Origin of the sequence: Mycoplasma testudinis ATCC 43263 (assembly GCF_000687795.1) — a bacterium.
Classification (GTDB): Bacteria; Bacillota_I; Bacilli_A; order Mycoplasmatales; family Mycoplasmoidaceae; genus Mycoplasmoides; species Mycoplasmoides testudinis.
This window is the reverse complement of sequence record NZ_JHXT01000003.1, coordinates 1-88,071: the sequence shown is the minus strand read 5'-3', so window position 1 is coordinate 88,071 and position 88,071 is coordinate 1. Positions and strand designations below refer to the sequence as shown.

At 31.2% G+C, this 88,071-nt stretch carries 85 protein-coding genes, 3 tRNA genes and 1 riboswitch; of the genes, 32 read left to right on the top strand and 56 right to left on the bottom strand.

All coding sequences use genetic code 4. The features are described 5' to 3' along the window. The coding region (locus tag T384_RS0101355) for a transposase (protein ID WP_027119525.1) at nt 1-272 on the bottom strand (272 nt) is incomplete at its 3' end. Between the two features lie 436 nt (nt 273-708). Between T384_RS0101355 and T384_RS0101350 the strand changes: the two genes are divergently transcribed. After that, entirely contained in the window at nt 709-1,059 is a 351-nt protein-coding gene (locus T384_RS0101350; protein ID WP_027119524.1) for a hypothetical protein, read from the top strand. 408 nt (nt 1,060-1,467) lie between these two features. Here the strand turns inward: T384_RS0101350 and T384_RS06085 are convergent, their stop codons facing one another. After that, nucleotides 1,468-2,037: an NAD(P)H-dependent oxidoreductase gene (locus T384_RS06085; RefSeq protein ID WP_052663400.1), complete on the bottom strand. Its 570-nt coding sequence runs from the start codon at nt 2,035-2,037 to the stop codon at nt 1,468-1,470. A 191-nt stretch (nt 2,038-2,228) separates the two neighbouring features. Between T384_RS06085 and T384_RS0101340 the strand changes: the two genes are divergently transcribed. Both T384_RS0101340 and T384_RS07225 read left to right on the top strand, forming a co-directional pair. After that, complete coding sequence (locus T384_RS0101340) at nt 2,229-2,453, top strand: hypothetical protein (protein WP_027119523.1); 225 nt, start codon at nt 2,229-2,231, stop codon at nt 2,451-2,453. Nucleotides 2,454-2,475: 22 nt separating this feature from the next. After that, nucleotides 2,476-2,622: a hypothetical protein gene (locus T384_RS07225; protein WP_156933102.1), complete on the top strand. Its 147-nt coding sequence runs from the start codon at nt 2,476-2,478 to the stop codon at nt 2,620-2,622. Between the two features lie 99 nt (nt 2,623-2,721). Here T384_RS07225 and purB read toward each other — a convergent pair whose 3' ends face one another. Genes purB through hpt form a run of 3 tightly spaced genes read right to left on the bottom strand, consistent with a single transcriptional unit; the run spans nt 2,722 to nt 5,997 of the window. Next, nucleotides 2,722-4,032: an adenylosuccinate lyase gene (gene purB, locus T384_RS0101325; RefSeq protein WP_027119522.1), complete on the bottom strand. Its 1,311-nt coding sequence runs from the start codon at nt 4,030-4,032 to the stop codon at nt 2,722-2,724. Further along, nucleotides 4,032-5,333 carry an adenylosuccinate synthase gene (locus T384_RS0101320; RefSeq protein ID WP_027119521.1) on the bottom strand — a complete coding sequence of 434 codons (1,302 nt, stop codon included), beginning with the start codon at nt 5,331-5,333 and terminating at the stop codon, nt 4,032-4,034. The genes purB and T384_RS0101320 overlap by 1 nt, the downstream gene beginning before the upstream one ends. 49 nt (nt 5,334-5,382) lie before the next feature. Further along, entirely contained in the window at nt 5,383-5,997 is a 615-nt protein-coding gene (gene hpt / locus T384_RS0101315) for a hypoxanthine phosphoribosyltransferase (RefSeq protein WP_156933101.1), read from the bottom strand. A gap of 296 nt (nt 5,998-6,293) precedes the next feature. On the opposite strand from hpt, the gene T384_RS07630 reads away from it, so the two are divergent. The 4 genes from T384_RS07630 (at nt 6,294) to T384_RS0101290 (ending at nt 8,097) form a co-directional block, all read left to right on the top strand. Continuing rightward, the gene (locus T384_RS07630; RefSeq protein WP_027119519.1) at nt 6,294-6,719 is read left to right on the top strand and encodes a transposase; all 426 of its coding nucleotides are present in this window, start codon (nt 6,294-6,296) and stop codon (nt 6,717-6,719) included. Continuing rightward, entirely contained in the window at nt 6,719-7,207 is a 489-nt protein-coding gene (locus T384_RS07625; RefSeq protein ID WP_027119518.1) for an IS256 family transposase, read from the top strand. The genes T384_RS07630 and T384_RS07625 overlap by 1 nt, the downstream gene beginning before the upstream one ends. Further along, nucleotides 7,192-7,557, top strand: coding sequence for a transposase (locus T384_RS07585; RefSeq protein WP_027119517.1), 366 nt, complete (start codon nt 7,192-7,194; stop codon nt 7,555-7,557). The genes T384_RS07625 and T384_RS07585 overlap by 16 nt, the downstream gene beginning before the upstream one ends. A 273-nt stretch (nt 7,558-7,830) precedes the next feature. Then, nucleotides 7,831-8,097 (top strand): hypothetical protein, encoded by a 267-nt coding sequence (locus T384_RS0101290; RefSeq protein ID WP_027119516.1) that lies wholly within the window; start codon nt 7,831-7,833, stop codon nt 8,095-8,097. A gap of 17 nt (nt 8,098-8,114) precedes the next feature. Here the strand turns inward: T384_RS0101290 and T384_RS06905 are convergent, their stop codons facing one another. The 3 genes from T384_RS06905 to T384_RS0101275 all read right to left on the bottom strand — a co-directional run bounded on the left by T384_RS06905 (nt 8,115) and on the right by T384_RS0101275 (nt 12,445). Further along, nucleotides 8,115-11,405 carry a DEAD/DEAH box helicase gene (locus T384_RS06905; RefSeq protein WP_052663399.1) on the bottom strand — a complete coding sequence of 1,097 codons (3,291 nt, stop codon included), beginning with the start codon at nt 11,403-11,405 and terminating at the stop codon, nt 8,115-8,117. A 114-nt stretch (nt 11,406-11,519) separates the two neighbouring features. Then, nucleotides 11,520-11,819, bottom strand: coding sequence for a ribosome hibernation-promoting factor, HPF/YfiA family (hpf, locus tag T384_RS0101280; RefSeq protein WP_027119515.1), 300 nt, complete (start codon nt 11,817-11,819; stop codon nt 11,520-11,522). Between the two features lie 11 nt (nt 11,820-11,830). Then, a complete protein-coding gene (locus T384_RS0101275) occupies nt 11,831-12,445 on the bottom strand; it encodes a DJ-1/PfpI family protein (RefSeq protein WP_052663398.1) in 615 nt (204 codons plus the stop codon). Nucleotides 12,446-12,777: 332 nt separating this feature from the next. Here T384_RS0101275 and lspA point away from each other — a divergent pair, with 332 nt between their 5' ends. Genes lspA through tsaB form a run of 3 tightly spaced genes read left to right on the top strand, consistent with a single transcriptional unit; the run spans nt 12,778 to nt 14,987 of the window. Further along, complete coding sequence (lspA, locus tag T384_RS06900; RefSeq protein ID WP_052663397.1) at nt 12,778-13,479, top strand: signal peptidase II; 702 nt, start codon at nt 12,778-12,780, stop codon at nt 13,477-13,479. Further along, nucleotides 13,466-14,428, top strand: coding sequence for an RluA family pseudouridine synthase (locus T384_RS0101265; protein WP_027119513.1), 963 nt, complete (start codon nt 13,466-13,468; stop codon nt 14,426-14,428). The genes lspA and T384_RS0101265 overlap by 14 nt, the downstream gene beginning before the upstream one ends. Continuing rightward, entirely contained in the window at nt 14,415-14,987 is a 573-nt protein-coding gene (gene tsaB / locus T384_RS0101260; protein WP_027119512.1) for a tRNA (adenosine(37)-N6)-threonylcarbamoyltransferase complex dimerization subunit type 1 TsaB, read from the top strand. Before T384_RS0101265 ends, tsaB begins: the two co-directional genes overlap by 14 nt. On the opposite strand, the gene T384_RS0101255 is transcribed toward tsaB, so the two are convergent. From T384_RS0101255 to T384_RS06065, 4 genes are all read right to left on the bottom strand, one after another. After that, nucleotides 14,984-15,466 (bottom strand): YfcE family phosphodiesterase, encoded by a 483-nt coding sequence (locus T384_RS0101255; RefSeq protein WP_027119511.1) that lies wholly within the window; start codon nt 15,464-15,466, stop codon nt 14,984-14,986. The two genes, tsaB and T384_RS0101255, sit on opposite strands and share 4 nt — an antisense overlap. Then, nucleotides 15,459-17,261 (bottom strand): excinuclease ABC subunit UvrC, encoded by a 1,803-nt coding sequence (gene uvrC / locus T384_RS0101250; RefSeq protein WP_027119510.1) that lies wholly within the window; start codon nt 17,259-17,261, stop codon nt 15,459-15,461. The genes T384_RS0101255 and uvrC overlap by 8 nt, the downstream gene beginning before the upstream one ends. Nucleotides 17,262-17,282: 21 nt before the next feature. Next, entirely contained in the window at nt 17,283-18,329 is a 1,047-nt protein-coding gene (locus T384_RS0101245; protein ID WP_027119509.1) for a hypothetical protein, read from the bottom strand. Between the two features lie 81 nt (nt 18,330-18,410). Beyond that, on the bottom strand, nt 18,411-19,145 hold the full coding sequence (locus tag T384_RS06065; RefSeq protein ID WP_036498694.1) for a glycerophosphodiester phosphodiesterase family protein: 735 nt from the start codon (nt 19,143-19,145) through the stop codon (nt 18,411-18,413). A 142-nt stretch (nt 19,146-19,287) separates the two neighbouring features. Between T384_RS06065 and T384_RS0101235 the strand changes: the two genes are divergently transcribed. From T384_RS0101235 to T384_RS0101215, 5 genes are all read left to right on the top strand, one after another. Further along, nucleotides 19,288-19,364: transfer RNA gene (locus T384_RS0101235), tRNA-Arg, on the top strand. A gap of 202 nt (nt 19,365-19,566) precedes the next feature. Continuing rightward, nucleotides 19,567-20,346, top strand: a complete 780-nt coding sequence (locus T384_RS0101230; RefSeq protein ID WP_156933100.1) for a hypothetical protein — start codon at nt 19,567-19,569, stop codon at nt 20,344-20,346. Nucleotides 20,347-20,634: 288 nt separating this feature from the next. Then, nucleotides 20,635-23,046, top strand: a complete 2,412-nt coding sequence (locus tag T384_RS0101225) for a hypothetical protein (protein WP_027119507.1) — start codon at nt 20,635-20,637, stop codon at nt 23,044-23,046. 141 nt (nt 23,047-23,187) lie between these two features. Continuing rightward, complete coding sequence (locus tag T384_RS0101220) at nt 23,188-24,075, top strand: ROK family protein (RefSeq protein ID WP_036498690.1); 888 nt, start codon at nt 23,188-23,190, stop codon at nt 24,073-24,075. A 198-nt stretch (nt 24,076-24,273) separates the two neighbouring features. Further along, a complete protein-coding gene (locus tag T384_RS0101215) occupies nt 24,274-26,892 on the top strand; it encodes a hypothetical protein (protein ID WP_027119505.1) in 2,619 nt (872 codons plus the stop codon). Between the two features lie 37 nt (nt 26,893-26,929). Here T384_RS0101215 and T384_RS0101210 read toward each other — a convergent pair whose 3' ends face one another. Further along, the gene (locus T384_RS0101210) at nt 26,930-27,202 is read right to left on the bottom strand and encodes a hypothetical protein (protein ID WP_027119504.1); all 273 of its coding nucleotides are present in this window, start codon (nt 27,200-27,202) and stop codon (nt 26,930-26,932) included. A gap of 148 nt (nt 27,203-27,350) precedes the next feature. Then, nucleotides 27,351-27,465: riboswitch (FMN riboswitch) on the top strand. 125 nt (nt 27,466-27,590) lie between these two features. On the opposite strand from T384_RS0101210, the gene ribD reads away from it, so the two are divergent. The 12 genes from ribD (at nt 27,591) to T384_RS0101150 (ending at nt 40,472) form a co-directional block, all read left to right on the top strand. Continuing rightward, a complete protein-coding gene (gene ribD / locus T384_RS0101205) occupies nt 27,591-28,706 on the top strand; it encodes a bifunctional diaminohydroxyphosphoribosylaminopyrimidine deaminase/5-amino-6-(5-phosphoribosylamino)uracil reductase RibD (protein WP_027119503.1) in 1,116 nt (371 codons plus the stop codon). Next, nucleotides 28,679-29,341 (top strand): riboflavin synthase, encoded by a 663-nt coding sequence (locus T384_RS0101200; RefSeq protein ID WP_027119502.1) that lies wholly within the window; start codon nt 28,679-28,681, stop codon nt 29,339-29,341. The genes ribD and T384_RS0101200 overlap by 28 nt, the downstream gene beginning before the upstream one ends. A 14-nt stretch (nt 29,342-29,355) precedes the next feature. Beyond that, nucleotides 29,356-30,564, top strand: a complete 1,209-nt coding sequence (ribA, locus tag T384_RS0101195) for a GTP cyclohydrolase II (protein ID WP_027119501.1) — start codon at nt 29,356-29,358, stop codon at nt 30,562-30,564. Between the two features lies 1 nt (nt 30,565). Further along, nucleotides 30,566-31,036 carry a 6,7-dimethyl-8-ribityllumazine synthase gene (gene ribH, locus T384_RS0101190; protein WP_281171248.1) on the top strand — a complete coding sequence of 157 codons (471 nt, stop codon included), beginning with the start codon at nt 30,566-30,568 and terminating at the stop codon, nt 31,034-31,036. 25 nt (nt 31,037-31,061) lie between these two features. Beyond that, entirely contained in the window at nt 31,062-31,826 is a 765-nt protein-coding gene (locus T384_RS0101185) for a hypothetical protein (RefSeq protein ID WP_027119499.1), read from the top strand. Nucleotides 31,827-31,856: 30 nt separating this feature from the next. Continuing rightward, nucleotides 31,857-32,669, top strand: coding sequence for a hypothetical protein (locus T384_RS0101180; protein WP_027119498.1), 813 nt, complete (start codon nt 31,857-31,859; stop codon nt 32,667-32,669). 152 nt (nt 32,670-32,821) lie between these two features. Then, a complete protein-coding gene (locus T384_RS06060; RefSeq protein ID WP_052663396.1) occupies nt 32,822-33,151 on the top strand; it encodes an HU family DNA-binding protein in 330 nt (109 codons plus the stop codon). 112 nt (nt 33,152-33,263) lie between these two features. Then, nucleotides 33,264-35,162, top strand: coding sequence for a DNA topoisomerase IV subunit B (parE, locus tag T384_RS0101170; protein ID WP_027119497.1), 1,899 nt, complete (start codon nt 33,264-33,266; stop codon nt 35,160-35,162). A 3-nt stretch (nt 35,163-35,165) separates the two neighbouring features. Next, the gene (gene parC, locus T384_RS0101165) at nt 35,166-37,652 is read left to right on the top strand and encodes a DNA topoisomerase IV subunit A (protein ID WP_027119496.1); all 2,487 of its coding nucleotides are present in this window, start codon (nt 35,166-35,168) and stop codon (nt 37,650-37,652) included. Beyond that, the gene (locus T384_RS0101160) at nt 37,633-38,238 is read left to right on the top strand and encodes a YqeG family HAD IIIA-type phosphatase (RefSeq protein WP_027119495.1); all 606 of its coding nucleotides are present in this window, start codon (nt 37,633-37,635) and stop codon (nt 38,236-38,238) included. Before parC ends, T384_RS0101160 begins: the two co-directional genes overlap by 20 nt. Beyond that, complete coding sequence (locus T384_RS0101155) at nt 38,225-39,379, top strand: GTPase (protein ID WP_027119494.1); 1,155 nt, start codon at nt 38,225-38,227, stop codon at nt 39,377-39,379. The genes T384_RS0101160 and T384_RS0101155 overlap by 14 nt, the downstream gene beginning before the upstream one ends. Then, nucleotides 39,366-40,472, top strand: a complete 1,107-nt coding sequence (locus T384_RS0101150; protein ID WP_027119493.1) for a nicotinate-nucleotide adenylyltransferase — start codon at nt 39,366-39,368, stop codon at nt 40,470-40,472. The genes T384_RS0101155 and T384_RS0101150 overlap by 14 nt, the downstream gene beginning before the upstream one ends. A 107-nt stretch (nt 40,473-40,579) precedes the next feature. Here T384_RS0101150 and T384_RS06055 read toward each other — a convergent pair whose 3' ends face one another. The 3 genes from T384_RS06055 to hrcA are packed head-to-tail and all read right to left on the bottom strand — an operon-like array spanning nt 40,580 to nt 44,240. After that, nucleotides 40,580-42,577, bottom strand: a complete 1,998-nt coding sequence (locus T384_RS06055; protein ID WP_052663395.1) for a 1-deoxy-D-xylulose-5-phosphate synthase — start codon at nt 42,575-42,577, stop codon at nt 40,580-40,582. 3 nt (nt 42,578-42,580) lie between these two features. Then, a complete protein-coding gene (locus T384_RS0101140) occupies nt 42,581-43,234 on the bottom strand; it encodes a hypothetical protein (RefSeq protein WP_027119492.1) in 654 nt (217 codons plus the stop codon). After that, the gene (gene hrcA, locus T384_RS0101135) at nt 43,197-44,240 is read right to left on the bottom strand and encodes a heat-inducible transcriptional repressor HrcA (RefSeq protein WP_027119491.1); all 1,044 of its coding nucleotides are present in this window, start codon (nt 44,238-44,240) and stop codon (nt 43,197-43,199) included. The genes T384_RS0101140 and hrcA overlap by 38 nt, the downstream gene beginning before the upstream one ends. Nucleotides 44,241-44,515: 275 nt before the next feature. On the opposite strand from hrcA, the gene T384_RS0101130 reads away from it, so the two are divergent. Next, nucleotides 44,516-44,589: transfer RNA gene (locus tag T384_RS0101130), tRNA-Thr, on the top strand. 77 nt (nt 44,590-44,666) lie between these two features. Here the strand turns inward: T384_RS0101130 and T384_RS0101125 are convergent. From T384_RS0101125 to T384_RS06020, 22 genes are all read right to left on the bottom strand, one after another. Further along, entirely contained in the window at nt 44,667-45,059 is a 393-nt protein-coding gene (locus T384_RS0101125) for an MPN121 family protein (protein WP_027119490.1), read from the bottom strand. Between the two features lie 6 nt (nt 45,060-45,065). Next, on the bottom strand, nt 45,066-45,983 hold the full coding sequence (grpE, locus tag T384_RS06895) for a nucleotide exchange factor GrpE (protein ID WP_052663394.1): 918 nt from the start codon (nt 45,981-45,983) through the stop codon (nt 45,066-45,068). Between the two features lie 47 nt (nt 45,984-46,030). Then, on the bottom strand, nt 46,031-49,021 hold the full coding sequence (gene topJ / locus T384_RS06890) for a terminal organelle assembly protein TopJ (RefSeq protein WP_052663393.1): 2,991 nt from the start codon (nt 49,019-49,021) through the stop codon (nt 46,031-46,033). A gap of 204 nt (nt 49,022-49,225) precedes the next feature. Continuing rightward, on the bottom strand, nt 49,226-50,986 hold the full coding sequence (locus T384_RS06885) for a cell division protein FtsZ (protein WP_052663392.1): 1,761 nt from the start codon (nt 50,984-50,986) through the stop codon (nt 49,226-49,228). A 28-nt stretch (nt 50,987-51,014) separates the two neighbouring features. Continuing rightward, nucleotides 51,015-52,289 carry an MPN316 family protein gene (locus T384_RS0101105; protein ID WP_027119489.1) on the bottom strand — a complete coding sequence of 425 codons (1,275 nt, stop codon included), beginning with the start codon at nt 52,287-52,289 and terminating at the stop codon, nt 51,015-51,017. A gap of 4 nt (nt 52,290-52,293) precedes the next feature. Continuing rightward, entirely contained in the window at nt 52,294-53,235 is a 942-nt protein-coding gene (rsmH, locus tag T384_RS0101100) for a 16S rRNA (cytosine(1402)-N(4))-methyltransferase RsmH (protein ID WP_027119488.1), read from the bottom strand. Beyond that, nucleotides 53,222-53,671: a division/cell wall cluster transcriptional repressor MraZ gene (mraZ, locus tag T384_RS0101095; RefSeq protein ID WP_245595149.1), complete on the bottom strand. Its 450-nt coding sequence runs from the start codon at nt 53,669-53,671 to the stop codon at nt 53,222-53,224. Before mraZ ends, rsmH begins: the two co-directional genes overlap by 14 nt. A gap of 321 nt (nt 53,672-53,992) precedes the next feature. Continuing rightward, nucleotides 53,993-54,952 (bottom strand): PQ-loop domain-containing transporter, encoded by a 960-nt coding sequence (locus T384_RS0101090; RefSeq protein ID WP_027119486.1) that lies wholly within the window; start codon nt 54,950-54,952, stop codon nt 53,993-53,995. A 240-nt stretch (nt 54,953-55,192) separates the two neighbouring features. Further along, on the bottom strand, nt 55,193-55,621 hold the full coding sequence (locus tag T384_RS06035) for a hypothetical protein (RefSeq protein WP_036498687.1): 429 nt from the start codon (nt 55,619-55,621) through the stop codon (nt 55,193-55,195). 70 nt (nt 55,622-55,691) lie between these two features. After that, nucleotides 55,692-57,188 (bottom strand): serine hydrolase, encoded by a 1,497-nt coding sequence (locus T384_RS0101080; RefSeq protein ID WP_027119485.1) that lies wholly within the window; start codon nt 57,186-57,188, stop codon nt 55,692-55,694. A gap of 162 nt (nt 57,189-57,350) precedes the next feature. Continuing rightward, on the bottom strand, nt 57,351-58,688 hold the full coding sequence (locus T384_RS0101075; RefSeq protein ID WP_027119484.1) for a leucyl aminopeptidase: 1,338 nt from the start codon (nt 58,686-58,688) through the stop codon (nt 57,351-57,353). 77 nt (nt 58,689-58,765) lie between these two features. Next, nucleotides 58,766-60,370 carry a chaperonin GroEL gene (gene groL / locus T384_RS0101070; protein ID WP_027119483.1) on the bottom strand — a complete coding sequence of 535 codons (1,605 nt, stop codon included), beginning with the start codon at nt 60,368-60,370 and terminating at the stop codon, nt 58,766-58,768. A 55-nt stretch (nt 60,371-60,425) separates the two neighbouring features. Beyond that, nucleotides 60,426-60,716, bottom strand: a complete 291-nt coding sequence (locus T384_RS0101065; RefSeq protein WP_036498684.1) for a GroES family chaperonin — start codon at nt 60,714-60,716, stop codon at nt 60,426-60,428. Nucleotides 60,717-60,734: 18 nt separating this feature from the next. Further along, entirely contained in the window at nt 60,735-62,252 is a 1,518-nt protein-coding gene (pyk, locus tag T384_RS0101060; protein ID WP_027119481.1) for a pyruvate kinase, read from the bottom strand. 54 nt (nt 62,253-62,306) lie between these two features. Beyond that, complete coding sequence (locus T384_RS0101055) at nt 62,307-63,356, bottom strand: ATP-dependent 6-phosphofructokinase (protein ID WP_084266091.1); 1,050 nt, start codon at nt 63,354-63,356, stop codon at nt 62,307-62,309. A gap of 324 nt (nt 63,357-63,680) precedes the next feature. Continuing rightward, complete coding sequence (scpB, locus tag T384_RS0101050) at nt 63,681-64,304, bottom strand: SMC-Scp complex subunit ScpB (protein ID WP_052663401.1); 624 nt, start codon at nt 64,302-64,304, stop codon at nt 63,681-63,683. Between the two features lie 354 nt (nt 64,305-64,658). Further along, nucleotides 64,659-66,200, bottom strand: coding sequence for a segregation/condensation protein A (scpA, locus tag T384_RS06880; RefSeq protein ID WP_052663391.1), 1,542 nt, complete (start codon nt 66,198-66,200; stop codon nt 64,659-64,661). A 3-nt stretch (nt 66,201-66,203) separates the two neighbouring features. Continuing rightward, the gene (gene thyA, locus T384_RS0101040; RefSeq protein ID WP_027119478.1) at nt 66,204-67,070 is read right to left on the bottom strand and encodes a thymidylate synthase; all 867 of its coding nucleotides are present in this window, start codon (nt 67,068-67,070) and stop codon (nt 66,204-66,206) included. A 3-nt stretch (nt 67,071-67,073) separates the two neighbouring features. Continuing rightward, entirely contained in the window at nt 67,074-67,901 is an 828-nt protein-coding gene (locus T384_RS06025) for a lysophospholipid acyltransferase family protein (protein ID WP_052663390.1), read from the bottom strand. Between the two features lie 3 nt (nt 67,902-67,904). Beyond that, nucleotides 67,905-68,240 carry a holo-ACP synthase gene (locus T384_RS0101030; RefSeq protein ID WP_027119477.1) on the bottom strand — a complete coding sequence of 112 codons (336 nt, stop codon included), beginning with the start codon at nt 68,238-68,240 and terminating at the stop codon, nt 67,905-67,907. Nucleotides 68,241-68,256: 16 nt separating this feature from the next. Then, the gene (locus T384_RS0101025) at nt 68,257-69,519 is read right to left on the bottom strand and encodes a hypothetical protein (RefSeq protein WP_027119476.1); all 1,263 of its coding nucleotides are present in this window, start codon (nt 69,517-69,519) and stop codon (nt 68,257-68,259) included. An 8-nt stretch (nt 69,520-69,527) separates the two neighbouring features. Beyond that, complete coding sequence (locus T384_RS06020; protein ID WP_052663389.1) at nt 69,528-69,929, bottom strand: DivIVA domain-containing protein; 402 nt, start codon at nt 69,927-69,929, stop codon at nt 69,528-69,530. 102 nt (nt 69,930-70,031) lie between these two features. Here T384_RS06020 and rnhC point away from each other — a divergent pair, with 102 nt between their 5' ends. After that, nucleotides 70,032-71,018: a ribonuclease HIII gene (rnhC, locus tag T384_RS0101015; protein ID WP_027119475.1), complete on the top strand. Its 987-nt coding sequence runs from the start codon at nt 70,032-70,034 to the stop codon at nt 71,016-71,018. A gap of 1 nt (nt 71,019) precedes the next feature. Here the strand turns inward: rnhC and pheT are convergent, their stop codons facing one another. The 14 genes from pheT to T384_RS06005 all read right to left on the bottom strand — a co-directional run bounded on the left by pheT (nt 71,020) and on the right by T384_RS06005 (nt 82,877). Continuing rightward, nucleotides 71,020-73,635, bottom strand: coding sequence for a phenylalanine--tRNA ligase subunit beta (pheT, locus tag T384_RS0101010; RefSeq protein ID WP_027119474.1), 2,616 nt, complete (start codon nt 73,633-73,635; stop codon nt 71,020-71,022). A gap of 3 nt (nt 73,636-73,638) precedes the next feature. Then, nucleotides 73,639-74,664: a phenylalanine--tRNA ligase subunit alpha gene (gene pheS / locus T384_RS0101005; RefSeq protein ID WP_036498682.1), complete on the bottom strand. Its 1,026-nt coding sequence runs from the start codon at nt 74,662-74,664 to the stop codon at nt 73,639-73,641. Nucleotides 74,665-74,686: 22 nt separating this feature from the next. Beyond that, nucleotides 74,687-75,388 carry a M48 family metallopeptidase gene (locus T384_RS06875; protein ID WP_052663388.1) on the bottom strand — a complete coding sequence of 234 codons (702 nt, stop codon included), beginning with the start codon at nt 75,386-75,388 and terminating at the stop codon, nt 74,687-74,689. An 18-nt stretch (nt 75,389-75,406) separates the two neighbouring features. Continuing rightward, nucleotides 75,407-75,892, bottom strand: a complete 486-nt coding sequence (locus T384_RS0100995; RefSeq protein WP_027119472.1) for a dUTP diphosphatase — start codon at nt 75,890-75,892, stop codon at nt 75,407-75,409. Beyond that, the gene (rplT, locus tag T384_RS0100990; protein ID WP_027119471.1) at nt 75,873-76,244 is read right to left on the bottom strand and encodes a 50S ribosomal protein L20; all 372 of its coding nucleotides are present in this window, start codon (nt 76,242-76,244) and stop codon (nt 75,873-75,875) included. The genes T384_RS0100995 and rplT overlap by 20 nt, the downstream gene beginning before the upstream one ends. Before the next feature lie 26 nt (nt 76,245-76,270). Then, nucleotides 76,271-76,465 (bottom strand): 50S ribosomal protein L35, encoded by a 195-nt coding sequence (rpmI, locus tag T384_RS0100985; protein WP_027119470.1) that lies wholly within the window; start codon nt 76,463-76,465, stop codon nt 76,271-76,273. Next, on the bottom strand, nt 76,458-77,090 hold the full coding sequence (gene infC, locus T384_RS06010; RefSeq protein ID WP_084266088.1) for a translation initiation factor IF-3: 633 nt from the start codon (nt 77,088-77,090) through the stop codon (nt 76,458-76,460). The genes rpmI and infC overlap by 8 nt, the downstream gene beginning before the upstream one ends. A gap of 216 nt (nt 77,091-77,306) precedes the next feature. Next, nucleotides 77,307-78,359: a hypothetical protein gene (locus T384_RS0100975; RefSeq protein WP_027119469.1), complete on the bottom strand. Its 1,053-nt coding sequence runs from the start codon at nt 78,357-78,359 to the stop codon at nt 77,307-77,309. Nucleotides 78,360-78,460: 101 nt separating this feature from the next. After that, a complete protein-coding gene (locus tag T384_RS0100970; RefSeq protein WP_027119468.1) occupies nt 78,461-79,120 on the bottom strand; it encodes an MBL fold metallo-hydrolase in 660 nt (219 codons plus the stop codon). A 2-nt stretch (nt 79,121-79,122) separates the two neighbouring features. Next, nucleotides 79,123-79,914, bottom strand: a complete 792-nt coding sequence (locus T384_RS0100965) for a hypothetical protein (protein ID WP_027119467.1) — start codon at nt 79,912-79,914, stop codon at nt 79,123-79,125. Between the two features lie 9 nt (nt 79,915-79,923). After that, nucleotides 79,924-81,024, bottom strand: a complete 1,101-nt coding sequence (locus tag T384_RS0100960) for an aminopeptidase P family protein (RefSeq protein ID WP_052663387.1) — start codon at nt 81,022-81,024, stop codon at nt 79,924-79,926. 2 nt (nt 81,025-81,026) lie between these two features. Then, nucleotides 81,027-81,188, bottom strand: coding sequence for a 50S ribosomal protein L33 (gene rpmG, locus T384_RS0100955; RefSeq protein ID WP_027119465.1), 162 nt, complete (start codon nt 81,186-81,188; stop codon nt 81,027-81,029). 182 nt (nt 81,189-81,370) lie between these two features. Then, nucleotides 81,371-81,446 (bottom strand) — tRNA-Arg (locus tag T384_RS0100950). 42 nt (nt 81,447-81,488) lie between these two features. Next, entirely contained in the window at nt 81,489-82,877 is a 1,389-nt protein-coding gene (locus tag T384_RS06005; protein ID WP_052663386.1) for an arginine deiminase, read from the bottom strand. A gap of 300 nt (nt 82,878-83,177) precedes the next feature. Here T384_RS06005 and udk point away from each other — a divergent pair, with 300 nt between their 5' ends. After that, complete coding sequence (gene udk / locus T384_RS0100940) at nt 83,178-83,828, top strand: uridine kinase (RefSeq protein WP_027119464.1); 651 nt, start codon at nt 83,178-83,180, stop codon at nt 83,826-83,828. Nucleotide 83,829: 1 nt separating this feature from the next. Beyond that, nucleotides 83,830-84,105, top strand: a complete 276-nt coding sequence (locus T384_RS0100935) for a hypothetical protein (protein WP_027119463.1) — start codon at nt 83,830-83,832, stop codon at nt 84,103-84,105. Here the strand turns inward: T384_RS0100935 and nadE are convergent. The 4 genes from nadE to T384_RS0100915 form a co-directional block, all read right to left on the bottom strand. Continuing rightward, nucleotides 84,097-84,996, bottom strand: coding sequence for an NAD(+) synthase (nadE, locus tag T384_RS0100930; protein WP_052663385.1), 900 nt, complete (start codon nt 84,994-84,996; stop codon nt 84,097-84,099). The genes T384_RS0100935 and nadE overlap by 9 nt on opposite strands. Before the next feature lie 11 nt (nt 84,997-85,007). After that, nucleotides 85,008-86,303 carry a GTPase ObgE gene (gene obgE / locus T384_RS0100925; RefSeq protein ID WP_027119461.1) on the bottom strand — a complete coding sequence of 432 codons (1,296 nt, stop codon included), beginning with the start codon at nt 86,301-86,303 and terminating at the stop codon, nt 85,008-85,010. A gap of 26 nt (nt 86,304-86,329) precedes the next feature. Next, nucleotides 86,330-87,004, bottom strand: a complete 675-nt coding sequence (locus tag T384_RS0100920; protein ID WP_027119460.1) for an MPN565 family protein — start codon at nt 87,002-87,004, stop codon at nt 86,330-86,332. A gap of 189 nt (nt 87,005-87,193) precedes the next feature. Then, nucleotides 87,194-87,529: a hypothetical protein gene (locus T384_RS0100915; protein WP_027119459.1), complete on the bottom strand. Its 336-nt coding sequence runs from the start codon at nt 87,527-87,529 to the stop codon at nt 87,194-87,196. A 265-nt stretch (nt 87,530-87,794) separates the two neighbouring features. On the opposite strand from T384_RS0100915, the gene T384_RS06000 reads away from it, so the two are divergent. Then, nucleotides 87,795-88,071, top strand: a 277-nt coding sequence (locus T384_RS06000) for a transposase (RefSeq protein WP_036498677.1), incomplete at its 3' end; no start/stop codon positions are given.

Genomic DNA, 88,071 nt, shown 5'->3' with positions numbered 1-88,071 from the left:
ACTGATGAACTAACAGTTTTTTCAATGAAACCATTCCGGCGATTGGAGTTTTCAGAACGCTCGTATTCGCTTCTTCCTAAATGTTCATCCATTTCGGCTTTAAGAAGTGCATTCAGTGGTTCAGAAAATACTTCTGTCATTGATTTAATTAAACTATTGGCACTGCTAGCATCAAAAATATCTGGGTTTTCTAGTACCAATTGGTTAAATTGGTCCATTACTTTTCGATAATTTTCAGATTTAGGTGGTTTTGGAGTTATTTTCTTTGCCATCTTGTTAATCATCCTTAATTAATTATTTGAATTTTAACACGATGCCAATTTAACACACTTATTTCATTACTACCTAATTAATTATTTGAATTTTAACACGATGCCAATTTAACACACTTATTTCATTACTACCAAAAAAACAGGTATAAAGCACCTTTAGATTTTTTTGTATTAGGAATGATAACATTTGCGTTAGTACATTTCCTACTTTGAAGGAGTTATTTTATTGCACTAATATTTATATTATTCTGTTGCTTCTGAAAACCTCTGAGTTTGCACAATAAAATAGATTATTAAAAAAACAGTTTACCAAAAGTTTAATTTTTGTTCATAATTTCGTTCTGAAACTAGACACAAACACGATACATCGTTTTCTTTTTAATCAGTGATAATTTTAGCGTGCTTATTCACATTAGAAATTTTTAAAAAGGAAACTATGGAAAATATTCATTTTAAAGCAAAGAACGCAGACATCATTCAAAAGAAAATTAAAAATGTCTTATCAATGTATGAGAAATTTAATTGTGATGTAATTTTTAATGAAAAAAAACTAAAAATTACAATAACTTCAGATTATATGATCTTTCAAGACGGTTTAATTAACGGAAAAATTAATATGACATTAGAAGATTTAGCGAAGTTAATGCAAGCTGGATTTAACAAATTAGATAGCAAGATTGAAGAAACAGAAAATCGGTTTAACACTAAAATTGAAGAGACAGAAAATCGACTTAACAAAAAGTTAGATTTTCACGAAACATTGTTTAAAGAACATGGTTGAATATAAGTAAACATAAAATTTTTACAATAACTTATATCCTAACTCCTGTACACACCTAACGTGAAATTAAAATATGAATAAAATACAACAAAATAACGGATACTCAAAGTTCCGTATATAAGCGAAAAGGAATTTGGTATGTGTTATTTCGATATAGTTTATTTTTTTTAAAATGTTATAAATTTCAGAAAATACGGTTTTACAAATCTCCTTTAAATCTGCTTTTGTCTTAAATTTTTAACGATTTAATACTTTTACTATAAACCGTTTTTTATGAGCACTTATTTTAATAACTTGCTAAGTTATAGTTAAAAATTATTCTTGTTTTTTTGAATAGAATTTGCTTATATATAAAAAATGGGTCCATTCACAATCAAGTGAAAAAACCCATTCATTTGAATTTATATTTTTAAATTATAAAGAATCAATTTCTTTTAAGTATTTTTCAACAGCAGCATCCCAGTTGTTGTCCGTACTTAAAGCTGAACCATACATGTAGATTTCAGCTAATAAAAATTCTTTATCATTTGTTGCAACTTTGTTAGTGGCAAGTCACGCAGTATTCATCATGTGTAATGTTGCAATGATTGATGCATCAAGTTCATGTTTCGTATAACGATTCCCTTGGTTGTGAACATATGTTTGTTCAACATTACCAACAGATTGAACAATAGCGTATTTTTTACCTTTTAGTTTGAATCCTTCAAGGCCTGTGAAACTATAAGCAAAACCTGGAGTTAATACTTCATCCATTCATTTTTTAAATGTTCATGGAGCTGTATATCATCAAGTTGGATAAGCAAAAGTAATAATTTCATATTTTGATAACAGTTCTTGTTCTTTAGTTACATCAAAGTTTCCCTTTGAATCTAAGAAATGAATATCAGTGTCTTTGGCTTTTGCTTTAACAGCTTCGATGAACCCTTTAATGTGTAAAGATTGTTCGTAATTGGGGTGAGCAACAATAATTAGTTTCTTTTTCATATTTTTCCTTTAAAAATTTAATTACATCAAAATTGTAAATGAATATCTTTTTTTGTAAGGAAATCGCCACGCTGATTGAATTTGTCAATCAATTTGTTCACTTAAAAAGAATCTGTTTTGTTAAAGAACTTTTTCTTTTAAAAAATACAAAAGTATTAAAATATTGGTATGGTGTTTTAATGGAGAATAATATGAAAGATAAAAAAGTAAAGAAAATCCGATACAAAAAAGTGTATCCAATAAAAGAGCATTACAATCCTTATACTCATAACTGAACATGAGAATATGATTATTCTAAAGAGCCAAAGCTAGTTCCTAAAGGTCCTTTAACTGTAAGTTCGTTTTTTAATGCGCTTGGAGATTTTTTTAAAAATTTATTCAAAGCAATATTGTATTTAATTTGACCGATCGATTAAAACAGCAATATTTTGTGCAATTATGGAAAAAGTATTTTATGCAATTATGGAAATTAAAATTGGCGTTGAACAAGCAATTGAACATGGAGCTTTGACATTACTTAAAATAAAACAAAGAATTCACGATTCAAAAAATATTACTCCTTTTTTAAAGATCGCGCCTTCTTAATGGTCATTACTGCAGAAGATCCAGCATATAAAAGAGATGAAGATGTATTTGATGTTCCAATCAATATGTTAAGAAACTAATTTTGTTAATAAAAATATTTTAAGTTAATGATTTTTTACTTAATACTTTTTTATAAATTTTATCTACATTTCTGAGAAAGTAATTATTGTTTATTAGTTTATTGATTGTTTTAATCGGTAGATATTTTTGAATATCATTTGCTTTAATAATAGCAATTAAGTCTTGATTGTTTTTTAAAGCAAAAAAAGTCATTTTTTGCAAATAATCATAAACTTCTTCTCGAGAGTAATTAGTTTGTTTAAGAATTTTGGTCATCAAAACTTGACTAAAGTAAATGTGATTCATACTATCAATTCGCTTGTTCATTACTTCAGTGTTGATTACTAAATTTTTAATCACATCATTCATTCTATTTAAAATATAAACAATTAAATGGAAACAATCAGAAATAATAATTCGCTCATTTGAACTGTGACTAATATCTCGTTCGTGCCATAATAAGTTATTTTCGTATGAAGTATTAGCATAAGAACGAATTAAACGAGCTAGTCCACAAATGTTTTCACTACTAATTGGATTTTTCTTATGTGGCATGGAACTAGAGCCCTTTTGTTTAATCTTAAATCCTTCAGCCGCTTCATTAATTTCACTGCGTTGTCAATGTCTTAATTCAACTGCCATTTTTTCAAGAGTGGTTGCTAAATTAGCAAAGCAACTTAGTAACTCGATATGGCGGTCCCGTTGGGTGACTTGGGTGCCGATTGAATCTACATCTAGACCTAACTCTTTAGCCACAACTTCATCAATTTCGGGTTCAATGTGAGCATAGTTACCCATTGAACCTGATATTTTAGTTACTTCAATTGTTTTTCTAGCGTTATTAATTCGTTGTTTTTGCCTTAATAACTCGTCATATCATAACAAGAATTTAAGACCTAAGGATGTTGGTTCACCATACATCCCATGGGTTCGCCCCATAATTAATTGTTTCTTATAAGTTAAGGCCTTTTTTAAAACATTTGCAATTAATTCTTCCAAAGTTTTTAAAACTATTTCATTGCTTAATTTAATCTGATAGTTTTGAGCTGTATCAACAATATCGGTTGATGTTAAGCCAAGATGAACTCATTTTCTTTCTAAGCCTAGTTGTTCATCAATCATTCTTGTAAAAGCAATCACATCATGTTTAGTTTGTTCTTCAATTTCAAGCATCCGGTTTTGATCGATAACAACTTTTGCTTTAATTAATTTTGTGTAGTCATCAGATGGAATTAGTTTTAGTTGATATCACCCTTTGATAACAGCTAATTCAATTTTTCATCAGAGTTCTAATCTAGTTTGGTTATTTCAGATGTCATTTAAAACTTTAACTGCATATCGTTCAATCATTAGAGTTTCTCTTTTTGTAAAATGGATTTATCTAAAATAATGAGATCATTCCGGTCTGGTCCAGTGGAAATTAAAGCTACATTCGTATTTAATAATTTTTCAATTTTTAAGATATAGAATTGTGCGTTCTTGGGTAATTCACTAAATTTAGTAATTCCTTTAATTTCTTGATCTCATCCATCCATTTCTTCATATATAGGTTCACAACGTTGGTAGTCTTGGATTTTGGCCGGAACATAATTAATGACTTTACCGTCTAATCGGTAACGTACACATATCTTGAGTTTCTTTTGACCACTTAAAACATCTAAAAGCATGATGGCCAAATGAGTTTGCCCGCCAATCCTTAATGAATGACGCATGGATACAGCATCAAATCAACCGATTCTTCTTGGTCTTTTAGTAGTTGTTCCATATTCATGTCCTTTTTCGCGAATAGCATCACCAACTTCGTCTAATAATTCACTTGGAAAAGCGCCATTGCCAACTCTGGTTGAATAGGCTTTAGTGATTCCGATAATGTGATGGATGTATTTTCAACTAATACCTACATCACTTGGAATACTTAAAGCTGTTGGGTGGGATGAAGTCACAAACGGATATGTACCCTGATCAATATCAAGCATAATGCCTTGTGCTCCTTCGAAAACAATTCGTTTAGAAGCTTTTGCATAATCATTGACTAGAATTGATGTATCTGTGATTAAATGTTTAATTTGATTAAATAAATTTAATTGTTCATCAAACATTTTTTGCCCATCAATTTCGGGCTTATGATAAATGTTTTTAAATAAAGCATTTTTAAATTGCACATTAGCTAAAAATTTCTTTTTACAGTCATCAATATCAAAGAAATCAGTCATGCGGATACCAATTCGATTCATTTTATCTTGATAGCATGGACCAATTCCTTTTTTAGTTGTTCCAATTGAATCAGCACCACGATATTCTTCTTGATAACCGTCTAATTCCATATGGTAAGGAAAGATAATATGAGCGCGATCACTAATTCTTAAATTATTGCAATCAAAACCGTTTTCTTTCAGATTATTAATTTCTCTGACTAGATTCTCTAAATTAATTACACATCCAGAAGCAATAACATTAATTGTTTTGGAATTAAAAATTCCACTAGGAATAATGTTTAATTTAAATTGTTTATGATCAAAAGTAATTGTGTGTCCTGCGTTGTTGCCACCAGCTCAACGCACGACCATATCGGCTTTTTGAGCAAAGACATCAGTTATCTTTCCTTTTCCTTCATCACCCCATTGTGATCCAACTATAACGATATTTTCCATTAATGACTCCTTTATATTTCTTGGTTTAAATGGTTTTTATTGCTTTTTATTATTTACGTTGTTTTTCCATTTTTTCAATAACAGCTTTTTTAAGATAGCCGATGTATGGTAGATTTCGGAATTTTTCTTGATAATCAATTCCAAAACCAACCACAAATTTATCGGGAACTTGATAGCAAGCATAATCAATTGGAACATTAACTTTACGGGCTTCATATTTATCTAAAAAGGTGATTAAACCAATTGATTTAGCGCCACGAAGTTTTAATAATTCAATAACTTTATTAGTTGTATATCCCGCATCTATGATGTCTTCCACTAATAAAACATCATAGTCTTTAACATCAGTTGATAAATCCATCACAATTTTAGGAGCACTCACAGCATGAGTGTGACCCCGAAAAGATGAAATCGTCATGAAGTCAACTTCTAAATCAAGATTAATTAATGGAATTAGTCGGCCCATGAAGGTAATACAGCCCTTTAAGATGCCGACTAATAATAATGACTTATTCTTATAGTTTTTATTGATTCACTGTGCTGCTTTAATACAACCATCATCAACTTCTTGTTTTGTTACTAGAACCTTCTCGATACGGGGATCAATTGAGACAGTTTTAGATAATAGAACAGAATCAGATTTTGACTTTTTGCTAACGTTCATAGCAAGACTCCTAGACTAAATTTAATTCGTAATCCAGATGAATTAAATGTTGCAGAATAGAAATATCTTGGATTACTTTAATATAGTAGTATTTTTTATTTAAAATGAATAAAAAAATGTAAAAAAACTATTTTTGGGTCCAATTTCCTGAACGCAGATGTAATTTAGAAAAAGTTTGAATGTTTTTAGGTTTTTTTGTATTAGAATTCATATTGTTCCTGTTAGAATGGTAGTAATGGAATAACTGTGTAAATTAGACATCGTGTTAAAATTCAAATAACTAAGGAAAATTAACGATGGCTAAGAAAAAAACTCCAAAACCACCAAAATCTGACAATTACCGTAAAGTTATGGATCAATTCAACCAATTGGTCTTGGATAACCCTGATATTTTTGATGAAAGTAGTGCTTCTAGTTTAATTAAATCAATGACTGAAGTTTTCTCAGAACCATTAAACGCTATTTTAAAAACTAAGATGAAAGAACATTTGGGTCGTGATGAACACGAACGATCAAAAGATGCAAATTATCGAAATGGATTTACCGAAAAAATAGTAACATCTTCAGTAGGTAAAATGCAAATCAAGACTCCCCGTGACCGGAATAATTTATTTAACCCAATCATCATTCCAAAAAGACAACGCGATATTCTCGAAATGGAAGAATTGCTAATTCCTTTGTCTTCCAAGGAACTAGCCAGGAAGACATCAGCGACATCATAATGAAGCTTTATAATAAATCTCTAGATCAAGCAGCTATCAGCCGAATCACAGATCGGGTGTTAATAGATTTAAAAGAATTTCAGAACCGCCCCTTGGATAAAATTTATCCGTTTTGATACATTGATGCCTTTAGATTTCATTCTCGGGAAGACGGTCAAGCCAAACTAGTTTCAGTCTATGTAATTTTAGGAGTCGATCTAAAAGGATATAAGCATGTAATAGGCTTATATATAGGCGAAAACGAAACATCTAAAGAATGATTAAAGTTTTTTAATGATTTAAAACAGCGTGGCGTTGAACGCGTATTAATGGTCATCAGCAATAATCTGACAGGAATATCAGAAGCAATCAATACTGCATTCCCAAAAGCGATGATTCAAAAATGTGTTGTCCATCAAGTACGAAATTCTTTATTACGCGTTTCGAATTACGATATGGCCAGCCTTCTCAAAAGATATGAAAGCAATTTACAATGCTCGCGATATTAAAGAGGCCGAAGACAATTTCCAATTTATTTAAAAAAAATGGGGAAGCTAAATATCCAAGAGTAATCAAATCTTGAACAGACAATTGGGAAGAGTTAACTTGCTATTACCAATTACCTTTTGAAATTAGAAAAATGGTTTACACAACTAATGTAATTGAAAATATTAAACGCCAAATTCGAAAAGTTATTAAAACCAAAGCTATTTTTGTAAATAATAAGGCGATTCTTGAAATCGTTTATCTTGGAATTATGAATTATGAACGTAATAATCGCCAAATGAAAGTTAGAAATTGACAAAACATAATCCAGCAACTGGAGATATTATTTGATATAGATTTACAGCCTGAGTAGTTTAAAAAGGCTTGTATTAAAAGGTGATAGCGAGTCACTTATTTCAACATTTCAATTAGTGAAAAAATGGAATTTTGAATAAGCATTTCCATTTTTTTGTATACTTTTAACAACACGATGTTAATCGCTTATTAGAAGTGATGGCATTTACACACTTAAATCATTACTTCCTCTAACGAAGTTGAATTAACAGAAGAAGATAAAGAAAGGGATTATTTTGGGAAGTATCATTTTTTAAAGTTTAATGATAAATATTTAAGCATCAAAGAACAAATGACCAAGTTAACAAATCAATATGATTTGTGAAAATTAAAGAATGATCAGAACCCTGAACCTCTAAAACCAGGATCGTATGGTGTCTTAATACTGTGCTTGATTATTCCTTTAGCAGCATTTTTTTATCTTTTATGTGTCATAAAAGCAACACAAAATTATGTGATAAAACTTCCGAAATATTTAAGAATTAAAGAAGAATTAATTCAAGAACACAAGGTAATCTTTCAAGAATTACAAGTATTTAAAGATTCTGTTAATAAATAAATAAATGTCAAGTATTTCTAATTTTTATTGTCTTCAGGTTTGAATAAATCAATTAAATCTTCGACTGATAATGTTGATAAAACATTTGTATCGTCGTTAACAACCATACTAGCTAAATGTTTTTTGGATTCTTGGATTTTTACAATGCGTTCTTCAATAGTTTTTTCAGCGATGATCCGATACACTTGAACGGCTTTGCTTTGGCCAATTCTATGAACTCGGTCTGTTGCTTGATTTTGGACTGCAAGATTTCATCATAAATCATAATGAATAACAATTTCAGCGCCAATTAAATTTAATCCAACACCACCTGCTTTTAGTGAAGCAATAAATACAGGCGTTTCATCATTATTAAAAGCATCAACATATTTCATTCGATCTTCTTTTTTAGTATCACCTTTAAGAACATAAAACTGAATGTTTCGTTTTTGCAATTCTTCTTGAAAAATATCAATCATTCCTAAAAATTGCGTGAATAATAAAATTTTTTGTTTATTCTCAATTGCTTCTTCGACCAAATCTAAACAAGCCTGTAATTTTGCATTTTCTCCATTAAATGATGGTATTTTAAGTGTTGGACTGCAACAGATTTGTCGTAATTCACTAATTAATTTGAAGATTTCAAAACGAACTTTAGAGGCTTCATTACTTGCTACTAATTGCTTTAAATGCTGGTATGTATCTTTTTGCTTCTCGTCATAAATTTTTCGATGTTGGTCGGATAACTCAACAACAAGGTCATTCTCAGTTTTTGGAGGTAATTCTTTTAAAACTTTATTTTTAGTTCTTCTTAAAATAAAAGTATTAATCTTTTGTTTTAAGCGGTCAACAATGACCTTGTTTTCATCACGAACAATTGGTCGTTCATAGTCTTTAATAAAGTCTTTACTTGTGCCAAATAATCCAGGTAAAATAAAATCAAAGATTGATCATAATTCTAGAAGCTTATTTTCAATTGGTGTTCCAGTTAAGGCGTATTTTGTTTGGCCATTTAATTCTTTAATGGCAATCGAGACTTTACTTGTATGATTTTTAATGTTCTGAGCTTCATCTAAAATAATAATTTGGTAAAATTTTTGCTTATGAAATTGGATATCATTGCGAAAATAAGCATATGATGTAATTTCGATATCAGATTTGTTTTTATTAATTATTTTTTCTCTAGTTTCTTGATTACCCCGAATAACCTGAATTTTTAAATCTGGTGCAAATTTTTCAAATTCAGCTTTTCAATTTAATAGTAAAGAAGTTGGAGCAATTATCAAAGTTGGTAATTTAAGATTATCTTCATGATAAGCTTGAGCAATTAACGATATTGCTTGAACGGTTTTTCCTAAACCCATATCATCGGCCAAAATTCCGCCAAAACCGTGATGTTTTAGGCTTTTAAGTCAATAATGGCCTTCTTGCTGATACTCCCGCAAGATCGTATTAAATGGTGGTTTGATTTCGGTTTTTTCAAAGATTAAATCTTTAAAGGTTTTAAGAATGTCTAAAACAGATTGGTCTGCATATTGCGCTAATAATTTGCGGTCGTTTTGAAACGCAAGTAATAAATCGAAAACCCGAAACTTTGGAAAAACATAAGTTTCATTAACATCATTTTTTGCTTTATAGTAATCAAACTTTGATCAGAATTCAAAGAAATTTTTATTACTTTTATCTGATAAAACATAAAAGCATTCGTCGGTTAAGACAATATCATTATGGGAATTGTATTTTTTAGCAATTTCACTTAATTCAGCAATTGAAGTTTTCATTCCTTTACATTTGATAATTAATTCATTTTTGATAATTGAAATCTTTTCTAAATCTTGATAATCAAATTTCAGATTCTTGTTAACACAAAGATTTTTTGCTAAATCATATTCGATTAAATCTGATTGATCAAAATTTTCATATTCATCAATTAATTTAAAAATCATTTCTTTTGTTATTTGAGAAACTTTCGCTTTATTGGCCAGTCCTTTCAGGTGAACTTTATATTCGAAATAATTCAAAACAGCTGCTTCATAAACTAAATTACGTTCTTTTTCATGGCTTGATTCGCTGTTGCTTACTTTAAATGGTGACCCGTTGTTATAGTAATGATATTCAACTTTTTTCTCAAACTTTTGATCAGTTTGGTTATATTTAAATTTAACAATAAGTTTTGGGAAATACCGATCTATTTTGATTAATGATTTATTTTCGTCAAGAATATAAAACTCTTTAATTTTTTTATGGGCACAATAAGAATAATAAGTAAAAAAACTTCGATCATAAATATAAAAATTACTCTCATTTAGAAGTATTCTTGATAAAGTTCCAAAGTTTTCTAATACATTTAAAGTGCCATCTTTAGTTATTTTTGTATTAAATAAACGAACTCATTCCTGGTTTAGATTGATTTCAAAATAGATCCTTAAATAATTTGCCTTTTCTTGCTGACAAATAACCCTTGTTTTAGAAGATGAAGAAGAAACAAAATTGAAACATTGGCTTTTTGCATTAAGAAATTTAATAATTTGTTTTTTTGTTCCATTGATTTTAAAATGAGTTCCGATCTGAGTGACAATTCTAGAAACATCTGAAGAATATATGCTAATAGTTTCTGTTTCTATCTTAGGTCTGCTGAAAAATTTGTGATCTAAAATATCATAACCTTTTTCATTAATGATGAGTTCAATTAGTTTTAAATCAACGTCATTAAAGGCGGATTCTAAAATTCAATATTCTTTATATTCTTCATCAAACAATTGGACATATGAATTAGCTTTATTTTCTTTGATTTCACTAAACATTTTTTTAGTCGGAAATACTTGAAATGGTTTGAAATCGTCGATTTGAACAAATAAATAAGCGTTAGCATATGTTTTATCTCATTGACTATCAGAAGGCTTATTTTTGAAAATAAACCTACTATGAGTACATTGCACAATTCCTGGTTTAATTTTTTTATTGGATATTTTGTTTGTATTTGAGTCGTCAAGTTGCTGTATTTGTGATTGTTTTTCATAGTTGTGTTTTTTAATTAATTTTTGATAATCATTTTCGTTCTTAATTAAAGCTGCAGCTAAATGCATACATTTATTGGATAAATAAATTTGTCTGGACTTTGGACAATTACATTCATATTCTTGAATTTTTCTTGAATGATCTAAAACTATTTTGATTTTGTAACTTTGTTTTCTTCAGTCCGCATACCAATAAGTTAAATGATCTGCTGTTGTTGTCAGTTGAATGATATTTTCGTGATCATTAATAATTTTGCCTTGCTCATAAAGTGCATCATTTCTAAGATAATCTTTAATTTCTTGTTCAGTCATATCAATCCTTAATTAGTTATTGTCATATTAAAAATGCTTATCATTAAGATAAACACAAAAAATAAGCCCAAACATAATGGACTTATTTTAAAATTTAGGATTTAATTTAAATAATTATTTATTAATACTGCGTTTTGTTTTAACCCTTCGGATTTGGTCTAAGCTTTTTTCAATAACTTCGTTAATTGCTGTTAAGACATCGTCGGCTTTTGCTTCACTTCGAATAATTGAGCCTTTAATAATTGGCGTATTTAACCGAACGGTAAAACGGTTTTCTTTTTCATATTTAACGACTTCAGCTTTAATATTTTCAACATCAACCATCTTAAAACGCAAGATTTTAGACAATTTAGTTTCAAAATGAGATGTTACAGCATCTGAAGCGCTGCAATCTTTTCAACGAATATTTAACATAACAATTTCTCCTAGAGTTTATAAAAGATTCTTTTAGCAACAATTTCAGCTTCTTTTTTAGAAGCTAGGGTTTCAATTACTTTAAAAGCGAATTCAAATACTGAACCAGCAGCTTTAGCAGTAATAAAGTTTCCATCAACAACTACATTTTTAGCACTTTTATCTAAATTAGGACCAATTTCGCTACTATTTTCGGGATAACATGTTACCTTATGTTTTCCTAATAAGTCTAATTTGCTAAAAACAGCAGGGGCTGCACAAATTGCTAATAAGTAGCGTCCGTCTTCATTAAAAATCTTTAAATGATCAACTAACTTTGTGTCTAAAACAAATTTATTTGATCCTTCACCGCCTGGTAAAAAGATGGCATTATATTGTTTTAAATTAGTTTTATCAATTGTTTGGGTACATTTAATGGATGTTCCATTAGATAAAGTAACACTATTCTTTTTTTCAATGGAAATCAAGTCCACAATGAAGTGGGCACGTCTTCATAGATCAACAGGAACTATTAATTCCATATCTTCGGATTTAGTTGCAACAATGGCTGCGATGCGAATTTGACGTTTCGATGGAGTCGAACGCGATTCTTTTGATTTATTTTTTTCTGAATTTGATGGTGACATATATAAATACCTGTATAATAATTTTAACATGTAAAATGATTAAAAATTCGATTGATTTTTTTATAAAAAATATTTTTTAATATATGATAATCGTTTTGAATAAACTGCAGTCGATGTTCGGAGAATGACATTTTTTAGTTTCTAGTAAGAAATTAATAGGAAATTTTAGCACCTTTTGATTTCTTTAATTATTGTCCAAAAACAATTAAAGTTTTTTAAATTTTGAATTTAAAGTTTTGATTTAATTCCAAATAATCTTTTTACAAGATTATGCTTTGACATGAAGTCGTAATTTTTAAAACAGATAATGTGCTAAAATTTAATATCTAATTATGGCAGATACTAAACGTTCTTTTATTTCCAATATCCTTTTCAAAACAAAAGATGTGTTTTTAAAACACAATACAAAAAAAACTGTATTGGTTAAAGTTTTAACATTTGCTTTAATTTTCACTGTTGTGATGTTAATTGTATTTTTATTGCGTAACCGGTTTGCACCGTTTGTAACAGAAGCTTTAGTTTTAAATCCTAATTTGGGAGTTCATGTTGAAAACAGCGGCTTTATTAACATCTTTTTAATTTTTAATACCGGAATTGGATTTGGTAATTTAGCTGAACAAACTGGAGCGGTTTATTTCTTGCAAACACTAATCATGATGATTATCATTATTTGACTACTATTTGTTGATACACCTGATTATATTGTTTTCTTAAGTTTAATTGTAAGTGGTTCATTTGCTAACATAATGGACCGGGCTTCATCATTAAATACTTTTGGAATTGCTAATGCGGTGTTGGACTATTTTCAATTTTGGTTTGGTGGTGCAATCTTTAATTTTGCTGACTCTTGTATTGTAGTTGGCTTTATTGATATTGTTATCACTTATGTGGTTAGATTAATCATCCAAACCCGTAACGATGCCAAAGATCGAAAACAAGAACAAGATAAAGCCCAACGCGAAAAGCAAAACCAAACAACTGCAAATTCTACTATTGAAAAGGCTCCCAAGATTGACCATGATGTCTTCGCATAATTTTATCTTAAATGAACCAATTAAACGACTTGACGTTTATCTAACAAATCAATTGAATCTTTCAAGAACCAAAGTGTCTTATTTGATTTTAAATGGACACGTTAAAGTTAATGGAACCGTAGTTTTAAAAAACAATTTACCAATTAAAGCAAACAATAAAATTGAAGTAAATTACGATCCTAGCATTTTTAATACCCAAAAAGAAGCAATTGTTCCAACATCAATGGAATTAGATATTGTTTATGAAGATGAATATCTAGCTGTTGTTAATAAACAAAAGGACTTGATTATTCACCCAACAACACACGGTGAGAAAAATACCTTAGTTAACGGGCTATTACACCACTTTTTAAATAATGAAAAATACCCTAAAGCTGAAAAGGTTTTTATGGTTCATCGTTTAGATCGGGACACAACTGGTCTAGTTATAGCTGCTAAAAATTATGAAGTTTTACAAAAACTCCAGCAGCAACTACAAGTTCGAGAAGTCAAACGCTTTTATTTGGCTATTGTTAATTTTCCTTTTAATGAACTAATGGGAACGATTGATGCGCCGTTAGGTCACATGGGCGATGATAACTTAAAATTTTGTGTTGTTAATGCCAAAAACCCCAAGCGGGCCATCACCAAATTTTATGTATTAGATCAAAACGCGAAACACGCTTTAATCAAATGTGAACTATTAACCGGACGCACTCACCAAATTCGGGCTCATTTAGAATTCATCAACCACCCAATTTTGGGAGATATCATGTACGGTTTAAAAGGTGAATTGAAAGATCCATATAAACAATACTTGCATGCTTATCAACTTGAATTTAACCATCCGATTACTAAAAAGAAGATATTTTTGGAAGCTCCATTAGATCAAACCTTTCAAGACAAACTGCACGAATTGAATTTAACAATCTTTAAATCTTTGGAGAATTTAGTAAATGAAAAAATATAAACTTTTTTTTGATAGTTCCTTTAAAAACTTGAATTTATGCTTATTTGACAAGACTGGAGCTATTTTAGATTCATTTAGTATTCCAACTAAAAATAATTTAACAGAAATTGCTTTAGAACATTTAAATAATTTTCTTGTTAAAAATAAAGTCAAAAATAAGCAAATTGAAGCGTTTTATGTCACTAAAGGTCCAGGCAGTTTTACGGGTGTAAGAATGGGGTGCTTAGTCGCTAAAACGTGATGTTTAACTAATTCAGATTGTGAATTGTATGCCATTAATACCTTACGCTTACAGGTTCAACATACAAACGGAATCAGTGTGATCGATGCAAGCGGTGATAAAGAGTATTACGCGATTTTCCGTAATGGAGTTGGAAAAACTGTTGTTGGAGATAATACGGAATTTGAAAAGGTTTGTAAAGCTAATTTAGATTTACCGCTTTACAAAGATTTTGAAAATACGAATATCTTTGAATCATTAATCTCAAACCTTGAGAATTTCACGAAGATTGAAGATTATAATAGTCTTGAACCATTGTATGTAAAACCAGCAGTTTAATAAGTAACAAAATGAATTTTGAAATTTGTTAATTGATCTTGATCGACGTTAAACGTTGCATACGTTGGTAAATTTTCTTTGTTTCTTGGTAATTGTAATGACCCTGGATTAATGGTAATAACATTATCAATAACATCATAGTCTTGAATGTGCGAATGCCCATAAACCATTACATGAGGGGAATATGGTTTAACAAATTCGACTAAATTTTCTTTTCAGCGGGCGTTATCCCATCGTGAACCACATTGGTGGCCATGTAATAAAACAAATTTTAAGTTTTCAATTGTAAAGGTTTCAATTTCATTACCAATGTAATCGTTGTTGCCAGCCACTCAATAAGTGGCATTATCGATCATAATTGTTTTTTTTGTACAGTGATCGCCACTATGCAAAACAATATCAGGCTTTTCAATTTCAATGATTTGTTTTCAACGTTCATTCATACCATGGGTATCAGACACACTAAGGACTTTAGTCATTTTCTTTGGTCAATTCCTTTGCTACTTTTTGCTTTAATTCGATGGCCACAGCTTTGGGAATAATTTGGGCCAACTGCTCAATTGAAGCTTCATCAATCTTATTTATTGTATCAAATACGCTTAAAAGTTTTTTTCGCCGAATTGAACCCAAATTTTTAATATCATCAAAAATTGACGTTAATGCAGACTTACGTTGGGTTTTTCTAAAAAAACTAATAGCAAAACGGTGGACCTCTTCTTGCATATTAAGTAAGAAGAAATATAAACTGCTTGTTTTATCTAAAGCAATTTCACTTTGATCGCTTAATTGGATAGCTCGAGTTTTGTGGTGATTATCTTTCACTAATCCAATCAAATTAATTTTATCAACCAGCATTAACTGGCTTAATGCCTTTTTTGCCGCATTGATTTGAATCAAACCGCCATCGACAATAATTAGGTCCGGAAAGCGTTTTTGTTCTTTTAAAAGCCTTAAGTAGCGACGGTATATGATTTCATACATATAGTCAAAATCACTTCTGGAGGCTTGCAATTGAATTTTATATTTTCGGTATTCTTTTTTATTAGGAATTCCGTTTTCATAAACAACCATGGCTGCAACCCGGTCAACATTAAAAATATTAGAATTATCAAAAATTTCAATTCGTTGTAAATCAGGAATCTTTAAAAGTTTACTTAATTCTTGGTTTGCTTTAGTTGTTCTTTCTTCCCGCAAAATGGTTGATGAATACTTGAGTTGTAATTCGTTACTAGCATTTTTTAAAGCCAATTCCATAATTTGCTTTGGTTTTCCTTTTTGAGGATTTAATAGTTGGACATCCAAACTTTTACTTAAAAGATCGCAATTTTCATTGTCTAAAGATACATAAATCGTTTTCGGTTTATAGTTTTCGCAATAATACTGGTATAAATACGTTGTTAACTGCTCATTTAAGGTGCCAATGTATTTGGTCACAACACTGTGTTTGCTTAAAAGCTTTCCATCTAGATAAGAAAAAATAACCAAGGCAACGTAATTGTCTTTGGTATCATATGCGACATAATCAGCATTGTCTTTATCAACCAGATTAATAAGCTGTTTTTTAGCAATAACATTAATACTGTTTTGCAACTCTAAATAGCTTTTAGCTTGCTCAAAATCCAGACGGTTCGAAGCGGCCTGTTCTTTAGCTTTTAGATCTTTTAAAATTGATTGGGCTCCCTTATTAAAAAAATCGTCAATTTGTTTTTTAACAATGGCATATTTTTGCGGTGTATCTTCATTAACACATTGTCCCATGCACATGTGTAAGTCATAATAAAAGCATTTTTTATTTTGCACATTTGCACATTTGCGTAAAGGAAAAATTTTTAATAATAATTTGTAAATATCATATGCTTTTAATTCGGCGCTTGCAAAAGGACCGTAATATTTTCCTAATTTTGGTTTGAATTCTCGGGTATATAACAAGCGAGGCTTTATTTCATTTGTCACTAAAATATATGGATAACCATTATTGTTTTTTAATAAAATGTTGTAATGGGGCTGATGCTTAAGAATTAAATTAGCTTCTAAAATTAAGGATTCATTTTCATTCTTAACGACAATAAAATCAACATCAGCAATTTCGGCAACTAACTTTGAGACTTTATAATCTGCTGCCTTTAGAAAATACTGGTGTGTTCGGTTGTATAAGTTTTTGGCTTTACCAACATAAATTACTTGATTGAATTTATTTTTTCAAAGATAACATCCAGGAGCTTTAGGAATGTTTTGTAATTTGTGATTTAAAACTTGGTTGTGAATTGGCAACATTAATTAACACTTTTTTGTTAGTTATTTTTGATCACTTAAAGAAGAAAATGGAATTGCAGATCTTTTTTCTTCAATAGCTTGCAATTCTTTTAAAGCCTGTTCTACGGTTTTAACTGGTTTAACTGATAGAACTTCTTTTTTAGTATCTTTGTCTTTGCTGTCGAAAGTATCTTTTGATACGTCTATTGGAGGCAACAAACTTTTAGTTAAGTTTTCTTGGGAAGTTTGAACAATTACTTTTTTCTTATCTTCATCTTTTGGTTGGTTGTTTTTTTGTTTTGTTTTTTTTGCTGCTTCTTTTACAGTTTCTGTTTCTTGTTTTGCTTTAAGTGGTTCGATATCAAAATTGACGTCATCGGGATGATTAATCAATTCTGAAGCAACTACCACTGGCTTATTTAAAACAGTTTTTCGATCTTTAAGCATTACATAGCGATTCAATAATTTTTGTTCAATTTTAGTTTTTTGTAATCCTGTTGCAAGAAATGAAACACCGATTAAATAAACAAACACTAAAATTAAGAATAAAGTGGCAAGCGCCTTAATTCAAGTATATTCTGAAGCAGCAAAAGCAGGCCCGCTAAATCCGGTTGGATTACCATTACTATCTAAAATTACAGCAGGAGTATTGTACAAAATGCTAAATAAGAATAAACCCATAAAGCAAACCCAATAAATCATTCCAAAAGTATTTGCAATTTTTAAGGCAACACTTTTGTGGGGCGGAACGTAAGTGATTAAATGCTTGTTATAAAATTTTTGATTCGTACTTAAAAAAATGAATCACGGCAAAGTAAGGATTGCTAAAACAATAATTAAAATAAGAAAGATTCCTAAAGGATTTAAAGTCACACTATTGTTTGAAAGGTCGTAAATAAAATAATAATTTTTTACTCCCTCAAGTGAAATTGAAGTAGCTTGATAGCCGAAATACACAAGCATCACAATAACAAATGAAATTGTTCATTGGGCTAACAAAATCGCTGCTAGAATAATTAAAGCAACTGGTTTTTTAGAAATTTGCGTTGAGTCTTGGTGAACTTTAGCTAATCCGGTTTGAATTGTCATTAATACCATGCTCTTTCATAAAAGATTTAATAAAATTAATGTCTTATTATATATTAATCATTTCGTTGCTTCTTATAAGTCTTATTTATCTTTTAAATAAGCATCACAAATTTGGGCATAAATTTGATTATATTTAGTGCCTTTGAGATAAGTTTTTTTAGTTTTTATTGTTCAAAGACCCCATTTTTTATCTATTTTTAAATAGTTTGTTAAATGTAAATAAAAAGTATTGGATTTAACATGAAAGTATTCACAAAAGTCTAATTCGTGATTTTTAAAATAATTTATCATTTCCCGGTGTTTTTTAAATAAATAAGCATATTTAAATTTTTTGTTGAACTGGTAAGTCAATTTTAATAAATTTAAATCAAATGAACTGATAATAACCTTTGTATAAATTAAAGGTTCGAAGCGACTTATAATTTTACTAAAAACTTTAACATATGTTTCTAGATTAGCAGACTCATTTTTTAGTTCGAGATTTATTAAAGTAAATTTATTAAGATAAGCATCTAAGAATTCTTCGAGAGTCAAAATTGTTTGTTTTGGCATTTCCTTTTTAAAAAAAGCAGCATAATTAAGTTTTTTAAGGTCTTTTAAATTACTTTGATTGACACTTTTTTTAATTCCGGTAACTCGTTGGGTGTTATCATCGTGGATTATTACAATGTGATTATCTTTTGTTAATTGCAAGTCTAATTCAACTCCGTCAAATTTTGCTGCAACTGCTTGTTCAAAAGCTAAGGCCGTATTTTCGGGATATTTTTGACGATACCCGCGGTGGCCTATAATTAGTTGTTTTGTTTTATTTTCCATTTGTTAAACCCCGAAATTAAATGATATTAATTTTCCCATAATATGTCCGTTATGTATTTTTTAAAATCATAATTTTAAATTTGAAATCTGCTTGAGATGATATCAAGAATTAAAATTGCTGTGTTATAATTTTTCGGTTTATGTCACCATAGCGCAATCGGATAGAGCATCAGTTTCCGGAACTGAAGGTTGCAGGTTCAATTCCTGTTGGTGACGCCATTAAAATTTAACTTTACAAAAAAAGTATTTATTAAATTAAGCATTCATTTGTTCCCAAACATGAATAAATGAATGCTTTGTTATTTAATAATTGAATTCTAATAAAAAAATAATCCACCATAAAGCAAATTTTAATAACTGTGACTCCAGTTTAAAATTTTATTAGGATGTATAATTTAATCATTAATTAATGGTTTTTATTATGTTAAAGAATCTAAAATTCAAGTTTTGCTCAGTAATCTTTGGTTTCGGCGCTGCATCAATTATTATTCCTACTGTTATTAGCGCTTGTGCAAATACAGATTTTAAAGATGTTTCACCTGTAATAAGTGGTCAAGATGCTAGAATAATGGCATACTTCAAAGATTACAATTCAGATTTAAATCAAGTTTTAGATGCGAATGCTAACGAAAATAAGTCTAAACAAATCCTTTTAGATATTTTCAAAAAACGTACTAATGACATGTTTGCATATGAAACTAAAATCAATGCGATTATTACAACTGACAATAAAAACAAAAACGATGATGCTTTAATTAAAGCATATAGTACCTTGTATAATGATTTTAAATATCAGCAAATCTTACCAAGCCCTAATGATGTAAACTTACCAGAAGCCGTTATTAAAAATAAAACAAAGGACCAAATTAATCAAATAAGTAAAGAGCATCTTGGGTTTTTAATTGAACAATATAAGCTTATGAATGATTCGGTAATTTTAGTTAATATTGTTAAACAATTAGATAAAGGTCCAAATGGGATTGCTGATATTGATGCTGATACTCGGAGTCACATTACAAGTCTAGTTGATAATATTTTCTTAATTTCAACAAACGATTATCATCTTCCAGTTAACCAAATTTTTGATGCGGCTGGATCATTTTCGCTAGAAAACAATAAATTAGCTCAGCAGTTAAATAATATTTATGCTCACCAAATTTTATTAAATTTACCGTTTACTTTTGATTTAAACAAAGTGTAATCATTTCTTGATAGTAACAAGAAAGGCTATTCAAAATAGCAAAATTAAATATTTTATGGATTTTTGAGAATTTCATTAATAATTCATGTATCTATATACAATATTATAAGAGAGAAGACTTTTTTAGGTGATTTTTATCGCTTAAAAGTCCTGAAAATTATTATTAATATATATATTAATAAGGAGAAAAACGACACGATAGGGTGTTTTTAAGTTCGTTTATTTGAGTACAATTTTAGCGTAAGTTAGTCCAGTGCACTAACAAAATTCCTTATGGGGGTAGAGCTAATGAAACACCCAAAAATTAAAATTAATCGTAAATCTAGCTTGTTTGCTTTAGGAATCCCTTTTATCCTTGGTGGCAGTACCGCTGCTGTAATTACCAATGTTAATCATGATCAAACATCCTTAAAAGCAAATCCGAATTACGTATTAACTAATCAAGACGCTACTTCAATAGCAACAACAGCAAGCCCTAAATCAATTTTAGTGGATGATAAAAACGGATCAACCCTTAACTTTGGAAGTTCGTTCATTCGATTAAATAATAAGGAAGTATACGATCAAACAACTAATACTTTAAATTTGAAAAGCGTTTTAAGTGTTTATGATCAATACGCAACGATTGTTCAAGCTATTCCTTTAGATTATGGGTATAATCACCTCAGCTTAATTAATAATAATGATATTAGTCAAGGAATCATTGTTTCTAATGAAACTGGAAAAGCCTTATGGTTTGGCGTTGATTTAATCAACAATAAGATTATTAATAATCCCAAAATTGTTAACGTTCCAGCCAATTCCATTAGCGTTGGCGCCAATTTCAATGTAACTTCAGGAGATTTAACAACAAATGATGCTGTTGTAGTCAGTACAATTGCTAAACCGTCAACCACTAATTCAGATAGTTATTTACTGGATATCACTGTAACAAGTGTGAAATCACAAAATTCTTACCACGTACAAAACATTAAAACAATTGCTAATGCTTTTAATTCAATTAGTGTTGTCGATAGTTATGCAATTGGAACTAATCTTTATTTAGGAATTAATTTTTACAATACCAATAACCAAAATTCAGCAAAAACTGCCGTTGGCAGTGAATTAGTATTATTAGATAGTAAGGGATTTGTTTCTGGTGGACCTTCATTTGTGTTACCATTCCAATTGAATGCATTAACATTTGATTCAGAACACAATTCTTTATATGCGCAGTACTTTGATTCAATTGATAATGTGGTTAGAATGTGAATGTTTGATACTAGCCAATCTGACTTTTTTGCCCAATTAGGAATTATTCCTAAAAGTAATCTGTTTACTGATTTAACTTATGTTCCGGGTGTTGGAGTTGCCGCATTAAATGCTTCTAAAACCCAAGTACAATTGTTTGGCTTTAAATCCAATGCACCAGTAAATGCACCTGATTTTAGAAATCCAATTGCCACCTTCCAAAACGATTTCATGCGTAATAATGGCTTTTTAGCAAGCGATTTACTATATAACCCGTTGACTAAAAAATTCAATCTGTTCTATAGTGTTGATGATTTTGTCGACGGAATAATTCAATGAAACCAAAAGGCAACAACAACCGATAATAGCGGTTACGCCAATATGGTTCCTGTTCACGTTGACTATCACAAGTTAATGAAAACCGCTAGTGCTCAAAAATGATCAAACACGTTTGCATCTGTTTATGCCAAAAGCCAAATTGCTAAGTCATTTTCTGACTTTTTAATAATCCAAGGTTATTATGATCAATTATTAAAACAAAATCAATTAAATAAGGATGATAGCTTTAATTTATCTTATACCGCTAACGAAAATCTCGGCCAACTTAACATTAATGTTACAGCCAAACCTTTGAATGCACCAATGCAAATTCAATTATTGAACACTGCAATTACTGGATTTGAAAAAATAACTCCAGATCAAATTAAAGCAAACATTAATCATAGTTCAGTTTTATTTTCAAAAACTCCTTCAGAAGTACAAGCATTATTAGCAGACCCTGCTACAGCAGACCAAACTAAGATGGACGTCTTTAATTTATTTGGCTTTGATCAAAAGTATGCTCAATTACCATTTACTGTAAAAGTTTTAAATTCAACAGTCTTAGGAAATATTAACTTTGAAATTAATTTTGATACGGTTTCAGTCCCTGGTGTTAGTAATAATCAACCACTAGAAACTAATCAAAGTGCCATTCTAAATAATCAGGCAGCAGTTACAACTTCAAGTTCCTTAAACTTTTCGAATGATTTCAAACTTTCAGTTGAACGATGGTTTATTCCGGTGATTAGTACTCTAGCAGTTTTAATTGTTGTTGCCATCGGGATCGGTTTGTGATTTGCCTTTGGTAAAAAACTGTATGCTAAATATTCCGTCCGTTCCAAAGAACGAATCATGGAAGAATTTAGTCCATTAGAAGTTTTAGATAAATCTGAACCAGTTGTTAATTTATCTCCAAGTTTAAAAACTGCTAATAATTTATCGATGACTTCAATTACAAATGTTAATGGCAACCAACTTAAGGTTCGTTTCCGTGAAGAAACCCCGTACATTCGTAAGCGTGAATTTGATAAAACTTACAATCGCGTGGTTATTGATCCAAGCTTATACAAGTTCCATGAAAAATTGGCTAAATACCAAATCAATTGAAACCCTCGAATGAAACTTAAACAACCAATAAGTGTGATTTAAAACAAGAAAAATTAATAAAAAATTGGCGAGACCGCCAATTTTTTTATTGCTTTTATATGGAAAAATCCATCCGTATTTTTAAAAAGATTAAAATAAATGTATCTCAATTAATAAAAAATAATCGTTTGTGGGGTTTTAAATATGAAGTTAAATTATGTGGTTATTGATATTGGCGGTACCAATACAAGAGTAGCAGTAGTACATTTAAATACCGTTATCAAACGGTGAACATTTAAGACTAATGCCAAGAATGCAGTTGATTCATTAGCCCCAGTTATTAATTGTTTAAACACTTTAAAGGCCCATTATGTGGCAATTTGTATGCCAGGACCTAGTGATTTTAATAAAGGAATAGTTTTTAATTCACCAAATCTAACAGGAACTTGGTGAAACTTTAATGTGAAACAACATTTACTAAAAAACACAACTGTTAAGGATATTATTTTTGAAAATGACGCTAATGTAATGGCTTTAGGCAATCACCACGCGTACAATCTAACAAAACAAGATCTTACCCAATATTTTACGATTAGCACCGGCCTAGGCGCAGGACTAATTTTAAATAACCAGATTTTTACTGGGTACAACCATTTTGGACAAGAAGTTGCTCATGCCCCTATTGGAATCAATAAATCAAAGACACCACTAGGAATTGGTTCGTTAGAGTATTACGCTGCTGGTTCATGGATTGAAAAACAAGCTAAAAAATACGATTCAAAATGGACAACCAAAACTTTATTTGATAATTATTTAAATGATAAAGTTGCAAAAAAGATCATTAACCAAGGAATTGAAACTTTATCAAGAATGTTTGCAATTGTAATGGCAATAATCAATCCCAACCATTTTATTGTTGGCGGATCAGTAGCTCATTACAATTGGTGATACGTGCAAAAAGCTTTTGAACAGGCACAATCACTAACAGACAAAAACCAATACCAATTTGTGAAATTATTACCCGACAAATTTGGTGATGATTCAGCCCTTGTTGGGTTGAGTTATTTTTTAAAAGATCATTTCAAAAAGTAATTTGGAAAATGTTTTAAAATTTGCATAAATTTTTAAAAACAAGACATTTTTAGAAAATATTTTTCAAAATAGCTCGTTTTGTCACCGAAATTTAGGTATATATCTATACATAATGTACAAACTAATAAGATAATAAAATATAATTTATAAAGAATATACAATCGACACAACTGGACGATTAAGATAAGGAAAAGTTAAATGATTAAACGCAATATTCGAAAGTGGCTTTATTTTGGTAGCAGTACTTTTATGGCCAGTAGTATTTTAGTTGCAACAGTAGTTGGAACCTCTACGACTCTTTCAAAAAACCAATCAATTACAAATTCAATAAATGACCAATCAGATTTAAAACTAATTAATCATTCTAACGCAACAACAGCTCCAATCGGATCTGTTCGGGTCTATAAAAACACAAGCTTTAGTAGCCTTAACATTGCAGGACCAACAGGTGGACAATTAGTTCTTACTGGAAACCCTGATGCAGACGGTAATATCAGTGGAACTGGAATTAGCCGCACTGATTATTTCGGAAATATTTTATGAAGTTTTGATCCTAATATTCCTACTGATTTAGTTAGTGGGGAAATTGATTCTAACGGAAATTTGATTTCAACTTCACCTGGAGTTAACGACGTTTTTAAAAGTAGCATCGAAAACAAAATGGTTGTCGAAGCAAGACAAGATGCTAGTCATCCCAACATTTTCTATTTATTACTTTTACCAACTAATTTGAATCCAACAACGGTTCCAGATGTGTCTGAAATCAATAGTAATGTAGCTTTACAAGGAACTGTTGTTGTGTTAGCTGAAAACCTTGTCAACCAAGAAAGTCCTTACGGAATTATTAATGTAGCAAACATCACTCCAGATGACATGATTAAAAATTATCCGTCTTCTTGGACTAGTCAAGGTTCAGTTACAAATGGATCATTTACTGCAGCAAATCACCCCAATTATTATGATAGTGGATCAACGTCAGCGATTTCTTTACCTTGAAAAGTTTATATCACTTCGTTAGGAAATATGTACGCTGATAACGGAACACTAATAATGGCTGGTGGTAACGGAACTATTTTTAACTCTGCTACTGATAATGACGTGCTTTCAATGGGAATGTTCCGGATCAATTTTAATTTAGCTACAAATCAAACAGCTAGTAATTCAGTAGAGGGTTTTCCATACGCTTTGATTTTAAGCGGAATGACAAGTACTCCAACACCCACTTCATCACCACAGCAACTTTTTAATCTCCCAATGGGTCAAGATTCACAGTTTCATTACGTTCCAAGAATAGCTGTTTCTGGATTAGTTTCTGGTAGTGATCCATCATTAGGATCAATTAATAACTTAAGTATTGTCGGGACAATTACAATTGGAACTAATGCTGATCAAGATTCTTCGGCTTTTCCTGCAACTAGAACTGGAAATGCAGGCTATCCTACTCCAACTAATAGCCGTGTAGGAAGCAATTTTGTCACTTCTTCGGTTTTATCATCGGCGGCTGCTTCCGGAAACAGTTATACCGTTCAGACTATGTTTGGAACATACCTTAAACTATCAGCTTTAGAAGATTTAAAACCTTCTACAAATCCTACTGATTTCACATCAATAATGACGAATTCTAATGGCTTTGTTAATGGTCTTGCAAGTTTTGCATGAACAGTTCCATCTGGAACTTCTGCAGAACCTTTACATGCAATGCAATTAATGTATTCTTTGGCTAATTTTGGTGGGTTCAGTCCTCGTGATGTAGGGAATTTAATTCCATATAGTAAAACTAATGATCCTGAAGGAAACAATGCAGGATTGCGCTCTTATTATTTCCAATTTGGATCATGATTAATCAAAATGTACCAACCTGATGGATCATATAACCAACCAAACCGATCCCCAATAATTGTCTTTAGCGATCGTTCAGGTGATTTCATAACAACAAACGGAAGCTCTGGAAGTGCAAATTATTCCTGAAACGATTTTAAAGGGAGCTTTGTAATAGGGGCTGATACCCATTCATCTGGTGATACTACAATTATAGGTTCTGGATGATCAAGCGGAATTTATTACCAAAATTTAACTTCTTTAAATACTCCCACAAATAATGTTACTGCATTTGCAAGTGCTGCAGGTCAAGTTACAGGACCGACATATAATTTTGGTGGGAATTCTTTAATTCCTCAAAGCCTAAACAAACTTGCTGCTACCAATTTAAATGCTGTATTAACTACTAACGCAAATTTACAAGCAGATGTCCAAAGTGGGACTGATACTAATTTAAAACCTTTAACTTTTAGCAACAATACTTTAAGTATTGACACTTCAGCACAAAGTTCCATCGATCGTAGAAATAATGCCATTGGATTTGGACGCTTTAAAACTTCGAAAGAACTAAACCATGATTTTTTCACAAAATCAATTCAAACAATAACTTTGACACAACCCGGGAATATTCGAATTATTGATCCTCAATATCGAAGTGAGTTTTTTGATTTCACTCCACCAAACCGTCCTGATTTTAATAATGAAACAGACTGGCGCTTATTAGTCACTAGTTATGATGAAGCTAATCAAACAATGACATTACAGGCCCAAGCAAAAAACCCCTTGACAGGGCTATATACTCCAATCTCATCTCAAAATTCAACAGAATTTAACCAAGCTCAAGTAAGTGGATTTCAAGCGCTTCCAAACTCGACACAAATTATTATGGTTGTTGTTCCTGTTGTTATTATTGTATTAATTGTGATAATTGGGTTAGCAGTTGGATTGCCACTTAAATTTAAACGCTTAAAAGCTTTAGCAAAACTTGAAAATAAATAAAATAACTAAGTAAATCAAACTTTCGAAATAGTTATTTTTATCATAAATCAAGAACGCATTTCACAATAATTCTTACATCAGTTCCCCCATAAAAATCAGGTCGGGAATCAATAGAGGCAATGTATGGTTGTTCTTTTATATACCAGCGTTTTGTAAAATCATGAAGATATTTCATGACTACAACTTTTAATTTTTCAAAAGCTCTTTGAATAGCAGCATTCACAAAATTATCTTTTGCTATTTCTGTTAACCCGGGAGGTAAGTTTATATTTTCGTCTTCGGTTAATTCGGTTTCAGTCAACAAACCCATCTGATGCCTCTTATATTTAAAATAAATAATGAATGGATTAATTTTAATAAACTATTTTGTTATGGATAAGGAATTTACTTAATTGTCTCTTATCAAATTTTATCTTTATACAAAACAAGAAATTTAGAATATAATAATCACATTAAATAATTATCTTCAGGGCAGGGTGTAATTCCCTACCGGTGGTATAGCCCACGAGCCGTAAGGCATGATTTGGTTTGACTCCAAAGCCGACAGTAAAGTCTGGATGAAAGAAGATGAATAAACTTTTTTAAGTTTATTTTGCTCTGAAATGATGCGTCATTTCAGAGTTTTTTAATTAATTTACAAAATCAATTAATGAAGCCTTGATTTTATTTAATATTACAAATAAATTATGGAGCATAAATTGAACGATACAGAATATATGAATCTGGCCATAAAACTTGCCAGAAAAGGTAGTGGTTGAGTTAATCCTAATCCAATGGTAGGCGCACTAATCGTTAAAAATGGAAAAATTATTGGTCAAGGATACCACACTAAATTTGGAATGCCGCACGCTGAAATTGAAGCAATCAAAAATGCCACTGAAGACATCACAAAAGCAACTTTGTATGTCACTTTAGAACCTTGTTGTCATCAAGGCAAAACTCCACCTTGTGTCAATACGGTTATTAAATCAAAGTTCGCACGAGTTGTTATTGGAACAGTGGACCCTAATCCAATAGTTGCAGGGAATAGCGTTAAATTATTGCAGCAAAATAACATCCAAACAAGCGTTGGCATTTGTGAACGCGAATGTCAAGATATCATCAAAATTTTTAAAAAATTCATGCTTGAAAAAAAACCATATGTTTTAATGAAATACGCAATGACAGCTGATGGTAAAATTGCAACTAGAACAGGTAAATCGAAATGGATATCAAGTGAAAAAACTAGAGAGTTAGTTCATCATTTAAGACATGATTATTCAGCAATTATGGTTGGAATCAATACAGTTTTAGTTGATGACCCTTTATTAACGTGTCGTTTAAGTAATTGCAAAAATCCGATTCGCATTATATGTGACAGTTCATTACGCACACCATTAACATCACAAGTCGTAACTACTGCTAAACAAATTAAAACCATCATTGCAACTTGTCAAACAGATGTGAGCAAACATTTGCCTTATGTAAATGCTGGCTGTGAGTTAATTGTAGTGGGCTATAAAAACAATCATCTGAACTTAAAAGAGTTAATGCTTGAACTTGGCAAAAGACAAATTGATTCAGTTTTGTTAGAAGGTGGTGCAACTTTGAATTGAAGCGCTTTAGCTAATCAAATCGTTGATGCTGTTCATATTGATATAGCACCAAAAATTTTTGGTGGCAAAGAAGCTAAAACACCAATTAGTGGTTTGGGTATTGATGAAGTAGAACAAGCATTTGCTTTGAAAGACTGAAAACCGATGGTGTATGGCGAAGATATTATTATTGAAAGCGAGGTTTCATACCAATGTTCACCGGAATTATTGAAGAAGTAGGAAAAATTAAATCGATCACTAAAAAAGGCGATCAAACCGGATTAGTAGTTAGTGCTATTAAAGTTTTGGCTGATACTAAAATTGGTGATAGTATTGCTGTTAATGGTACATGTTTAACAGTCACTCATTTTAAGACGAATGAATTTAGTGCTGACGTGATGAATGAAACTGTTAATCGTTCATCTTTTCAAACACTTAAAATTGGAAGTTTAGTTAATTTGGAACGGGCCATGCAAATGAATGCCCGTTTAGGTGGTCACATGGTGGCAGGACACGTTGATGGGACTGGGCTAATCTCAAAAATTAAAAAAGACGCAAATGCAGTTTGATTAACAATCACTTGTGAACCTTCAATTCTTAAATATATTATAGAAAAAGGTTCAATTACCATTGATGGAATTAGTTTAACTGTTGCTAAGGTTAGTACTTCAGACTTTAGTGTTTCACTAATTCCTCACACTCTTTCAAATACTAATTTACACACTAAAAAAGTAAAAGATTTAGTTAATTTAGAAAATGATTTGATTGGAAAGTATGTTGAAAAATTATTGTTTTCAAAAACTGTTGAAATTGATTCTAAAGAAACAAAATCACAAAAAGTGACAAAAGATTTTTTACAAAAACACGGTTATTAAAAGGAGCATCTAAAATGAAATTTAGCGCTGTTGAAAATGCTTTAAAAGCACTTAAAAAAGGGAAATTAATTCTAGTAGTTGATGACGAAGACCGCGAAAATGAAGGGGACTTGATTTGTGCAGCACAATACGCAACAACTGCTAACGTCAATTTTATGGCAACTCATGCTAAAGGTTTAATTTGCATGCCAATGTCTCAAACTATCGCCACCGAATTACAATTCACCCCGATGGTTAAAAATAATACTGATAATCACCAGACTGCTTTCACAGTATCAGTAGATTATATTTCTACTACCACCGGAATTTCAGCACAAGAACGTGGATTGACAGCCCGAATGTGTGTAGATTCAAAAACTAAAGCCATTGATTTTCGGCGTCCTGGTCATATGTTTCCTTTAGTTGCTAAAGAAGGAGGCGTGTTAATTCGTAATGGTCATACTGAAGCAACTGTTGATTTAATGAAATTAGCTGGTTTAAAACAATGCGGTTTATGTTGTGAAATTATGGCACAAGATGGCACTATGATGCGCGGCAAACAATTAAAAGAATTTGCTAAAAAATATCAAATCCCATATTTATCAATTAAAGAAATTCAAGAATATCGGAAAATCAAGGACTGTTTAGTTGAATGTGTAGCGACTGTTAAATTACCAACAAAATTTGGCAATTTTATTGCTAAAGCTTATGTTAATAAAATTAATGATGAACACCACGTAGCTTTAATTAAGGGTGATATTACAAAAGGCAACAATATTTTATGTCGGGTACACTCTGAATGTTTAACAGGTGAAGTCTTTAATTCCTTACGCTGTGATTGTAAAGATCAATTCGAAACCGCAATGCAAATTATTGAAAAAAACCAAAGTGGTGTTCTACTTTACATGCGCCAAGAAGGTCGGGGAATTGGTTTAATTAACAAATTAAAAGCTTACCAATTGCAAGATAAAGGTCTTGATACATTACAAGCTAACGAAGCATTAGGATTTAAAGGCGATATGCGTGATTATTATATCGGCGCACAAATTTTAAGGGATTTAGGTATTAAAACAATGCGTTTATTAACTAATAATCCTGATAAAATTTATCAATTGCAAGATTATGGTTTAAAAATCATTAAACGTTTACCAATTGAAATTAAACCAAACCAGAATGATCACGCATATTTAAAAACGAAAAAGAAAAAAATGGGACACATTTTAAACTTAAAGGAGAAATTATAAAATGATGAAAATTTACGAAGGTACATTTAATACCAAAAACATTAAAATCGCAATTGTAGTTGCACGCTTTAACGACTTTATCACTAGCAAGCTTTTAGAAGGCGCTTTAGACAATTTAAAACGCCACGAAGTAGCTGAAAAAGATATTCATATTCTTTGGGTTCCTGGAGCATTTGAAATTCCACTAGTAGCTGCAAAGGTTGCTAAATCAAAAAAGTATGATGCAATTATTTGCTTGGGAGCAGTGATTCGCGGCAGTACTAGTCATTATGATTATGTTTGCAGCGAAGTTTCTAAAGGAATTGCCAATGTTGCTTTAAACAATTTAATTCCTGTAATGTTTGGCGTTTTAACAACTGAAACCATTGAACAAGCTATTGAGCGCGCGGGTACTAAAGCCGGTAACAAAGGTTACGAAAGTGCTCAAGGCGCAATCGAAATGATTAATTTATTAAGAACAATCGATAAATAAACATTGATTTTAAAACGAGTGATAAATGTTAGCACAAGTTTTAGAAAAGATTCCTGGAGTCAATTTGTATTCTCAAGTCGATGGAACCTTTTGATTTGCAACAATCCTAACGATTAGTTATTTAATTTTCATCAGCTATATTATTTACCGGATTTATGAAAAATATGGAAACCGTAGATTTTATTACGACAGTGGATCAATCATTAAATGGATGCAATGGCCATTTTTTACAGCTGTTGTAATTGGTTTTGTATCGGTTTGATTATTGGGTGGGTATTTGGTTAGTTCACGGGGTGATCCTGTTATTAGTATTCAAAATCAACACCCAATAATTAACGGTGATGATTTTACGATTTTAAAGAATGAACTATTTCGTTATGCTAACGTTCATTTGTATGCGTCAATAGCCATCAACCTTGTTTTGGTTTTGTTAACTTCTGTTTTTCTTATTTTCAATTTAGTTTTGGTTAAAACAAAAGTAACCAATGAGTTTATTAACAACTTTAAGCGTGAACTATATGATTTAAATTGGGAAGAAGTTTTAAAAGCTTATAAGGTAATTGGAAGTGAATATCAAAGTGCTTTTGATACAAGAATTGCTAATAATTTTCAATACCGTTTAATGAAATTGATGATACAAAAGAAAACAGATTATAAACACATTTATTTTGCGACTACTTATTTTTTATTCACCTGAAAGTCATTTAATTTGAAAAATCAAAAAACGGCTACCCATTTTTATGAATTTGGGTTAAATTTAGTGCGTTATTATTTAAATGAATTTATGTAATATTAAATTTTAATTAAAGGTTAACTAATAGTGCTTGAACAAGAATTACAACAATACGATTTATTTTCCATCAAGAATTATGTTGGGATAATTCCTTTTGACATCGGAATCTTTCTTTTATTAATTGCAACTTTAGTCTTTCGGTATGTTTATATTCGCTTCATCAAAAAACATACAACCATTTTTTTAATTAATCATTTATCAGTTACAACAATTGTTTTAAGAAAGTTTTTTTTACTTATTTTCGTCTCGGTTTTTTTCGGAATTTTATGTGGGACGCAATTTAAACAAATGTATGAAATTTTTAATCAAATCAAAGTCAAAGTTAATCAGCCTAATGGATATGATCAAAATTTTTCCAACCTTATATTAAATGCTGTTTATCTGATTGTGATCAACCGGTTTGTTACGTACTTCGTTTTTTATATTATTAGTGTTTTAATTTGAGTTGGTTTTATGATTTATGATCTTTATCTTTCAATCAAAAATGTGAATGATATTTTTTTAAACGAATGATTTAATCAAATTCAAAATGCTAAACCAATAGATTTAATAGCTTGACATGATGCGTTTAGAAATCTTGGTGGAAGAATTAATCGCTCGTTTGATTTAACTTTAAGTTTGTATCGCTCACGGCTTAAAAGAATTGAAACTAAGCAAGAAAAAAACCAAACTAAAAATTATTATTTTACATATAGTGATTATCTTTCAAAAATTGCAATAACGTTATTAATTTATGGAATGTTTAAAAAACCGGCGTCAAATTTTAAGTTAGTAGAGCAATATTTTGTAAAGGACTTTCAATACAGTTTTCAAAAAAAGACACGCCAAGAATGAACTTAAAATTCTAAAAAAACCAAAATTATGCACAAAATAAGCCTTTTTTGTGGAAAACTTAACGAAAATATGCTATTTTTAAATAAAACAATTTAAAATATTTTAAATGAATTTAAGAAATAACGCTATCAGAAAATCTGATAGAATCGGAGTAAAATATGGCTGCTAGTCCTAAAAAACCAATGACGCAAAGTGAATTAATTCGTCAAATTAGCGCATTAACTAATATTCAAGGTAACGCAATTAAAGATGTTGTGATTGCTATTCAACACGTTTTAAAATTAGAATTAAAAACAAGTGGTATCATTCGCTTATTTGACTTAGGAAAATTTAAAGTCCAAAAAGTAAAAGCACGGAATGGAATTAATCCATTTACTAAACAAAAAGTAAAAATTCCAGCTAAGAAGCGAGTTCGGTTCGTTGTTTCTCGTGCTTTTGCTGAAGCGGTTTTAGAAACTAGTCGTTCAGTTCACAAAAAAAATAGTTAGTCTGAATTTTTATTAATTCAACTAATTATTTTTTTATTTTTAATTGCTTTTAAAGGAAAACAACTTTAAAAGCGTTTTTCATGTTTATCTAACTAGAAAGGCCAAACAGATTATGGCATATGACGAAAGTAGTATTAAAGTCCTTAAAGGACTAGACCCAGTTCGTAAACGACCCGGAATGTATATTGGATCAACTGATACAAGAGGTTTACATCACCTTGTATGAGAAATATTTGATAATGCAATTGACGAAGTCTTAAACGGATCAGCAACCGAAATAGATGTTGCTTTAAAAAAAGATGGATCGGTTTTGGTTAAAGACAACGGTCGTGGTATTCCAGCTGGGAAAAATAAATCAACGGGACTATCAACAATTGATACAGTTTATACTGTTTTACATGCTGGTGGCAAATTTGACGATGGCGCTTATAAAGTTGCTGGTGGGCTTCATGGGGTCGGTGCTTCAGTTGTTAATGCTTTGTGCTCATGAATGGCAGTACGGGTTCAACGCGAAGGGAAAGTCTATGAATCACTTTATAAAAATGGTGGTCATATCGCTAAACCAGCAACCGAAACTGGAACCACAAATCGTTCAGGGACAACAGTGCAATTTATGCCTGACTTAACGATTTTTCGATCAATTGCTTTCAATGCCAACGTGATCAAAGAACGTTTAAGAGAATCATCATTTTTATTCAAAGGTTTGAAAATCAATTTCTTTGATGAACAAAATCCAACAAACAACGCTTCTTTTTTAGCTAAAAACGGAATTAAAGAATATGTTGAATTCATTAATGAATCTAAAAAAACTTATTCGCAAATTGCTTATTTTTCAGGTAGCAAAGATAAAATCGAAGTGGAAGCGGCCATGCAATTTACAACAGACGAAAATGAATTATTCATCTCCTTTGCTAATTCCATTAAAACTATAGAAGGCGGAAGCCACGAAATGGGCTTTAAATCAGCCTTAACTGAAACCGTTAATGATTATGCACGAAAATACAAGATCTTAAAAGAACGCGATAAAAGTTTTGAAGGATCTGACATCCGTGAAGGCTTAACTGTCGTGCTATCAGTAAAAGTTCCTGAAGCGCTAATTTCTTATGAAGGACAAACCAAGAACAAGTTGTTTACTCAAGAAGCTAAGACAGCAGTTCAAAAGGTAATTAGTGAACGCTTGTATTTCTTTTTAGAAGAAAACAAAGATGATGCTAATAAAATTATTCAAAAAATTATGGCCGCACGGGATGCACGCTTAGCTGCAAGAAAAGCCCGCGAAAACATTCGCCAATTAAAAAACGCAAAATCTGAACGGGTCTTGTTTGGAAAACTAACACCAGCACAAACTAGAACTCCAAGCGAAGCTGAAATTTTTTTGGTTGAAGGTGATTCCGCAGGCGGAACTGCTAAAACCGGAAGGGACCGACGCTACCAAGCAATTTTACCGTTACGTGGTAAAGTTATTAATGTCGAAAAAACCAAATTACAAGAGTTATTAAAAAATGAAGAAATCATTTCCATTATTTCATGTTTAGGAACAGGAATTGGTGAAGATTTTGATTTAAAAAAAGCCCGTTACCATAAGATTGTCATAATGACTGATGCCGATACTGATGGGGCTCACATTCAAATTTTGTTGTTAACGTTCTTTTACCGTTATATGCGTCCTTTAATTGAAAACGGGATGGTTTATTTAGCGTTACCACCACTTTACAAGATTGTTTCTACAGATAAGAAAAAACAATCTTATGCGTGGGACGAAATCGAATTAGATGATCTTAAAGAAGCCTATAAAAAATACGAAATACAACGTTATAAAGGTTTGGGTGAAATGAATTCAGAACAACTGTGAGAAACAACCATGGATCCTAAAACCCGTCAATTGGTCCGGGTTTCGTTAGAAAATGCCGTTGAAGCTGAAAGACGCGTGACAGTCTTAATGGGTGAAGGAACTAACACCCGTAAAATATGAATCAATGAAAACGTTGATTTTAGTATGGAGGATGAATAAAATATGGCTCACGAAAAAGATAAAGACAGTCAACTCCAACGCATTTGAAAACGTTCTCTTGGCGAAATTATGTCTGATAGTTTTGCCAAATATGCCAAGTACATCATTCAAGATCGGGCTTTACCTGATATTCGCGACGGACTTAAACCGGTCCAACGACGAATTTTATACGGGATGAGTCGTTTAAATTTAACTCCAGATCGTCCGCATAAAAAATCAGCAAGTACGGTCGGAGAAGTTATCGGTAAATACCACCCGCATGGTGATTCTTCAATTTATGAAGCATTGGTGCGAATGAGTCAACCATGAAAAAATAACATTCGTTTAATAGATATGCAAGGTAATAACGGATCAATCGATGGCGATAGTCCTGCAGCAATGCGGTATACTGAAGCTAGGTTATCACCCTTTGCATATGAAATGTTAGCTAATTTGGAAAAAGAAACGGTTAAGTTTGTGCCTAATTTTGATGATGCTGAAACTGAACCTACTGTTTTACCAAGTTTATTACCTAACTTGATGGTGAACGGAGCTTCTGGAATTGCTGCAGGTTATGCGACTAATATCCCACCATACAATTTAAATGAGTTAATAGATGCAATTATTATGCGCATTGATTCGCCTAACTGTCGGTTGGATTCTTTAATGAAAGTTATTCCGGCACCAGACTTTCCAACCGGCGGAATAATTCATGATGATGGTGGAATTAAAGAAGCTTTTGAAACCGGTCGCGGTAAATTAGTCATTCGGGCTAAAATTGGTCCTGAAAACGATAAACGAAAAAATAAACTAATCATTAGTGAAATTCCATTTGAAACTAATAAAGCCTTAATTATTCGTTCGATTGAAGAAATTATTGTTGACAACAAGTTACCATATTTAGAAGAAGTTCGCGATGAATCAGATAAAAATGGAATTCGGATCGTTTTAGAATATAAGGGCGACGAAAAAGCTGCAGAAGCTATTAAAAAATATTTATACAAAACAACCCAATTACAAATCAATTTCAACATTAATACAATTGTAATTGATCATCGTAAACCAGTCCAAATGGGATTAATTGGCTACTTAGATAGTTATTTAAGTCATGCTGTTGATGTCATTATCAAAAGTACCAATTTTGATTTAAAGAAAGCCAAACATCGTTTAGAAATTGTGGTTGGTTTAATCAAAGCAACTTCAGTTATTGATCAAGTAGTTAAATTGATTCGTTCTGCCAATGATAAAAATGATGCTAAAGAAAAACTAATTGCAGCCTTAAAATTAAGCGAAATTCAAGCTGAAGCAATCGTCCAATTACGCTTGTATCGCTTAACTAATACCGATGTTCAAGCACTGATGAATGAATCTAAAGAACTCCAAGCCCAAATTGAAGAGCTCCAAGCATTATTAGATGATGAAGTACATCGTAATAATTACTTAAAAAATATCTTACGCAATTATAAAAAACGCTTTGGTAATGCCCGTAAGTCGCAAGTAGCAGGTGCTGTTGAAAAAATTGTCATTGAAGCGACTGACGTGATTGAAAACAAAACTAACACTCTTGTTGTAACTCGTGATGGATATTTGAAATTATGTAGTCCAAAGACAGTTTCCATTGAAGCGATCAAAACCGCTAAACTAAAAGAGGGTGATAGTGTCATAAACATTCAATCGGCTGATAGTTTAGATCGGCTTTTGTTAATCACAATTTATGGTAATTTCTTAGTATTACCCGTTCATAAAATTAAACCTAGCCGTTTAAAAGAACAAGGTGCTCATATCAATAGCATCACAACTTTACGTGATAATGAAAAAATTATTTATAGTCAAATCATTAAAGCCAATCAAAATGAAACAAATGAAACTTTATTTTTAACCAGTAAAGATGGAATGGTCAAACGGATTTTCGTTAACGACATTATGTCATTTAAAAGTACTCGTCCAAGTGTTTGTATGAGTTTAAAAGCAAATGACTTATTAGTTGATGTTCAAAACGTTCACGACGAAAAAAACGAAGTTTTATTAATTTCTAAAAATGGTTATGGCCTTCGTTTTAATATTGACGAAGTAACTGCCATCGGTTTAAAAGGAATGGGTGTTAGGGGAATCAAATTACGTCCCGATGATAATTTAATTAGCAGCGTCATCGTTTCTGATAAAAACGAATACTTAACTTTACTAGCTAGTCATGGGAATGCAAAAAGAGTTCGAATCCATGATATCGATAGTTTAAGTCGTTCAACAATGGGGAAACCGTTATTGCAACAAGTAAAATCAAAACCATATAAAATAACTTATGGATTTATTGCTAAAGTAAACCAACCTGTTTTAATTGCTGATAATGAAGGAAATTTAAACTTTGTAAAGGTCGGTATCATTCCCGTGATGGATCTTGATTCCCGAATGAGTGCTGTTTTTAAACAACAAGTTTATGCACCATTAATCGTAGATGAAACTATAATAAACGAAACAAATAATTTATTTAACAATGCTGAAACACCGTCGTAGTACGATCTTAAACTATTTTCGTCCTAGTATTTATTTAACTAATTTTGAAAAATTAAACATCTTTGCTCTCAAACAACAGGGATTTCGGGTTTTGTATTGTGATTTAGACAATACTTTAGTGCCCCACTTCAGTCGCAAACCAACCCAGAATGTTATCGCTTTCTTAAAGCTTTTAAAGAGCCAGAAAATTGCTGTTTGATTAGTCTCAAATAATTCAACACGTCGGGTTTCAGAATTTAGCGAAAAACTATTAAACCAAGAATTAATTAATGGATTTATTGCCAACGCAAAAAAACCTTTAATTAATAAAATTAAAAAACATATGAAACAACATCATTATGCACCAGCGGATATTGTTTTTATGGGAGACCAATTAATTACTGACATTCTTGCAGCCAACCGTTTAGGGTGCAAATCAATTTTAGTTAGTTCATTAATGGATATTGTATATGAATCTAAATTAGGGAATAAACGGATTCGCTTATTTTTAGAACGTTTTATTTATTCAAGGTTAGAACAAAATAACTTCTTAAACATTGATGTCTTAAACGAGGACTTTATTGGTGGAGCAAATGAAATCTTATAAAACAACAAAAAAAATAAATAAACAGCAAAAAACAAAAGAGATAAAAACCATTAATAAAAAATGTGGTGGTTGTGGTGCAATCTTAAGTGAAAATCAAAATGATCCCGGATTTACACCAGTGATTAATAAGGCGATTCTTTGCCAACGTTGTTTTCAAATAAAACATTACGGAAAAACTAAAATAGTTGATACTGTTGCAAAAAGTAGCGCTAGTGCAACACTAAAAGATTTTCAATACGAAAAAAACGCGTTATTTTATGTCTGTGACTTGTCTAGTATTCCTTTTGAAGTAAAGGAAATTAAACAATTAGCAAAACAAGCAAAAGCATTTTATTTAGTTATTTCTAAAATTGATTTAATCGTATCTACAAAAAATTGAGAATTGTTATTAAAACGTTTATTTACATATGTCGATCGTCTTGAATTAGATCTTGATGACAGTCAAATTATATTTACATCCGTTAAACAGAACCTTAACTACTTACAATTGCAAAACGCTTTATATCAAGTTAGTCAAGATCATTTGAAAGCTTGTTTTGTTGGACTTACAAATAGCGGTAAAAGTAGCATTATTAATTGAATTTTAAAACGTGAAAGAATTAATCACAACTTGTTAGTTACAAGTCCATTTTTGAATACAACCCAAGGGTTAAAACAAATAAAAACTCGAGATTTTACTTTGATTGATGTTCCTGGGGTTCAACGCCACGATACTTTCCAGTCGTTAATGAGTATGCAACAATTAAAAAATATAGTTGGAATCAACACAATTAAACCAAAAACCTTTCAATTAACAAGTAACCAGTTATTTATTGGAGAAAATTTGTTATGATGCGAACTTGAATTAAATGACGCAACTAAAGGATCGGCAACTTTTTATTTTAGTCAAAATCTGAAAGTACATAAATCATCTATCAAAAATAGCGAACGCTTGAAACTGAATCACGATAAATTATTTGGCAACAAATTTAATTCTGAGAAACTTGAATTCAATCAGTATTGATTTACTTCTCAAGAAAAACAATGCTTTTTAGTTTTATATGGCCTTGGGATTATTAGTTTAAAAAATATAAAATCAATTAAACTTGAAATACCTAATAAGATAATTAAACCAATCTTTTTTGACAATGCAAAAATATAATAAGAAAAAAAACGTAATCCCTAAAAAAATCGTGTTGTATGGTGGCAGTTTTGATCCCTTTCATGCCGGTCATTTAAAATCGGCTCAAATGGCCTTGAAAGCAATAAATGCTGATGTTTTATATTTAATTGTTTCTCATTTATCGCCCTTTAAAAAACGCATAAATGCCTCGAATTATCACCGGATTCAGATGATAAAAATAGCAACTAAACAATTTTCTAAGATAAAAATCAGTTTGGACGAAATCAAAAACAAAAATTCTTATTTTTATAAGACGCTTAAAGCTTTTAAAAAACGTTTCAAAAACGATCAATTATTTAGTCTAATTGGATCTGATCACTTAAGCACTTTCGACAAATGAGAAAACGCTGAATGAATTAGTAAAAACAGTCAAATTATATATTTAGATCGTCCCGGTTTTCCTGTTGTTCATGAAAATGTTAAAAAATTCAAAATGCAAAGAATTGGCGAAACTTTAATTGATATCAGCTCTTCAACATTAAGAAGAAAATCAATTAAGAAATGAATGAATCCATTAGTTATTAAATATATAAATGACAATTGCGTTTACGCTAATAAAAGAATTCAAGAACGTTTGAGCAACGAACGATGGCAGCATTGTTTAAGAACAGCAAGGTTTGCTAAACGTTTGGCAAGATCTTGTAACTATAAAAATCCTAATGAAGCTTATGTGGCTGGTCTGTTTCATGATTTAGCCAAAGAGCTTTCTAAAGATGATTTACTTAAATATGCAAGTTTACTAAATATTAAAAAATTTACGTCAATCAAAACCCTTCATCCCTTTGCAGCATACTACATTATGAAACATGATTATTTATTTGATAATGAAACAATTTTGAATGCCGTTTATCGTCATACTGAACCAATTCAAAAAAAATTAACCGTTCTTGATAAAATTATTTATGTAGCAGATAAAATTGAACCAGGAAGAAAAAAAGATAAAGAACGACAACTTTTTGATATTAACATTATGCAAAAACTTGCTTTAAAAAATGTAAATCAAGCATTTAAAAAAATTTACAAAATTACATTAGATTTTTTCTTGAAAAAAACGAAGATAAAATATAATTAAATTTTATTTAAGCAGATGCTATTAACGTATAAACGAATATCTTTAGTTAATGCCTTACTATTAGCAAAAAAAAACTGAAAAAATGCCTAGAAAAAATTTATTGCTTTTTAAGATTTAACTTTTAAAAATTCTTCTAAGCATTTTTTGACATTTAATCCATTTGCGTCATAAATATCATTGTTGTTTCCAGATCCTGGAAAATTTGTGAAGTGTTTTCCAATAATAATTTTGCCTGGTTTTGCAGCAGTCTTCAAGTCACTATATAACCCTTGGGGCCCATAGATTTCTTCATAAACTAAAATTTCATCATAATCATTGATGATAGCTTCTAATTGTCTTGCGTTGTAGCCATGAACAAATAAAGCGTTTATTAAATCTACTTGATAATTATTGTCACCTATTGTCTTTTTAAAAACATTAACTCAATTACCATAAGTTATAACTAGTTTTTTAGTTTTATTTTGATTGCGAATAACCATTTGTCAGTTTTTATTTTTGATGTTATTTTCCAGCTCGGTTTTTTGCTGTTGGGAGTATTGTGTTTCCGGTAATTTTTTAGGGTACCGAATTGCATAAATAACATTTTTTGAATGATAAATCGAATCGTTTAAAAGTAATTTTGCTTGATAAATATCACAGGGAGCACTAATAATAGTAAATGGTACTGTTTTGAGTAAACTGACATCAAAAATTCCGTGATGAGAATTACCATCAGCACCCGATACTTGGGCACGGTCAATTAAAAGAGTTAATCCTAATTTAAGCCTTGCGAAATCGTGAATTAATTGATCATAAGCACGTTGTAAAAAAGTTGAATAAATGATTACTATTGGTGATAATTTTTTAAGCGCCATCCCGCTTGCTAAACTCAAAGCATGTTCTTCAGATATTCCAACATCAAAATAATAACCCGGATGATCTAAACTGAATTGCAAGAAACCAGAATTTAAAGTCATTGCTGGATTAATCACTCTAATTGATTTATTTTGTGCCATCAGTAGGTTTAAATAATTGCTCAAATGCTCACCTGTCAGTTTAGTTGTATCATTTTCAACAATAGAATTATGAAGCATTCCGATCGTATCTTTAATAGCATTATCCAAACCAAAACCTTTGATTGTTTTTATATGAACAATAACTGGCTGAAACTGCTGGTATCATTTTGCTTTTTCTAAAGCATTATTTAAAGCTTTAATATTATGACCATTAATTGGCCCAATATATTGAAATCCTAGCGAACTAAAAATATTTGCTCCCGCAACTCGTTTACCCACTCCATGAAAAATTTTGTACATGAAGCGGTAAATCTTTTTTCCTAATTCTGTGTTTCACAAAATCTTATAAAGAATTTTTTCGATAAAGGTTACAAGTTTGTTCACTCTAATTTTAGAAACAGCTTTAGCTAATGATCCTACTGATTTAGAAATTGACATCCCGTTGTCATTCAAAATAACGATAGGCTGGGTTTTTCGAAAACTTAAATCATTTAATGCTTCTAAAGCAATTCCATTTGAAATGGAACTATCTCCAATCACGGGGACAATATATTTTTTCTTAACCTTAAATTTATTTTGAAACTTGGTAATTTTTTTTATTTTAGAAGGATTTATCTCGTGTTCTAACAATTGAAAAAGTGCTTTTTTTCATTTATTTGAAATCAACGCATTTTCACTTCCATCAGCTTCACAAAACCCTTGAGCCACTGATAAAGAATTCCCACAATGACCACCTGAATAAAAATCGTATTTAGACTCATTCATATCTTGCATTCCGGACAAACCATTCGTATCACGAATGGTATGCATTTGTTTTGCCCTTCCGGTTAAAATTTTATGAACGTAAGCTTGATGTCCGGTATCATAAAATACAATGTTTTTGTCTAAATCAAAAACCCGACATAAAACAATCGATAATTCAACAACTCCTAAATTACTTCCGAGGTGAATACTTTTGTTTTTTGCTAATTCAATAATAAAATTACGAACTTCAGTGGCTAATTGAGTTAATTGAGAACTGGGAATTTTTTTGAAATCGGCGTAACTATCAATTTGGTTTAAAAGTGGATATTTGCCTATTAAATTACTTAAGTCGTTTTTATTTTCCATAATTTAAATTAAACTTTTTCTCAAGGAAACAATAATTTTAAAAAAAGTATTAAAGTTAACAGAATTTACACAGCGAAACATTTCGTACGAATTATCTAAATAAGACATTTGAACTTCAATTAATTTCACTAATTTCTTATAAATTTCAAGTTCTTTCTGGTTAGTTGCAACCTCAATTTTAAAAGTATATAAATCAATAAAATTAAAGTTTAATAAAACTTCTAGAACACTTTCTAAAGCGTCGTTATCTTCTTTAGATTTTGAGCTATTTTTTGCTATTTCAACCATTATTTTTTCGGCGTATTCTTCAGCTAATTTGACGAAGTTGTCTTGTTCTTCAAAGTAATCCTTATTTTCGTTAATTTTTTTAACGCCGATTAAAAAAAGTTCTCCAATTAGTTTATAGACTGGTTGAAGTTGATCGACATCGTTAATTTTTAAACTTCAGCATTCAACTTTTTCAGTCAAAATATTTTTATCTCGAAAGGCTCAAAAAATGAGGACTAGTGCTATAAAATTATCAAAAATCTTTTGCTTAACGATTTTTTGAGAAACTTCTTTTTGAAGGCCAACGTCAACGTAATTGATAACTATTGCTTTTTTAGCAACATTTACAATTCTAGTTATTGGTTTCAATGTGATTTTCGGTTTTAACATTGTGACGTCCTATCTTTTCAATCTCTTCTTTTAACAAAATCAACAGTCCTTTAATTTTTTCATAATTCATCCGGGTTGGACCAACAACTGCAATTTGGTGCTTTTTATTGTCAGTTTCAATCATCGTTGAAGCAACTGAGACACCTTCGACTCCTAAACTGTCTCCGAACGTAATAACTGTTTTTCCTGTTTTTTGGTGATTGTATGAAATTTGTTGCCAAACCGAAGTGTTTTCTAATAAGTTCATAATTTTAAGTAATTTATCACGATCTGCAAATTCTGGTTGGGCAATTAGATTTTTAGTTCCTCGGACATTAGTCTGATTATTTTCATTAAATTCGAAAATTCGGTTAACAATTTCTTGGACGATATATTCATATTGATGAACCATTTTTTTAATAATCACCTTTAATGCTCCTAATTTTGACTGAATTTCAGAAAATTTAGTATCAACTAATCGATCATTAAAAACCTTAATACATGTTGCAACATCTACGAACTGATTTTCTGATCCGAACTGAACAGTCTTTTTAATGACATTGCCACTTGATGAGACTACCAAAACAAGTCCATTTGTATCGTTTAATTTAACCAAATCTAAACGACACAGACGATCGTCTGTTTTAAAAGAAGTAATAACTGTCGGTAGATTTGTAATTTGATTAATGAAGTCAACAGAAACTTCAATTACTTCGTCAATTGAATTAACTCTTGCTGAAAGAATTTTTCGTAATTTTGTTCTTATTTCATCATCAACAATTGGCGATAGTAAATTCTTTTCGTAATAGTGATATCCTTTTAAAGATGGCACTCTTCCTGAAGAAGTATGAGTTTTTTCAACAAGATCTAATTTTTCCAGTTGTAACATTTCGTTTCGAATAGTTGCGCTTGATAAATCTTTAAAATATTTAGACATCAATAATTTGCTACCAACCGGAGCAGCAGTAGCTGTATATTCATCGATTATTGCCTTAATTAGTTTGGATTGTCGTTTTGTTAATTCCATTGTTTACACCCGATATTGCATGAATAAAATAATTGGTTGTTAAACCAGTAAAAGATTTATATTATTAATATAACATTATATAAATTTTATATGAAGTCAAACCCGTTTTTTCTTTTAAAAATAGTTATAAATGAACTTTTGGTTTGAAAATAATATTTTTCAATGTATTTACAGCACTTTTAAATTATAATAGTTAGGCATTATTATGATGCTATTAAACTTTTATTTACGCTTTGAAGATTATGCCAAATCTTAAGTGTCAATTCGTTTATAAAGCCGATTTAGTTTAGTGGTAAAACAAGTGCATGGTAAGCACTAGAGACAAGTTCGATTCTTGTATTCGGCACCAGAAAACAAACAGTTACAAAAATACCCAGGTTCATGCGTGAACCGGGTATTTCTTTTTTTTGTCTTAATGAACAATATTTAATCTAATTTTTTCTTGTGTTCAGTTGGTTTTGTTGCTGGTTCTTCTTTTTTAGAATCAGCAGGATCTTCAAAAGGATTTCCACCCATTTGGGATGGATCAAAAATATTTTTAAAGTTTTTCATTAAATTAGCATAAAAATCTGTAGATCCAGCCTCTCCACCCATAGCGTTACTAAATTTTTCTTGAAGTTCTTGTAAAAAACCAGAATTCATTTTTTCCATTGCTTTAGAACTATTAATGTAATTACTTAAGATTAATTCGATTAATTGTTCTAAGCTTGTATCAAAGGGGATTTGCTTGCCTTGAAGAGATTTTAAGTTAGCTTTTAATTCTTCAACAAGTTCGGGAACTAAGTTAATAGTTATTGATATTTTTTTTGAATCGGACATATGTAATTAAACCTTCTTAGTGTTATGGTCTGAACCAACTTCATGAGTTGGGTGTTGGGAAATTGTTTGGGTCACCCGTTGCGGCTCAACATGATGCAAAACTTGTTGAGTAGGCTGTTGACGGACAACACGGGGTGGAATACTTTGAACGGTTGGTCGGGATATTTGTTGAGTTTCAGTATGGGTTTCGTTAGTCGTAGAGGGAGTAATGGCTTGGGTAACAGCGTGCGGAGTAATAGCAACTGTTTTCGTTTGCTGACCAGCATTATTGTAATCAGCTAATGAACCATCACTAACTGAAACAACTGCATGCCGAATCACTCGGTCGTGTAAGGTATATGCAGATTTAGAAATTTTAGCAACGTGATTTTTTGGCAAATGAGAAGGAACTTTTTCATATGCACTCATTTTTTGTTCATCAAAGGGATCGCCTGCTTCCATCGGAATCTTTTGAATGTTTAATTCGTTTAATCAACGTAAGAACATATCAGAAACCATTCTAAAACCACTAACGTAGTTTTTAACTGCAGGATCCATTACAGCATAACTTAAAGCAATTTCTAATTGATCTAAAACATTAATTGCAGACATAATGCTTTTTTCAATCGCATATTTCTTTGCTTCTTCAATTTCTTCTTTTTTCTTACTTGTTAGTTCTTCAATTTTTTCAGCCACTTTTTTCGAAGCATCATCTTGAATCGCTACAATCTTTTTCAAGTAATCATCGTTCATTTTTTGAACATTGGGCATTTTAGCTAATTCGTTGTCATAAGCTTCAATAACGCCTTTAAAAGCTTCTTCAAGATCTTTAAAATTAGTTTCAAATCCTGAAGTCAAAGACTTTAATTTTTGGTTATTGTTCTCACTAACGAATTTCTTAAATTTTCGTAGCTTTTCGTTAAAGTTATTTTTTAAATTGTCCATAATTACTCCTTAATTATACCAAGACATTATTACTCAGAAACACCATTTTAGCGTCTTCGTTTCGGCTTTCTACCTATTTTTTTAGTAGGTGTAGGCGGAGCTACATGGTTATTTTTTTCATTGTTTGTTTTGTTTTTATTGTTCAATTGTTCTAATTTAGTTTTCTTAGAATTTGAGATGTCGATTTTTACTTGTGATTTTTTGGAATTGTTTTCTTTTTTAAAATTATTTTGGTTAATATGTGAACGACTTTGATTTAATTGCTCAATTGTTTTAGCCGGGGTATCTGTTTTTAATTTATTGTCATTGGCAATTAAATAATCTAATTCCCTTTGGGCAATTCGACAGAATTCTTTAACGTATGAATCAAAGCTTTGACGGCGACCATTTTTATTTTTCAATTTTGGTTCAATTACTCGAATAATTAAATCGCCTTGTTTATATTTCGTTTTGCTTACGACATCATAGCGAGCAGGTAAACCTTGTTCTTTAATGATTAACTGATCATTTACTTTTGTTCCTGGATCTAATTTAACTTTAATTAATTGTTTTAATGTAGGAACAAATACTTCACCGCCTTTAGTTGAAATACTGTTATTGATTAAAGTCATTGTCCAAATGTTATTTTTGTCAAGTTTAAATAATTTGCTTTTGCTAACGATAAAGTTAACTATTAAATTGCCTTTTGTTTTGTCATCAATAATATGACCAAAACCTGGATAATTAACTTTTAGTTTTAACTTATCTGTTATCGGTAAGTTAATGTCTAAAATAATTTGTTCTTTTAAGTATGATTTACCCTTACATTTAATACAAGGCTTATTAATTAAACGCCCATAGCCGTTGCAGGTCATGCAGTTTTCAACTTGAGCTTTTTTATTATGACAAGTGAAGCAAATTCGCAAAGCGTTAGGATCACTGATGTCAGCTCCAGTAGCATCACATACTTCACAAGGAATATTCCGTAAATAGCTTAATCTTCTAGTTGAATTGTTGAACAATAAAATTTGCGGAATTCGGGCTTGATAAATAATGTCTAAATCTTGCTGTTGACTAATTTGCAAGACATAATTTTCGGGTATTTCCTCAGTTGAAATTCTATCAAGTTCACTCGTTTTTGAATTTGACACTTTAGCATTAACGACCGGAATTTTTTGGGTTGAATTATCTTCATCTAGATTTTTTGTGATAACAGTTGTTTTGCTTTCGCTAATCTTGTTATTTACACCAATTTGATTTTCATCTGAAGAAGAATTGGTATCATTTTTTGATTTAATGTCAATATTTTGAAAATCATCTTCAATTATTCTTGTAGTTGAGTAATTAATTGGTTTTTGATTGCGTCAAACATTGCGGAAATCTTCAACAACTGTGGTATCAGAATTATCTTGTAATTGTTTTTTCAAATTTTTGGTTGAGATTTCTTCTGTCTTATCAACATTTTTATCTTTGATTGCATCACTTGAATCAATAAACAAAGGAGCTAATTCTTCAGTTTCAGAAGATTCAGGCTTGTTTTTCGTTTCAATTTTTTCTGTTTTTTGACCTTTTTTATTTTTCTTGGTATCTTTTTTAATATCTAATTCTTCCGTGTTTTGGTTAGATACTGTACGATCTCGGTTATCTTCTGCTGATTGTGTTGGAGAATGTTCACTTCCCGTGTCAGAACTTCGAAACAAATCTTCGCTTGTTAAGCCACCATCCTCAAGGCCTTGACCTTCTGAATCACTTGATTCATCAAATGAACCATCAACGGTCTTGGAGGGTTCATAATCATCAATGTTATCAATTGAACTAACTGTATTTGTTTTTTGTTCTTCTGTTGGTGTTGATTGTGAAGATTTGGATTTATTAAATAAGAACGATAAGTCATAATTCCCAGTACTTTTAGATGACGTGTTTTGATCATCTGAATTTTCAGATTCTACTGGTTCAGTTGTAGATTCTACAGAATCTTCAACAACTTCTTCTTGAATTGTTGATGGATCTTGATCTGATTGAACTTCTTCAGTTGCTTGGTTAGCATCTTCAGATAATGTCTCATTAGGAACTCATACTTGATTTTCATCAAAATATCCATCCCATACTCATTCCTCATTTTCGGTGTGACCATAATCAGGATTATTAATATATTGTCTTCAGAATTCATTACCTTCTTCTTCTGAATCATCTGATCCTTCTGGAGCCAAAACGTTTTCAGTAACCACATCAGTTGTAGCAGTTTGATCATTGATGTCAGTCATAGAATCATCAACAACTGCATCTGTTACATCAGTTGCAGGCAGATCAGCATCAAATCTTGGTTCATCAATATCGTCAACAAATTCTTTAGAAGATTCAGGCAATCCGCTATCAAAATGGGGCTCATCTAAACCATCGTCAAAATGCGGTTCAGGTAAATCCGCATCAAATCTTGGTTCATCATAATCATCTGCAAATTCCTGAGATGGTTCTGATGTTAAGCCACTATCAAAATTAGGCTCATCATAATCAGCTTGATATTCAGAAGTTTCTTGAGTTAATTCGGGTTCAACACTTGGTTCATCAGCAAAAGTCGAAGTTGGTTCTTCAACAGATTCAACAGGAGTTGGTTCTTGCTCTGGCTGAACTTCTGGTTCTTCTTTGCTTTTTCTTCTCTTTTCACGGCGTTGTTTTCAACGATTGCCACCTTCACTATCGTCGTCATCACTTTTTCGTTTTTTGGGCTTATCTTCATCAAAACCTAAGTCATTAAAAGCACCTGATTCATTTATTGTGTCAAAAAATGATGAAAAAACTTCTTCGGCGGCAAATCCAAAACCTGGCGCACCGTCAATTCCCTCATGGCCATACCGATCGTAATTAGCGCGTTTTTCTGGGTCACTTAAAACCCCGTAAGCTTCATTTACCTCAGCAAAATTTGCTGCAGCATCTTTAGCACTATTACGGTCTGGGTGATACTTTTTTGCTAACTTTCGGAATGATTTTTTTATGTCATTTTCGTCACATTCACGGTCTAATTCTAAGACTTCATAATAATCGCGTTTTTCTTCAGCCATTTTAAAAGAAACTCCCTAAAGTTAACATTTACATCGCACAAAATATTTTAGACAAAAAAAGAGAGTTTTGCCCTATTATTTAAATATATAAGATAAATTATAACAAAAAGAAAAATAAAATACCTTTTATATAAAGATATCTTAGTTTACTAAAAATATTGGTATCAAAAACTTAATTTCACGGCGCGGACTTAGTTTAATCAACTAGTTTTCAAAAAGTTTTGAATCCCGGAATCCTGTTGAAGTTTTTTGATAATCTTTTTTTGTTGTTGCTTGGAAAAAGGTTTTTAACGAGGCACTAACGATTTTACTCATTTTATCAGTATCAATTTCGGGTTTTTTAGTTTCTAGTAGATCTTCAATTTGATCTTCCATAATGCTATAGCTTACCAACGTGGTTCCTGTATTAAGTTTGGTATTTTTGTTTTTTAAGAAGCGACTGCGATCACCTACTGTGTGTTTTCTTTCAGTTGGTTCATCAATTTGGGCGACTTGGTAACGCGAAATTGGGTAATCAATTCGGCTCGTTAAAACTCTTGGCGTACCAACTGTAATTGCACTGTCTTGTAAAGCAATTACGTCAAAACCAACGGAATTTTCAAGTTCATTTATTTGACGAACTCCATACATAATGTTTAAATCTTCATTTTTCACAAGTCGTTTCAATTCGCTAATTCCTTTTTCTACAAGCAAATTTGGAGTCTGATCATCTACTCTAAATAAAATCATAGCGTTAGATGCATTCTTTAAATCTTGATCATAAATTGACTTTTTTATTTCTTTAGTAATCAAGTCGCTGATTTTGGAAATATCTTGATTATTAAAATTTACTTGGAAAGGAAGAAATGATTTGATATGGTTTTGTCGTGCAAAGAAATTTCGTACATCAGCTAGATCAATGTTTAAGAAAGCTGGAACCAAAATTATGTCAGTAATCATTTTAATTGCTAAACCGATTTGCTCGTTACAACTTTTAAACATTCCAAAAGCACTCATTTGAGTGTTTTGAATACTTAATGCATTATCGTTACTAATGGAAGAAACAGCGTCCACATAATTATTTAATTCACGTAATCCCGATAATGCTTTATCAGCTGTTTTGCTACCTTCATTATGCATTGGTAAAGTAACAAAGCCAAGAGTTAAAATACCTAATTCTTTAGCGATTTTAGCTATTACAGGTGCACCACCAGTTCCGGTCCCTTTACCCATTCCTGCAACAATTATGCAGACATCAGTTCCCTTTAAAATATCACGAATTTTTTGTCCGTAATCTTCAGTTGCTTTTTTGCCGCATTCAGGATTACCTCCTGAACCCATTCCCTTAGTTAAATCAGATTCAATAAGAAATCGATTTTTACAATATTTTAACGATTTCAAATGTTGGGAATCAGTATTTAGTTGATAAAAATTTACCGCTTCATGAATTGCCAAATTAGATTTTGAATTAGTGACGTATTCAACGATATTATTTCCTGCACCACCAATTCCAATCACTTTAATAATCGGAAAGTTTACGGTATCGTCTGTTAATTCATCTTTATTAATTTCAACTTGATTTATTATTTTGTTTTGGGTATTAGAATTATCATCAGAAACTTGAATATTATCGTTTTGGTTAATTTTGGGATACATTAGGTTAAGATCAATTGCAGCACTGTCAAAATCCTGAACTTGATCGTCAAGCATTTCTTTTGTTGTTTTCTTTTTTTCAACAATTGGAGTTGAATCTTCTTCGGCTAAAAGTTTTGTTAAAGCAATATCTTGATCAAGTTCTTGTTCATACACTGTTTCATCGGTTGGAACAAATAATAAATTTTTATGAACCTGTTCGACAGTGAAACTTTCTTGAATTGGATATTTCTTATTTTTTTTGGGCTCAATTAAAACGTCAGATTTAAATAAGCGTGGTTGATCAGTTTCAAAGTTGAACAAAACTTGATTCATGCGATTTAGTTTTTTCATAAAAATTTAGCTCCTTTCTAAGTTTTGATTATTTAATTATTTTTTGAACTAAATGAGTTACATCTTTTGTTAAATTCAAGATTGCTAAATTACGATCAAATTTCTTATTAAAGGTTTCAGAATAAAAGACTTCGATACAACTTTCATCACTTTTATTCAAGTGGTCTTCATGAACTTGACGCATAATTGTTAAACCAGTTAAAAAATATTGGTATTCCAAGAAAGTGAACATATTTTTGTATGCAAAGATGTCCACATTTTTATCAACTAGGCGTGTTAGTTTTTCGGCCACACTTGCAATAGCAGAAGTTTTTGCATAAACAGCTACTTGCTGAATGTTACATTGGTATTTTTGGCCAACTCTTTTTCTTTCTAAATTTAAAGCATCAGCAATTGGTGACAAAGCTTGTAAAATCAAATTCTTTAACTGAGCGGTGTTAACAAAACCCATATTTAAAAATTCATCGTTTGTTTTGCAAATTAAATTGATTGGTTCACAGTTAGCATTATTTAATTGATTACTGATCATTTCTTTAACTTGCTTTAAAGTTATATTAGTTGACTGAGATTTATTGAGAATGTATTCCAAGATATTTTTTTCTCCAAATTTAGTCGATGTTAAACTAATTAAAGCACCATTCTGATAAGTTGCAAAATTTGTTTTATTTTCTTGGATATCAATAACCATTTTATCTATTTCGGGGTTTTTAATCATGCTGTGAAAGTCTAGTTCAGTGCATGAATTTTTCAAAATTTGGTATCCGAGAGAATAAAATATTCCATTAACTTCGCCAACTAAATCGCTTCGAGACGAATAAATTTGAACGTTTGCTACATAATTTTTTCCTGCTTCTAATTCGGTTGCTACTTGTTTACTATTTGCATAAGTGAAATTTAAAACTTTTCAAGAAAATACATTTGTATTTTTAAGGTATTGATCTGTCGCGCAAATTTCATTAGCAAAACTATTTATTTGTTTGTAAATCAGATTTCATTTGTTCACGAACGTCATTGGTTTTGTCCTAGCAGCTTTAATTTCTAAGTCATCAAGTAAACCTTCAAAAGAGACGATTACCTTAACTATTTTGTTGCTTAAAATATCTGAAGCACGTCCTAAAACTTCTTTAATCTTGGACTTAAACTGCGTCGCCAGTAAAATACGGTTTTGGTCGTAATATCCTTCGTTAGCAAACGAATCACTTCACAAAAGATTAAAACTATCGTTAGCGTTTTCACTTACAACAATATTAAATGCTTTTGGAGTAAGAGAAACTGCGGCATAGACTTTCGTTAGGTTGTACATAAGGTTATTCCTTTTTTTTAAGAACAAATAATTTCGCGGATCGTGAACGGCGATTAGTTTGTAATTCAGCTTCAGAAGCTGTAATGGCTTTATTAGTAACTAATTCAAATTGATTCAAATTTACAGGGTTGATAGGAACCCCCATCAAGGGAGGTGTGTTAACTAGTTTTCGAAAACAAGTTTTAACTATTTTTTCTTCAAGCGAATGAAATGTAATCACACACAAAACAGCGTTTTTAGCTAAATAAGTAGGAAACTCGTTTAGAAACTTTGATAGGGATAATAATTCATCATTAACAGCAATCCGTAAGGCCTGGAAATATAAACGTGAGGGATGTTTTTTTTCATATAGTTGTTTGACTGGAAGGTTTTGTTTTATCAACTCATCAATTGCAATAGTAGTTGTTTGTTCTTTATTTTTTTCAACATACTTTTTGATTAATAAGGCAATGTGAACAGGATTTTTTATTTCTCCATACTCTTTAAAAATTTTAATAAGTTTGGGTAACGGGGTTTTCAACACAAATTCGGTTGCTGATAAACCAATGCCTTGATTCATACGCATATCGAATGGTCCGTCGTGATGATAACTAAATCCTCTACTTGGATCATCTAATTGTTTACTTGAAACACCTAAATCTAATAACGCACCGTTCACTTCCTTAATTCTTCATTGATGAAAGTATTTTTTAAAATTAACAAAATTATCGTTAACTAATTGCAATGGTTTGATAGACAAGTTATTTAAACATCATTCATATGCAACGGGATCTCGATCAAAACCAATATATTTACTTTTTGTTTGATCAAGCTGTTTTCAGATCGCGCTAGCGTGACCGCCATAACCAATTGTGAAGTCACAATAAGTTCCTGGATTATTAACTGGATCTAGTGATTGTAAGATTTCTTTTAATAATACAGGAATATGAATATTATTCGTTTCCATTGTCTAGGCGTTCGGCAACGTTTTCGAATTCGCCATCGCTTTCTGCTTTATATTTTTCAAAACTGCTCTTATCTCAGATTTCGACTTTATTACCTAACCCAATTACTGTGATATCTTTTTTTAGATTTGCCTCTTTAATTAGGTTGGCAGGAATAAGAACACGATTAGCGCTATCTAATTCCAAATCTATTGAGTTAGCTAAAACAAGGCGAACAATTAAACGGCTATCTTTGCGTGTGTTTGAAAGATCAGTTAAGGATTTTGCATATTTTTCGAATTCTTCTGGCGTTCTTAATTCTAAACAACCTTCATACCCTTTACTAATGACTACGCCAGAAGAAATCTTCGAACGTAATCGACTAGGAAGGCTAAGACGATTCTTGGAATCTAGATTAAGTTCATAAGTTCCTAAAAACATATTAACACTTTGTCCCACTTTCTCCCACTTTTAAACACACACAAATATATTACAACAAAAAAATGAAAAAATCAATCAATTTTGTCAAAAATAAGAAATATTTGTATTTTTAACCATTTATCCCAAATAATTGGAGATCTGGTGGAATGTTAGATAAGAAGGGTTATATAAATTAAATAGTACTGTATACTATAGTTATATTTATTATATATGTAATTCAAATAACTAGTTATGTGATGTATTTTAATAGGATGTTTTATCGTTACTTAAATGAAAAAAACGGCTTTGGATAAAAACCGTAAGCCGTTTTTTTGGGTTAAATATCTTGAATAAATTAGATTAAAATCAGATAATTTTTTTGCCTTTAACTTGTCTAGCTCAAAAGAAAATTTGTGTCGCAGATACACTAAATCCAACAATTTGGAAAACTGTATTAATAATGTAAGTTGTCATACTATCGTGGAAACCATCAAGTTTGGTGGCTAAGACACTATCAAAACTATAATTTGGGATCTCGTTTAAAACATTGTTTTTAAATCCGTCAACCAGCCCTGGGTTATGTCAATAATTTGTTAAATTAGCATAATAACCAACGTTTAATAACCATGAAACAATTCATAAACCATTAAATGCCGCAAGAACAAACACAAACGAGAAAGGAAGGTGATATAACTGCTTAGTTCTAATTCCCTTAATTGTTTGTGGTAAGAATGATAACATTGAAATAATCGGACCAACAATAGAAACGAATTGTCTAAAATCAGCTACAGATGTGGGAATATCAGCAACATTTACACCTAAAACACGTTCGATATGCAAAATCATAAAAATCATATTAATAACAACAAACAAAGCACTAAATGCATAAGCAACTATTTTTTTAATCTTGTTATGAGTTTTAAATGTTCAATACTTGATAATAAATACCATCTGAATTCCAAATACTACAGCAGCAATAAATTCTGTATAAGCTAATTGATCATTAATGAGCAACAACCCCAGAAGTGAGAAAAAAATCAATGAAACAAAAAATGATCAAAACGATGGTAATGACATCCCTTTGACATTTTTAGTTCTAATAATATATACCAGTTGTGGCAGACCAACTAGAATCGTCAGAATTGCAGCAATTCATCCAATTGATAGAAAACTTACACTGATATCATATAATCCACCTACCTGAGCACTATTAGAAGGTAATAAGCTAAAAGTAAAGTTGCTTGAATCAGCATTTGCAGGGCTCGTGCGGAAGGTTAAATCAGACAAAATGGGATTTAAGCCTGAAAGGTTAAAATTCACGTTTTTTTCTCCTTATCTAAAATTACGTTTAATCTTTGAAATCAACGAATTTGAATAGTTAGATAATTTACTAACATTTTCAAATTATTATAGTGTACAAAAAAACTTATAAAAAATATCATTTTTTAAAAAAAATATAAACACAAACAGCTATAAAATAAAAAAGACTAAAGCAAATCTGGATTGATACCAAAAAAACCTAGAGAAACTCTCTAGGAATTATTTTTTAAAAAAATAGTTTTAAATATGCGTTAGATGATTATCATTACTGGTGGTTATCACTAATGAACTTTGCAGTTCAGGCTGACTTTGTCGATTCTTATCGTTAACTGCTTTAATAGCAAAGGCTCCACCAACCACTAATCCAATTAATATAATAATTAGCACTATTGAAATTAAAATTCGTGATCAAGTTGGTAACCGATCTAATTTAGAGTGACTTTGGTATTGGTAAATTTTATCAACGATTTGAAATTTATTAACATCGGCTTTTGATAAATTAACATCTTGAGCTAAATCAGTTGGTGCTTCAGATAGAGGAATCGATGGAATTTCGGCTTCGATGGAATTTAATTCGGACGTTTGAACAACTACACTTTCGTTAAAAATGTTAGCGTCTTCAACTTCTGGTTTAGAAGCATTTACATTTTGTTCATCTTGATTTGACATCTTGAAAGCGTTTTCCTTGAGGATTAAAGTATTAATGAATTATAACAAATTAATTATTAGTGATTAACGATTAATAAACACTGGTTGCTTTATTAATTATTTCATTAACAACATTTTTTATATTCTTAAGAACTTCTTTTTTGTTTTGAAGTTGATATTTATCGGCAAAAGAACTGATATTATCACATGAAACTCAAACGTTTTTATTAAGATCTTCATAAACACTAATTGAAAGCGGCAAAAGCGTTGCCATTCATGGGTGTTCTTGCATTAAATGGGTTCCAGCAACTGGGTTTCCAAAAACCACAACTTTGCTAAATCCTAATTCAAGATTAGCGCCTTTAGCATTCTTTTGATGATCAATTTCGGCAAATATTGTATTTTTCTTGGACAAAATTAATTTTCGTAATTTTTCGTAAGTCAGTTGCGCAGGTAAATGCGATTCAACGCTAATGAAATCATTTTGATTAGCAGCGATACTTAAATCCGTTTTGAAGCAAGCAGCAATTTGACGCGCAAGCTCAGTTACATGCAAACCACCTTTAGTAGTTAGAATCGTTACACATACTAAATCTTCAGGGGCTGTAAAACGGGATAAATAAGTAGTATAACCGGCTTCGTTATCATAAATATCCATAAATCCTTTAGAACGGGTAAATTGTCAACCACAAGAAGCGTTATACTCTTGCCCGTTTAAATTAAAACTACTGTATATAAATTTGCGGTTGTTTGCTTCTTTGACAAGTATTGTTCCTGCTAAAGCAATATCCCAGAAACTGATTTCGTAAGCAGAAGCATAAACATCGCTATAACCTCTTAAATTTAAATCTAAATAAGCGTTCTTATCTTGACTTGCAGCAAATTCATAACCATCGATAAAATTCATATCGTGTTTAAAATTTTCGTGTTTTTTGATTTCGGCTAAGTTTTCTTGGATTTCTTTAGCTTGTTTATCTTTTGCAAAAAAAGTATTTTTTAATCGTAATCTTTCAAATTGATTTTTAGTCACATACTCTTCATAAGGCATTTTAGTAACGTGATCAATAATTAATGACAATAAATAAAAGTTAGAAGGGTTACGAGCAATTTTGGTGTTCACATCAAAAACCGGAAGGTGACCTAAAATCATTCTTAAAATATCAATTTTTTCATATGAGTTGTACAAGTTATAAGTTGAAAGTTTTGTAAAGTCAACTAATCCGCTAGTGTGCTGTAACAAGTTTTTAATTGTAATTGAACTAAAAATTTGGTCAGCACCTTTGAAAAATTTAGTAATGGGATCGTTTAAATCCAATAACCCTTCTTCATATGCTTGCATGACTGCAATTGCCATATATCCTTGGGAAATTTTACCGATGGGGAAAACTGTATTTCCTGAAACAAGTTTTTCGCCATTTAAATTAACTCCAGCACTTCCGTAATTAACAACCCGGCTAATATAAGGTGCTTGAACAATTGATAAAGCTAATCCGTCAACACCGTTTTCTTCCATAAATTGGCCTACCAAATTATCAATGGTTGAACCGTTGAAATTAACTTTAAAACTACCACGAACGTTATTTTCCATAAATTATCTCTTTTCTTTTATTTAGATTTAGTTACCCATATTGTATATGATTTTTATTTTTTAACACTAAAATTATTTGCGAACTTTAAATCAATAAAATAACACTAGATAACTAGTGTTAAATTAAATATTGGGTTAAAAATCAAATTTCCTTAAATTGCTTTATTTAAGAAGTTTAGCTTGTTCATATAAAGTTCGCAGCACAACTCCTTCACCAGTTCCTGAAGAACTATTAGCTGTTCCTGCAATATCAATATGAACTAAATCTACTCCTTCACGGAATTGGGTTAAAAACATTGCTGCTCGACTAGATCCTGCTTCAGGTCGAGAAACTGAATTCATAATATCAGCAATTGGACTATCTAGCATTTTTAAATAGTCATTGTGAAGTGGTAACCGTCATAATGCTTCAGCAGCATTTTTACCAGCAACATCAATTTCGTTTCAGTGAGCATCATTTGTCGCTCATACACCTGTATAAGTGTGCCCTAAAGCATAAATCATCGCCCCTGTTAAAGTTGCTACGTCAAAAATTCTAGTTGCTTTTAAATCTTTGGCTGCGTATGTGATAGCATCACCTAAAACTAAACGGCCTTCAGCATCAGTATTGTCAATTTCTACACTCTTACCATTGTATGCAATTACAATATCGTCAGGACGTTGTGCTTGGTTACTCAACAAGTTTTCAGTTAAAGGTGCAACCGAAATAACATTTGTTTTAACATTATTTTTAGCTAATGCTAAAACAGTTCCGGTTACAATCGCTGCACCAGACATATCGTACTTCATTGTTCGCATGTGAGGTCCTGGTTTTAAATTCATTCCTCCAGAATCGTAGCAGATTCCTTTACCGACATAAGCAAATTTTTGTTTGGAAGATGGATTGTTTAAGTATTCAACAACTAACAACTTACATTCGTGAATTGAACCTTTGTTAACACCTAGAATCATTCCCATTTTTTTGGCTTTAATTTGCTTTTTATCTAAAACACTAATCTTAACGTTTTTTATACCTTTAAATTCTTTTAAGAATCGTTCAACAAAAGTTTGGGGATATAAAACATCTGAAGGAGTATCTTGAAGTTCACGAACAAGGGTTGTTGCTTTAGCGACAACACTTGCTTCTTTAATTGTTTTTTCAAACTTCTTGTCTACTTGTAAAATAAATTCAGGTTTTGGCTGTTTTTTAGTTTTTTTAGAAAAAGGAATTGCTTCAGCAAATTCAACAGCATTGACAACTCATTGCACCATTTTTTCTGCGTTAACTTTATCAAGCGCAATAAATGAATCTAAGTCAATGACATTAGTTTCAGTTTGTTTAGATAAGTATTCGCGCAATTGCTTAAAAAAATCTGCACTTTCAAATGATTTTTTAACTAAATATTCGACTGTTGTGTTTGGCAAATCAACTTTTGACTCAACGCCGGTTTTTTCATTCTTTGGGTCGACTTTAGCAACAATAATTTTGTTGACTTTGGTAGCTTTAACGTTATATTTCATATTTTTTTCCTTAAATTAAGACAAATCAACCAAAAACAAAAAAAGTTCTGGTTGATTACATCTTGGTTTATCTTAAATTATTCACCAAATTGGTTTTGGCTGTCTTTTTCTTTGATATCACTAATTGCGACTTCAGTAGTAATCATCAAACTAGCAACACTTGCAGCTTTTTCAAGAGCAGTTTTAGTTACTTTAGTTGGGTCAATGATACCGCTGCGAATCATATCAACATATTCACCAGATTCAGCATTAAAACCAACACCTAACCCTTGATTTAAAATATAGTTAATTGTTTTTGAACTATTATATCCAGAGTTTTCGATGATTTGACGCGCTGGGGCTTTCAACGCTTCGCGCACTATATCATAACCAATTGTGATTTCTTTGTCATCAGAATTCAAGTGAGCTATTTCGGGAATGGCATTCATGAATGCAATACCACCACCTGGAACAATCCCTTCGGCAACGGCAGCTTTTGTTGAATTTAAAGCATCTTCAATTCTCAATTTAAGTTCTTTTTGAGCAACTTCAGTAGCTCCACCAACACGGATTACAGCGACACCTTTAGACATTGCTGCAAGACGTTCTTGAAGCATATCTTTTGCGTATTTATCATCTACAATAGCATTGATTCGGCCTTGAATAGTTTTGATGTGTTCATCAATTTCATGACGATCGCCATGACCATCAATGACTGTTGTTTTTTCTTTACCGATGGTAATTTTACCGGCGCTGCCTAAATCTTCTAGTTTAATTGATTTTAAATCAAGACCTAAAGAAGCATCGATTAATTTTGTTCCAACAGTAACTGCTAAGTCTTCTAAAACAGACCGTTGACGATCACCGTATTCGTTACATTTTACTGTAATTACATTTAATGTTCCACGAAGCTTATTGACTGCTAATGTTGTAACCACTTCATCACTAAAATCAGTTGCTACAATCACTAATGGAACACTAGCTTCCATGCATCCTTCTAATAGGGGTAACAATTCTTTAACAGTGTTGATTTTATTAGCACTTACTAAAATTTTTGCTTCGTCTAATACGGCAATCATTTTTTCGTGATCTGTCACCATATAAGGTGATCCATACCCACCTTTAAATTCTAATCCTTCAGTTGTTTCTAAAGTTGTATTTAAAGTTTTTGCATCGTCAATAGTGATGACACCACTCTTACCAACGATTTCCATCGCTTTAGCAATTAATTGACCAATTTGCTTAGAGCCAGAAGAAATAGCACCAACTTGGGCGATTTCTTCTTTAGTATTAATTGGTTTAGAAATCTTGGTTAAGTACTTGCCTACTAAATGAGCAGCTTCATCGATTCCCTTACGAATATTTACGGGGTTTGCTCCAGCATTAATAGCTTCAATTGCTTTATTAACCATTTCTTGAGTCAAAATAGTTGCAGTAGTTGTTCCATCACCTGCAATGTCATTAGTACTAATAGCTGCTTCAGCAATTAACTTAGCACCCATATTTTCAATTGCATCACTTAATTCAATTTCTTTAGCGATTGTGACACCATCATTAGCAATTAAAGGGGCACCATATTTACGTTCGATTAAGGCATTACGGCCTTTCGGGCCAGCAGTAATTTTAACGGCATCCGCTAATTTATTTAATCCGGATAATAGCCGATTTCGGGCTAGCTTTTGAAAAGTCAAATCTTTTGCCATTTTTATAAACTCCAAATCTTTCTTAGTTTGTTATATTTTAGTTAAATTGATTGAATTACTTTTTAATTCCGACAATTTCGTCGTAAGTCAACATTTTATATGATTTATTGTCATCAACAACAGTGGTTCCACTATATTCTTTAAAATAAACAATATCTCCAACTTTAATATCAAAATTGAATTGTTTGTTTTCTTTGTATAGAAAACCATCTGCTAAGGCCACAATTTTTCCTTTGGTAGTGTTTTGGTTTTCATCATTATTAGTTGAAAGAATAATCCCTTTATTAGAAACTTTTTCTTCAACTAATGGTTCAACTAAAACGTTATCATGTAATGGTTTAATCATAAATAATTTAAAGTTCTCCTACAATTTGTTAACACGGTTATTAAAAATAACCAAATTTGATAAATCAGATTTAATTTTACCAAATTCTTTGTATCGGTTGATTGCTTGTTTTGCAACTTTAGCGTATTCATTTTTGGCAGCTTTTAAGTCATCTACTTTATAAGTTAAAATTCCGTAATCGATTCCATGACCGGTATAAATTTTGTCGTCATCAGTAACGATAATTACAGATGCTGCAATTCTTGCATTGGCAAGTGCATAAATTTCGCGTATGTTGTTTGTAAAGTGAACTACAAAATCATAACCAAAACCCTTGTTACCAACTAATCGGGGTGGGCAAGTTTTTTTAGCAACTTTAGCAACTAATTCACCAAAGTACGATTTTGAAACTGGACTTTTCGGAAAGTAATATTTTGTTGCGCGTTCATAATCAAATAAAACTTCAGATTGTTTGTTAATAGTACTCATTACATCAACTGCAACAATTGGGTATAAGCCATTAGCAGTTTCACCAGACAGCATAGTTGAGTCAGCTCCGCGATCGACCGCAAAATAAACGTCAGTAACTTCGGCCCGAGTTGGTTGAATGTTTTTTTCTAATGAATCCAACATTTGAGTTGCTACCACTACTCTTCGATTTTTAAAACGGCACATTTTAATAATGTAACGTTCTCAATGAGGAACTTCATAATAAGGGATTTCAAGAGATAAATCTCCTCGAGCAACCATCACAGCATCAGATAAATTAATAATGTCATCAATGTTTTTAATTGCTTGAGTAGATTCAACTTTAGAAATAATCTTAATTCCCTTGCCACCGTTATCATCTAAAATCTTGCGTAATTCTTTAATGTTAGCACCACTGTTTACAAATGAAGCTGCAACGTAATCAACTTTGTTTTCAATTCCGAATTTCAAATCTCCAATATCTTTTTCGGATAGGAAGGGAATTGAGTAATCAGCGTGGGGAAGATTAATTCGTTTATGTGAAATTACCGTATGAGAATTTAATGCTTTACATACAAGAATGTTGTCTTTTTTGTTTAATTCGATAACTTCCATACTTAATTTTCCGTCGTCAACCAAAACATGAGAGCCGATCTTTAAATCGTCAATCATGTTGTATTTACCACTGGCATCAGTAGCATAGAATTGTTTTCCTGAGCCAACGATATTTTTACGCGTATAAATCTTAACGGTGTCACCTTGAAGAATTTTACATCCTTCTGGAGCAACTTGGCCAATTCTAATTTCTGGACCTTGGGTATCAAGTACGATTGAAATTGGAATACCTAATTTAGCTGCTACTTCCCGGGCAATTTTGATTCTAACTAATTGTTCTGCGTGATTTCCGTGACTAAAATTTAAACGAATTGCAGTAACACCTTTTTCAATAATTGCTTGCATATTTTCGTATGCCAATTTTTTAAGTTCAGCATTCTTTGGATTTTCTAAATCTTCTAATGATCAAAGCTTTTGTGTAATTGATGGACCACAAGTAGCAATAATTTTTGTTCTCTTAAAGTGATTGAACATAGCACATTTTTTAGTATTTTTGTTTGTCTTTGTTATTGTTTTTTTCATAATTAATTACCGAACCGAACTAAAGCGGTTTATTTTCTTTAATATTTCAATCCGTGGAGGATTTTTCATTTTGATCGCATCAGCAATTGAATAGTCAATTAAATTATTGTGATTTTGTCCAACAACCCGATTTTTTTTGCCATCGTGAATGATATCAACAGCGTGCATTCCCATTAATGTTCCTCAAACCCGTTCCATCGTTGTTGGCATTCCACCACGTTGGATGTAACCAAGACGAGAAACATTAGTACGTTTTTTATTAACTGTTTGAATAACTTCAGCAATTGATTCTAAAGTTGGGTTTTTTCCAGCACCATACAACATTTCACTAACAATAATGATAAATGTTCGACGTTCTGGGTTTTTCTTATAAGCGCGTTCAATGGCATCAGATATTTGTGTCGGAGTCATATAGTTTTCACACGTAATAATCAAATCAGCACCTGATGCGATTCCACCATAAAGCGCTAAATCTCCACAATAACGACCCATGACTTCAATTAAACCAATTCGGTTATGCGAAATGCAAGTGTTGCGAATTTCTTGAACGGCTTTTCCAATAGTTTCTAAAGCCGTATAAAAACCGATTGTAAATTCTGATGATCCCATATCATTGTCAATAGTACCAGGTAAAGCAATACAATTAACTCCCATTAAACTTAAAGCGCTTGCACCTTTAAGACTACCATCACCACCAACAACCACTAAGGCATCAATGTTTCTTTTTTTAAGATTGTTAACAGCAATTTGACGAACTGCAACTTCGGTAAATTCAGGCAAACGAGAAGTATAAATAAAAGTTCCTCCGTTTGCAGCTAATGAATCAATTTCGTTAATATCGATTTCTCGGAAGTTGTCTTCAACTAAACCTTTATATCCTTCATAGATTAAAAAGCATTCGTATCCATGATAAATCGATTGTCGTGCTACTGCACGAATAACTGAATTCATTCCTGGTGAATCACCACCAGAAGTTAAAACTGCAATTCGTTTATTTTTTTTAGAAACAGTTTTTTCTGTTTTCTTTTTTGTAGGCATTGTTTTTTTTCTTTCCATTAATGAACCCCATTAAAAATTACTGCACATTATTTGATAAATATGCATTCGTATATTTATTTATATAAATATATAGATACAGAGATTATACGATAAAAAAATAATTAAAAGCCGACAAACGATGCAAAATCGACTTCGGATTTACGTCAAAAAATAAAACCTTTTTTGAAAAAATCAAAACCCGTAAATAAAAAGCTAATTCGTTTAACTAAGATATTTCATTATTATCATTTTAAAGTAGCTTAAAATACAAAATATTCGACATAAAAAAATCGTTTAGCAAAACACTTAAACGATTTTTCAAAAATTAAAAACTAAAGTGAACTAATTGTCCTCATAGCGGTTGGTGTCGAAAAAACTTCCATCTGAAAACGACTCAACATCAAAATTTTGTACTTCGGGAAGTTCTTTAATATCATTGATTCCAAAAAGATCAAAAAACTTTTCAGACACTTCATAAATAAACGGACGACCCCAAGTATCAGCACGCCCTAATTCTACGACTAAACCTTTTTCCATCAAAATATCAACAAGTGGTGCCGAATCAGTTCCCCGAATTTCTGAAATCCGTGGTCTTGTACAAGGTTGGTTGTATGCAATGATCGCTAAAACTTCCATCAATTTCGAATTTAAAGGGTTGCGGAATTTAAGATTAGCAAAGCGTTGCATTTCCTTTTTAATTTGTAATTTAGTTAACAATTTATAACGTCCGCCAAATTCTTTTAAAGTTAATCCCATATCAGAATCTTTTTCGTATTTATCTTGCATGATTAATAAGTGTCGGCGTATTTCTTCGGTAGAAGACTTAGGTAAAATCTTATGCAATTCAATCAAAGTCATACCATCTTTACCAGCAACAAATAATGCTCCTTGTAAAATTGCGGCTATGCTCAATTGGGGACCGTCTTGTTCAGCGGTATTTTTCTTTTTTGGAGCATTAATGGTAATTTCTTGGTTTACAGCTTCTTCTTTAGAACTGATGAATTCGCTATTTGTAAAAAGAGTTTCAACTTCTTGCTGCGATTTTTTTGATTTGACTTTATTACTTTCGATTTGGCCTTCATTTATTCCAACATCGTTAAAAGTTGACTTTGGTTTTCTTTTTTTATCTGGGACTTGCAATTGGGCATTTAATTTTTCTGTAGCTGCTGCAATTTTGGAATTTACTTTTGAAGATTGTGCAGATTTTAATTGTGAAGAATGGGGTTTAGTTTTAAGATCATTGGTTTTTGGTTTCGTTTGTAATTTATTTTTTCCCATAATTATTTATTCCTTGCTTGACTCATCAATAGGAGTTTTAATTTATTTTGCATCTTTTTGGCTGTTTATTTTAGCTTGTTTTTCTTTTAATGCTGCTTTTTGTTCATTTGTCATCTTTTTATAGTCTTCACGAGAAACATACGCATCACCATATTTTTTCTTTAAAAATTCTTCACGTTGTTTAAAATATGCTTCGGCTCGTTCTTTTGCCATTTGCTTTTTATAAATTTCTGCTTCTTTTTTAAATTCTTCATGACGTTTAATCATTTCTTCTGGGGATTCTTCTTTTTCTTCAAGTCTTTTTGGATCGGTTAATTCAGCATAAATTTCAGCATTTGGACCAGACTGAAACAAATCAATTTTTTGATATCTAACCAAAACTAAAAGAGCAACAAAACAAGTTACAAAATACATTGTATTTACTTTTAAAGTATCTACAGAATTCAAAATTCGAGTTAAAGAAATTCGCTTTTGTTTAGCGTTTTTAATTATTTCATAAATTTCAGCTTGAACGTCTTCTATTGAAAGTTCTTGGACTACAATTTTTTGGATCGTTGGTACTTTGTTGCGCATCCGATCAAAAACCTTCTTCATAGCCTGATAAAGGCGCATCGGATTAATGTAGTCAGGTAATGGAGCTTCAGGAATAACTGAAGCATCAGGTTGAAACGCTTTTCAATCGTCTGGCTCTTTACCAAACAGTCCTAAACGACGCAATTGAAATTGTTCTAATTCAGGCAAAATCTCTCGGTAACGTTTATATTCAATTAAACGTTTAACTAAACGATCACGTTCTTTGTTATTCTCAATATCAATATCTTCTTGATTTTCATCTACTGGAATTATTTTTTTTGATTTCAGTTCGATTAAATAAGTAGCCATCACTAAATAATCAGTTATTTGTTCAATGTCAACTGTTTTGATATTCTTTTTAATAAATGCCAAATATTGCTCAGTTAACGCTGCTAAATCCAATTGCATGATGTCCATTTTCTTTTCTTGGATTAAACTTAATAACAAATCAAAAGGGCCAGAAAAATTTTCAAATTTAAGGTTAAAAATCGTTCCCACTTGATGCATCATTTCATCTGCATCATCTTGTGAGATATTTGTCAATTTTTCAGGTTTTCTTTTGTAATAAATGATCTTAAATTGTTTATTTGATTCATCGGTTTTTGTAACATCAAAATCATCTAGTTTAATTTTTAATTTAACGTCACATTCGTAATCATCAAGCAAGTAAGTCACAATTAATTCATCCGCATCTTTTAGAGCTTGTTCAAATATGGTTTTTCCACCAATAATAAACAAATCGTTTTTTGCAAAATCTTTAATTGCTTTTTTTAAATTGGAATAAACAACGACGCCTTTAATATCGGCATCCTTGTGTTTTCTAGTAACAACAACATTGGTCCGATTTGGCAGCGGCTTGCCAATTGAAAGATATGTATTATAGCCCATCAAAACAACGCCACCAGACGTTGTTTCCTTAAAATGCTTTAATTCCTCTGGAAGGTGCCAAGGTAGTTTATTATCTTTTCCAATACCATGGTTTTTGTCTTCACACCAAATCATTTTAACCATAGATTAAACTGCAACCTTTCCGGTTAATTTTGGTCACGATTCATAATCAGATAGTTCAATATCATCAATTTTAAAGTCGAATAGGTTATTAATTTTAGGATTAAGTTTTAATTTAGCTAATTTTTTTGGTTCACGGGATATTTGTTCTTTAACTTGATCAATGTGATTTTCGTAAATATGCGCATCTCCCATAACATGCACAAATTTTCCTGGTTTTAAATTACTAACATGCGCAATCAAATTAGTTAATAAAGCATATGAAGCGATATTAAATGGGACACCCAAAAATAAATCTGCACTACGTTGGTATAATTGACAATTTAATTTGTTTTGCGAGACTTGAAACTGAAACAAAGTATGACATGGCGGTAAAGCCATTTTAGGAATGTCATTTGGATTTCAAGCGCTAATAACTAATCTTCGTGATGAAGGATTAACTTTAATTTCATTTAACAATCAGGTGAGTTGATCAAAACCATTGAAATCTCTTCATTGGTGACCATATACAGGTCCTAGTTCACCTCATTTTTTAGCAAATTTTGTATCTTGAAGGATTTGATCCTTAAACCATTCAATATCTTGACCTTTATATAAAGCTGATTTAGTAAATTTTTCAAAAGGTCATTCGTTCCAAATATTAACTTTGTTTTTAATTAAATAACGAATATTACAATCACCTTTTATGAACCATAATAGTTCATGGACAATTGCTTTAAAATAAACTTTTTTAGTTGTTACTAATGGAAAACCTTCACTTAAATCAAACTCCATTCGTTTCCCAAAAGATGTTAAAGTTTTGGTATCTGTTCGATTAGAACTTAAAACTCCAGTTTTTAAAATATCCTTTAAAACTGCAAGATATTGTTTCATAAATTATTTATCTTTCTTTTTTGATTTAGGAGTTTCGTGTTCTTTTTTAAGTCTCAAATACGCACTTTGGATATCATTCCGAATGTTTGCCACCAATTTATTCGATTCGATATTCATAATGTTTATCGGCATCACGGGTTTTAAAAATTCAATATAAACCTTACGACCTTTAATCTTATTAAATGGCTTTCCATTAGAAGCTAAGGAATGATCCATTTTTCCTTCCGTTCCGTAAATTGCAGCTGGAATGATTTGACTAAAAGTTTTATACGCAACTTTGATTGAAGCGCCCTTAAATTCTCCCAATTTGTCTCCAGGGACACGAGTACCCTCAGAAAAAATACCTAATGAAACGTTGCTTCGAATATGATTTTTTTGTGCTTCTAAAGCAGCAACAGCTTCTTCAATCGCTTTGCGCGACATTTCGCGGTCAATAAAAACACAATCGATTAACCGTAAAATTTTTCCAACTGATTTTTTTAAAAGTTCTTTTTTAGCTACAAATGTAACTAATGATTCAATTTCTTTGTGATGGTTGATGACATTGAGCAAAACAATAGCATCTAAATTGGATTTATGATTGGCAACGAACAATACCGGTTTTTTCTTAGGAATGTTTTCAATTCCTTTTTCAATAATTTTAATTCCTTTAAAATAGCGAATTCTGCTAGCAAGAATATAAACCGATTTGAAACGCGAATCAGCTGGATAATTGTCTGGATTCTTAACATATTTTCGGGATTTGTTTAAGGCTGAAAGAAATCTGAAAATAAATTCGACTGCTAAAAAAGGGTATGAAAGTATTTGTAAAAAACGAAGTAAAAATTGCATGTGTTAAATCCTTTCTGCAAGACAGATTGCTGTTACTGTGTCGCTTTCATAAGAAACAGATAAATGCAATTGTAATGTATCGTCAATAAAGCATTCGTAGAGTCCATTAATTTTTTTAATTTCTAAATCCGAAAAATACTGCTTGGTTTTCAAAGATTTGTAAATTGCTTCTTTTAAAGCTCAACGCACCGCCAAAAACATATCTTCATTGGTGGGTGAAGTTAAAGATTGATATTTCTTAAATTCGCTTGCCGTTAAAAGTTTTTTAACAAAATCCAAATTTTTCTTACTAGCAATTCGTTTAATGTTAACAACATCAATTCCAATACCTAAAATCATTTTCGTTTCTCCTAAATTAGCGCAATGCGAAAAAAGCGTTCATTAAATTTGTTGCTAGACTATTATCAGTGTTTGAATCAGCAGCATAATGTAAATTTGCAAAACTTTGAGCAAGAACAGAATTAACGGTTTCGCGAACGCCAGGATCTACTATTTGCGAAGCATTAATATCAAATAGCGCAGTTGTTATATTAGCACTATTTTTAAAATTAGTAATGTTTGTTAATAGTTGTTCTGTAATTGGGTTAGTTGCTGTATTAAACCCAGCGTTAGTAAAACTGTATGCCACAATTGATTGAAGATATGGTTGAGTTAATGCAGAAGATGCCAAAAGCGTTAAAGAACGATCTACTGATATAAAATCCAAAGAATTCAACGTTCCAGTGATATTCTCAGTGTTGTTATTAATTACATTACTTAAAGCATTGAAGAATTGTGAATTATTTTGCGAACCCCAGGATTGGAAAATAGACAAATAAGCTAATGATACACCCCGTGATTCAAGAGAGGGATCTAAAAACAAAAAATGTTTGAATTTATCGATTGATTGGTTTCCTAAACGAAAAAATTGGGTTGTGTTTTCGCCGATTAAAGTATTTGAAAACTGATCGCCAAAAACATCGAAAGCAATTGATGTTAAACCGAAAAACAACGGAGCACACAAAATTAAAAAAATAATACCGCCAGAAAATCTTGATAAATATTTAACTGTAGCAGATGGTTGTTTTAAAAAATTAACTTCTTGATCACCGTAGTTTAATGGGATGACAACACTTTGATGTATATCAAATCCCAAAGGAAGTTGAATGGTGTTTCCGGTTTTAGAATTTCATAAATGACGTTTTAAAAGCATTTTAAGCGTTCATGTCTTTTTGGATTTATTGATTTTTGTTTTAATTGGTAAATAGTAAGCGAATGATAATACTAAATTCATCGCTATAAACAAAATCACTAGATAAATCGGTTTAATTAATTCACTTGCAAATAAAATCGTTGTACTTTGATTTGAACCTAAAAAAGGAGTGTTAAAAAATTGCGAGACATCATTTTGATAAAGATCTTTAACTGCGGCTGTCACTTGATTGGCGCTAAAAAAGAAAATGATTGCAGCAACCAAATTAAAAATACCAAAATAAAAAGCACTAAAAAATCCGGACGTAAAACCGATGGTAAAAATACTTATTACCAAAACAATAAAAATCCCCCAAACGAGAAAAGGGGCACCAAATCCATTTCGAGAAATTTCTAAACTTGCAAAAAAATTCAATAATTGTGTCATGGATAACTTTAGACTGGATTTTTAATTAGACGACTCAATAATCGTTCAATGTTTGCCAAACGATTTTCAACATCGGCCATATTATTCTTGGTTGCTTCTAAATTTTGGACCCGACGCATCATAGCTTGGTTACTATAGCCATTACTGTACATATCATTTAACTCTTTGCGCAATTTATCAATAACTGATTCTTGCATTTTAGATTTACTGATTAATGATTCAAAATTGGCTTTAGAAGCTTGGTATCTTTGAAAATTAAATTCATAAAATTTTAAAGTATCAACCACTAAATCCAAAAAGTGATCCACATCATCTGGATCATAACCTGCTGCTTCAGTTCGTAAAAACTCTTTTTCAGTAACTGCTTTTGCAGAAACTTTAACCATTTTACTATTTTCGTTAGTTTCCATAATCATCCTAGTGGTAATCGCAATACAAGATACTTGTAAACATAAGCATCTAATAAACGCTCATTGATTTATAATACTATAGTATTATATATTAATAACTATATGCACTCAAAAACTTTTACAAAACGCATCAACCAAAAGCAACTATTACAAATTAAAGAACGCTTTACGGACTTTAGAATTAGTTCAACTAATCCTAATATTTTCTTCGCTTTTAAATACGATGGAGTAACGGTTTCTTTATATCATAGTGGAACTATTTTATTTCAAGGAAACAATAGTGAAGCAGTAGTTAAACTTGTTTTAAATGAAGCGATTCCACGAGTCGAAAATAAAGAAAACGAAGTTAAACACTTCAATATTGTGAAACCAAAGCATCAAAATATTCAGTTGGGTTTGTTTGCGGCACGACCGAATGAAATTGGTTGTGACGAAGTAGGAGTTGGTGATTACTTTGGCGGAATCACAACATGTGCTTGTTTTATCAATGAAGAACAAAAAAAACTTTTAGTAAACTTTGGCATACAAGATTCAAAAAATTTAACCGATGATAAAATCATTAAACTTGCAAATCAAATGAAATCAGATTTAAATATAAAATATGCAATTTGTAATTATGACGCAAAAAGTTACAATGACTTGTATGCAAAATACAAAAACGGTAATGTGTTAAAAACTTTAGCACATAACGAAGCACTAAATAATTTGCTTACAGATAAAACAATAAAACTGGTCGATACAAATATCATTATGGATCAATATGTTAATCAAAAACTTTATAACAAATACTTAAAAGATAATTTGATTTTAGATCCGGTCGAAATCAATATTTTTGAAACTAAAGCTGAAAGCAAATATATTAGTGTTGCTGCTGCTTCAATTTTAGCTCGAGATGCATGATTAACTCAAACGCGAAAAATTCAAACCAAATTTAAGATTCCTTTATTTCTTGGTTCAAGCAATCCTAATGTTTTAATCGTGGCTAAAGAACTATATGCAAAATATGGAATTAACGGCTTAAATCAAGCAGTAAAAATACACTTCAGTTTTACTGAAAAAATCATTAAATCACGAAAATTATCCGTTTAGTTTACTCGTGAATAAAAATGTTTTTTGACTTGCACACACGAAGCAATTTTTTCGTAATTTCATTAATTTCTTCAAGAGTTAAAGTTTTGTCACCTTGATTGATATAATAACGAACTGTATAACGAGTTGGGGCAAATTTGTCTAATTCTGACTTGTCGATGAATTCACTTGATTCAACCTGTGGTTTTAAAGTTGAAATATTTTGGGTTGGAACATTAGGACTGGTTGTCACATTAATGTTTTTTGGCGTTGATGACTCGTAATTGATATTAATTCCCGGCAATAAAACTGGAGCATTTCGAATTGTATAAAGATTGCTTAAAAAAGAATTGATTCCTTCTTTTAGAGGAGTGTTATTTTCTGGTGGGTTGAAAACTGAAATCAATTCTCATTTTTTAATTTCGTTGACAGTCGCAATTGCTTTTACAAAATGTTCAAAATTATTTTCTTTTAAAATTTGCAAAGTGATATCTCGTTCAATATTTTGCAATTTACTAATCGGTTCATAAACAGACTCAATTCGATTTAAAGATTTAATCAAAGGTTCCAAATTAATATCCAAAACATAAACATCTAAATCTTGTAAATCATAAGCTTTTAATAATGAAGGACGAATCTTACCAATAAAACCGATAATTTCTTGATAAACAACGAGTTTTAATGCATCATTTTCAGACAAATAACGGGATTCTTCAACTGGTTCATAATTACAATTGAATCCAAAATTATTAACAATTAGTTCGCTTAAACCCTTCATTGTCAATAAGTTACTAGGAATTGCTTGGGAATTATAACTAGTTTTAAATAACGGAACCGGAACAACTATTCCAATGTGCATATTTGCTGATTCTAAAGAAACCAAATTTTGAATTTCGAATAAGGCTTGTAGACCGTTTTTACGCACTTTATTGTATTGTAAAACGTCCAGTAAATTTCCAATTACATTCAACCTAAAATATTCGCGATCACTTGATAAAGAATGGCGCATCCGCATTGGCTCACCATGATTAAAAAAATCAAATTGCTTGGCTTTAGATAATGATGTTAAATTGTAAGTGTGAACGTTGGAAATTTGCAAATTACGTAACTTTGATGAAAGACTTTGAATCATTTCATAATTCTTGTTGTCTTGATCTAAGATATAGTTGGCTAAAATAGGTTCTGGTTCAAAAGAGTTAATGTTTAAAATTTTAACTAATTCCTCAGCCAAATCTTCTCAAACATTAATATCTTTACGATAAGCCGGAATTAAAACCCGATTACTACTAGCATTAAATCCTAAAGAATTTCATATTGAACGCATTTTTAGTTCAGATAAATTTTTAGTATATCCAAGCAAATTAACAATATTTTGGAAATTAACAACTATTTCTTTACTGTATTCATCTAAATTAAGTTTTTTAGTTGGACGAGAGATTTGCTGCGGCAAAATATTTTTCGTCAAATATTCATAAACGTGATCAAAGGTTAACTGGGTCGCATACAAAGGGATTTCCCGACTAAACATTTGACTAGCTAATGTACTAAGTTTTAAACGGTTTGCCGTTTTTTGAATTTCGTGGCGCGAAAAGTTAGCAATCTCAATAAAGAAATTAGTTGTTTCTTTTGAAACCATACTAGCTTTAGATCCGATAACACCTGCTAAGGCTAAGATTTTTTCATCGTCTGTTATGATTAAATCACCTGGCATAATGTCATAAGTTTTATTGTCCAACCCAACCATTTGCATCATTTCTTTTGCTTGTTCAACTTTAATTGCACCGTTGATTTTATCTGCGTCGTGAACATGAATTGGGTTTCCGGTTAATAGTGAAATTAACGTCATGTAATCAACGATGTCATTAATCGGACGGATTTGGTTGTTAATCAATAATCCTTTGAGGTTTCAACTAGAACTCTTAACTTGCCAATTTCTTAAATAAATTCCACCAAAATAATTACAAAAGCGATCAGCGTTGTTGATTGCATCAATTGGTGAATTAATAAATTTATGTTCACCTAAATAAGTTATTTTTTTAACAAATTTTTGCTTTAAATAACCGGCCAGTTCAAGGCTAATAAACCGAACTCCTTGTCAATCAGGACGGTTGTATGGCAGACTGATTTCAAACATCGTATCATCAGAATTAATATATTTAGAGATATCTGTATCAAAAGGTTTGGCGTCTTCAAGCAAAATGACATCATCTAAATCTTCAGTGGCAACATACTTTTTATAATTAACGTTTAATTCTTCATAAGCACAAAGCATTCCTTCAGATACGACACCTCGAATGTTTTTTGCTGCAATAATCCGACCATCTGGGAATTCGGCCCCTTCTAAAGCCACAATTGCATATTTATTAATAGCATCATCAGAAGCGACGTTTTTAGCTCCACAAACAATTTCATTAAATTGTGTTTCACCTAATTGCACCTTACAAATTGTTAATTGTGCTGCATGAGGGTGTTTTTTAATAGCAACAATTTTACCAATTCTTAAAAAATCCATTTGTGGAAAATGCATCACTTGTTCAACTTCAACGCCAATAGCGATTAGTGCTTCAACAATTTTTTCATTGTCAATTTGGTTAATTGTTGGAATGAAATTACTAATTATTTTTTTTGATAAAATCATAATTTAATCCTTAAATTGTTCATTGAAACGGAAATCGTTACTATAGATTTCACGCATATCAGTAATCCCGTGCTTTAACATTACCAAACGTTCAATTCCAATTCCGGCTGCAATGCCACGCATTTTTTTTGGCAAACCAATAGCTTTAATAACATTAGGATGCAAAATCCCTGAGCCAAGGATTTCAATTCATTTTGTAAACTTACACAATGTGCACCCGTTTTGGCAATTTCAGCACTCCACATCAACTTCTAACGAAGGTTCTGTAAATGGAAAATATGACAACCGAAAACGATTTTTTAAATTACTACCAAAAATGTAATTTAAGAAACTTTGAATAAATCACTTGTGATTTGCCAAAGACATATTTTCTTTAATCCACATAAAATCAACTTGCATAAATTGGTGCGAATGAGTGGCATCAGTTGTATCGTTACGGTAAACATTACCAAAACTTAAAACCCGAATATCTCGAAGTTTATTTAAACTAGCTGCTGCTTGAACTGTTGCGGCCGTACACTGACTTCGTAACAATTGGTAATCGTCAATATAAAACGTATCGGTTTCAGCACGACCTGGATGGTCACTTGGGACATTCAAATCGTCAAAGCAAAATTTTGTGGAAGTTAATTCTGGTAAATTAATAATTTTAAAGTTGAATTGCTTAAAAAAGTTAATCACCTGATCAATCATTAATTGCAAAACATGATTGCTTCCGGCCTTTAAATTACTTGGTGGGAGCATTAAATCATAATTTGGCTTGTCGATTTTTTCTTGCATTTGTTCTAATTCAATTTTTTTTGATTGAATGAGATTTTCTATTTGTTCTTGTAAAATTTTTAATTCAGAGCCGAGTGCTTTTTTAGCGCTGACATCCTTTAAATTACGTAACGAATCAAAAAAAGGTTTGACAAATTCTTTGTGAAAAATATTTTTGGTTTCTACTAATAATTTAGGTTGAGTGATGTTTTTAATACGATCAGCTAGTTTGGCTAATAATTCTTGTGAATCTAAATAATTGTTATTCATAATTTGTCTTTCTTTAATTTGATTACCCTTGTAATTTTAACAATTTTCTAATCTTAAAGCAATCAGGCATATAAGTACTTACGCAATTTCAAAAATCATTTGAGTGATTAGGGTGAAACGTATGGGCTAGTTCATGAATTACAACATAACGAATATATTCGGGAGGAAAGGCAATTAATTGGGCTGCGAACAGTAAAGTTTTAGTTCGGTAAGCGCAAGAACCCCATCGCGATTTTAATCATCTAAAATTTACGTTATTAACGGTTGTATTCATACTTTTAGCGAATTCGTAAACAACATTTGGAATTAATTCTTGTGCTTTTTTTAAATAAAATTTTTTTATCAAATTCTTTCATGATTCGGGTTTTTGCGGATTAAATCAAAGAGATAAAACATCGTTTTCTAAACTAAATTTAGTGACATTAGAAGTTGTGTGAACTATCTGTAATTTTAAACGTTCGCCCAATAAGCAAAAAACTTGAGAATTCAAACTTAGATAACTATTGCTTAACTTTAAGTTTTTTCGTTTTAACATTTTAAGTAAGTTTTCACCTACAAAATCGTTGATCTTTTTTTCAGAAATAGCTAATGGCGCATTAACTAATAACTGATTATTTTCGTCCAATCGTAAATACATATTCTTCAATGGTTTGTAAACAATTGAATACGTGTGCATTTGATTGTTCAAGTAAATTGATTTAACAATTTTGTTTTTTAAACTCACTATTAGTTAACCAACATACTAGTAATTTGAAGCCGCACGCTCCAAATTAACTTGATTTTTTTTCATGTAAGCAGCAACAATTTGTTTTTTGGAAAACCCTAGATTTACAGCTGTTGTAAGTAAATATTTTAAATAATTTAGCGTAGATTTTTCATCTTTAATTGTTTGTGCATCAACCATCAATTTTTTAAATGAAGCAATGATGTTAAATTCTTTTGAAGAACTAACAATTTCGAACTTGCACGTTAATTTAAATTGCACTGCAAAAGTTAAAGCAAAATGAAAAACGTCTGCTAATTCATCCAAAACTATTTCATCTGGACTTTGCTTTTTTTTGGACCAAAATTTAAAAAAACGTAATTCATTTGCTAGTTCAGCAAGTTCGATAATCAGAGCCATTTGTCTTTTTTCGATTGTGCTAGCATATGATTGATTACATTTTTTAAAAACGTTTATATCTAGTTTTGCTTGCAATTCAAGTAAATTACTTAGATCCCATGTCATTTGCGCTGGCCCGAATAATTGTTTGCACAAAATCTTTAAAGACTTCTGGCTGTTGAATCGCCATTTCAGATAACATCTTACGGTTAATAGCAATTTTATTTTTACGTAGCTTATTCATAAAAACAGAATAAGTTATTCCAGATTCACGAAGAACTCCGTTTAAACGAGTAATTCATAAAGCACGGAATTCTCTTTTTTTGTTTTTTCGGTCACGGAATGCATATTTTGCTGATTTAATAACAGTTTGTTTAGCAGTTTTATAAGACGCTCGTCTTGTACCGAACGACCCTTCGGCTTCATTTAATCATTTTTTACGACGTTGTTTTGTTGTGGGTCCACCCTTTACTCGCATTGTATCTTCTCCTTATTTTTAATAAATTAATTTTGTAGTAAAGTCTTCATTGACTTTGCTTGTGTTGAATGAACAGTACCAGATTTGCGTAATTGGCGTTTTTGCTTAGTTGTCTTATTTGGAGCTAAGTGTGAAGTGTACGCGTGTTTTCTTTTGATCTTTCCAGATTTAGTTACTTTAAAGCGTTTTGCTGCAGCACTTTTCGTTTTCATTTTAGGCATGCTCAGTTCCTCCTTGGCTTGAATTTATATCACTTATTGGTTTAGTAGCAGGTTTTGGTTTATGGTTTTTGTTGGGGATAATATTAGCTTCATACATATTTGATGCAGATCTAGTAAAACCTTTTTCAACTTCACCGTGTTCACCGATCATTTCGATAAATGATTCATACAGTTTGTTAATAATGTCGTCTCGAGTAATCATTCGGTTGAAGGCTTTTACTGTAAATTTAACATGAAATCCTTCGTCTAATCAACGTTTAGCATTGTCTGCTCTTCACTTTAAATCATGAGCACCAATGGTTGGTTTAACATTGATTTCCTTAACTCGAATTACTGTTTGTTTTTTCTTTGATTCGCGTTTTTTACGTTTTTGTTCATATAAAAAACGGCCGTAATCCATTAATTTGGCAATTGGAGGGTTAGCATTCGGTGAAATAATCACTACATCTAATCCTTTTTGCTCACCTAATCGTAAGGCTTCAGCGCGAACTAATTCTCCAAGATTGTTAGAATTTTCATCGATTACCACAAAAGAAGGAAATCGAATAGTTTCATTCATTGGGGGTAATTGGGCACGTTGCGGCCGGGCACGATCGCGATTGTTGTTTCGGTCGTTGTTGTTCATGTGTCTCCTAATAAAAGATAATAAAAAAAAGTCGCATATAAAGAGCTGCGACGAATAAAATCAAAAGATATTCTGATAATTATTGATTTAGCCTTTGCATACACTTAAAGTGATTTGAGGCGAGTCGAAACTGCTTAATATTATTCAAACAAATGTTAATTTGAACCTCATTATTATAATAAAAAAATATATTTCTATAAAAATATTTTAATTTAGTTATGAAATCAAATTTTCAAAATTAGACAAATACAAACGGATTCAATAATCAGCAAGCGGAATACTTCGATTAGGTATATTTAAATTTTCTTGTTTAATCATGGTAGGTGTTCCACTTGCTCCTGTATTTTGGAGTGTAACTGATATTTGCGAACTTCATGAATCAGTTAATCTACCTGGAGTTGAATTCATACTTGTTGAAGTGGATGTGGAATTAGCACTAAGTACAACAACTTGGGGGGTTGCACTACTAGCGTTATAAGGAAATGTGATTTGTGTTAAAACCTGAAAGCGATTATCTCCTTGATTAGTAATAGAATCAGTAACAATCGGTGAACTAAATAAGTTTTGCTGTAACGGAGTGGTGTTATCTGATGAATTCAAAAAAGCTGTAAACCAAGAATTTAAATCTAAAAGATTCACAATTTTTAAAGATGTTGTCAATAAAATTTGGTTTGCTTTAGTCACGTCTGTAAAATACGAAACCATTCCCGTAACACCACTTTGGTTAAAAAGGGTGTGAAATGAATTTATCGCAGATTTGGTATCACTAAAGTTAGTAACTACAAATGGAGTGCGACTATTTGGAAAAGGGTTTTCAGTCGTCGGATTTGCTGCAGTGTTTGTATCAAGGTCGCTTTGTAAATCTGCATTTGAAGGATTTGCATCTATTGTAGATACTAAAACAATTGGCACAATAAAACCAATAGCTGCAAATGTAGCGCATGTTCCAAACCAAACTTTTAAATTAACTTTCTTAAATAATTTATGTTCTTTTGAAATTTTTGGTTTTTTAACTTTAGCAACTTTAGGTTTTGCAGAAGAATCATTAAGTTTAGTTTTGATTGTCTTTGTAGGATTAGGTTTAGATGATGTTGTAAACAAATTAGCATCAGACGATTTCTTATCTGCATTTAAAGGAGATGGTTTCTTCAATGGGCTTTTTGAAGAACTGGACGGAACAAATGTTGGCTTAAGTGCAACTGGTTTAGTTGGCATAAGTTTAGTTTGATTTTCTTTTGTTTTTTTTATAACTGATGTTCAATCTTTCACTACTAAAACCTTTTCTTGTTATTAATTAATTTAATTAAAAACTTGTTACTAAAAACATTTGTTTAGATCCTTAATTCAAACAACGACTATTCAAAATATTACTATAATAGATTAAATGTTCCATTTAAAAAATTATTTTCTTTTAAGACTAACGAGAATTTTTTAAAACTAAATTGATGACCCGGGCATAAGATATTATCTAACTGAATTCAATGCTTAGCAATTTTCAAACTTTGATTCATGTCATTTATATTGCTATATTGAAAATCGGTTCGTCCAATTGAGTCAATAAAAAGATGATCACCACTAAAAACATAATTCCCAAAACGAAATAAGCAACTATCAGGAGTGTGTCCTGGAACATACAATGTTTCAATTTTCATGGAATCAATCATTAAATCTTGATTTGTGTCAAACGTTTTTATATCTTTTGATTGAAAAACAAAATCATAGGCAAAAGCCGGACTGTTATAACCATTCAGCAAAATGGATTTACCTTTTTTGTGAATATAAAAAGGGCACATATAAAATTTTTGTAATATTTGACTATCACCAATATGATCAAAATGACTATGAGTAAAAATGATTCCTTTAAGAACATAATTATTTTGGATTAATCATTTTTTAATAGCAATTGCATTTCAACTCGGATCAATAACTACCGCCTGGTTGTTTTGGTGCAAAATGAATGAATTATTACTCATTCGTTGGTTGATGATTAAACTAATCGACTCATTCAAAACTTTGCAGTCATCACTCATTTTTATTTAGCTTTTTTAGATTTTTTTGTTTTTTTAGTAAAAGTGAAACTATTTTTGAAATTTTTAAAGTCAATTTGGTAATTTATTCCATAAAATCAAAAAACAAAACTCAAGACCATTAAGATTTGTAAAACTGAACTAGCAATTCCAAAACCAGTTGCATCTAGGTGAATAAAAGTAACGTTATTCACGCTTTCTGTACTAGCGATTCTAAAACTTAGGCCAAAATTATTGCCAATAGCAATTGCATTTAAATCACTAAAAGAAGATGGAAATAAGTCTTGGTTATTAATACTGACACTAACAGCACCAATGATCAAAAAAACAAAATAAGCTAAAGCAGAAGAAATTAATAAACTGATTCATGACTTTTTCATTTGTTTATCAAGACTAATGAAATATGGATCTTTAAAAAAACCATAAAGATGAAAAATTAACAATAAGATAGAAACGACTGGAAAAACAGTTGCCGTAATTCCATAAGCGGTAATTTGATAAGTATTATTACCAACAACAATTCCAAGCGCTGGAGTTGGAGCAGCCTGATAATTCCAAAAACGCGTTGCACTTAAACTTTGATCTGTGCCAAAAGCCACAACGTTTGGTGATAAAATTGCTACAGCAATTAACAACATCCCAATAAAAGAAACAACTACAAATCCAACTGCTGTTAAAATCACAAAACCTTTAACTCGCCGAGTTAAAAAAGCGTTAGGCGTTGGTGAATCCTTTGGTCCATAATTAGCTTGAAGTTTAAGAAGTTTATCTTCAAGTTGATTAGTTCATCCGGTCATTTAAAACTCCTATAGTTTTAAGCGTTTGATCTTTTCTGATAATCAAATCGACTTTTTCGGTTTAATTAAAACCATGTCTTCAATCCGAATTCCTCCGATACCTGGAAGATAAATACCAGGTTCTATAGTAACGACTGCATTAGTCATTAATTCCCGATCGTATCCAGAAGAAACGTTTGGTAATTCGTGGACATCTAGTCCAACTCCGTGACCAGTACCATGAACAAAAAATTTAGCAAATTCAGTTTGATTAATATAATCCCGACAAACAAAGTCTAAATCCTTGCCAATGATTCCGGCGCGAGCTTTTTGGATTCCTTTGGTGTTTGAAGCATCAACTGTTTTATAAGCATTTATTAAACGAGTATTTTTGGGTTTGTTACCAACAACTCATGTCCGGGTAATATCCGAGCAATATCCATCATATGTTGTACCAAAGTCACAAGTTACAAAATCTCCAGATAACATTTTGCGACTAGTAGGATGATGATGTGGGCTTGAACCATTAGGACCAGAAGCTACGATCGGATCAAACGAATTTTTATCCCCACCAGCATTAATTAATTCAATTGTAATCTTTTTTGCTAAATCTATTTCAGTCATCCCTGGTTTAATCCACTCAGGAAGCTTATTTCCAACTTTTGCAGTAATATCTATGACTTTTTTAATTTTTTCAATTTCTGCAGCAGTTTTAGCAGCCCGAAGTAATTTAGTTTCAACAATAGTTTGTTTTTCACTAATTTCTTTAATTAATGCATCATAAGTATAAGTCAAATATTCAGACTCAATCAGCAAATGCTTCACTTTCAATTTCTTAGCAATTTCTGACACTAATTTAGCTGAATTATACAAAATTACTTCTGTACCTTTAATCGTCTTGCAAGCCGCTTCATAATAACGGGCATCCGTTAACAAAACCGATTTAGTTTTAGTAATAAATAAAAAACCAAAGGTTCCCTTAAAATCGGTAAATCATTGACGGTTTTGATCTGATGTTAAGAGTAATGTATCTGCTTTTTTGGTTTTTAATAATTCAATTACTGCTTGATGTTTAAATTTGAAATCAGCCGAATTATTGACAACTGCTTTGCTTTTAGTAATTTGAAGCATAATTATTTCTTTTTAAGTTCTTTATGAACTGTTGCTTTACGACATCTTGAACAAAATTTGTTAAGTTCTAATTTGTCAGGATTTTTTTTCGAATTTTTATGTGTAATATAGTTAATTTCAGAACAATCTGAACAACTCATTCGTGTACCACGTTTAACAGCCATTATGTTTCTCCTAAATGAATGTGTATTTAAAAATAATAATAAATAATTATATTATATAAGTTACTATAAAAATCAATCATTTTTACAAACGTAACGAGAAAAAATTATTAATACATAAGTTTTTAAAACTAAGTCAAAAGAAAAAACGCACTCTAGTCAAATAGAATGCGTTTTACTTTTAATGGCGCGCCAAGAGGGAGTCGAACCCGCGACCACACGCTTAGAAGGCGTGTGCTCTATCCACTGAGCTACTGGCGCATTAAGATTTAGATTTTACTAAATCTAATGTAGTATTTTAAATTAATCTCTCCATAATGTTGACAACATATTTAATGGTCCACCAGGTGCTCGAGATAATTCGGCCGAAGGAATCGTGTGTACAATAACTCCAAGTTCTGTTAGTAATTCATTAGTGTAACGATTTCGATCATAAGCAATTACTTCACCCGGAGCGATTGTTAAAACACTAATTCCGTAATCTGCAAGTTCGCGTTCGCCGCGAACATCATCACCACCGCCACAGATAATGAACTTGGGTCGCTTATTAATGATTGCTTCAATTGTTTGACTAAATGATAATTGCAATTGTTTGAATTTTAGTTTTCCAATGCCATCAATGTCTTTTTCGGGTGATGGCGTAATTTCGAAAATTTCATTTGCGTTTAATAAGTTTTGATCAATAATAAATTTATCCCGATCGACCATACTAAATGCTTGTAATAAATTGATTGGTCTTTTGGATTGTTTAAAAGAATTGATATTAACTGCCACTACCCGTTGAATTGGATTTTTTAAATCGTTGAAAACGTTTCTAGCTAAGGTTTCTATGCCGCTTACGTCGGTTTGATCACTTATTCCAATTAACAAATTTTGTTCATTAATCAATAAAATATCATTCCCAGAAATTTTGCAATCTTCAAAGTCCCGATTGAAATATAATTTCAAATTATCAAATCGAGGATGAAATTTAATCAAATATTCTTGAAATAAAGTTTGTCGATCTTTTTCTTGATTTCCTAACTTTAATAAATTAATACCATAACCCAAACTTAAAAAGCCGTCTCGTTGAAAAAGCATTTTAGGTAAAGGTTTAATTAAAAATGGATTGGAACTTAAAGAAACATCGCTAAAACGGTTTCACGGAATTGGTGGTACTTCGTTTTGTTTAACGCCTGCAATCATGGCGTTAATCATATCAACAGTTGAATTAAAACTTCGAAAATAGTTTACACAAGTTTCATATGCACTAACACTTTTAACTTTTGCTTCACTTACAAAACGTTTGATGAATTGGTCTTTCACAAAGGGGCCGGCAAATTCTAATGCTTCGGCTACTAATTTTTCAAGGTAATAAACTTTAATACCTTGTTTTAGTAAAACATTAACAAACAAATCGTGTTCACGTTGGGCCCGTTCTAAATGCATGTTTCCTTCAAAGTTATTTTTAGTTAGCAATTTGCCAACTAGTCGTTCAGTTTCATATCCTGGACGATGAACAATAACTTCTGACAGTTTATTGATTTCATTTTTTACATTTACGCCTATATTAAAACCAAAATTATTGCTTATTATTTCATTTTTAGATGGTTGAGCATTAACAACACTTAATGAGCTTTTTGTTTTTTTAAAATTAATGGATGTTTTAGCCACAGTTTTTTGTTTGCTTTTTATTGTTGTTTTTTTAGCCACTGACTGTCTCCAACAGAAGATTTAATTTACGTTAATTAATCTTCTATATAATAAATTTACTTAAGTATTTATATAATTTTATATTAACGAAATCAATCTGCTGCAAGAAGTTTTTAAAGTAAACGGGTTTGTTTTGAAACATTTATGCCATCTTTTTAAATTGAGCTATTAAATTTGCTTCAAATACACCATCCGAAAATAAAACCCTTTTTTAAAAAATAGTTTTGATAAAATTTAGATACTAACAAATTTTCGATAGAACAAATTCAAATAAACTAGATAAACCAGGATTAGAATAATATGACTTCAAATAAAAAACAAGCTGTGCTAATTTGTGTAAGCGGAGGCAGCGGTTCTGGAAAATCCACAATTGCCGATTCTGTGGTTAAATTATTACCAAAAAAATTTAAAAGCACTATTATTTGTCAAGATAGCTATTATCTGCCTTTTAAAGAAAAAACTCTATCCGAAAGAAAAAAAATTAATTACGATCACCCTTCGTCATATGATTGAGAAATGATGATTAAACAATTAAAACAATTATTAAAAGGGAAAGCGGTCAATACCCCTATTTATGATTATTCAGAATATACATCTAGTTTGCAAACAAAAAAAGTCGAGCCTGTAGATGTCGTTATCTTTGAAGGATTAATAACTTTTTGAAAAGAAGAAATTAATAAAATAGCAGATCTAAAAATTTATGTTGATACACCAAGTGATGAACGTTTAATTCGGCGGATTGAACGCGATAATTTGCAAAGAGGTCGGACAATTCAATCAATCATTAAGCAATGACGTGGTTCTGTTCGATTGATGCACCGGCAATTTGTTGAAGCCCAAAAAGAAAAGGCGGATATCATTATTCCGTGGTATTTAATGAATAATATTGCCACTGATACAATCAACGGAGCAATCAAAGCATTTGTAGAGCGTCTCAAAAAGGGATTATAAAATGAGTTACTACAAAAAAGGACTCAAATTTAAAGTTAGTGATCATGCCAGAGTCCGAATTAAACAACGCTTAAATATCAAGGCTACACTTGATTTTGAAATTGATGACAAAATCAATGAGATTTTGGAAGGACTGGTTCCAGAATTTTCAAACAACGGTCATGATTACTACAAAATACCTAAACGTTATAATTTTTATGCAATCGTGGACTCTGCATCCAATGTTGTCTTAAGCGTTGGTGAAATGACTAACACTAAAAAAGGCAATTTATTTTAATTTAAAAATCCCCATTGGCGCTGGTGGCAGGTTTCGTTTATGATTTGAGCGTTCGTGCAAATCGTTAAAGTGTTTTAAATCATTGCCCTTTAAAGGTTTGGTATTTAAAAAATGTTGGTCTAGGTCGATATACTTTAAGTTTAAATCATTCTCATCTGTTTGGTTAACAACCAAACTAGCAGACGGAGCACGTCGCATAATATTCTGAGGCACTAAATAGTGGCGGCCTAAGGCGTAAACATCACTTTTTAATAAATTACGTAATGGTGCTAAATCACAAGCTGAGTCACCATACTTAGTAAAGTATCCAGTCATCCATTCATCATAATTACTTGTACCACATACTAAGTAATTATTTTTTTGTGCCAGGCTATATAAAGCTATAGTTCGAATTCGAGCCTTGATATTTCCAAATATTTCTGGTTGTAATTTTGGGTCAATGTTTAACGCATACGCCATTTCAATGGCAGCAGGAAGTAAATTTAAATGAACTGCATTAAGTTGTAAAACGTCAATTGCTTTTGTTGTACATTCTTCATCTAATTGGGAGTTATTCATATGCATAACTACGGCTAAATGATTATGCCCAAAGACTTGTTTTGCTAAAGCAGCAACTACAGCTGAATCAATTCCTCCAGATAAACCAAAAACAACACCATTAGCTTTTGAAGTAGACACGTTAGCTAATAATCAGTTTTCTAAAAATCTAGCATAAGAAGGGATGTCGTTAAAATTGGGTTGAACAACTTGTTCAGTTTTGTTTTGGGGTTTTTTTGGGGATTTATGATTCCTTAAAATATTCTTTTGGTTTTTTTTATTTTTTGTTAAATTAGTTAATTTATTTTGCTTTTTAGAATCAATTGTTACTTTTTGCTTTAATACCTTTTTCATAATTTCTCCTTTTATTCGTCTATTAGAAATTCATAATCGCTAATTACTATAACGTCGTTTGCTTTGGCGCCCATCGCTTTTAATTGATCTTCAACTCCAATGCTTTTAATTTTTTGTCCTAGTCTAGTAATGTTATCCATTGTAGTTTGAGGAATTTTCCGAAATCAGTAGTCAAGTTTTTTACTACTAACAATTCAGCGACCCATATCATCACGAACAACATTCAAAGGATCATTACTTTGAGCAGCTTCGGCTTCATATGTATACAAACGTTCCATATCAATAGGGTTATTAAATTTATTAGCTCCGTGTGATTGTTGGACTTCTTCATACATTCTAAAAATGGTAGGAATTAAATCACTTAAATCATTAGTGATTGCGCTAATGCTAATTATTGGAACATTTTTTAGATGTTTTTTCAAAAGTTTTAAACGCTCTTGAGCTTCTGGAACATCGTTTTTGTTAGCAACTACAAGCATTTTTTTGTTAAGTAAAAGTTGCGAATATTTTTTTAATTCGTTCATGATTTGGTCATAAGCTACAATCACATCATCGTGATCAAAGGGATTTAATGAAATCAAATGAATTAAAACTTCACATCGTTCAACGTGACGTAAGAAGTGATGTCCTAAACCATAACCTTCAGCTGCGTTTTCAATTAATCCGGGAACATCTGCGAAAATCAAACGTTTGTTTTGATATTGAACAGTTCCTAAAACGGGAACTAAAGTGGTAAAATGGTAATTGGCAATTTTTGGTTTAGCATTTGACAATTTGGAAATTAAAGTGGATTTCCCAGCATTAGGAAAGCCAACGATTCCAACATTAGCTAAATAACGCAATTCTAATTTAACATCTAACGTTTCACCAAGATCACCGTTTTCATACATCGCAGGAGCACGTAATGTAGGTGATTTAAAAGCTGCATTGCCTCTTCCGCCTTTACCACCGTGGCAAATCACGAATTCTTGGCCATCGTGAATTAAATCAATTAAAACTTCATCATTTGCTAAATTAGTAATCGTGGTTCCTACCGGAACTTTAATGTATTTATGCGGGCCATTACGACCAGAACCAACATCAGGCTTTCCGTTTTCACCATCAGTTGCTTTAATAAATTTTGTATATTTTAAATGCATTAATGAAGATTCGTTATGGTCGGCCACAACAATAATATCTCCACCTGCTCCACCAGAACCGCCGGCTGGACCGCCTTTATCATAATGCGCTTCGCGCATTCACGCTACAATTCCGTTACCACCATTTCCGGCAGCAACTTTTAAAGTACAATTATCGACAAATTGCATATGTATATTTTTACCTTAACTAGTTTTTAAATGTTTTTAATTTTCCGCTTGAAAAAAATATTTTGAGGAGCTACATCAATAATGTCACTATGTGCATTTAAGCGCATTTTTCTTGATAAATCTTTTAATTCTTTTTTAGCTATTTCTTGATTTAAAGCATTTTCAAAATAACCAAACGAAGATTTTTCTTTCATAATAAAACGGTTTACACTATAGTTTAGAATGATGAAACTAATAAAGAAAACCGAAGCTATTAAAATAATTCTACCAAGCAAAATCCACAATGATCAAGCATTGGTAAAAGCGCCACCAAAGATTAAAGCAAGCATTCCCAAAGAAAAAGAATAAACCATTGGGATCATATCTCAAGCGGTTTGTTTAGTTGCATAATGAATTAAAGAAATTGTAATCGCATGAAATGCTAACGGAATTAATAATCAATACAAGAGAATATTATCTAAAAAAAGCTGTGGAGAATTTAAAGGACCTGAAAATGTTGCAATAAATTGACGCATATCATTAACAGGAAATAATGGATGACCTTGAAAAACTAAATAATTTAAACCCGAAATATTCATTTCACCAAGAAATAATCAAACAAGCAAATAATATAAAAAAACAAAAAAGAAAATATAGACGGTAATAAACCACACTTTTGTTCTTTTAAACTGACTATTTGATAATAAGCGAAATTTTTCCATTCATTTACCTTGTTAATTGATGATTTATCATAACATAATGCACTAAAAAATAAGGTAAAAAACTTTTAAAATTTTCGGCTTAAAATAAATTTAAAAACAAATCGGTTAAATAACTTATTTTTAGTCTTCAAAAGTTGTCAATTCCCCTGAATTTAATTGCTTTTATGACATTATGAAACAATTTAAAATTTAATTTATATTAGTTATTCTTAAGCGAACCCAAGTGAGATAATAAGGTTGCAAAATTTCGTTTCTTTTTAAGCAGCATAAAATGTCAAAAAAATGATATTTATCATTCTTGTAAACAGGTAAACAAGAAATAATCTGCAATTTTTCTTGAGTTTCAAGTTGGTTTGCTACAACGCTTAATAGTGTTTGCTTGTGGTCTGATTCATCATGACTATTAATTAAATCATTCAAAGGATTTAATACAGAAGTAATTTCGTTATTAAATACAAGTTTGTAATTTTTTTCAATGAAAACATTTTTAGAATCAATTCAAACGATTTTTTGTAATTTTTTCATTAATTCGTACCATCGTTGTTCGTTTTGATCTAATTTATCGCAAAGAATTCCATTCAAAGTTATGCTTGCTAAAAAAACAACTTCAGGATAACTTGAATCGTGAATCTTTAATTCTATAAAAACATTTTCTTTATCAAAAACAAAACCATATAAAAAATTGGGAATAACCTTAGCTTTAGAAATTTTTTGTTGGTAGTAATGAAATAAGTGTGTTAAATTGGCATCGTGTTAAAATTCAAATAATTAATTAAGGATGATTAACAAGATGGCAAAGAAAATAACTCCAAAACCACCTAAATCTGAAAATTATCGAAAAGTAATGGACCAATTTAACCAATTGGTACTAGGAAACCCAGATATTTTTGATGCTAGCAGTGCCAATAGTTTAATTAAATCAATGACAGAAGTATTTTCTGAACCACTGAATGCACTTCTTAAAGCCGAAATGGATGAACATTTAGGAAGAAGCGAATACGAGCGTTCTGAAAACTCCAATCGCCGGAATGGTTTCATTGAAAAAACTGTTAGTTCATCAGTAGGGA